Annotated in this window: 108 protein-coding genes, 9 tRNA genes, 1 other RNA gene and 1 pseudogene (2 of these 119 running past the window's edge); 48 read left to right on the top strand and 71 right to left on the bottom strand. The window is 67.8% G+C overall.

The window, feature by feature from the left end:
- The 4 genes from AC3ARF_RS05150 to AC3ARF_RS05135 form a co-directional block, all read left to right on the top strand.
- Positions 1-89, top strand: partial view of a hypothetical protein gene (locus AC3ARF_RS05150; RefSeq protein ID WP_498930886.1) — the 3' portion only. 157 nt of this gene lie to the left of the window's left edge; 89 of the gene's 246 nt are visible here — the last part of the coding sequence; its start codon lies beyond the left edge, outside the window; it ends in the stop codon at positions 87-89.
- 336 nt (positions 90-425) lie between these two features.
- Complete coding sequence (locus AC3ARF_RS05145) at positions 426-842, top strand: DUF1801 domain-containing protein (RefSeq protein ID WP_498930885.1); 417 nt, start codon at positions 426-428, stop codon at positions 840-842.
- A gap of 44 nt (positions 843-886) precedes the next feature.
- The gene (locus AC3ARF_RS05140; RefSeq protein WP_498930883.1) at positions 887-1,207 is read left to right on the top strand and encodes a hypothetical protein; all 321 of its coding nucleotides are present in this window, start codon (positions 887-889) and stop codon (positions 1,205-1,207) included.
- 71 nt (positions 1,208-1,278) lie between these two features.
- Positions 1,279-1,635 (top strand): TfoX/Sxy family protein, encoded by a 357-nt coding sequence (locus AC3ARF_RS05135; RefSeq protein ID WP_498930881.1) that lies wholly within the window; start codon positions 1,279-1,281, stop codon positions 1,633-1,635.
- A gap of 27 nt (positions 1,636-1,662) precedes the next feature.
- Here the strand turns inward: AC3ARF_RS05135 and AC3ARF_RS05130 are convergent, their stop codons facing one another.
- From AC3ARF_RS05130 to AC3ARF_RS05090, 9 genes are all read right to left on the bottom strand, one after another.
- Positions 1,663-3,300 (bottom strand): acyl-CoA dehydrogenase family protein, encoded by a 1,638-nt coding sequence (locus tag AC3ARF_RS05130; RefSeq protein ID WP_498930879.1) that lies wholly within the window; start codon positions 3,298-3,300, stop codon positions 1,663-1,665.
- A 110-nt stretch (positions 3,301-3,410) separates the two neighbouring features.
- Positions 3,411-3,614 carry a cold-shock protein gene (locus AC3ARF_RS05125; protein ID WP_036135412.1) on the bottom strand — a complete coding sequence of 68 codons (204 nt, stop codon included), beginning with the start codon at positions 3,612-3,614 and terminating at the stop codon, positions 3,411-3,413.
- A 142-nt stretch (positions 3,615-3,756) separates the two neighbouring features.
- Positions 3,757-4,509, bottom strand: coding sequence for an S-methyl-5'-thioinosine phosphorylase (locus AC3ARF_RS05120; RefSeq protein WP_498930877.1), 753 nt, complete (start codon positions 4,507-4,509; stop codon positions 3,757-3,759).
- Between the two features lie 60 nt (positions 4,510-4,569).
- Positions 4,570-5,133 carry a hypoxanthine-guanine phosphoribosyltransferase gene (locus tag AC3ARF_RS05115; protein WP_498930876.1) on the bottom strand — a complete coding sequence of 188 codons (564 nt, stop codon included), beginning with the start codon at positions 5,131-5,133 and terminating at the stop codon, positions 4,570-4,572.
- Positions 5,133-6,128, bottom strand: coding sequence for a beta-N-acetylhexosaminidase (nagZ, locus tag AC3ARF_RS05110; protein ID WP_498930875.1), 996 nt, complete (start codon positions 6,126-6,128; stop codon positions 5,133-5,135). The genes AC3ARF_RS05115 and nagZ overlap by 1 nt, the downstream gene beginning before the upstream one ends.
- A gap of 120 nt (positions 6,129-6,248) precedes the next feature.
- A complete protein-coding gene (locus AC3ARF_RS05105; RefSeq protein WP_498930874.1) occupies positions 6,249-6,761 on the bottom strand; it encodes a CYTH domain-containing protein in 513 nt (170 codons plus the stop codon).
- 131 nt (positions 6,762-6,892) lie between these two features.
- The gene (gene rlmD / locus AC3ARF_RS05100) at positions 6,893-8,224 is read right to left on the bottom strand and encodes a 23S rRNA (uracil(1939)-C(5))-methyltransferase RlmD (protein ID WP_498930873.1); all 1,332 of its coding nucleotides are present in this window, start codon (positions 8,222-8,224) and stop codon (positions 6,893-6,895) included.
- A 141-nt stretch (positions 8,225-8,365) separates the two neighbouring features.
- A complete protein-coding gene (locus AC3ARF_RS05095; protein ID WP_498930872.1) occupies positions 8,366-8,995 on the bottom strand; it encodes a DUF1318 domain-containing protein in 630 nt (209 codons plus the stop codon).
- A gap of 35 nt (positions 8,996-9,030) precedes the next feature.
- On the bottom strand, positions 9,031-11,067 hold the full coding sequence (locus tag AC3ARF_RS05090) for a translocation/assembly module TamB domain-containing protein (protein ID WP_498930871.1): 2,037 nt from the start codon (positions 11,065-11,067) through the stop codon (positions 9,031-9,033).
- A 45-nt stretch (positions 11,068-11,112) separates the two neighbouring features.
- Between AC3ARF_RS05090 and AC3ARF_RS05085 the strand changes: the two genes are divergently transcribed.
- Positions 11,113-11,880, top strand: a complete 768-nt coding sequence (locus AC3ARF_RS05085) for a response regulator (protein WP_498930870.1) — start codon at positions 11,113-11,115, stop codon at positions 11,878-11,880.
- 194 nt (positions 11,881-12,074) lie between these two features.
- Here the strand turns inward: AC3ARF_RS05085 and recO are convergent.
- The 9 genes and pseudogenes from recO to rpoE form a co-directional block, all read right to left on the bottom strand.
- Positions 12,075-12,776: pseudogene (recO, locus tag AC3ARF_RS05080) on the bottom strand (DNA repair protein RecO); the annotation flags it as partial.
- Positions 12,777-12,806: 30 nt separating this feature from the next.
- Positions 12,807-13,712, bottom strand: a complete 906-nt coding sequence (gene era / locus AC3ARF_RS05075; RefSeq protein WP_498930869.1) for a GTPase Era — start codon at positions 13,710-13,712, stop codon at positions 12,807-12,809.
- Positions 13,713-13,757: 45 nt separating this feature from the next.
- Positions 13,758-14,423, bottom strand: a complete 666-nt coding sequence (gene rnc, locus AC3ARF_RS05070; protein WP_498930868.1) for a ribonuclease III — start codon at positions 14,421-14,423, stop codon at positions 13,758-13,760.
- Positions 14,416-14,793, bottom strand: a complete 378-nt coding sequence (locus AC3ARF_RS05065; RefSeq protein WP_498930867.1) for a DUF4845 domain-containing protein — start codon at positions 14,791-14,793, stop codon at positions 14,416-14,418. The genes rnc and AC3ARF_RS05065 overlap by 8 nt, the downstream gene beginning before the upstream one ends.
- A 47-nt stretch (positions 14,794-14,840) precedes the next feature.
- Complete coding sequence (lepB, locus tag AC3ARF_RS05060) at positions 14,841-15,626, bottom strand: signal peptidase I (protein WP_498930865.1); 786 nt, start codon at positions 15,624-15,626, stop codon at positions 14,841-14,843.
- A 157-nt stretch (positions 15,627-15,783) separates the two neighbouring features.
- Positions 15,784-17,577: a translation elongation factor 4 gene (gene lepA, locus AC3ARF_RS05055; RefSeq protein WP_498930864.1), complete on the bottom strand. Its 1,794-nt coding sequence runs from the start codon at positions 17,575-17,577 to the stop codon at positions 15,784-15,786.
- Positions 17,578-17,744: 167 nt separating this feature from the next.
- A complete protein-coding gene (locus AC3ARF_RS05050) occupies positions 17,745-19,238 on the bottom strand; it encodes a DegQ family serine endoprotease (protein WP_498930862.1) in 1,494 nt (497 codons plus the stop codon).
- A gap of 60 nt (positions 19,239-19,298) precedes the next feature.
- Positions 19,299-20,165, bottom strand: coding sequence for a sigma-E factor negative regulatory protein (locus AC3ARF_RS05045; protein ID WP_498930860.1), 867 nt, complete (start codon positions 20,163-20,165; stop codon positions 19,299-19,301).
- An 8-nt stretch (positions 20,166-20,173) separates the two neighbouring features.
- Complete coding sequence (rpoE, locus tag AC3ARF_RS05040) at positions 20,174-20,794, bottom strand: RNA polymerase sigma factor RpoE (RefSeq protein WP_498930859.1); 621 nt, start codon at positions 20,792-20,794, stop codon at positions 20,174-20,176.
- 225 nt (positions 20,795-21,019) lie between these two features.
- On the opposite strand from rpoE, the gene AC3ARF_RS05035 reads away from it, so the two are divergent.
- Complete coding sequence (locus tag AC3ARF_RS05035; protein ID WP_498930857.1) at positions 21,020-23,089, top strand: 3-hydroxyacyl-CoA dehydrogenase NAD-binding domain-containing protein; 2,070 nt, start codon at positions 21,020-21,022, stop codon at positions 23,087-23,089.
- Positions 23,090-23,200: 111 nt separating this feature from the next.
- Here AC3ARF_RS05035 and AC3ARF_RS05030 read toward each other — a convergent pair whose 3' ends face one another.
- The 13 genes from AC3ARF_RS05030 to AC3ARF_RS04970 all read right to left on the bottom strand — a co-directional run bounded on the left by AC3ARF_RS05030 (position 23,201) and on the right by AC3ARF_RS04970 (position 34,572).
- Positions 23,201-23,563 carry a PilZ domain-containing protein gene (locus AC3ARF_RS05030; RefSeq protein ID WP_498930855.1) on the bottom strand — a complete coding sequence of 121 codons (363 nt, stop codon included), beginning with the start codon at positions 23,561-23,563 and terminating at the stop codon, positions 23,201-23,203.
- A complete protein-coding gene (locus AC3ARF_RS05025) occupies positions 23,560-24,597 on the bottom strand; it encodes a DNA polymerase III subunit delta' (protein ID WP_498930853.1) in 1,038 nt (345 codons plus the stop codon). Before AC3ARF_RS05025 ends, AC3ARF_RS05030 begins: the two co-directional genes overlap by 4 nt.
- On the bottom strand, positions 24,594-25,247 hold the full coding sequence (gene tmk, locus AC3ARF_RS05020; protein ID WP_498930851.1) for a dTMP kinase: 654 nt from the start codon (positions 25,245-25,247) through the stop codon (positions 24,594-24,596). The genes AC3ARF_RS05025 and tmk overlap by 4 nt, the downstream gene beginning before the upstream one ends.
- Positions 25,244-26,302 (bottom strand): endolytic transglycosylase MltG, encoded by a 1,059-nt coding sequence (gene mltG / locus AC3ARF_RS05015; protein WP_498930849.1) that lies wholly within the window; start codon positions 26,300-26,302, stop codon positions 25,244-25,246. Before mltG ends, tmk begins: the two co-directional genes overlap by 4 nt.
- Complete coding sequence (locus tag AC3ARF_RS05010; RefSeq protein WP_498930847.1) at positions 26,299-27,198, bottom strand: aminotransferase class IV; 900 nt, start codon at positions 27,196-27,198, stop codon at positions 26,299-26,301. The genes mltG and AC3ARF_RS05010 overlap by 4 nt, the downstream gene beginning before the upstream one ends.
- Positions 27,195-28,607 carry a chorismate-binding protein gene (locus AC3ARF_RS05005; RefSeq protein ID WP_498930845.1) on the bottom strand — a complete coding sequence of 471 codons (1,413 nt, stop codon included), beginning with the start codon at positions 28,605-28,607 and terminating at the stop codon, positions 27,195-27,197. The genes AC3ARF_RS05010 and AC3ARF_RS05005 overlap by 4 nt, the downstream gene beginning before the upstream one ends.
- An 82-nt stretch (positions 28,608-28,689) precedes the next feature.
- Positions 28,690-29,943, bottom strand: coding sequence for a beta-ketoacyl-ACP synthase II (fabF, locus tag AC3ARF_RS05000; protein WP_498930843.1), 1,254 nt, complete (start codon positions 29,941-29,943; stop codon positions 28,690-28,692).
- 266 nt (positions 29,944-30,209) lie between these two features.
- The gene (gene acpP / locus AC3ARF_RS04995) at positions 30,210-30,449 is read right to left on the bottom strand and encodes an acyl carrier protein (RefSeq protein WP_036135371.1); all 240 of its coding nucleotides are present in this window, start codon (positions 30,447-30,449) and stop codon (positions 30,210-30,212) included.
- Positions 30,450-30,567: 118 nt separating this feature from the next.
- Positions 30,568-31,314 (bottom strand): 3-oxoacyl-ACP reductase FabG, encoded by a 747-nt coding sequence (gene fabG / locus AC3ARF_RS04990; RefSeq protein ID WP_498930840.1) that lies wholly within the window; start codon positions 31,312-31,314, stop codon positions 30,568-30,570.
- Between the two features lie 82 nt (positions 31,315-31,396).
- On the bottom strand, positions 31,397-32,353 hold the full coding sequence (gene fabD, locus AC3ARF_RS04985) for an ACP S-malonyltransferase (protein ID WP_498930838.1): 957 nt from the start codon (positions 32,351-32,353) through the stop codon (positions 31,397-31,399).
- Between the two features lie 281 nt (positions 32,354-32,634).
- The gene (locus AC3ARF_RS04980; protein WP_498930836.1) at positions 32,635-33,615 is read right to left on the bottom strand and encodes a beta-ketoacyl-ACP synthase III; all 981 of its coding nucleotides are present in this window, start codon (positions 33,613-33,615) and stop codon (positions 32,635-32,637) included.
- A 215-nt stretch (positions 33,616-33,830) separates the two neighbouring features.
- Positions 33,831-34,025 carry a 50S ribosomal protein L32 gene (gene rpmF / locus AC3ARF_RS04975; RefSeq protein ID WP_498930834.1) on the bottom strand — a complete coding sequence of 65 codons (195 nt, stop codon included), beginning with the start codon at positions 34,023-34,025 and terminating at the stop codon, positions 33,831-33,833.
- A gap of 19 nt (positions 34,026-34,044) precedes the next feature.
- On the bottom strand, positions 34,045-34,572 hold the full coding sequence (locus AC3ARF_RS04970) for a YceD family protein (protein ID WP_498930832.1): 528 nt from the start codon (positions 34,570-34,572) through the stop codon (positions 34,045-34,047).
- Between the two features lie 123 nt (positions 34,573-34,695).
- Here AC3ARF_RS04970 and AC3ARF_RS04965 point away from each other — a divergent pair, with 123 nt between their 5' ends.
- Both AC3ARF_RS04965 and AC3ARF_RS04960 read left to right on the top strand, forming a co-directional pair.
- Positions 34,696-35,058 carry a hypothetical protein gene (locus tag AC3ARF_RS04965; protein ID WP_498930830.1) on the top strand — a complete coding sequence of 121 codons (363 nt, stop codon included), beginning with the start codon at positions 34,696-34,698 and terminating at the stop codon, positions 35,056-35,058.
- 7 nt (positions 35,059-35,065) lie between these two features.
- Positions 35,066-35,641: a Maf family protein gene (locus AC3ARF_RS04960; protein WP_498930828.1), complete on the top strand. Its 576-nt coding sequence runs from the start codon at positions 35,066-35,068 to the stop codon at positions 35,639-35,641.
- Positions 35,642-35,678: 37 nt separating this feature from the next.
- Here the strand turns inward: AC3ARF_RS04960 and AC3ARF_RS04955 are convergent, their stop codons facing one another.
- Positions 35,679-37,514, bottom strand: a complete 1,836-nt coding sequence (locus tag AC3ARF_RS04955) for a glycosyltransferase family 39 protein (protein ID WP_498930826.1) — start codon at positions 37,512-37,514, stop codon at positions 35,679-35,681.
- A 44-nt stretch (positions 37,515-37,558) separates the two neighbouring features.
- On the opposite strand from AC3ARF_RS04955, the gene AC3ARF_RS04950 reads away from it, so the two are divergent.
- From AC3ARF_RS04950 to AC3ARF_RS04935, 4 genes are read left to right on the top strand one after another with little or no spacing between them, the layout of a single operon-like run.
- Positions 37,559-38,512 carry an AAA family ATPase gene (locus AC3ARF_RS04950; protein WP_498930824.1) on the top strand — a complete coding sequence of 318 codons (954 nt, stop codon included), beginning with the start codon at positions 37,559-37,561 and terminating at the stop codon, positions 38,510-38,512.
- A gap of 5 nt (positions 38,513-38,517) precedes the next feature.
- Positions 38,518-39,483, top strand: a complete 966-nt coding sequence (locus AC3ARF_RS04945) for a DUF58 domain-containing protein (protein ID WP_498930822.1) — start codon at positions 38,518-38,520, stop codon at positions 39,481-39,483.
- Positions 39,476-41,458 (top strand): transglutaminase TgpA family protein, encoded by a 1,983-nt coding sequence (locus tag AC3ARF_RS04940; RefSeq protein ID WP_498930820.1) that lies wholly within the window; start codon positions 39,476-39,478, stop codon positions 41,456-41,458. Before AC3ARF_RS04945 ends, AC3ARF_RS04940 begins: the two co-directional genes overlap by 8 nt.
- Entirely contained in the window at positions 41,455-41,943 is a 489-nt protein-coding gene (locus tag AC3ARF_RS04935; protein ID WP_498930818.1) for a Slp family lipoprotein, read from the top strand. Before AC3ARF_RS04940 ends, AC3ARF_RS04935 begins: the two co-directional genes overlap by 4 nt.
- A gap of 71 nt (positions 41,944-42,014) precedes the next feature.
- Here the strand turns inward: AC3ARF_RS04935 and AC3ARF_RS04930 are convergent, their stop codons facing one another.
- The 4 genes from AC3ARF_RS04930 to dnaX form a co-directional block, all read right to left on the bottom strand.
- Positions 42,015-42,368: a histidine triad nucleotide-binding protein gene (locus tag AC3ARF_RS04930; RefSeq protein WP_498930816.1), complete on the bottom strand. Its 354-nt coding sequence runs from the start codon at positions 42,366-42,368 to the stop codon at positions 42,015-42,017.
- An 80-nt stretch (positions 42,369-42,448) separates the two neighbouring features.
- Positions 42,449-43,048, bottom strand: a complete 600-nt coding sequence (recR, locus tag AC3ARF_RS04925) for a recombination mediator RecR (RefSeq protein ID WP_498930814.1) — start codon at positions 43,046-43,048, stop codon at positions 42,449-42,451.
- A 63-nt stretch (positions 43,049-43,111) separates the two neighbouring features.
- Positions 43,112-43,432, bottom strand: a complete 321-nt coding sequence (locus tag AC3ARF_RS04920; protein WP_498930812.1) for a YbaB/EbfC family nucleoid-associated protein — start codon at positions 43,430-43,432, stop codon at positions 43,112-43,114.
- A gap of 3 nt (positions 43,433-43,435) precedes the next feature.
- Entirely contained in the window at positions 43,436-45,352 is a 1,917-nt protein-coding gene (dnaX, locus tag AC3ARF_RS04915; RefSeq protein ID WP_498930810.1) for a DNA polymerase III subunit gamma/tau, read from the bottom strand.
- A 185-nt stretch (positions 45,353-45,537) separates the two neighbouring features.
- On the opposite strand from dnaX, the gene AC3ARF_RS04910 reads away from it, so the two are divergent.
- Positions 45,538-45,630 (top strand) — tRNA-Ser (locus tag AC3ARF_RS04910).
- A gap of 84 nt (positions 45,631-45,714) precedes the next feature.
- An RNA gene (gene ffs / locus AC3ARF_RS04905) (signal recognition particle sRNA small type) lies at positions 45,715-45,811 on the top strand.
- 55 nt (positions 45,812-45,866) lie between these two features.
- On the opposite strand, the gene AC3ARF_RS04900 is transcribed toward ffs, so the two are convergent.
- Positions 45,867-46,628, bottom strand: coding sequence for an MBL fold metallo-hydrolase (locus AC3ARF_RS04900; protein WP_498930808.1), 762 nt, complete (start codon positions 46,626-46,628; stop codon positions 45,867-45,869).
- Entirely contained in the window at positions 46,625-47,374 is a 750-nt protein-coding gene (locus AC3ARF_RS04895) for a 3-deoxy-D-manno-octulosonic acid kinase (protein WP_498930806.1), read from the bottom strand. Before AC3ARF_RS04895 ends, AC3ARF_RS04900 begins: the two co-directional genes overlap by 4 nt.
- Positions 47,375-47,419: 45 nt before the next feature.
- On the opposite strand from AC3ARF_RS04895, the gene AC3ARF_RS04890 reads away from it, so the two are divergent.
- Entirely contained in the window at positions 47,420-48,445 is a 1,026-nt protein-coding gene (locus tag AC3ARF_RS04890) for a glycosyltransferase family 9 protein (RefSeq protein ID WP_498931757.1), read from the top strand.
- Between the two features lie 90 nt (positions 48,446-48,535).
- Entirely contained in the window at positions 48,536-49,804 is a 1,269-nt protein-coding gene (locus AC3ARF_RS04885; RefSeq protein WP_498930804.1) for a S41 family peptidase, read from the top strand.
- Positions 49,805-49,840: 36 nt separating this feature from the next.
- On the opposite strand, the gene AC3ARF_RS04880 is transcribed toward AC3ARF_RS04885, so the two are convergent.
- Positions 49,841-50,251 carry a DUF6165 family protein gene (locus AC3ARF_RS04880; RefSeq protein ID WP_498930803.1) on the bottom strand — a complete coding sequence of 137 codons (411 nt, stop codon included), beginning with the start codon at positions 50,249-50,251 and terminating at the stop codon, positions 49,841-49,843.
- A 104-nt stretch (positions 50,252-50,355) separates the two neighbouring features.
- On the opposite strand from AC3ARF_RS04880, the gene AC3ARF_RS04875 reads away from it, so the two are divergent.
- Both AC3ARF_RS04875 and AC3ARF_RS04870 read left to right on the top strand, forming a co-directional pair.
- A tRNA-Ser gene (locus tag AC3ARF_RS04875) sits at positions 50,356-50,446 on the top strand.
- 139 nt (positions 50,447-50,585) lie between these two features.
- Entirely contained in the window at positions 50,586-51,290 is a 705-nt protein-coding gene (locus tag AC3ARF_RS04870) for a PP2C family protein-serine/threonine phosphatase (RefSeq protein WP_498930801.1), read from the top strand.
- 101 nt (positions 51,291-51,391) lie between these two features.
- Here the strand turns inward: AC3ARF_RS04870 and dnaQ are convergent, their stop codons facing one another.
- The 3 genes from dnaQ to AC3ARF_RS04855 all read right to left on the bottom strand — a co-directional run bounded on the left by dnaQ (position 51,392) and on the right by AC3ARF_RS04855 (position 53,364).
- On the bottom strand, positions 51,392-52,123 hold the full coding sequence (gene dnaQ / locus AC3ARF_RS04865; RefSeq protein ID WP_498930799.1) for a DNA polymerase III subunit epsilon: 732 nt from the start codon (positions 52,121-52,123) through the stop codon (positions 51,392-51,394).
- A 63-nt stretch (positions 52,124-52,186) separates the two neighbouring features.
- On the bottom strand, positions 52,187-52,657 hold the full coding sequence (rnhA, locus tag AC3ARF_RS04860; RefSeq protein WP_498930797.1) for a ribonuclease HI: 471 nt from the start codon (positions 52,655-52,657) through the stop codon (positions 52,187-52,189).
- Entirely contained in the window at positions 52,654-53,364 is a 711-nt protein-coding gene (locus tag AC3ARF_RS04855; RefSeq protein WP_498930795.1) for a hypothetical protein, read from the bottom strand. Before AC3ARF_RS04855 ends, rnhA begins: the two co-directional genes overlap by 4 nt.
- Before the next feature lie 93 nt (positions 53,365-53,457).
- Between AC3ARF_RS04855 and gloB the strand changes: the two genes are divergently transcribed.
- The 3 genes from gloB to AC3ARF_RS04840 all read left to right on the top strand — a co-directional run bounded on the left by gloB (position 53,458) and on the right by AC3ARF_RS04840 (position 56,065).
- Positions 53,458-54,222, top strand: a complete 765-nt coding sequence (gene gloB / locus AC3ARF_RS04850) for a hydroxyacylglutathione hydrolase (RefSeq protein ID WP_498930792.1) — start codon at positions 53,458-53,460, stop codon at positions 54,220-54,222.
- Positions 54,219-55,184: a lytic transglycosylase domain-containing protein gene (locus AC3ARF_RS04845; RefSeq protein ID WP_498930790.1), complete on the top strand. Its 966-nt coding sequence runs from the start codon at positions 54,219-54,221 to the stop codon at positions 55,182-55,184. Before gloB ends, AC3ARF_RS04845 begins: the two co-directional genes overlap by 4 nt.
- 83 nt (positions 55,185-55,267) lie before the next feature.
- On the top strand, positions 55,268-56,065 hold the full coding sequence (locus AC3ARF_RS04840) for an enoyl-ACP reductase FabI (protein ID WP_498930788.1): 798 nt from the start codon (positions 55,268-55,270) through the stop codon (positions 56,063-56,065).
- A 184-nt stretch (positions 56,066-56,249) separates the two neighbouring features.
- Here AC3ARF_RS04840 and AC3ARF_RS04835 read toward each other — a convergent pair whose 3' ends face one another.
- From AC3ARF_RS04835 to AC3ARF_RS04775, 13 genes are all read right to left on the bottom strand, one after another.
- Positions 56,250-58,226 carry a SurA N-terminal domain-containing protein gene (locus AC3ARF_RS04835; protein ID WP_498930786.1) on the bottom strand — a complete coding sequence of 659 codons (1,977 nt, stop codon included), beginning with the start codon at positions 58,224-58,226 and terminating at the stop codon, positions 56,250-56,252.
- A gap of 161 nt (positions 58,227-58,387) precedes the next feature.
- Positions 58,388-58,464 (bottom strand) — tRNA-Asp (locus AC3ARF_RS04830).
- A gap of 94 nt (positions 58,465-58,558) precedes the next feature.
- Positions 58,559-58,633 (bottom strand) — tRNA-Val (locus tag AC3ARF_RS04825).
- A gap of 38 nt (positions 58,634-58,671) precedes the next feature.
- Positions 58,672-58,944 carry a non-specific DNA-binding protein Hbs gene (locus AC3ARF_RS04820; protein ID WP_036135335.1) on the bottom strand — a complete coding sequence of 91 codons (273 nt, stop codon included), beginning with the start codon at positions 58,942-58,944 and terminating at the stop codon, positions 58,672-58,674.
- 207 nt (positions 58,945-59,151) lie between these two features.
- Positions 59,152-61,587 (bottom strand): endopeptidase La, encoded by a 2,436-nt coding sequence (lon, locus tag AC3ARF_RS04815; RefSeq protein WP_498930784.1) that lies wholly within the window; start codon positions 61,585-61,587, stop codon positions 59,152-59,154.
- Between the two features lie 389 nt (positions 61,588-61,976).
- Positions 61,977-63,266, bottom strand: a complete 1,290-nt coding sequence (gene clpX / locus AC3ARF_RS04810; protein ID WP_498930781.1) for an ATP-dependent Clp protease ATP-binding subunit ClpX — start codon at positions 63,264-63,266, stop codon at positions 61,977-61,979.
- Positions 63,267-63,462: 196 nt separating this feature from the next.
- Positions 63,463-64,089: an ATP-dependent Clp endopeptidase proteolytic subunit ClpP gene (gene clpP / locus AC3ARF_RS04805; protein WP_036135331.1), complete on the bottom strand. Its 627-nt coding sequence runs from the start codon at positions 64,087-64,089 to the stop codon at positions 63,463-63,465.
- 224 nt (positions 64,090-64,313) lie between these two features.
- Entirely contained in the window at positions 64,314-65,606 is a 1,293-nt protein-coding gene (gene tig / locus AC3ARF_RS04800; RefSeq protein ID WP_498930779.1) for a trigger factor, read from the bottom strand.
- A gap of 324 nt (positions 65,607-65,930) precedes the next feature.
- Positions 65,931-66,015: transfer RNA gene (locus tag AC3ARF_RS04795), tRNA-Leu, on the bottom strand.
- A gap of 95 nt (positions 66,016-66,110) precedes the next feature.
- Positions 66,111-66,186 (bottom strand) — tRNA-Lys (locus tag AC3ARF_RS04790).
- A gap of 52 nt (positions 66,187-66,238) precedes the next feature.
- Positions 66,239-66,315, bottom strand: a tRNA-His gene (locus AC3ARF_RS04785).
- Positions 66,316-66,339: 24 nt separating this feature from the next.
- Positions 66,340-66,416, bottom strand: a tRNA-Arg gene (locus AC3ARF_RS04780).
- A gap of 35 nt (positions 66,417-66,451) precedes the next feature.
- Positions 66,452-66,528: transfer RNA gene (locus tag AC3ARF_RS04775), tRNA-Pro, on the bottom strand.
- Between the two features lie 152 nt (positions 66,529-66,680).
- Between AC3ARF_RS04775 and AC3ARF_RS04770 the strand changes: the two genes are divergently transcribed.
- Positions 66,681-67,436: a Bax inhibitor-1/YccA family protein gene (locus AC3ARF_RS04770; RefSeq protein WP_498930777.1), complete on the top strand. Its 756-nt coding sequence runs from the start codon at positions 66,681-66,683 to the stop codon at positions 67,434-67,436.
- Between the two features lie 133 nt (positions 67,437-67,569).
- On the opposite strand, the gene AC3ARF_RS04765 is transcribed toward AC3ARF_RS04770, so the two are convergent.
- The 4 genes from AC3ARF_RS04765 to grxC all read right to left on the bottom strand — a co-directional run bounded on the left by AC3ARF_RS04765 (position 67,570) and on the right by grxC (position 71,154).
- Positions 67,570-68,919: a Na+/H+ antiporter NhaC family protein gene (locus AC3ARF_RS04765; RefSeq protein ID WP_498930775.1), complete on the bottom strand. Its 1,350-nt coding sequence runs from the start codon at positions 68,917-68,919 to the stop codon at positions 67,570-67,572.
- A gap of 239 nt (positions 68,920-69,158) precedes the next feature.
- Positions 69,159-70,172: an isocitrate dehydrogenase gene (locus tag AC3ARF_RS04760; protein ID WP_498930773.1), complete on the bottom strand. Its 1,014-nt coding sequence runs from the start codon at positions 70,170-70,172 to the stop codon at positions 69,159-69,161.
- A gap of 296 nt (positions 70,173-70,468) precedes the next feature.
- On the bottom strand, positions 70,469-70,804 hold the full coding sequence (locus AC3ARF_RS04755; protein ID WP_498931755.1) for a carboxymuconolactone decarboxylase family protein: 336 nt from the start codon (positions 70,802-70,804) through the stop codon (positions 70,469-70,471).
- Between the two features lie 71 nt (positions 70,805-70,875).
- Positions 70,876-71,154: a glutaredoxin 3 gene (gene grxC / locus AC3ARF_RS04750; protein WP_498930770.1), complete on the bottom strand. Its 279-nt coding sequence runs from the start codon at positions 71,152-71,154 to the stop codon at positions 70,876-70,878.
- Positions 71,155-71,340: 186 nt separating this feature from the next.
- Between grxC and AC3ARF_RS04745 the strand changes: the two genes are divergently transcribed.
- The 7 genes from AC3ARF_RS04745 (at position 71,341) to AC3ARF_RS04715 (ending at position 80,522) form a co-directional block, all read left to right on the top strand.
- Positions 71,341-72,927, top strand: a complete 1,587-nt coding sequence (locus AC3ARF_RS04745; RefSeq protein ID WP_498930768.1) for a M48 family metalloprotease — start codon at positions 71,341-71,343, stop codon at positions 72,925-72,927.
- 172 nt (positions 72,928-73,099) lie between these two features.
- Positions 73,100-73,795, top strand: coding sequence for a phosphate regulon transcriptional regulator PhoB (phoB, locus tag AC3ARF_RS04740; protein ID WP_498930766.1), 696 nt, complete (start codon positions 73,100-73,102; stop codon positions 73,793-73,795).
- Between the two features lie 9 nt (positions 73,796-73,804).
- Entirely contained in the window at positions 73,805-75,124 is a 1,320-nt protein-coding gene (phoR, locus tag AC3ARF_RS04735) for a phosphate regulon sensor histidine kinase PhoR (protein WP_498930764.1), read from the top strand.
- Positions 75,121-77,223, top strand: a complete 2,103-nt coding sequence (gene ppk1, locus AC3ARF_RS04730) for a polyphosphate kinase 1 (RefSeq protein WP_498930762.1) — start codon at positions 75,121-75,123, stop codon at positions 77,221-77,223. The genes phoR and ppk1 overlap by 4 nt, the downstream gene beginning before the upstream one ends.
- Positions 77,220-78,749: an exopolyphosphatase gene (ppx, locus tag AC3ARF_RS04725; protein ID WP_498930760.1), complete on the top strand. Its 1,530-nt coding sequence runs from the start codon at positions 77,220-77,222 to the stop codon at positions 78,747-78,749. The genes ppk1 and ppx overlap by 4 nt, the downstream gene beginning before the upstream one ends.
- A gap of 98 nt (positions 78,750-78,847) precedes the next feature.
- On the top strand, positions 78,848-79,993 hold the full coding sequence (locus AC3ARF_RS04720) for a glycosyltransferase family 4 protein (protein WP_498930758.1): 1,146 nt from the start codon (positions 78,848-78,850) through the stop codon (positions 79,991-79,993).
- A complete protein-coding gene (locus tag AC3ARF_RS04715; protein WP_498930756.1) occupies positions 79,971-80,522 on the top strand; it encodes a phosphatase PAP2 family protein in 552 nt (183 codons plus the stop codon). The genes AC3ARF_RS04720 and AC3ARF_RS04715 overlap by 23 nt, the downstream gene beginning before the upstream one ends.
- 10 nt (positions 80,523-80,532) lie before the next feature.
- Here AC3ARF_RS04715 and AC3ARF_RS04710 read toward each other — a convergent pair whose 3' ends face one another.
- From AC3ARF_RS04710 to creB, 5 genes are all read right to left on the bottom strand, one after another.
- Entirely contained in the window at positions 80,533-81,417 is an 885-nt protein-coding gene (locus AC3ARF_RS04710) for a carbon-nitrogen hydrolase family protein (protein ID WP_498930754.1), read from the bottom strand.
- The gene (locus AC3ARF_RS04705; RefSeq protein WP_498930752.1) at positions 81,414-82,025 is read right to left on the bottom strand and encodes a GNAT family N-acetyltransferase; all 612 of its coding nucleotides are present in this window, start codon (positions 82,023-82,025) and stop codon (positions 81,414-81,416) included. The genes AC3ARF_RS04710 and AC3ARF_RS04705 overlap by 4 nt, the downstream gene beginning before the upstream one ends.
- A 15-nt stretch (positions 82,026-82,040) precedes the next feature.
- Positions 82,041-83,363, bottom strand: coding sequence for a cell envelope integrity protein CreD (gene creD / locus AC3ARF_RS04700; RefSeq protein WP_498930750.1), 1,323 nt, complete (start codon positions 83,361-83,363; stop codon positions 82,041-82,043).
- A gap of 176 nt (positions 83,364-83,539) precedes the next feature.
- Entirely contained in the window at positions 83,540-84,994 is a 1,455-nt protein-coding gene (creC, locus tag AC3ARF_RS04695; RefSeq protein ID WP_498930748.1) for a two-component system sensor histidine kinase CreC, read from the bottom strand.
- A 7-nt stretch (positions 84,995-85,001) separates the two neighbouring features.
- Positions 85,002-85,682 (bottom strand): two-component system response regulator CreB, encoded by a 681-nt coding sequence (gene creB / locus AC3ARF_RS04690; RefSeq protein WP_498930746.1) that lies wholly within the window; start codon positions 85,680-85,682, stop codon positions 85,002-85,004.
- A 68-nt stretch (positions 85,683-85,750) separates the two neighbouring features.
- Between creB and AC3ARF_RS04685 the strand changes: the two genes are divergently transcribed.
- On the top strand, positions 85,751-86,611 hold the full coding sequence (locus AC3ARF_RS04685) for a 23S rRNA (adenine(2030)-N(6))-methyltransferase RlmJ (RefSeq protein WP_498930744.1): 861 nt from the start codon (positions 85,751-85,753) through the stop codon (positions 86,609-86,611).
- A 30-nt stretch (positions 86,612-86,641) separates the two neighbouring features.
- Here AC3ARF_RS04685 and chrA read toward each other — a convergent pair whose 3' ends face one another.
- Positions 86,642-87,940 (bottom strand): chromate efflux transporter, encoded by a 1,299-nt coding sequence (chrA, locus tag AC3ARF_RS04680; RefSeq protein ID WP_498930742.1) that lies wholly within the window; start codon positions 87,938-87,940, stop codon positions 86,642-86,644.
- A gap of 52 nt (positions 87,941-87,992) precedes the next feature.
- Here chrA and AC3ARF_RS04675 point away from each other — a divergent pair, with 52 nt between their 5' ends.
- From AC3ARF_RS04675 to AC3ARF_RS04650, 6 genes are all read left to right on the top strand, one after another.
- Positions 87,993-88,547: a GNAT family N-acetyltransferase gene (locus AC3ARF_RS04675; protein WP_498930740.1), complete on the top strand. Its 555-nt coding sequence runs from the start codon at positions 87,993-87,995 to the stop codon at positions 88,545-88,547.
- Between the two features lie 215 nt (positions 88,548-88,762).
- On the top strand, positions 88,763-92,281 hold the full coding sequence (gene mfd / locus AC3ARF_RS04670) for a transcription-repair coupling factor (RefSeq protein ID WP_498930738.1): 3,519 nt from the start codon (positions 88,763-88,765) through the stop codon (positions 92,279-92,281).
- Positions 92,282-92,380: 99 nt separating this feature from the next.
- Positions 92,381-92,890, top strand: coding sequence for a GNAT family N-acetyltransferase (locus AC3ARF_RS04665; RefSeq protein ID WP_498930736.1), 510 nt, complete (start codon positions 92,381-92,383; stop codon positions 92,888-92,890).
- A gap of 203 nt (positions 92,891-93,093) precedes the next feature.
- Complete coding sequence (locus AC3ARF_RS04660; protein ID WP_498930734.1) at positions 93,094-93,375, top strand: hypothetical protein; 282 nt, start codon at positions 93,094-93,096, stop codon at positions 93,373-93,375.
- A gap of 100 nt (positions 93,376-93,475) precedes the next feature.
- Positions 93,476-94,336, top strand: coding sequence for a pirin family protein (locus AC3ARF_RS04655; protein WP_498930732.1), 861 nt, complete (start codon positions 93,476-93,478; stop codon positions 94,334-94,336).
- A 125-nt stretch (positions 94,337-94,461) separates the two neighbouring features.
- The gene (locus tag AC3ARF_RS04650; protein WP_498930730.1) at positions 94,462-94,902 is read left to right on the top strand and encodes a hypothetical protein; all 441 of its coding nucleotides are present in this window, start codon (positions 94,462-94,464) and stop codon (positions 94,900-94,902) included.
- Between the two features lie 81 nt (positions 94,903-94,983).
- Here the strand turns inward: AC3ARF_RS04650 and AC3ARF_RS04645 are convergent, their stop codons facing one another.
- The 3 genes from AC3ARF_RS04645 to AC3ARF_RS04635 form a co-directional block, all read right to left on the bottom strand.
- Positions 94,984-95,487 (bottom strand): class I SAM-dependent methyltransferase, encoded by a 504-nt coding sequence (locus AC3ARF_RS04645; RefSeq protein WP_498930728.1) that lies wholly within the window; start codon positions 95,485-95,487, stop codon positions 94,984-94,986.
- Between the two features lie 88 nt (positions 95,488-95,575).
- Positions 95,576-97,807 carry a bifunctional 23S rRNA (guanine(2069)-N(7))-methyltransferase RlmK/23S rRNA (guanine(2445)-N(2))-methyltransferase RlmL gene (rlmKL, locus tag AC3ARF_RS04640; RefSeq protein WP_498930726.1) on the bottom strand — a complete coding sequence of 744 codons (2,232 nt, stop codon included), beginning with the start codon at positions 97,805-97,807 and terminating at the stop codon, positions 95,576-95,578.
- Positions 97,807-98,331, bottom strand: coding sequence for a hypothetical protein (locus AC3ARF_RS04635; RefSeq protein WP_498930724.1), 525 nt, complete (start codon positions 98,329-98,331; stop codon positions 97,807-97,809). The genes rlmKL and AC3ARF_RS04635 overlap by 1 nt, the downstream gene beginning before the upstream one ends.
- Positions 98,332-98,442: 111 nt before the next feature.
- Between AC3ARF_RS04635 and AC3ARF_RS04630 the strand changes: the two genes are divergently transcribed.
- From AC3ARF_RS04630 to AC3ARF_RS04610, 5 genes are all read left to right on the top strand, one after another.
- On the top strand, positions 98,443-99,030 hold the full coding sequence (locus AC3ARF_RS04630; RefSeq protein ID WP_498931753.1) for an N-acetylmuramoyl-L-alanine amidase: 588 nt from the start codon (positions 98,443-98,445) through the stop codon (positions 99,028-99,030).
- 83 nt (positions 99,031-99,113) lie between these two features.
- A complete protein-coding gene (tesB, locus tag AC3ARF_RS04625; RefSeq protein ID WP_498930722.1) occupies positions 99,114-100,004 on the top strand; it encodes an acyl-CoA thioesterase II in 891 nt (296 codons plus the stop codon).
- A 3-nt stretch (positions 100,005-100,007) separates the two neighbouring features.
- The gene (locus AC3ARF_RS04620; RefSeq protein WP_498930720.1) at positions 100,008-100,838 is read left to right on the top strand and encodes a hypothetical protein; all 831 of its coding nucleotides are present in this window, start codon (positions 100,008-100,010) and stop codon (positions 100,836-100,838) included.
- Positions 100,839-100,967: 129 nt separating this feature from the next.
- Positions 100,968-101,705: an arginyltransferase gene (locus tag AC3ARF_RS04615; RefSeq protein WP_498930718.1), complete on the top strand. Its 738-nt coding sequence runs from the start codon at positions 100,968-100,970 to the stop codon at positions 101,703-101,705.
- Positions 101,702-102,964, top strand: a complete 1,263-nt coding sequence (locus tag AC3ARF_RS04610) for an endonuclease/exonuclease/phosphatase family protein (protein WP_498930716.1) — start codon at positions 101,702-101,704, stop codon at positions 102,962-102,964. The genes AC3ARF_RS04615 and AC3ARF_RS04610 overlap by 4 nt, the downstream gene beginning before the upstream one ends.
- Positions 102,965-103,037: 73 nt before the next feature.
- On the opposite strand, the gene AC3ARF_RS04605 is transcribed toward AC3ARF_RS04610, so the two are convergent.
- Both AC3ARF_RS04605 and purT read right to left on the bottom strand, forming a co-directional pair.
- Entirely contained in the window at positions 103,038-103,469 is a 432-nt protein-coding gene (locus AC3ARF_RS04605; RefSeq protein WP_498930714.1) for a hypothetical protein, read from the bottom strand.
- 8 nt (positions 103,470-103,477) lie between these two features.
- Positions 103,478-104,677 (bottom strand): formate-dependent phosphoribosylglycinamide formyltransferase, encoded by a 1,200-nt coding sequence (purT, locus tag AC3ARF_RS04600; protein ID WP_498930712.1) that lies wholly within the window; start codon positions 104,675-104,677, stop codon positions 103,478-103,480.
- A gap of 93 nt (positions 104,678-104,770) precedes the next feature.
- Here purT and AC3ARF_RS04595 point away from each other — a divergent pair, with 93 nt between their 5' ends.
- The 7 genes from AC3ARF_RS04595 to AC3ARF_RS04565 all read left to right on the top strand — a co-directional run bounded on the left by AC3ARF_RS04595 (position 104,771) and on the right by AC3ARF_RS04565 (position 110,436).
- A complete protein-coding gene (locus tag AC3ARF_RS04595) occupies positions 104,771-105,772 on the top strand; it encodes a hypothetical protein (RefSeq protein WP_498930711.1) in 1,002 nt (333 codons plus the stop codon).
- Between the two features lie 92 nt (positions 105,773-105,864).
- Entirely contained in the window at positions 105,865-106,728 is an 864-nt protein-coding gene (locus AC3ARF_RS04590; RefSeq protein WP_498930709.1) for an SPFH domain-containing protein, read from the top strand.
- 82 nt (positions 106,729-106,810) lie between these two features.
- Complete coding sequence (locus AC3ARF_RS04585; protein ID WP_498930707.1) at positions 106,811-107,002, top strand: type II toxin-antitoxin system antitoxin; 192 nt, start codon at positions 106,811-106,813, stop codon at positions 107,000-107,002.
- Positions 106,999-107,178, top strand: coding sequence for a DUF4177 domain-containing protein (locus tag AC3ARF_RS04580; protein ID WP_498930705.1), 180 nt, complete (start codon positions 106,999-107,001; stop codon positions 107,176-107,178). The genes AC3ARF_RS04585 and AC3ARF_RS04580 overlap by 4 nt, the downstream gene beginning before the upstream one ends.
- 38 nt (positions 107,179-107,216) lie before the next feature.
- Positions 107,217-108,608 (top strand): alpha/beta hydrolase, encoded by a 1,392-nt coding sequence (locus AC3ARF_RS04575; RefSeq protein WP_498930703.1) that lies wholly within the window; start codon positions 107,217-107,219, stop codon positions 108,606-108,608.
- Positions 108,609-108,798: 190 nt separating this feature from the next.
- Positions 108,799-109,599 (top strand): M15 family metallopeptidase, encoded by an 801-nt coding sequence (locus tag AC3ARF_RS04570; protein ID WP_498930700.1) that lies wholly within the window; start codon positions 108,799-108,801, stop codon positions 109,597-109,599.
- Positions 109,600-109,857: 258 nt separating this feature from the next.
- A complete protein-coding gene (locus tag AC3ARF_RS04565; RefSeq protein WP_498930698.1) occupies positions 109,858-110,436 on the top strand; it encodes a hypothetical protein in 579 nt (192 codons plus the stop codon).
- A gap of 28 nt (positions 110,437-110,464) precedes the next feature.
- Here the strand turns inward: AC3ARF_RS04565 and AC3ARF_RS04560 are convergent, their stop codons facing one another.
- Positions 110,465-111,005, bottom strand: the 3' portion of a protein-coding gene (locus AC3ARF_RS04560) for a DNA-3-methyladenine glycosylase family protein (RefSeq protein ID WP_498930696.1). It continues 134 nt past the right edge of the window; the window shows 541 of its 675 coding nt (coding positions 135-675); the start codon falls outside the window, past its right edge; its stop codon occupies positions 110,465-110,467.

Genomic DNA, 111,005 nt, shown 5'->3' with positions numbered 1-111,005 from the left:
CTGAAAGCCTTCAGCACAATTGCACCGCTTCGTTCACGGCAACTGCCGCCGGCAAGGCCTACCTTGCTGAGCCTCGGCATGTTGGGTGAATTCACACACCAAGTGCGACACCCGTTGGACATCGCACTCCGACCGCTTGGCCAAATTGTCCCGTCACCTCATCGCTTGGCGCTTGGCGCTTGGGCGGACTCTACGTAACTCAAGCGTTAGACCGCCGCGTGGCGTTCGCGCAGTCCGACCTCCAAGGTGCCGCCTCCACTTGCCGATGTCCAAGCTTGAACCTGCTGAGATCCAATCCTCAAGTTCTGAGGTCCAAGGCTGGACGCATTAGGGTCCGAGGCCCTAGCTTTGATACCCAAGTTGCTTCGCGGCTCGGCGTCATTCATGTAGTAGACACGGGGAACCCGTGATCAAGGGGATTCTGGATGGCCGATAACAAGACCCAGCCCACCGACGCCAACGTCGAGGCCTACATCGACTCAAGAGCCAACGCGCAACAGCGCTCCGACTGCCTCGAGTTGATGGTCCTGCTGAACCAGGTCACCGGGTACTCACCCAAAATGTGGGGGCCCAGCATCGTCGGTTATGGCTCCTACCGATACACCTACGAAAGTGGACGGCCCGGGGAAGCCCCGTTGGCAGGCTTTGCCATCCGTGGCCGAGACCTGGTGGTCTACCTGCTGGCGGATGGAGAGCAGCAAGGATCGCTGCTGTCCAAGCTAGGCAGGCACAGGATGGGCAAGGCTTGTCTGTACTTCAGGCAGCTCGCCGATCTTGATAGGTCCGTACTCGAGAAGCTTGTCGTCAACTCGGTCGCGGAAGTTGGGCGACGATATGGGTAGCACCCCGCTTCGCGCATGAGCTGCATCAGGCCTACAATCCCACAATGGATTACCAGCTCGTCATTAAGTTCTGGCGCAAGTCTCTCGAGAATGAAGAGTTCCTCGCGACGATTGAAGGCGAATTGAAAGAGACATTGGGCAACAAGGTCGAGCTGGAGGGCTACGACGTGACCCCCAAGGAGATCAATCTGTTCATGCTCACCTCGGACCCACGCACCTCGTTTCGACAAGCGCGGAATGTGCTGGAAGAGCTGGGTATTGTCCGGGGTGTATCCGCTGCCTACCGCTTGGCGGGCGGCGCAAAGTTCACGTCGATCTGGCCGCTGCGCTCCACGCGCAAGTTCTCCCTTCCTGGCGCCGGGTAGGCTTGGCAATTTCCCACGGGAGAGGAAACCATCAAGTTGAGGCCCTCCCATGCATATCCGGACAGCCTTCCATGGCCAGTGATGTCGACTTCGTCCTGTACGTGATCGAGCAGTCGCAGCTCGGCGCGCGCTTGAGCTACAAACGGCTCTTTGGCGAGTACGCGCTATACCTCAACGAGAAGGTGGTCGCGTTCGTCTGCGACAACAGCCTGTTTCTCAAGAACACCGAGGCCGCGAACCGGTTGGCGCCAGATTGCCCCATGCTGCCCCCCTACCCCATGGCGAGGCCGCACCCGATGGCCGATGCACTGCTGGACGCGCCGGACTTGCTGCGGCAGGTCCTTGAGGCCACGGAAGCCGAGCTTCCCGCGCCCAAACCCCGCGCCAAGGCGAAGGCCGCACGAGGGCGCCCAGGTAATCGGCAATAGGGGCGCCCCCAGCGCGGGCGTATGCGGCTAACCCATCACGCGCGCCAGCACCGCTTCGATATCCCGCTCATCCAGCAGCGTGCCGAAGGCGCTGCCATGCTGCCCCGCCACGCGGCCGCGGTGGAACGCGTCGGCCAGCGGACTCCGCGCCTGCCGCAGCACGGCGGCCTGCATGGCCAAGGCCAGCCGCTCCACCAGCCAGCGGGCGTGCACTTCTGGCACGGCACGGCCTTCGACCAGTACGCCGCGCAGGGTGGCCCAGACCGCCTCGCCGTCGTCACTTACCATGGCACCAGACGCCTCCAGCCACGCCCACAGCGCGCGGCCCAACTCCGGATCGCGGGCCAGCGCCCGCAGCACGTCCAGGCACTGGATGTTGCCGCTGCCTTCCCAGATCGAGTTCAGCGGTGCCTGCCGGTACAGCCGCGGCAGCAGTGACTCCTCCACGTAGCCGGCGCCACCGAGGCACTCCTGCGCCTCGTTGACGAAGGCGGGGGCGCGCTTGCACACCCAGTACTTGCCGGCGGCGGTGCCGATGCGCACCATCGCGGCGGCCAGCGGGTCGCTGCCGGCGCGATCGAGGGCGGCCGCCACGTGCAGCGCGAATGCGATCGCAGCTTCGGCTTCCAGGGCCAGGTCGGCCAGGACATTGCGCATCAGCGGCTGCTCCAGCAGCGCGCGGCCGAAGGCACGCCGATGGCGCACATGGTGCAGTGCCTGGGCCAGGGCCATCCGCATCTGTGCGGCGGATCCCAGCATGCAATCCAGCCGGGTGAGCATGACCATCTCGAGGATGGTGGCCACACCGCGCCCCTCCTCACCGATGCGCCGCGCCCACGCGCCGCAGAACTCCACTTCGCTGGAGGCGTTGGACCAGTCGCCCAGCTTGTCCTTCAACCGCATCAGCCGGTATGCGTTGCGCTGCCCATCGGGCAACAGGCGCGGCAGCAGCAGGCAGGTAAGACCGCCGGCCGCCTGTGCCAGCACCAGGAAGCCGTCGGACATCGGTGCAGACATGAACCACTTGTGCCCGACCACGGCGTATTCGCCCTCACCTGCGAGCGGCTCGGCGCGGGTGGTGTTGGCGCGCACGTCGGAGCCGCCCTGCTTCTCGGTCATGCCCATGCCGAGGGTAACGCCCCGCTTCTCGGCGATCGGCACCTCGCGCGGGTCGTAGTGCGGGGCGGCGGCCTTGGCGGCCCATTCGGCAAGCACGGGCTCGCGGCGCAGCACGGGCACGGCGGCGTGGGTCATGGTCAGCGGGCAGCTGGTACCCGGCTCGACCTGGTGGTGCAGGTAGCTGAGTGCGGCCCGCGCGACGTGCGCCCCATCTTGCGAGGCGGTCCAGGACATCCCGGCGACGCCATGGCCGATGGCAGCCTCCATCAGCTGGTGGTAGGCGGGGTGGAACTCCACGCGATCGATGCGCTGGCCCACGCCGTCGTGCGTGCGCAGGCGTGGACGGTCGCGGTGGGCGTCGAAGGACAGCGCATACAGTGCGTCGCCGGCGAGTGCCCCATAGGCGGCCAGCTGCGTGGCGAATGCGGCTCCGCCCTCGCGGGCCACCGCCTCCCGGAGGGCGACGTCATCGGCCCACAGGTCGCGCGGGGCGAACTCGGGGGGCTGGTTTTCAACGCGGTGCGTTTCGAACGGCGGCAGATCCATGCGCGGCTCCGGCGGCTACCCTGCCGCGATTGTGCGCTCGCCGGCGCGGACCTGTCGTGCAAAAAAAAACCCCGCGCTGGGCGCGGGGTCTAGAGTTGGCGTTGGCCGGATCAGGCGGGCTGTACGCCCGATGCCTGTGCGCCCTTCGGGCCCTGGGTCAGCTCGTAGCTGACGCGCTGGCCTTCCTGCAGGCTACGGAAGCCCTTGGAGTTGATCGCCGAGAAGTGCACGAACACGTCCGCGCTCCCATCCTCCGGCGAAATGAAGCCAAAACCCTTGGCGTCGTTGAACCACTTCACGGTGCCGTACTGCATATCCTTGATGACCTCATGCTGGGTGCGTTGGGCGCACTGCCGCCGTCTGGCGGCAAGCGCGCGCCCCGAGTATGCAAACTGAACGACGGCTTTACAATCGTCCCGCGCTCACATCCCGCCTGTCGGATCCGCCGGGCTGGGCTCAGCCGGCCAGCATCGCCTTGAGCAGGGCGGGCAGCCCCGCGGAAGCGGCGGCCACATTGTCCAGCACGTCCTGCAGGGTGATGACTTCGTCCGGGTCGGGTCCGGCGCCGGCGGCCCAGTTGGCCACGATGGCCAGGCAGGCATAGTCCAGCCCCATCTCGCGGGCCAATCCTGCCTCCGGCATGCCGGTCATGCCCACCAGGTCGCAGCCGTCGCGGCGCATGCGCACGATTTCGGCGCGGGTTTCCAGTCGCGGTCCCTGGGTGGCGCCGTAGCAGCCGCCATCCACCATCGCCACGTGGGCCTTGGTCGCGGCGGCCACTACCGCTTGGCGCAGGCTGCGGGTGTAGGGCTCGCCGAAGTCGACGTGGAGCACCTCGGTTCCCTCCTCCTCGCAGATCGTGGAGACACGGCCCCAGGTGTAGTCGATCAGCTGGTCCGGACAGGCCAGCACGCGCGGTCCGAAGCGCTCGGTGATGCCGCCGACGGTGTTGAGCGCCAGCACGCGTTGCGCGCCGAGGGCCTGCAACGCCGCGAGGTTGGCACGGTAGTTGACCTTGTGCGGCGGCACCGAATGGCCTTCGCCGTGGCGTGCCATGAAGGCAACGCGGTGGCCACCCAACGTGCCCACGCGCACCGGACCCGAGGGCATGCCGTACCGGGTCTCCGGCTCGTGGCTGGTCACGTCCTGCAGGTCGGCGAGCTTGTACAGGCCGGTGCCGCCGATGATGGCCAGGGCAATGTCAGTCATGTCGTCTCCATCGCGGCGGACGTACGCGGCAGGGGCCGCGCCGAAGTGGCCCGGTCGCTGTCAGTCCTTCAGCGCGTAGATGTCCGGCAGGTTGCGGCCCTGCTCGTGGTAGTCCATGCCGTAGCCGAACACGTAACGGTCCGGCACGGTCACGGCCACGTAGTCGGCGGCTATGCCCGGCACGCAGCGGTCGTGTTCCTTTACCGATAGCGCCGCGATGCGCACGTCGGCGGCGCCCTCGGACCGGCACCAGTCACGCACGGCGGCCAGCGTGTGGCCCTCGTCCAGGATGTCATCGGCCAGGATCACGCGACGGCCGGCCAGCGGCGTGGCCGGGCGATGCTTCCACACCAGGTCGCTGCCGGTGGTCTGGCCGCGGTAACGGGTGGCGTGCAGGTAGTCGAACTCCAGGTCCTGGCCCAGCGCGCCCAACTCCATCGCCAGCTGCGCAGCGAACGGCAGGCCGCCGTGCATGATCGTCAGGTACACCGGCACGCCGCCGGCAAAATCGCGGTGGATCTCGGCGGCCATCCGCTTGATGCCGGCGTCTATGGTGGCGCGCTCCACCACCACTTCGGCGTTGGCGAGGGCATCGGCCAGCGCGGGGCGCGTATCGGCGGTCATCAGGCAAGTCCTTCCTGGCGCGTGCGGGCCTCGGTGTAGCGGGCGTCCGCCAACAGGCCATCCCAGCCCATCGGACCGCGGCCGATCAGGCCGGTGAGTGCCATGGTGTTGAGCTTGCGGTCCTTGATGGCATCCAGCGACTCCTCCACCAGTTCCGGATGGCAGACCAGCACCACGTCGCAACCCGCATCCAGGTGCAGGTCCACGCGCTGCTTGATGCCACCGGCCGAGAACGCCGCGGCCATGCCGATGTCATCGGAGAAGACAACGCCGCGAAAGCCCATTTCCTTGCGCAGGATGTCTTCGATCCAGACCTTGGAATAGCCGGCGGGTTCCGGCGCGACGGCGGGATACACCACGTGGGCCATCATCACAGCATCGGCCTTGGCCTCGATACCGGCCACGAACGGCACCAGGTCCAGCGCACGGATCTCCTCCAGCGGTCGCGGGTCGATGGCGTCGTCGAAATGGGTGTCCTCCAGCACCGAGCCGTGGCCCGGGAAGTGCTTGAGCGTGGCCGCCATGCCGGCACTGTGCATGCCGCGCACGTAGGCGCGGGTGAAGTCGGCGACCACCGCCGGGTCCTCGGAGAACGCGCGGTTGCCGATGGCGCGGTTGCCGCGGCCGAGGTCCACGACCGGGGCGAAGCTGAGGTCCACGCCGGTGGCGCGCACTTCGCTGGCCATCAGCCAGGCGTGCTCTTCCGCCATCGCCAGTGCAGCGGACTTGTCCTGCGCGTAAAGCCGGCCGAAGTTCTCCAGCGGCGGCAGCGCGCTGTAGCCCTCGCGGAAACGCTGCACGCGGCCGCCTTCCTGGTCCACGCAGACCAGTTGCGGGCGCGGCGCGGCGGCGCGGATGGCCTGCGACAGCTCCGCCACCTGCGCGCTGGACGCGAAGTTGCGGGAGAACAGGATCACGCCGGCGCACGCATCGTGCTGCAGCCAGTCGCGCTCCTGCGCGGTGAGTTCGGTGCCGGCAACGCCGATGACGAGCATTCGGAAAACTCCTGGTAACGGTGCGCGGCGCCTCGGCGCCGCAGGGTCAGGGGATTGTGGCGCACTTGCCGCGCCGGGCCCAGCACGCGCGGCTGAACGGGCGCAGCGACGTGATGGCGGTCAGCCTTCGCCGGCCTGCTCCGCCGAGGTCCACTGGCTGAAGGGCCGGGTGGCCAGCGCCAGGTTGTAGTAGCGCGGGCTGTCGGTGACTTCCGCGCCTGCCCACTCGGGCTTGGTGAAAGCTTCGTCGGCGGACGTCAGCTCGATCTCCGCCACCACCAGCCCGGCGTTGTCGCCGAGGAACTCGTCCACTTCCCACAGGTGGCCGTCGACGGTGACGTAATGGCGGCGCTTGTCGACCAGCCCGCCGACGCTCAGCGCCAGCAGGCCGCGCGCGTCGTCCACGGGGATGGCGTAGTCGAACTCCTGGCGGGTGTGGCCCAACTCGCGCGACTTGAGGTTGAGGTAAGCCTCGTCGCCCTGGATGCGCACGCGCACCGAGGCCTTCATCGCGCCGGTGTCCATGGCCTTGAGGTCGTTGAGGTAGCCCTGCGCCATCGGCACGACCTTGTGCGCGGCGGCGCGCCAGCCGTCGCCGGTGACGAGGAATTTGCGTTCGATTTCCAGGGGCATGATGGGTCCTGATGCGGGGAGCGGGAAGCGGCCGGCGCTCGTCGGTAGATGCACAGGCATCGGACGCCTAATGCACGGGCGCGCGGCGGCGCGATAACCGCTGTCGTTGCCTGTTACTGGGTCAGCGCGAGTCAGCGGGGCTCGAACATCGCGATGGACTCGACGTGCGCAGTGTGCGGGAACATGTCCATCACGCCGGCGGCCTTGAGCTTCCAGCCGCGCTCGTTGACCAGGTAACCCGCGTCGCGCGCCAGCGAGGCCGGGTGGCAGCTCACGTACACGATGCGCTTGAATTGTTTGAGCGGCAGCTGGGTCAGTACGAAGTCCGCGCCCGAGCGCGGCGGGTCCAGCAGCAGCTTGTCGAAGCCTTCGCGCATCCAGGTGTGGCCGGACAGATCCTTGCCCAGGTCGGCCGCGTGGAACTGGGCATTGGGCAGGTTGTTGTGCGCGGCGTTCTCACGGGCACGCATCACCAGCCCCGCCTCGCCTTCCACGCCCACCACCTCGCGCACGGTGCGCGCCAGTGGCAGGGTGAAATTGCCCAGGCCGCAGAACAGGTCGAGCACGCGCTCGTCCGGTTGCGCATCGAGCAGGTCGAGCGCGCTGCGGATCATCTTGCCGTTGAGGCCGGCGTTGACCTGGATGAAGTCCAGCGGCCGGAAGTTGAACTCCAGGTGCCACTCCGGCAACGAGAACGCCAGCTTGATCTGCTCCGGCCACAGCGGGTGGACGCTGTCCACGCCGCCCGGCTGCAGGAAAATGGCGAAGCCGTGCTGCTGGCCGAACGCCACCAGCGCCGCCTTGTCGGCTTCCGACAGCGGCGAGAGGTGGCGGATGGTCAGCGCGATGCCGCTGAAGTGGGCCTGGCGGTCACCGGCGATGAACTCGATCTGCGGGATGTCCTTGCGCGCCTGCAGGCCATCGACCAGCGTGGCCAGCGCCGCGACCTTGTCCCCGATTTCCGGGATCACCGTGTGGCAGAACGAGACGTCGGCCACGAAGCGAGGATCGACCTCGCGGAAACCGACCAGTGTCTTGTCCTTCTTGTCCACGCGGCGCACCGAGAAGCGCCCCTTGCGACGGTAGCCCCACGCGGCATCGGTCAGTGGCGGCAGGATGGTCTCCGGGGTGACGTGACCGATGCGGCTCAGGTTCTCCAGCAGAACGTTCTGCTTGGCGAGGATCTGCTTGTCCTCGGCGTAGTGCTGCATCGCGCAACCGCTGCACACACCGAAATGCGCGCAACGCGGCTCGACGCGCTCCGGGGCGGCGACCAGCACCTGCACCGTCTTGGCCTCGTCGAAGTTGCGGTTGCGCCCGGTCTGGCTGGCCATGACCCGCTCGCCCGGCAGCGCACCGGCCACGAACACGGCCTTGCCGTTCTCGCGACGGGCCACGCCCCGGCCGTCGTGGGTCAGGCCGGTGATCTCGGCTTCGAAGGGGGTCTGGTCGATTCGCGCCACGGTTACGGCCGGTTTTCAGGGGGTGGTTATTGTCGCAGATACGAGATATCGGGGCCGCGCCCAAAAAAGGGACAAGAAAAGGGGCAGCTGATCCAGCCGCCCCTTACCGTCGCGTCGCTGCTCGTTTGGGCGTGGGGGCCCTTATTTCTGCTTCCAGGCCCCACCCGACTGGTACCACCAGCCCGGCCGCGCGCTCTCGATCCACTGCCGGGCAAACACATCGCGGATCTGCCCTTCCCACTCAGCATGCCCGTTGGCCACCGCGACCTCGCGGTAGACTGCCTTGCGGTCGCGGTTGTCGTCCGCCACAGCCTGGTTGACGGCCACGCGGTCCTTCAGCGCCAGCTTGGACGCGTCGCGGACCACGATGGTGCCGTCGCCGGCAAAGCCCAGCGCACCCGCATCGAAGCCGGCGCGCAACTGCGCATCGAACCGGGCCGCCATGCGCGACTGGATGGCCTGGATCGCCGGGGTCTTGATGGTGATGTCCGGCGCCGACTGCGCGTGCGCCGCACCGATGCCCACCAGCGACAGCCAATCGATGCGCGAGGCCAGCGCGGCGGGCGTCATCGGCGCCGACAGCGACGCACTCTGGCCACCGGGCTTGGCCTCGCTGGGCTTGGCACCCTTTGCCTCGGCCTCGTCGCCAATCACCTTTTCGACAAATTCCTTCGCCGCCTCCTTGGCCTCGGCGGCCGGGAAGTAGACATTGATCGTCACGCACGCCGTCAACATGACGGCGGCAACCGGTATTCCCATCCAACGGCGCATGTGAACTCTCCTAGGTGTATGTTGCGGTGCTGCGTTCATTGCACTACGGGTTTGACGTCGCCCTTGCCGATCGCCGCGAGGCGCTCCAGCAAGGTCGGCCAGTCCACCCGACGGTTGAAACCCACCACGGTCAGCCGGGGCAACCCCGCGCCTTCCACGATAATAAATCCCTGTCCCGCTGAACCGAGCCCGTCCATGGTGCAGACTTCGTCGACCAGACGGCAGGCAATGCCGATGCGCTTGTAGCCAAAGTCGTCGAACAGGGCGATCAGCCGTCCCTGCAGGCTGCCCACGAACGAGGCGTCGCCCACGCTGGAGATGTTCTGCACCGCGCGTTGGCTGATGCGCTGGCGCAGGCCGCGCTTGCGCTGTGTGTGCAGCTCCGCGTCGAAAGCTACCGGCTGCCAGTCCACCAGCCGCAGGCCATTGATGTGCCCATCCAGCGCACCGGTGATGCTGCCAAAGCCGAACACGCCGGTGACGGATTCCAGATCGAGATCGTCGATGGCGATGTCGGACGTCAGCGTAGGTGCCACGCCGAAGGGACGCTCCATCGACAGGGAGGACACCTGCACGCGACCGTTGAACAGGTGCATGTCCAGCCCACCGTCGAAGTCCAGCCGGTCGTTGGCGTATCGCGCGCGCGGGATGCTGCCGCTCAACTGGCCGGTGAACGCCGGCCAGTCGAGGGCCTTCGACAATTGCGCGATGTCGAGCTTGTCCAGCGACAGCCCGAACTGGATCTCCAGCCCATGCGCATCGGTGGGGGGGCGGATGCTGATGTCACCAAAGCGCGCCTGGCCGCCCAGCAGGGGCAGTCCGACCGGCTCGGTGACGCGCAGCTCGCCGCCCTGACTGGCGAACGGCAATCGCGCGGGGCCGAATGCGAGGCCATAGAGCGCGCCGTCGCGCCATTGCAGGGCACTCTGGACCAGCGCGTCGCTGGAGAACGCCACGTCGCCATCAAGTCCGTTGAAATCGAATCGCCCTTGGGGATCGTCGATGGTTACGTCATGCAGGCGCGCCAGCGTTCCGTGCAGTCGCCCGTTGGCCACGTCCACCCAGACATCAGCGGCGCCCGACAGGGCGAGGTCGCCGAGTCCCGCGAGGCCGAGCCAGCCGGACAGGTATCCATCCCGCAACGGCGCGAGCGACGCGCTTTCCAGCCGCAGGTTGGCGTCGCGGACGCTGCCGTCGGGGTTGAGCGCCGCACTGCCGGACGCGACCAGGATGCCCTCGTCCTGCCAGCGCAGTTCCGGGAATTGCCAGCCGCCTTCCCCGCGTTTTGAACCCTGCACGCGCAACGCGACATGCCGGTCCTGCAACGAGACATAGGTACTGCCGAACAACAGTTCGCCACCACGCAGGGATCCACGCACGGAGAGCGTATCCGTATCGGCAAAGCCGGCGTCGATGTCGAGGTCGGCGCCCAGGCCTTCCGCGGCGATGGTGCCGTCCGGCGTATCCAGCGCGGCCTCACGCAACTGCAACGGACCGCTGACGCGCAGCGGGCGCCCCTTGCCGCTGTCGATGTCCAGCCGCCCCGAAAGACGGCCCGCATTGAGGTGGGCCGCCGGCCACGCCTTCGCCAGCAATGCCTGCGTCCAGGCGAGCGGCACGGCCGTGAGGTCGATGCGGGTGAAGTCGGGGGTAGCCGCATTGCGCTGCACGTGCACACTCGACGTACCACGCGACAAACGCGCATCGGTGGTCGCCACCCCGAAGGCCACGGCCAACTGGAACGGCTGCCCGCCTGCCGCGCGCACCACGCCTTCGCACCGCCAACCGTCCTTGCCGTCGCGACGCAGGGGACATTGCCAGTCCAGGTTGCGAAAGCGATAGCCCAGGTCCGGGGCGTCGGCCTGGCGGGCCTGCAACCGCAGCCGGCCGTGATCGGCATCCTTGTCCCATTCCAACCGGACCTCGACACCCTGCAGACTCGCCACGGCGGTATCCACCCGCTGGATCCGCGCAGTCAACGCGCGCGCCTGTAGCGAACCGGCCGCAAGCAGCAGCGCCAGCAGCGCCAGCCACTGCAGGAGCAGCGGCGAGAGCGGTTGCAGGCGTACCATCCGTGTCTCCATGGACGAAGCATAACCAGCCTGCGCGAACTGCTCATGAAATCCGCCGACATTCCCTGCATCCTGCTGGTCGAAGACGATCCCGTGGCCTTGGCCTTCCTCACCGCTGCCGCCGAATCCGCGGACGTGCGGGTGGACGGCGCCAACAGCGTCGCCCAGGCCCTCGCATCGGACGACCGCCACACTCATGCCGCGTGGCTCATCGACGCAAACCTGCCGGACGGCCGCGGCGACTCGCTACTGCGCACGCTGCGACAGCGGCACCCGCACACGCCCGCGATCGCACACACGGCGTCGCACCTGCGCGCAGATCTCGATGCACTGCTGCAGGCAGGGTTTGATGAGGTGCTGGTGAAGCCGCTGCCCGCGCAAGCAGTGGCCGATGCCATCCGACGCGCGCTGGGGCGATTGTCCGGCCGCCGCGTGGACATTCCCCCTGCCGCCCCAACGCAAGGCAAGCTCCCGGTTTGGGATGACGAAGCAGCGGCACGGGCCATGGCCGGCAACCTGGAGCACGTGGCCGCCCTACGCGACCTCTTCCTGGCGGAACTGCCGCAGGCCCGGTCACTCATCGCGGAAGCGGGACGAAGTGCGCAACCCGGGACCGTACTCGACGAGTTGCACAAGTTGCGCGCAAGCTGCGGTTTCGTGGGCGCTGCCCGGCTTGCCTCGGCAGCCGCCACCTTGCGCGCAGCGGCCACCGATCCCGATGCGTTGGCGCACTTCGACCATGCCTTGGAGGACACACTGGCGACACCACCTTCGCATCGGCAAGCTCCAGGCCCCTGTGTGGCCCACCGCTGAGGTCCTTCGCGCCCAATGGTGCGTCAGACGCGCGGCAAGCGTGACTCGCCGATCCCTGCGTCCACGGCACCCTGCTCCGCGTCCCCGTCAGCCCGCTCCGCGTCGACTGCGGCGCGAGCCGAAACGTCGACCCCCGTCGCGTCTCCTGGTGGGCCGGGCGATTGCGCAACAGTCTTCGTAGAACGTGGCAGCGTCGCCAGCATGTCCCACGACTTGAGCCCACGCGGCCCCAGATGATGTGCAAGCACACCGCGCAGCACATGGCGCAGGCCGGCCAGGTCATTCCTTTCCGGCAGTTCGTCAGCCGCGAGCGCCAGCAACGCACGACCGGTTGCCGCGGTGGAACGGTCGCCGTGGCCGCGGTCGCTCAACACCCGGCGCGGACCCTGCTCCGGGTCGATCCGATAGCGGGCCGCCGGATCGATTGCGAAACCCTCCCCATCGCAATGCCAGTCGAACCCGAAGCCCAGCGCCTCGATCAGGTCACGTTCGTAGCGTCGCAGGGTCCACGCCAACGACTCCTCGGCGCGCAATCGCTCGCGCGCGGCCGCGTAGGCCACGAACAGTTCGGGCACAGGGTCCAGCCGCGGCGCCAACCGCAAGGTCAGTTCGTTGAGGTAGAACGCGCCGAGCATGGCGTTGCCGCCCAAGCGCGGTGCAACGTCCACCGCTTCTGCGTTGATGAGGCGTGCCAACTCCCCCCGCAACACCGCTTCCAACCGGATCAGCTGCAGCGGCTGCAGTGCCGCGCGCAGCACATGGCGCTTGGGGCCCTGCACGCCACGCGCCACCAGCCCGAGGCGGCCATGCGTCGCCGTCAGTACTTCCACAAGCAGGCTCGTTTCCCGCCACGGGCGGGCATGCAGGACGAACGCGGGTTCGGCGGTCAGGTGCATGCCGATGCCCGCGAGCGTCGCCGCGTCACGTCAGTCGTGGTAGCCGAAGGCTCGCAGCGCGGCTTCGTCGTCCGACCAGCCTTCGCGCACGCGCACCCAGGTCTGCAGGAATACCTTCGAGCCGAACAGCCGCTCCATCTGGATGCGCGCCTTGGCGCCGATTTCGCGCAGGCGCTCGCCACCCTTGCCGATCACGATGGCCTTCTGCCCATCGCGCTCGACCCAGATCACCGCGCCAATGCGCAACAGCGCGCCATCGACCTCGAACTGCTCGATCTCCACCGTGGTTGCATAGGGCAGCTCTTCGCCCAGCTGGCGCATCAGCTGCTCGCGCACCATCTCGCCTGCGAGGAAGCGCTGGCTCTTGTCGGTGATTTCATCCTCACCGTACAGCGCATCCTGCTCGGGCATGTGCGACAGCACCGACTTGATCAGGGGCTGCAGGCCGGTGCGCTTGAGTGCCGAGATCGGGTGCACCGCGGCGAATTCCCGGCCCTCGCTGATCTTGGCCAGGTACGGCAACAGCGCCGACTTGTCCTTCAGGCGGTCCACCTGGTTCACCACCAGCACCACCGGCAGGCCGGCGCCGCGCAAAGCCTCGTACGCGAAACCGTCCGCCTCGTCCCATTGGCCGGCCCGGACCACCAGCAAGGCCACGTCCACGCCCTCCAGCGCGCCGCGGGCGGCGCGGTTCATCCAGCGGTGCATCGCGGTGGCCGTGGATTTGCCCTGGTCGCGGTGCAGACCCGGCGTGTCCACCAATACCAGCTGCCCCTCGGGGAAGGTGGCAATGCCCAAGAGGCGGTGGCGCGTGGTCTGCGGACGCGGCGAGACGATGCTCACCTTGGCGCCCACCAGCGCGTTGGTCAGGGTGGACTTGCCGACGTTGGGGCGGCCGATGACGGCGACATGGCCGGCGCGATAGGGGGTAGTCATGGGGGAATTGTAGGCAGTTGCGGGGGCTGTGGCGCGAAACCGGAATCAGCGGCGCAGGCTTTCGACCTGCTCCAGCGCCGCCTCGGCCGCCACCTGCTCGGCGGCCCGGCGCGAGCTGCCCTCCCCTTCCGTGCGTACCGCCGGCTGCGCCAGGGTGCAGCTGACAAGGAAAGTCTTGGCGTGCTCTTCGCCCGATTCGGAAATCAGCTCGTATTGCGGTAGTGGCTTCTGACGCCCCTGCAGCCACTCCTGCAGGCGGGTTTTCGCGTCCTTGCCCACCTTGTGCGGGGGCGGCAGGGCGGCGATGGCCGCCTCGAACCAGGGCAAGACCACCGTCCGGCAGGCTTCATAACCGGCATCGAGGTAGATGGCCGCGACGATGGCCTCCACCGCGTCTGCCAGGATCGAGTCGCGACGGTGTCCGCCGGACTTCATCTCGCCGGGCCCCATCACCAGGCGGGGTCCCAACTCGAGCCCGCGCGCAATGGCCGCGAGCGAGGATTCGCGCACCAACTCCGCCCGCGCGCGGGTCAGCGCGCCCTCGTCGGCATTGGGCCAATGGGCGTAAAGCGCTTCGGCGATGAACAGGTTGACCAGCCCATCGCCCAGAAACTCCAACCGTTCGTTATGCGGCGTTCCCGCGCTCCGGTGCCGGAGCGCCTGGGCCAACAGGGCCGCATTGCCGAAGCGGTGGCCGATCTGGTCAGTCAACACTGCCCCGACGCAATTCCTTCTCCGCCTTGAACTTGCCCACCACGTCCAGGTTCGCGATCAGCGGCTTGCGGACTTCATATTCGACCGTCATGAGGTAGCCGGCGTCCTTGCGGACCACCTTCACGTGCTCGGCCTTGATGTTGTCGGCGTAGCTGATGTACAGGCGTCGGAAGAACAGGTCCTTGATCTTGGCAGGATCGTAGGCGGTCACGCCAGGCTCTTGTGCCAGGCCGTTGAGGGCCTGCTTGACCGCATAGAACTCCGAATACATCGGGATGGTCTTCATGCCCATGTATACGAACACGCCGACCACGGCCAAGGTGATGACGAACCCGATCAGGGTCATGCCACGCTGCGTACGCTTCATCCGTTCACTCCCCAGTTGTCACGGTTGCGATGATCCGATGGCTGCCGTCACTGGATGCCCTTGCCGACGCGCGAGAAATCCACCCCGCCATCGAAGTTCATCCAGACCAGGAACGCCTTGCCCCGCAGGTTCTTCTCCGGCAGCAGGCCCCAGTATCGGCTGTCCTCACTATTATCGCGATTGTCACCCATCACGAAATAGTGCCCCGGCGGAACTTCCCATTCTCCATCGCCCGGGTCGGTAAACGGAAGATCCGTACGCTCAAGGACGCTGTGCTCCACGGCACCCAAGGTCTCGCGCAGCTCCTCGGAGCCGGACATTTCCACGCCATTGCCCTTGCCTTGGTACGTGCCGACAAGCTTGTACGGCAACGGCTGGCCGTTGAGGAACACCTGGTTGTCCTGGTACGAGATGCGGTCGCCGGGCAGGCCGACCACGCGCTTGATCCAGTCCTGCTCGGGGTGGTGCGGCGGCCGGAACACCACCACGTCGCCGCGCTGGGGCTCGCCCAAGGCCACCACCTTGTGGTTGTTGATCGGCAGGCGCAGGCCGTACTTGAACTTGTTGACCAGGATGAAGTCGCCCGTCAGCAGGGTGGGCATCATCGAGTTGGAAGGGATGCGAAACGGCTCGGCCACGAAGCTGCGGAGGATCAGCACCACGGCGAGGATCGGGAAGAAGGCCTTCGAATAATCCACCACCACGGGCTCGGCAGCCTCGTCCAGCAGTCCCTCGCGGGCGGCACGGCGCTTGGCCCACACGAACTTGTCCAGCAGCCACACCAGGCCAGTGAAAAGGGTCAGTACGACCAGCGCGGTTTCAAACCAGATCATCGTAGTGCTGTCTCCATGGGCCGCACTTGCTCGGACGCGGCGCCCTCAGGCGTCGCCACACGTTGCCACCTTAATGCACAAAGTCCCGTCGTCCATGGGTCCGTGGTCACGGCACCATGATTTGCCCGGCGCGGAAGGACCCACCCTCCGCCCCGAATTACTTGTTGTCGGCTGAGAGCACCGCCAGGAAGGCCTCCTGCGGGATCTCCACGCGACCGACCTGCTTCATGCGCTTCTTGCCTTCCTTCTGCTTCTCCAACAGCTTCTTCTTGCGGGTGATGTCACCGCCGTAGCACTTGGCCAGCACGTTCTTGCGCAACGCCTTGACCGTGGTGCGGGCAATCACCTGGCTGCCGATGGCGGCCTGGATGGCCACGTCGAACATCTGCCGGGGGATCAGCTCCTTCATCTTCTCGGTCAACTCGCGCCCGCGCCGGTCGGCGTGGCTGCGGTGCACGATGATGCTCAGCGCATCCACCTTGTCGCCGTTGATCAACGTATCCACGCGGACGAAAGGGCCCGCCTCGAAGCGCAGGAAGTGGTAATCCAGCGACGCATACCCGCGGCTGACCGACTTGAGCTTGTCGAAGAAGTCCAGCACCACCTCGGCCATCGGCAGCTCGTAGCTGACCTGCACCTGGCTGGCCATGTAGGTGATGCCGATCTGCACGCCCCGCTTTTCCTCGCACAACTTGATCACCGAGCCGATGTAGTCCGGCGGGGTCAGGATGTTGGCGCGGATGATGGGCTCGCGGATTTCGGCGACCTGGTTGACCGGCGGCAATTTGGCCGGGTTGTCCATCGGCACGATGCTGCCGTCGGTCTTGAGCACCTCGTAGATCACCGTGGGCGCGGTGGAGATCAGGTTGAGGTCGTACTCGCGCTCCAGACGCTCCTGCACGATCTCCATGTGCAGCATGCCCAGGAACCCGCAGCGGAAGCCGAAGCCCATCGCCTCGGAACTTTCCGGCTCGAAGCGCAGCGCGGCGTCGTTGAGGCGCAGCTTGTCCAGCGCCTCGCGCAGGTCCGGGTAGTCCTCGGCGTCGACCGGGAACAGGCCGGCAAACACCCGCGGCTGCATCTCCTGGAAGCCGGGCAGCGGCTTGGGTGCCGGATCCGCAGCCTTGGTCAGGGTGTCGCCGACCGGCGCGCCGTGCACGTCCTTGATCGACGCGGTGACCCAGCCCACTTCGCCCGCGCCAAGCTTGTCCAGCACCTTGCGCTTGGGGGTGAACACGCCGACGTTGTCGACTTCATGCGCGCGGCCGGTGGACATCACCAGCAGCTTGTCGCCCTTCTTGATCTCGCCCTGCATCACGCGGACCAGCGAGACCACGCCCAGGTAGTTGTCGAACCAGGAGTCGATGATCAGGGCCTGCAGCTTGTCCGTGTCGCGCGGCTTGGGCGGCGGGATGCGATGCACGATCGCCTCCAGCACGTCGATCACGTTCAGGCCGGTCTTGGCGCTGATCGCCACGGCGTCGTCGGCGTCGATGCCGATCACTGCCTCGATCTCTTCCTTCGCCCGTTCGATGTCGGCGGTGGGCAGGTCGATCTTGTTCAACACGGGCACCACTTCCAGGCCCTGCTCCACCGCGGTGTAGCAGTTGGCCACGGACTGGGCCTCCACGCCCTGCGCGGCGTCCACCACCAGCAGCGCGCCTTCGCACGCGGCCAGCGAGCGGCTGACCTCGTAGCTGAAGTCGACGTGGCCGGGGGTGTCGATGAAGTTCAGGAAATAGGTCTGCCCGTCCTTGGCCGTGTACGGCAGCGACACGGACTGGGCCTTGATGGTGATGCCGCGCTCGCGCTCGATCGGGTTGGAGTCGAGCACCTGCGCTTCCATCTCGCGGTCCTGCAAGCCGCCACAGATCTGGATGATGCGGTCGGCGAGGGTCGACTTGCCGTGGTCGACGTGGGCGATGATGGAGAAGTTTCGGATCTGCTGCATGCGGGGGCGCGGCGTGGGGACCGCGGGAGCCTGAAAGGTTAACGGTCGATTATCGCACAGCGCGCGGGCGGGTCTGGCCCGCCGACGAGCCGCCGCCCTTCCCGCTAAACCGGGGCCGGTTGGGCCGCCACTGCTGTGTCGGCGGCCCGCCCCCCAGGTCCTCAGGCTCAGGCCTTGTCGGCCGTCACCGCCACGAAGCGGGTGCCCGCACGGCTGCGGACCAGCAGCATCACGGTGTCGCCGGGCTTGACCGAAGCCAGCGCACGGTCGAGCGCCGCCACCGAACCCACCGGCTGGCGGCCGACGCTGATGATGACGTCGCCCGGATTGATCCCGGCCTCCGCCGCGCCATCGCCCGTCACGCGGGCCACGACCACGCCCTCGCCCTTGTTGAGGCCCAGGCGCTGGCGCTGGTTGGCGTCGAGGTCCTGCGTGGCGAAGCCGAGTACGTTGCTTCCGCGCGGGGCGGCACCCGCTGCCGCCGGAGCGTCCGCGTCATCGTTGGCCGCGACCGCGTTCTCCAGCGCACCCAGCACCACGGTCATTTCGCGCTCGCGGCCATCACGCACCACGCCCAGCCGCACCTTCGAGCCGGGGGCCAGCCCGCCAATCAGGGGCGGCAGGTCGCTGCTGGTGTGGACCGGCTTGCCGTTGACCGTGCGGATCACGTCCATGCGTTCGATCCCCGCCTTGGCCGCGGCGCTGCCGGGCACAACCTCGCCCACGAGCGCGCCCGCGGTATTGGGCAAGCCCAGTGCCTTGGCCGCATCCGCGGTCATCTGCTGAACCTGCACGCCCAACTGGCCGCGGCTGACGCGCCCGGTGGCGCGCAACTGCTCGGCCGAGTTCATCGCCACGTCGATCGGAATCGCGAAGCTCACGCCCATGTACCCACCCGAGCGCGAGAAGATCTGCGAGTTGATGCCCACCACCTCACCCGAGGTATTGAGCAGGGGCCCGCCGGAGTTGCCCTGGTTAATGGCCACGTCGGTCTGGATGAAGGGCACGTACTGCTGCTCGGGGCTGGTGGTGCGGCCCACCGCGCTGACGATGCCCGCTGTTACCGAGTGGTCCAGGCCGAACGGCGACCCGATCGCCACCACCCACTGTCCCGGCTTGGTGTGGGCGGCGTTAGCCACGCGAAGGAACGGCAGCTCCTTCGCCTCGACCTTGAGCAGCGCCACGTCGGAGGGCTGGTCGCTGCCGATGACCTTGGCGGTGAATTCGCGGCGGTCGTTGAGGCGCACCTTGACGGTGTCGGCGCCTTCGACGACGTGGTGGTTGGTCAGCAGGTAACCGTCCTGCGAGATGAAGAAGCCGGTGCCCTGCGACACGCCGCGACGCTGTTGCGGGCCACCGGGGAACGGCATGTCCGGCCCGAAGAAGCGGCGGAAGATCTCGGGCACGCCCTCCATGTCCGGGGCGGCAGCCTCTTCGCGGGCGTTGCGGCGCATGCCCACTTCCGCGGTGACGCTGACCACAGCCGGCCCCACCGTCTGCACCAGGCCGGTGAAATCGGGCAGGCCCGTCACCAGCGGCGCAGCAGGGGTGGCCGCGGGAGGCGGCGCGATCGGGGCGTTCGGGGACTGCGCGGAGCAGGCTGCCGGGATCAGTGCAACGAGGGCGGACGCGAGAGCAAGAGTCTGGAATGGTCGGTTCATGGAATCGGCCTCGGGGGGTCAGGGTCCGGTGCGGGCGCGGCGCGCGGTCGCGCCAGGGGGTCAGGGTTGCGGCGCCGGCTCGACGTTCGCCGGCAGATGCGCCGCATCCGGCTCGAAGGGGTAGAACGATGGCGACGCCTGGGACGCGCCATAGCTGGCAGTGAGCGCTCCGGCCACGGTGGAGCCGGGCAATACGGCGCGCGGCCAGGGGCGGGCGACCAGCTCACCGGGCTGCGGCTTGAACGGATCCGTGGCGGTCGGCGCGGCCGGGCGGCTCCCCGGATCGCTCGCGGCCAAGGCCACCGTGACCGGCGCCTCGACCCCCCGACGCGATACCGCCTTGCCAGCTGCTGCCCCGCCTCGAGCGCGCCGCTCGGTCACCCGGCGCGGCACGTCGGCGGCGGCCACGGCAATCGCGGCAACTTCGGCACCACCAGAGGGCGACGAGGGCTGTGCACCCGTGTCGGAGGAAGCGCTGTCGGCCAAGGTGCTGGCGGAGGGTGCGGGAATCGCAGCCATGGGGTTGCCGGTGGTCGAATCGTCGGGACCCACTCCGGAGAAGGGATGCGTCACGAACAGTGCAGCCACCGCGACCGAGGCCGCCAAGGCCGCCCGACCCCACCAGCGCCTGGACTGCACCTGCGCGTTAGCGGGTGCCAAACCGGAACGCGCTTCGCCCGATGCCACGGCAATGGTCGCAACGTCGGCCCTTTCCGTCGCCATCGCCGTGGCCACGCGCTCGGCAAAGCCAGCAGGCGCAAGCCCCACTGCCTGGCCACGCAACACGTCGCCCGCCAGTTGCCAGCGGCTGCAGGCATCGCGCCATCCGGCATCGTGGTCGAGCCGGCGCAGCGCGAAACGCGCAGCATCGTCTTCCAGTTCGCCATCAAAGAGGGCACTGAGGGTTTCGCGGTCGTTGGTGGTCATCGAGGAGCTCATGGGCGGGCGTTCTCCCGGGCGTCGTTATCCAACAGGGGCTTGAGCTGGGCGTCGATCGCGTCGCGGGCGCGGAAGATCCGCGAGCGCACCGTGCCGATCGGGCACCCCATGCGTTGCGCGATCTCGTCATAGCTCAGGCCGTCCACCTCGCGCAGGGTGATGGCGACCTTCAGGTCTTCCGGCAGGCTTTCGACCGCACGCATGACCGTGCTTTCGATCTCCTGCCGCAACAACTCGTGTTCCGGGGTGTCGGTGTCGCGCAGCCGCATACCGACGTCGAACTGCTCCGCGTCCGCCGCATCAATGTCGCCCGTGGGTGGACGGCGGTTCTGCGCTACGAGGTGGTTCTTGGCGGTATTCACTGCGATGCGGTGCAACCAGGTATAGAACTGGGCGTCGCCCCGGAAGTTCGGCAGCGCCCGGTAGGCGCGCATGAACACGTCCTGGGCCACGTCCTGGCACTCGCTCCAATCCGACACGTAGCGCCCGATCAGCCCGACGATCCGGTGCTGGTACTTCCGTACCAAGGCATCGAACGCCGTACTGTCGCCGCGCTGGACGCGCCTGACCAGCTCCTGGTCCAGGTCCAGCTCATGGGACACGATGTTTTCGGCCATGCCTTGCCGGCACTCCTGTCAGCTCGGCCATTGCCGAGCAATGAGACACCCCTGTCGGGGAAAAGTTCACTCCGCGCCACGACGCGGCTTCGAGATATTAAATGGGGCATCGACAGGGCAGTCGCAACTGCCGTGCGTCATGGACGTTCCAAACGCCCATTTGACTGCGGGCAAAGGTCCTCGGGATGATAGGCGGATTCTCCATACGTGAACGGATGGTGCCGGATGAGCGCTGGCCTCCAGGGACAAGACAACTTTGCCGGGCTGCGCCTGCAGCACTGGCGCACCGAGCCGCGCCCCGACGGCGTGCTGGTGCTGGTGTTCGATCGCGCAGGTTCGCCGGTCAACACCTTCGGCCAGGACGTGTTGATCGAGCTGGACGGCCTGCTGGAGCGGATCGCCATCGACCCGCCGAAAGGCCTGGTGGTCCGCTCGGGCAAGGACAAAGGCTTCATCGCCGGCGCCGACATCAAGGAGTTCCAGACCTTCGACGAGAAGGGCGTGGTCGGCGATGCCATCAGCCGCGGCCAGCGCGTGTTCCAGCGCCTGGCCGAACTGCCCTGCCCAACCGTCGCCGCCATCCACGGCTTCTGCATGGGCGGCGGCACCGAGATCGCGCTGGCCTGCGACTACCGGGTGGCCAGCAACGATCCCTCGACCCGCATCGGCCTGCCGGAGGTGAAGCTCGGCATCTATCCCGGCTGGGGCGGCAGCGTGCGCCTGCCACGCCTTATCGGCGCACCGGCCGCATTCGACCTGATGCTGACCGGACGCTCGCTGTCAGCCTCGGCTGCGCGCGGCATGGGACTGGTGGACAAGGTGGTCGACCCCGCGCAGCTGATCGAAGCGGCGGCCACGCTGGCCCTGCGTGGCACGCAGCGCCCGTTCAAGCAGCGCGCCCTGGCGTGGGCCACCAACACCCTTCCTGCCCGCAAGCTGCTGGCGCCCATGCTGGCGAAGCAGGTGGCTCGCAAGGCCCGCAAGGAACACTACCCTGCCCCGTACGCGCTGATCTCCACGTGGGGACGCGCGGGCGGCGGCATCAAGTCGCTGCTGGCCGCCGAGCGCAAGTCGGTGGTCAAGCTGGCCTCCACGCCGACCGCGCGCAACCTTATCCGCGTGTTTTTCCTGCAGGAGCGGCTGAAGGCGCAGGGTGGCAAGGAACACCGCATCCAGCATGTGCACGTGGTAGGCGCCGGCGTGATGGGCGGCGACATCGCGGCGTGGTCCGCCTACAAGGGCTTCGAGGTGACGCTGGCCGATCGCGAGCAGCGTTTCATCGATGGCGCCCTCGCCCGTGCGGGGGAGCTGTTTGCCAAGAAGGTGAAGGACGAGGCCAAGCGTCCCGCCGTGGCCGCGCGCCTGCGCGGTGACCTGGAAGGCGAAGGCGCGGCCAAGGCCGACCTGGTGATCGAAGCGATCATCGAGAAGCCGGAGGCCAAGCGCGAGCTGTACAACGCGGTCGAGCCGCGGATGAAGCCCGATGCGCTGCTGACCACCAATACCTCGTCGATCCCGCTGACCGAGCTGCGGGAGCACATCCAGCGTCCTGCGCAGTTCGCCGGCCTGCATTACTTCAACCCGGTGGCGCTGATGCCGCTGGTGGAGATCATCCGCCACGACGCCATGGCGCCGGAGACCGAGCAGCGCCTGGCCGCGTTCTGCAAGGCCATCGACAAGCTGCCCGTGCCGGTGACCGGCACGCCCGGCTTCCTGGTCAACCGTGTGCTGTTCCCCTACATGTTGGAAGCAGCCACGGCGTTTGCCGAAGGCATCCCGGGCCCGGCCATCGACAAGGCGGCGGTGAAATTCGGCATGCCGATGGGGCCGATCGAACTGATCGACACTGTGGGCCTGGACGTGGCCGCGGGCGTGGGTGCGGAACTGGCACCGTTCCTCGGCCTGCCCATCCCCGCGTCGCTGTCGGCACCGCCGGAGGCCGGCAAGCGGGGCAAGAAGGACGGCCAGGGCCTGTACAAATGGGAGAACGGCAAGGCGGTGAAGCCCGAACTGCCGAAGGACTACCAGGCCCCATCCGACCTGGAAGATCGCCTGCTCCTGCCGCTGCTCAACGAGGCGGTGGCCTGCCTGCACGACGGCGTGGTCAGCGATGCGGACTTGCTGGATGCCGGCATTATCTTCGGCACCGGATTCGCTCCGTTCCGCGGCGGCCCGATCGCGCACGTCCGCGCGGTGGGACCTGACAAGCTGGTGGAGCGCCTGAAGCAGTTGCAGCAGCGCTACGGCGATCGCTTCGCCCCGCGCCCGGGTTGGGACAATCCGGCGCTGCGCTGATCACGCCGCCTGCCTGAAGAAAGTGCAGAAGGCGCACCTCGCGGTGCGCCTTTCTTCATTTGATGATTCGCTTCAAGAAAGTGCGGGACCAAATCCTGCCTCGAAGTGGCGTCACATCGTGTGTGTGGGCTTGTCCGCGTTGAGCAGGCCCGCCAGCAGTGCCTCGATCTTGCCACGCACCGCCTCACCCTCCGCGCTGTCGGCAAACTGCACGCCGATACCGGCCGGGCGATTGCCCTGCGCGCCCACCGGGGTCACCCACACCACCTTGCCCGCCACGGGCAGGCGCTCGTTGGAGTCGGGCAGGGTCACCAGCAGGAATACCTCGTCGCCGAGGAAGTAACGCTTCGGCGTGGCCACGAAGATGCCGCCGTGGCGGATGAACGGCATGTAGGCACTGTACAGCGCAGCCTTGTCCTTGACCGCCAGCGACAGGATGCCCTGCCGCGCGCCGCCCGGTGTTGCTCCACTCATTCCTTACGTCCTCCCTTGCCCGGCGCCGCATTGGCAGCACGCCAGCCCATCAACAATTCGGCCACGGCGAGGTCCGCGCGGATCGTTGTCCGCAACAGGTCGCGCACGCGGTTGGCCTTGTCAAACCATGCTGCCAGACTGCGCGTCCGCGCCGGGTCGGTCAAGCGTGAGGCCTCACTCAGGGCGAGGTCGGCGGCATGGCTCAGTCGCAGCGCGGCGTGGTCGTCGCCGATCCACGACTGGGCGATATCGGTTGCATTGGCATCGCCCCGGGCCAGCCGGCCCAGGTCGTCCCCCACGGCGCGGCGCAAGGCCAGTCCCCCGGCCTGCAGCCATTCATGGGCCAGCCCGGGGTGACCACGCGCGGCGGCGAGCGCCTCCGCGGCGGCAGGTTCGGCGTGCCCCTGTGCCACCAGCCAGGCCAACGCCTCCTCCCTGGGCGGCAACCGGAACTCCAGACGCTGGCAACGGCTGCGGATGGTGGCCGACAACCGGGCCGGCTGCGACGACACCAGCCACAGGTAGCGTCCGGGCACCGGCTCTTCCAGCGTCTTCAGCAGGGCATTGCCCGCGGCATGGTTGATGGCATCGGCCGGGTCGATGATCGCGATCTTTGCCCCGCCAAACTGCGGCGTGAGTGCCATCTCCTCGGATACGCCACGGACCTGTTCGATCACCAGTTCGGTGCGCAGGCGTGGCGGCCGTGCCTTCTCGTTCCACTCGTAGCCAATGAACAGCAGGTCCGGATGACCCGAGCGGCCAAGGGGATGCGCCAGCGAACCATCGGGACGCAACTCCGGCGGGTCGGTCTGGGTGCGGCTGGCAAACAGGCGGCAGCTGCGGCACTTCCCGCACGGCTCGCCGTCACCCAGGCGCTCGGTGCACAGCAGCCGCTGCGCAAGGCGCTCGGCCACGGCACGCTTGCCGAGCTTCTGCGGGCCACAGAGCAACAAGCCATGACCCAGACGGCCAGCCTCCAACGCGGCGGCCGCCTGCTCGTAGACGCGCTGCTGCCATGGGGCGAAGGCGTTCATCCGACTGCCACCATGCGGGCGCGCAGGTGCGCAACCGCCGATTCGGCTACCGCTTCCACCGGTTGGCGGGCATCCACCACGCGAAAGCGCGCTGGGTCTGCCGCCGCGCGGGCCAGGTACCCCTCGCGAACGCGCTCGAAGAAATCTTCCCGCTCGGCTTCGATGCGGTCGATGGCGCCGCGGCCACGGGCGCGCTGCAGGCCGATCGCGACCGGCACGTCCAGCAGCAGGGTCAACGCGGGCTGGATACCCACCACGCGCCTTTCCAGGTGCTGGATGAACGCGATGTCACCCCCACGCGCAGCGCCCTGGTAGGCGTAGCTGGCATCGGTGAAGCGGTCGCTAATCACCCAGTCGCCGCGGCGCAGTGCCGGCAGGATCGTCTCGCGCACATGCTGGGCACGCGCCGCGAACATCAGCAGCAGTTCGGTCTCGGGTGCGGGCGGCTCGTGGTGGGTGTCGAGCAGCAGGCCCCGAATCTGCTCGGCCAAGGGGGTTCCGCCGGGCTCGCGGGTGCAGGTGACCGTCTCGCCCGCAGCCTCCAGCGCATGCCGCAGCGCCGCCAGCACGGTGGACTTTCCGGCACCCTCGCCGCCTTCCAGCGAGATGAAGCGCGCACAGGTCGACAGATCGGGCAACGCGCCGGTCATTGGGTGCTCTTCGCCCGCGCGTTGCGGTAGTTGAGCAGGTACTGGCGCACGTTGGCCTGGTGCTCTGCGTAGGTCTTGGCGAACAGGTGGCGGCCGCTGCCATCCCCCACCGCCACGAAGTAGAGGTGCTCGCCCGGCGCAGGCTTGGCCACCGCGCGCAGCGCGTCGACGCCTGGCATCGCGATCGGCGTGGGCGGCAGACCCGCACGGGTGTAGGTGTTGTAGGGCGTATCGGTCAGCAGGTCCTGCTTGCGGATATTGCCGTCATAGCGCGCGCCGATGCCGTAGATGACGGTCGGATCGGTCTGCAGCTTCATGCCCATCTTCAAGCGTCGCTCGAACAGGCCGGCGATCTGTGGCCGCTCCTCGGCGATGCCGGTCTCCTTCTCCACGATGGAGGCCAGGGTCAGCATTTCATCGGGCGACTTCAGCGGTGTGCCGGCGTGGCGTTCGGCCCAGGCGGCCGCCAGCGCCTTGGCCATGGCTTCGTGCGCGCGCTTGAGCACGTCGAGGTCGCTGTCGCCACGGGTATACACGTAGGTCTCAGGCAGGAAGCGTCCTTCAGGGGGCTGACCGGCCTGGCCCACCGCCTTCATCAGCGCCGCGTCATCCAGCCCGGCCGTCTCCTGTTCCAGAGGACGGGCCTTGGCCAGTGCGGTACGGAGCTCACGGATGTTCCAGCCTTCCACGATGGTGAAACGATGGCTGATCACCTTGCCGTCCCGCATGGCCTGCAGCAGCGCGCGCGGGGTCAGACCCTCGGGCAGCGCGTACTCGCCCACCTGCAGCTTGCCCGCCGCGCCCAGTTGCTTGGCCAGCAGCCGCCATTCGATGGCTTCGCCGGTGTCCACGCCCGCATCGGCCAGCTTCCGCACCACGACCGGCAGCGAATCGCCGGATTGGACCACGATGCTCTTGTCGCCGCCCGTGCCCACCAGAGGCGCGTCCGCGAAACCGGTGTAGCGCTGCCAGCCCCAGAAAGCCACGGCGGCAAGGGCAATGAGCAGGATCAGACTCAGCAGGCCGGACTTGCCGGCCGAACGCTTGCGACTCACGAATACTCCGGTGCAAAGGCGGGGTGTTCGGCGGCCAGGCGCTTCTGCAGCGCGGCCACCTGCGGATGCGGCGCCCACGTGCGCTCGCCCAGACGCGCGACTGGCAGGATACCGCGCACGGCATTGCACAGGAAAACCGCATCAGCCGCCTCGACGTCGGTCACGTCCAGGCGGGTCTCGGTCGCCGCTGTGGCCGCAAGCGCCCAGCGCCTGCAGACGCCGGCAATGCCGCACCGGTCCACCGCGGGTGTCAGCCAGCGGTCGTCCCGCAGGACGAAGAGGTTGGCCGCGGTGGCGCACACCACGTCACCCTCAGTGCTGCGCATCAGGCCCTCGTCTGCCAGTGGCGACTTTGGCGCGGGAGTGACGGACGGCGACTGCCCGTTCTCGCCACCCGTCGCATTCAGGCCGGCGCCGTGGGCCGTCAGCGGAGGCCGGCCCCATTCCGCGCGCGCCAAAACCTGCTCAAGGCGGTTGCAGTGTTTGAGCCCGGCGAGCAGCGGTTGCACCGCCAGTCGCGTGTCACACCACCGCAATACCAAACCGGGCGCATACGCCGTCGGCATTGGATGACGTGACAGCATCCACATCGGGACGACGTGATCAGGCGGGGCGTAGCCGCGCCCGCCACCGCCCCGTGTGACCAACAGCTTGAGGACGCCAGCGCCGCCATCCAACAGCGCTTCCGCTTCGGCGCGAACGAGGGTCTCATCAGGCAACGTCAGGTGCAGGCGCGCTGCGCCCGCCGCCAATCGATCCCAGTGCGCCTGCCACCAGTGCACGGTTCCGCGGTGCACCCGCATGGTCTCGAACAGGCCATCGCCATAGGCCAGGCCCCGGTCGTCGGCCGGCACCGTCGGCACCCGATCGGCACCGACAAAGACCCGCACGCTCACCCGTCCACTCCCAGCGCGCGGAACATGCCGCGCGCCTTGGCGCGGGTTTCCTCCAACTCGCGCTCGGGTACCGAGTCGAAAACGATGCCGGCGCCCGTGCGGAAGCGGGCCGTGTCGCCCTCCACCTCCGCGCTGCGGATCAGGATGTTGAGGTCGAGATCACCGTCGCGATTGAGCCAGCCCATCGCACCGGTATACGCGCCTCGGCCCTCGCCCTCCAGTTCGGCGATGATCTGCATGCATCGCACCTTGGGGCAGCCCGTGATGGTGCCGCCCGGAAAGGTGGCACGGATGACCTCGCCCGGCGTGACGCCGTCACGCAGGCGACCGCGCACATTGCTGACGATGTGGTGCACGTGGGCGTAGCTCTCCACGGTCATCAACTCGTCCACTTCGACGCTGCCCGGGGTACACACGCGCCCCAGGTCGTTGCGCTCCAGGTCGATGAGCATGACGTGCTCGGCGCGCTCCTTGGGATGGCCGACCAGTTCGCGGATGCGCGCATTGTCGTCGTCGCCGGCAAAACGGGGGCGCGTACCGGCAATGGGCCTGGTCTCGACCACGTCGCCGCGCACCGACACCAGCCGCTCGGGTGAGGCGCTGACGACCGCCCACTCGTCCACGCCCGCGGGAGCGCCAGTGCGTCCGTCACCGGTGGCGCTCGCACGGATCGAGCGACCGGCGAAGACACCAGCAAAGGGCGCGGGGTTGTTGTCGCGCAGCCGTTGGAACAGCGCCGCGGGAGGCAAGGCTCCGTCAAAGCGTGCCCGCCAGCCGCGCGACAGGTTCACCTGGAAAACATCCCCCGCCGCCAGGTACTGCAATACCCGCCTCACACCGTTGGTGAAGCACGACGGGTCGTCCTCGTCGAGGTCCACCGGCGGTCGCCAGCCCGGCAAAGGCCCGAGCGCCGCGGCCGCCACTGCGTCGCCGACGATGGCGTCCAACAACGCCTCGTGCCCGAGTTCGGCCACGGCGACGCATTCGCCAGTGGCATGGTCGTGGAGCACCGCCGCGGGGCAGCGCAGGGCGCATGCCACCGGCAGCCCGCCGGCCGCGGGCGGCAGGTCCAACACGGGTTCAACCTGCTGGGCCAGCTCGTAACCCAGGAACAACGCCCAACCGCCTCTGAATGGCCATCGCGGTTCGTCACGGGGAACACGTTCGGCGTTCCACGCGCGGTCCAGCGCCGCGAGGAAGTCACCGTCCACGGCGGTGCCCGACGCATTCCGCGTCACGCCATCGACCCCGAGCACCAGCGACTCGCCACTGGCGACCAGCAGCAGGTCCCATCGGCCCTGGGCCGTGCCATGGGCGGTGGACTCGAACAGCGCCGGATAGCGCGCGGGCGCCAGACGGTGCAGGTCCAGCAGATCGACGGCGGATGGAAGGGAACGCGTTACCAGCATGGACTCGCACTACCGCCGTACGGGCGCCGACTCAGGGCCGCCGCCCGGCATGGATCCGCCGGCGGCCTCGAGCTGGCGTGGATCAGATGCGCTTGAACACCAGCGTGCCGTTGGTGCCGCCGAAGCCGAAGCCGTTGGAGACCACCACGTCCACCTGCTTTTCGCGCGCCACGTTGGGCACGTAGTCCAGGTCGCAGCCCTCGCCCGCCTCGTCCAGGTTGATCGTGGGCGGGATGATGCCGGTGTGCAGCGCCATCACCGAGAAGATCGCTTCGGCGCCGCCGGCCGCACCCAGCAGGTGGCCGGTCATCGACTTGGTCGAGCTGACCATGGTCTTGTAGGCGTAGTCGCCGAGAGCGCGCTTGATCGCCAACGTCTCGGCCAGATCGCCCAGCGGCGTGGAGGTGCCGTGCGCGTTGAGGTAGCCGATGTCCTGCGGATTGACGCCCGCGTCGTTGAAAGCCGCCACCATGCAGCGTGCCGGGCCCTCGCCGTTCTCGCTCGGCGCGGTCATGTGGAATGCATCCGACGTGGCACCGAAGCCAGCCAGCTCGCAATAGATGCGGGCACCGCGCGCCTTGGCGCGCTCGTACTCCTCCAGCACCAGGATGCCCGCGCCGTCGCCCAGCACGAAACCGTCGCGGTCCTTGTCCCACGGGCGCGAGGCGCGCGCCGGGTCGTCGTTGCGGGTCGACATGGCCTTCATCGAGCAGAAGCCGGCCATCGAACTCGGCGAGGAGCCACGCTCGGCGCCACCGGCGATCATCACATCGGCGTCGCCATACTGGATCATGCGCATCGCCATGCCGATCGAATGGTTCGACGTGGCGCACGCGGACACCGCGGAGAAATTCGGCCCCTTGATGCCGGTGATCAGCGACACCTGCCCCGGCAGCATGTTGATGATGGTGCTGGGCACGTAGAACGGCGAGACCTTGCGCGGGCCTCCCTCGTGCAGCTTCACCGCGGTCTCCTCGATCCCGAGGATGCCGCCGATGCCAGAGCCGATCAGCGCGCCGATGCGCTCGGCGTTGGCCTCGGTCACTTCCAGTCCGGCGTCCTGCATCGCCATCAGCGATGCGGCGACGCCGTAGTGGATGAACGGGTCCATCTTCTTGGCGTCCTTCGCGTTCACCCACCTGGTCACGTCGAAGTCGCGGATCTCACCGGAGATCTTGGTCGTGTAACCCTCGGTGTCGAAGTGGGTGACCGGGCCAATGCCCGAACGGCCATTGACGATGCCGTCCCAGCTGCTGGCCAGGTCATTGCCCAGCGGGGAAACGATGCCAAGACCGGTGACGACGACGCGTCGGGACGAAGCGGGACGGGAAGCCATGGAAACTCCGTTGTCAGCCTGCGGATCGCGACACACAAAGCGCGTCGCCACCCGTGTTGCCGGCGCAGTGCCGGCGGGAATATGGGGTCAACCCGATCAACGCATCGGGCGATCCGATTGCAATGGTGCCGCGACGCCTTACGGCGCCACGCGGGCGGCATCACCGCCCAAAGACACAGGGCCGCAGCAAGCGGCCCCGGTCTGGATCGCGGGAAGGCGGCGTCGAAACGCACCGCCTTCCCCGGGCGCAAGCGCCCGCAAGCGGATTACGCCTTGACGTGCGCCTTGACGTAGTCGATTGCCTGCTGCACCGAGGTGATCTTCTCGGCCTCTTCGTCCGGGATCTCGCACTCGAACTCTTCTTCCAGGGCCATCACCAGCTCGACGGTGTCGAGGGAGTCGGCGCCGAGGTCGTCAACGAACGAAGCGTTGTTGGTGACTTCCTCTTCCTTCACGCCCAGCTGTTCAACGACGATCTTCTTGACGCGCTCTTCGATGCTGCTCATTTCTGCTCACTCCTCCCGGGATCGGGATATCAGACGGATAGTTTAGTGGAATCGCGGGCCTTCGCCAGTATCGTGCAAAAGCCTTTTGTTTCAAATCGTTACGACCATCGTACGATGGTCACGGCATGTACATGCCGCCATTGACGTGCAGGGTCTCGCCGGTGATGTATGCCGCCGACGGGCCCGCCAGGAACGCCACCGCGCGGGCGATGTCGGCTGGCTCACCAAGACGACCCAGCGCGATCTGGCCGAGCATCGCGGTCTTCGCGTCCTCGGGCAGGTCACGGGTCATGTCGGTGTCGATGAAACCGGGCGCAACGACATTCACGGTCACGCCACGCGAGCCGATCTCCTTGGCCAGCGATTTGCTGAAGGCGATGATGCCCGCCTTCGCCGCCGCGTAATTGGACTGGCCGGCATTGCCGGTCACGCCGATCACCGAAGCGATGTTGATGATGCGGCCCTTGCGCGCCTTCATCATCGAGCGCATCACCGCCTTGCTGCTGCGGTAGACACTGGTGAGGTTGGTGTCGAGGATGGCCTGCCAGTCCTCGTCCTTCATGCGCATCAGCAGGTTGTCGCGGGTGATGCCCGCGTTGTTGACCAGGATCGAGATCCCGCCGAACTCCTTGGTGATGCCGTCGACCAGTGCCTCGATGGCGCCCGGCTCGGTGACGTTGAGCACGCGGCCGTGGCCGCCATTGGCCGCCATGCGCGCGCCGATCGCGGCTGCGCCCGACTCGCTGGTGGCGGTGCCGATGACGGTGGCGCCTTGCGCCGCCAGTTCGTCGGCGATGGCGGCACCGATGCCGCGGCTGGCACCGGTGACGAGGGCGATCTCGCCCGAGAGAGGACCGTTGGCCATGTGAGTTACCTCGATGTGGGGTGGATGCCGCGGGTGTGGCGGCGCAAGGTGGCGCGCCCTGCCCGACCGCGGAAGAAAATGGTTACTGCCAGTCCGCCAGCGCGGACTCGAAATCAGACGGCATGCCAATGGCACGCGCATCCAGGGATTTGTCGATGCGCTTGACCAGGCTGGCCAGCACCTTGCCCGGACCGCACTCGGCAACGCGGGTCACGCCGCGCGCGGCAAGCGCCTGCACGCAACCGGTCCACTGCACCGGCAGGTAGAGCTGGCGCACGAGCGCGTCGCGGATGGCCTCGGTACCTTCGTGCACTTCGGCATCCACGTTCTGCACGATCGGCAGCGCCGGGGCGTGCCACGCCAGGCTGGCCATGGCCTCGCCCAGGCGGTTGGCAGCCTCGCGCATCAGCGGAGTGTGCGAGGGGACGCTGACCGCCAGCTTCACCGCCTTGCGCACCCCCCGCTCGGCGAGCACCGCCAGCGCCTTGTCCACGGCGGCGGCATGGCCACCGATCACGATCTGGCCGGGGGAGTTGAAATTGGCAGGTACGACGACTTCGTCACCGGATACCGCGTCACACACCTCCTGCACCAGCGCATCCTCGGCGCCGAGCACGGCTGCCATGGCGCCGGTTCCCGCTGGTGCGGCAGCCTGCATCAACTTGCCACGCAGGCGAACGAGCTTCGCGGCATCGTGAAGGGACAACATGCCTGCGGCGACCAGGGCCGAGTACTCACCCAGGCTGTGCCCCGCCAGCACGGACGGGGGCACGCCGCCACGCGCCCGCCACAGGCGCCACGCGGCCACGCCACTGGCGAGCAGCGCCGGCTGGGTGAACTCGGTCTGGTTGAGCTGCTCCTCCGGGCCGTTCTGGCTCAGTGTCCAGAGGTCGACGCCAGCGCCTTCGCTGGCCTCCGCAAACGCGGCCTGCACTACCGGGTCCAGCGCCGCCAACTCGCCGAGCATGCCCAGCGACTGCGAGCCCTGGCCGGGAAACACGAACGCCAACTGCGATTGGGTGGGAAGCGATGCGGTCACGCGACAGCCTTCGGAGCAAACGAACGGGCCATGATACGAGTGAATGCTCTAACGTGTCTGTACTTGTGCGTACAGTCCGGCGTTTGAAACCATTGGCCGAAATTGGGCGTAGTTCACGCTTCGGCACCCCGCCTGCTCCGGCGGGGCCTCCCACACCATTCCGTCAACGCCAGGCATCGGTTCGGACAGGGCGTCGGCGTCGGCCTCGCCCCCAACGCAAACGCCCCGGAGGACCGGGGCGTGTGATTTCGACGCGGTGCCGCTGCGACGGCAGGCAACGATCAGTAACGGATCAGGGCCGAGCCCCAGGTGAAGCCGCCGCCAAACGCCTCGAGCAGCAGCAGCTGGCCGCGTTGCACCCGACCGGACCGCACCGCCTCGTCCAGCGCCAGCGGCACCGAACCGGAAGAGGTGTTGCCGTGCTTGTCCACGGTGACGATCACGCGCTCCATCGGCATGTCCAGGCGCTTGGCCGTGGCTTCGATGATGCGCAGGTTGGCCTGGTGCGGGATCAGCCAGTCCAACTGATGGCGATCCAGACCGTTGGCCTCCAGGGTCTCCTCGACCACCGAGTCCAGTGCCTTGACCGCGTGCTTGAACACGTCATTGCCCGCCATCAGCACGCGCACGCCTGCATTCTTCTCGTCGGGCTTGAAGCCCTTCGACACGCCCACCGGGTTATGCAGCAGCTCGGCCTTGGTGCCGTCGGCGTGCATGTGGGTGCTGAGGATGCCGGTCTCGTCGTCGGCCTTCAGCACTACCGCGCCCGCACCGTCTCCGAACAGCACGCAGGTGCCGCGGTCGCTCCAGTCGAGCATGCGGGTCAAAGTCTCGGCGCCGATCACCAGCGCGGTTTTCGCCGCGCCGGAGCGAATGAACTTGTCGGCCACCGTCAGCGCGTAGACAAAGCCCGAGCAGGCTGCATTCACGTCGAATGCCGGGCAACCCGCGGCACCAAGCCGCGCCTGCACCAGGCACGCGGTGGACGGGAAGATGACATCCGGAGTGGTGGTGCCCAGAACGATGAGGTCGAGGTCTTTGGCATCCACGCCGGCCGCTTCCATCGCGCGCACGGCGGCATGGTAGGCCAGGTCGCTGGTGGTCTCGCCTTCCGCGGCGATGTGCCGCTCGCGGATGCCGGTACGCGCCGCGATCCACTCATCACTGGTTTCGACGAACTTCGCCAGATCGTCGTTGGTGAGGACTTTCTCCGGCAGGTAGCTCCCGGTGCCGGCGATACGCGAAAACACTTGCTTGGTCATGCCAACGGGATACCTCGACGGGGCGGCGCGTCGATCTTGCCGACACGTCGCGGACGGGCCCGCACGCCAAGCCTCAACGCCGACCCAGAAAAAGATTGCGGCCCGAAGGCCGCATCCCTGCTGCGGAATGCCGGCCTTGCACCGGCACTCCCGGGAGACGGTGGCACGAGCCCCCGCCCCACGGTAACGCACGCGGCGCAAGCGCCGCGGTGCGATTACTCGGCGTCGACGACCTTCGACTTGACGTCGATGACCTTCTTGCCACGGTAGTAACCGTCAGCGGTCATGTGATGACGGATGTGGGTTTCGCCCGTGGTCGAGTCGGTGGCCAGCTGCTTGCTGGACAGCGCATCGTGCGCACGGCGCATGCCACGCTTGGACGGGGTAACGCGGGACTTCTGGACAGCCATGGTCTTGCTCCAAGGAAACTCAGTTCGATTTGTTCTTCAATGCCGCCAACGCCGCGAAGGGGTTCGCGCGCTCCTGCTCGGCCTCTTCGGCCGGCCAGTCACGCTCCATCGCCTCCGTGCCGGGCATCGTCGGCACGACCGGGATGGCAAGGATGAGTTCATCCTCGACCAGCTCGGCAGCCCGCAGCAGCCCGTCAGCCGGGACAAGCAGCGGTTCATACCCGGGCGGCAGCGCGGCTTCGTCCGCTTCATCACGGATCAGGCCGAGCCGCTGCACGATGTTCACCGGAAACACGAAACGCTGCAGACTGCGCTGACAGAGCAGCGGCAATCCGGCATCGATGCGCATTTCCACGTATGGCACCTGCAGTTCGTCCGTGTCGAACTCCAGCGAGTAGGTCACCTCGCCATCGGTATCGACCAGACTGTCACGCAACCTGTCCAGCGACGACAACGGCAGGCGGCCTTGAACACCGCGCCGTGCCGCCACCATGCGCCAGGCGTCCAGGGCTTCGGAAACCGACGATCGAGGTGCGTCTGCGGACATAAGCTGCAGAATGTTAGGAGGTGCAGGCCCCTCTGTCAAACCGGAAAACCCTTGCGGGGCGGTGATTTGCCCCAGGAGGGGTGGCCGGTTCAGACTGCGGGGCCGTCCTTTCCTGCTCGCCCCGTGACCACCGTCCTGATCCTGCTCTGCCTTGCCGCCGTGGCCGTGGGCCTGCTGGCTTACCTGCGCCGTGGCACGACGACGCGCCAACGGGCCGTCCGCGAGCTGCTGGACGCAGCCGACGCGCTGGAAGCCCGCCTGCGGACCGCTCGCGCCGAGATCGCGGCAGTCACCGGCGACGAGACCGAGGATCCAGTCCGGATTGCCATGCGCGAGATGCTACGCCAGCGCATGTGGCTCCGCGACCACGGACAGGAGGCGTCTCTGGAGCGGCTGGCCGAGGTCCGGGCGTCCATTGATGCCGCCCGGGCCCGCATCGACCAGCAGCTGTCCCGCATCGACCGGGCCCGCACCCCCACCCCCTGAGGCTTCCATGGCCCCGCTGATCCTCGCTTCCACCTCGATCTACCGGCGCGAGCTGCTGGCCCGCCTTCGCCTGTCGTTCGGCACCGCCCGTCCAGAAACCGATGAGTCCCCCATCCCGGGCGAGCCCCCTGCCAAACTGGCCTTGCGGCTGTCCGAGGCGAAGGCGCGCGCGGTGGCCAGGCAGCACCCGGGCGCGTGCGTGATCGGTTCGGACCAGGTGGCGGAGCTGGATGGCCGCCCTCTGGGCAAGCCCCACCAGCGCGCGGCGGCGATTGCCCAACTGGGCGATATGTCCGGGCGTGAAGTGCAGTTCCGGACTGGGGTATGCGTGGTCACGCCGGACGGGGTCGCGCACACTGAACTGGACACCACGACGGCCCGCTTCCGCGTGCTGACGACCGCCGAAATCGAGCGCTACGTCGACGCCGAACAGCCGTTTGACTGCGCCGGCAGCTTCAAGTCAGAAGGGCTTGGCATCGGACTGTTCGATGCCATCGAATCTTCCGATCCCACAGCCCTCATCGGCCTGCCGATGATCGCCACGGCGCGATTGCTGCGGCGTGCAGGCTACCAGGTTCCCTGACCCGCCCAGCCCACCCGCGCACGGCCTCGTCAGTGGCTCAGCGTACGTATACAGGCTGTTCCGCCCAGTCTTCCACGCTGCCATCCCGGCCATGCAGCCGCAGCCCCAGCCAGTGACGGCCCTGCGCGACATTGCCCAAGTCGATGCGGCCGCCCACGCCCACGTGTGGGTGTGAGGGGTCGGTGGAGATCTTCCAGTAGGCGGCTACCCCTGTGTTGCCCAAGTCATGGTCCACGTCGCCGACCGGACGACCGTCGAGCAGCACTTCCACTCGCGCCAGGCCCACTCCGTCCTTGAAGGCCCAGCCATTGATGTCCACATGCCGTCCGATCGTCGCCCCGGACTCGGGGGTGTCCAGCCAGGCCATCGCGGGCGCGGTACACGGCCCGGAGGTACGGCCCTGCAGTCGGAACAACAGGAAACGCCGGCGCCCGTGGTCCACATTGACCACTCGGGCGGGTGGCAAGGGGCCCACCATTTCACACAACGCATGGTAGCGCGCCAACAACAGCCGATACGGCACGTCCGTGGCACCCACCACCAGCAGTGTGGACCCTTCGCCCGCGGCGTTCTGGGCGTCACGATGCAGACCCCAAAGCCGCAATTGCGGTGCCCGACCGTGGTGGTGGTTGAGCGGATGGTCGAGCACCGGAATGAGGGAATCGTCCCTCACGAACCCGAGTTCAGCGCCGATCTTGAAGTTGTCGGCGAGCAGGCGCGTGCCGGGCGGCAGCGCCGCCAGCTCATCTTCCACCGCGCGAGCCAGCTCATCCCAACCGGCGAAATTCTCCGGATACCACTTGGTATCCGCGCTGCGGGCCCGCAACGAGGGCGCGGAGACGGCAGCGTAATAGCCCAGCACGGCGACCAAGCCGAGGCCAGCCAGGCCCCAGGTGAGTCGGCGCGCCGCCGGCGACCAGGTCGCGAGCGTCGCGGGCACCAAGGGCAGCAAGGCGAGGTATCCCGGCAACGGCCAGTGGAAGCTGACGCGTTCGTTGTCGGCGACAAAGCCGAGCAGGAAGAAGCCCAGCACGAGCAATCCGCCACTCCATGCCAGATAGCGCGCGGCCGGCTGGGACGCCGCCGCCCCGCGCCGCGCCGCCACCAGCATGGCCACCAGCAGGAGCGGCGTGGCGAGCAACGCCTGGATGGCGACAAACCACAGCCCGTCGGCATGAAATGCCCAGGGATGCCGGTCGACCAGTTGAAAGCGCAGGCCGGCGTCCGCGTTGGCCAGATTCCACGCGAGCAGTGGCAACCACGCCGCTGCGCCGCACGCGATCGCCGCCCAGGTCCATGCGCTGCGCAAGGCGCGTCGCCCCTCAGGGAGCAGCATGAGCGCAACGAAGCCGACGCCAATGACGGCGACGAAGCGGTAGTGCGTCAATGCCCCGATGGCAAGACCCAGCGCCAGTTCGCACGCCGCGCCCGCTTCGACACGACGCAGGAGGCGCGTACCCGCGTCTACGCACAGCACCGCCGCCAACGCCAGCGCCACGTCCGGCAGGGCGAGTAACCCGAGCGTACCCGACAGCGGCAGCAGCAGTGCAAGGCTGCCCGCCTGCCACCCGACCACCTCACCGAACTCGCGCCTGGACAGCGTCACGATCATCCACGGAATGGCCGCCGCCATCAGCAGGAATGGCCAGCGCAGGGCAAGCGGTCCGTTCCCACCCACTTCAACGCCCAATCGTGCGAGCCAGGCCGTGAGCCCAGGCAGGTCCGAATACGCGGCGGCGAGGTGCTGGCCTTCCTGCCAGTAGAAGGCCTCGTCAACGAACAGCGGCAAACCTGCCGCGGCCAGCACCTTGGCCAGCGACAGCGCTGCAAACAGCGCGAGAAAACCTTGGCGTGACCGCCGCACATCCACCATCGAAGCAAGACCTCTTACACTCAGCCTGAATACGGGAGAACCACATGGCAGCGTCCCCTCCGAGCGCGAGCATGCTACCTGATGGCCTGCGACAGGCCCTCGATCGCGCCCAGGCGCAGGTGAACCAACTGGTGCTGGGCAAGCCACACGAGGTGCGACTGGCCTTCGTCGCACTGCTGTCCGACGGCCATCTGCTGATCGAAGACCTGCCGGGCCTGGGAAAGACCACGCTGGCCCATGCGCTTGCGGCCACGCTCGGACTGGAGTTCCAGCGCGTGCAGTTCACCTCCGACCTGTTGCCGGCCGATGTGGTGGGCGTTTCGGTGTTCGACCCGCAGGCCAGACGCTTCGAGTTCCACCCCGGTCCCGTGTTCGCCCAGGTGCTGCTGGCCGACGAGATCAACCGCGCGCCACCCCGCACCCAGAGTGCGTTGCTGGAAGCCATGGCCGAGCACCAGGTGACGGTCGATGGTGTCAGCCATGCGCTGCCGGCGCCCTTCTTCGTCATCGCGACACAGAACCCGGTCGACCTGTCGGGCACGTACCCGCTTCCGGATTCACAGCTCGACCGCTTCCTGCTGCGACTCGCGCTCGGCTACCCCAGCGAAGCCGCCGAACGCGATTTGCTTGCGGGCAGCGATCGGCGGGACCTGATTGCCCGCAGCCTGCCGCAACTGGGCGCCGACGACGTGTTGGCCGCCCGCGCGGCGGTTACCGCGGTGCACGCCAGTGATGCACTCATCGGCTACGTCCAGGCGCTGTTGGCCCGCAGCCGCCGCCACCCGGGGGTGCGCGTGGGGCTCTCGCCGCGCGCCGGCATCGCCCTGCTGCGTGCGTCGCGTGCGTACGCGCTGCTGCTTGGCCGCCAGCATGTGCTGCCTGATGACGTGCAGGCCCTGTTCGGTGCGGTCGCGGCACATCGCCTCACCGTGGATGCCGATGCCGGCGATCCCGCCGCGCTCGCCAAGTCGATCCTTCACTCGGTTCCCGTCGACTGATCCCCATGACAGCCGCGTGGCGGGCATCCCTGCGCAACCGGGCCGCGGCGCTTGCACGCCCGCGGCAGCGCGAACCCCTGCCGGTCCGGCTGGACCGCCATCGCGTGTACGTGCTGCCCACGCGCTTCGGGCTCTTCTACGCGGTCCTGCTGCTGGCGATGCTCCTGGGCGCGCTCAACTACAACAACAATCCGGCGCTGTTGCTGGCGCTGCTGCTGGCCGGCGCGGGGCTGGCCAGCCTCGTGGCGGCGCACCTGCAACTGACGGGACTGGAGATCGTGGCCGTCGACGGCGAAGCCGTCGCAGCCGGCCAGCCCATACTCCTGCGCGTCCATGCCAAGGCGCCTGCCGACCGGGTACGCCGGGGCTTGCAGGTGGCGTTTGCCCAGGGACGTGCGCCGGCGGCGGTCCTGAATCTTGACCAGGGGCGCGGCGAAGCCGACCTCGCCCTGCCCACCCAGCACCGCGGCTGGCTGGACATACCCCGTTTGACGATCGCCACGACGCGGCCACTGGGGTTGGCCAGGGCTTGGGCGTACGTCTGGCCGGAGCCACCCATGCTGGTGTATCCCGCCCCCGAAGCCGCCGGCCCACCGCTACCCGAAGGCAGCGGTGACCGCGCCGACAGCCGCCTCCACCCCTCTGGCGAGGACGTGCACCACCTGCGTGCCTATCGCCCGGGCGATCAGCGACGCGCGATTGCCTGGAAACCTTCGGCGCGCCGGGACCAGCTCATCGTGCGCGAGTACGAGCAGCCACAGGGCGCGGAAATCGCGCTGGAGTGGCGTTCGCTGCGTGCGCTGGCGTACGAGCAGCGCATTGCGCGGCTGGCACGCTGGGTCGACGAGGCGGAACGCGGCGGCCGTCGCTACCGTTTGTCGCTGCCGGGCCAATCGATCCTGGGGCCAGACCACGGCCCCCACCATCGCCACGCGTGCCTGCGCGCGCTCGCACTGATGCCGTATGGCTGATTCGCACCGCCCGCCGCCATTGGACCCGACCAGCCGGCACTGGGCCTTCGCCGCAGGTGCCGCGTCCCTGGTTCCGATGCTGCTTCAGTTGCCGGGCACCCTTGCCGCCACGGTTGCGGCGTGTGCCGCCGCGGTAGCCGCGCTGGCATGGCGCCAACCGGCGCACGGCCTGATCCGCCTGCTGCTGGCCGGGTCGCTGGTGGGCACCGTGCTGGTCCTCACCCGGTTCTCGTTCGGTCGGGACACGGGGTGCGCGTTGCTGGCCGCGATGCTGGCGATCAAACCGTCCGAGACCGCCAACCTGCGCGATGCTCGCAGCCTGGTCGGCTTCGCCCTTTTCGCCCCATTTGCAACGTTCCTGCTGGACCAAGGGCCCCTGAGCCTCGCGTTGGGGCTGATCGCCACCTTGATCTCACTAGGCGCACTTCAACGCTTTGCCGATGTCGAGGCGGGGGATGCGCATGACGTTCCGCTGCGGCAGCGCCTCCCCGCGATCGGTCGCTTGCTCGCGATGGGCGTGCCACTGACCTTGGCCGCATTCTGGCTGTTCCCGCGCATGGCCACCCCGTTGTGGGGCGTGCCTGAGCGTGCGCTCGCCCGCCCGGGGCTGTCGGACACCATGACCCCCGGCGAATGGGTCGACTTGATGAACGACGACACGCCGACGCTGCGCGCCCGCTTCTTTGGCGCCACCCCACGGCAGGAGGAGATGTACTGGCGTGGGCCTGTGTTGTGGCACTTCGACGGCCGCAGCTGGACCCAGCCACGTTGGTTCCGCAATCTGCCCGTGGCTGACACTGAGCCGGCAGACGTGCGCTGGGACTACGAGGTGGAGATCGAACCCACCGACCGACGCCAACTGGTGGCTCTGGATCTTCCACTGGCCGCCCCGCAAGGCACCCGCCTCTCCATCGACCATGGCCTCTGGGCGGAGCGTCCGCAGACGTCCTTGGGCCGCTGGCGGATGCAGTCTGCACCGCCGCGGCGCTATGAGCCCCAGCTGCCACTGACCCTGCGACGGGTGGCCCTCGAGTTGCCGACCGGCTACAACCCTCGCACCCTAGCCCTCGCCCGCCAGTGGCGCATCGAGGCGGGAGCCAATGATTCGGCCATCGTGCAACGCGCGCTGGCCTGGATCCGACGTGACTTTGGCTACACGCTTGCAACCCCGCTCCCCGGTCGCCACGCGGTCGATGAGTTCCTGTTTGATTACAAGCAGGGCTTTTGTGAGCACTTCAGTTCGGCGTTCGTGGTGCTGATGCGCGGCGCCGGCATACCTGCGCGCGTCGTCACCGGTTACGCCGGCGGCTACCGCAATCCGTATGGGAACTACTGGCTGGTGCGCCGCTCCGACGCCCATGCCTGGGCCGAAGTCTGGCTGCCGGACCGCGGCTGGGTGCGGGTAGACCCCACGGCCGCGGTGGCGCCCGAGCGCATTTACGACACGCTGGCCGACCGCGCCCCGGGGGCGGGCCTGTTCGGTGCGGGCGGGGGCATGACCCCCTTGCTCAACGCGGGCGACTGGCTGCGGCGGGGATGGAACGACTTCGTTCTCGGATTCAACGCCGCACGCCAGCAGGACCTGCTCAAACCTCTGGGCATGGAGCAGTGGGGCAGCCGGGGTCTGATTGCGCTGTTTGGCATGACCGCCGGGCTCGCCCTGTTGTGGATGCTGTGGCTGAGTACTCGCGGCCGGCGCGAAACCGACCCGGTGCTGCGGGCTTGGCACCGGCTGGACCAGCGCTACCGTCGGGTGGGCCTGGGCCGCGATCCGCATGAGACCGCGGACCACTGGGTGCGCCGGGTGGGGGACGCCCGCCCGGACCTGACGAACGGCCTGCAGGAACTCAGCCGCCGTTTCAGTAATTGGCGCTACGCTGGGCCTCGAACCGGGCGAACGGCCGCGCGCGAACGCCAGGAACTGGTCCGCGCGCTCCAAACCCACCGCCCACGACCGCCAGGAGAACGCACATGAAGCTTCGTTCATTTGTCCTTGCCGTGGGCAGCGCCACCGTGCTGGCGGCGTGTGTCTCGCAACCCAAGCCCCTGCAGGGCGTCTTTGCCGAGATCAGTCCGCAGGATGCCGTCGCCACTGATCGCACCGGTGCTGTGGTGCGCTGGGGCGGGCGCGTGGTCGAAGTCGAGCCGCAGAGCAACCGCACCTGCTTCCAGATGATCTCCACCCGTCTGGGCGGCACCTCCCGGCCGCTGGCATCCAGCGACGATACGGGCGGGCGCTTCCTCGCCTGCCGCACCGGATTTTATGACCCGGCGCTGTTCCAGCCCAACCGCGAGGTGACGTTCGCCGGCCGTATCAGCGGCTATGAGACGCGGAAGATCGGGGAGTACAACTACCGCATCCCGGTGGTGGAGGCGGACGTGGTCTACCTGTGGCCCATCCGCGAGCGCGTGGACGTGGTGCAGTACCCGGCGCCGTGGCCGTGGTGGGGCTGGTGGTGACGTCGCGCCGATAACGGATGGCGTGCGCGCCAAGCCGGGCGTCGCCGCTTCCGGAGTCGGTTTAACCGCCGTCAGTGCGGCGTGCCGAATCGTCCCAGCGGCGCGCCCGCGAGCAGGTGCAGATGGATCTGGAACACGGTCTGCCCGGCGTCGCCATTGCAGTTCATGACGATGCGGTAGCCGTCCTCGGCGAATCCTTCGCGCTTGGCGTAATCCGCCGCCGCGATCGCCAGCCGCCCCAGCACCTCGGCCTGCGAAGGCTGCAGGTCGTTGAGGGTGGGCACGGTTACCTTGGGCACGAACAGCACATGCACCGGCGCCTGCGCCGCGATGTCGCGGAACGCGATCAGGTGATCGTCTTCGTAGACGATGGTGGCCGGGATCTCGCGGCGCATGATCTTGTGGAAGATGGTGTCGTCGCTCATCGATGAATCCTCAAAGGGTCCAGGGTTCTTGGCACCGTGTCGCGAGGACAACCCGCGAGGCATTCCCGCGCGCGCCTCGCTCAATCGGGCATTTCGCTACGGCTGCCGAAGGCATGCGAGAGTGTTCCGCGGTCCACGTATTCCAGCTCGCCGCCCAGCGGCACGCCGTGGGCCAGCCGACTGGGGCGGACCTGATGCTGGCGTGCCAGTTGCGCCAGGTAATGCGCCGTGGCCTCGCCTTCGACCGTCGGGTTGGTGGCGATGATCAACTCCTGCACCTCGCCTTCGGCCAGCCGTGCGGCCAGCGCATCCAGTCCCAACTCGCGCGGTCCGATGCCATCCAGCGGCGACAGCCGGCCCTGCAGCACGAAGTACAGGCCGCGGTAACCGGTGGCCTGCTCGATGGCAAGGCGGTCGGCCGGCGACTCGACGATGCACAGCTGGTGCGCATCGCGCGAGGCACTGGCACAGGTTGCGCAGACTTCGGTCTCGCTGAAATCGCGGCAGCGCTTGCAGTGGCCGATCCGCTCGATGGCCTGGGCCAGGGTGTCGGCCAGGCGCTGGCCACCCTCGCGCTCGCGCTCGAGCACGTGGTAGGCCATGCGCTGCGCCGACTTCTGCCCGACGCCGGGCAGCACGCGGAACGCGTCGATCAGTTGTTCAAGCAGTGATGCGCTCATTGCAGGCGACACGGGCGCGCGCGAGGCGGGCGCATGCCCGCTCCGCGACGCCACCCGGCCCGATCAGAACGGCATCTTCATGCCGGGCGGCAGCGGCATGCCGGCCGTGGCGGCGGACATCTTCGACTGCGACTCGGCGTTGACCTTGTTGACCGCATCGTTGAATGCGGCGGCGATCAGGTCCTCGGCCATTTCGGCGTCGCTGATCACGCTCGGGTCGATGCGCACCTTGCGGCACTCCATGCGACCGGTCAGGGTCACGCTGACCATGCCGCCGCCGGCGTTGCCGGTCACTTCGATCTTGGCCAGTTCTTCCTGCGCGCGCTGCACGTTTTCCTGCATTCGCTGCGCCTGCTGCATCAGTTGGGCGATGTTTCCACGCATGTTTCAGTCTTCCAGTGGGCGGATGGAGTCAGGGACAACGCGCGCGCCGTACTGCGCGATCAGGCGCTGCACATCGGCGTTGTCCATGAAAGTGGTCTCGGCCGCGGCTTGCCGTTCGTCGCGCGCGCGATCATTTCGTTCGCGGATCGATTCGCCGGGAGCGGCCGTGGTGAAGCGAATCTGTGGCGCGCTGCCGAGCCGTGGCACCAGCGCCTCGGCCACCAGCTTGACCAGGTTGGGGACGCCCAGGTGCTGGTCGGCCTCGGGCAAGGCCAAGGTCAGCACGCCCTCGGTATACCCGCCGAAAACGGCGTGTTCGGCCAGCAGGCGTGCGGGGCCCTTGAGGTCGCTGGCGGCGACAAACTCGTGCCACTCGTCTGCACTGGTAATGCTGGCGTCCAGATCGACGTGGGCGATGGCGGCGACAGTCGGCGCAGCGACGGGCGCCGGTGCGGGCGCAGCGGAAACACTCGGAGGGGCGGGCGCGGCAGGGCGAGGCGGCTGGTTGCGCTCGATCACGATAGGCGGCGCAATGTCCGCCACCGCGGTGACTGCCGCAGGCTGCGGCGGCGACGGGCCGACAGGAACGTCCTCAGCCCACGGCGGAAGGTCGTCATCCGCAGGCTTGGCGTGCGGGGTTGGAGGCGCAAGCCCGGCGGGGCGACCGACGCGTTCTTCTGCCCGCTCGTCCGCACGGGCAATGCCTTGGAACGAGGCGACTTCGACGGAAGGCCCTTGAGCGGCCGCACTCGCAGCGACCCCCGCGGGCGCGCCATCCCGCGCCGCACCACCTTCCACCTGCGCCGTGCGCGCACTGCCGCCGCCATCCGCAGGACGGAAGGCCAGCATGCGCAGCAACGTCATCTCGAAGCCGGCGCGCGGGCTCGGCGCCAGCGGCAGGTCCCGGCGCCCGTTGAGCGCCATCTGGTACCACAGCTGGATCACCTCCGCGCGGATGCGCGAGGCCAGCCCGTCAATGTCCACGCCATCGGTTTCGACCGGCGCGCCGGGAACCAGCTGGCGCACCTGGATGCGGTGCATGGCGTCGCTCAGGGCGTCCAGCACGGTGCTCCAATCGGGCGAAAAGTCCGCCAGCGCGGCCACCTCCGCCAGCAGCGCCTCGCCGTCGCCATCGGCCAGCGCCGAAAGCAGCACGCCGACGCGGGTGCGGTCCACCGAGCCCAGCATGGTCGCCACGCCGCTCTCGGCCAGTTGCCCGCCGCCGCTGTTGGCGCCGGTATAGGCAATCGCCTGGTCCAGCAGCGACAAACCGTCGCGCAGGCTGCCATCGGCGGCCTTGCTGAGCAGCCGGATGGCGCCGGGCTCGACCGTGATGCCCTCGGCTTCCAGGATCCTGTTCATCTGCCCGGTGATCTGCGCCTCGTCCAACCGCTTGAGGTTGAACTGCAGGCAGCGCGACAGCACCGTCACCGGCAGTTTCTGCGGGTCGGTGGTGGCCAGCAGGAACTTCACGTGACCTGGCGGCTCCTCCAGCGTCTTCAGCAGCGCGTTGAAGGCCGCCTTGGACAGCATGTGCACTTCGTCGATCAGGTAGACCTTCACCCGGCCGCGGCTGGGCATGTACTGCGCGTTCTCGATGACCTCGCGCACGTCATCCACGCCGGTGTTGGATGCCGCGTCGATCTCGATCAGGTCGAAGAAGCGGCCGGCGTCGATGTCCTGGCAGGTGGCGCAGACGCCGCACGGGTCGGACGACGTGCCCTGCTCGCAGTTCAGCGACTTGGCGAAGATGCGCGCGATGGTGGTCTTGCCCACCCCGCGGGTGCCGGTGAACAGGAACGCGTGGTGGACCCGGCCGGTCTCCAGCGCATTGGTCAGCGCACGGACCACGTGCTCCTGCCCGACCAGTTCGGCGAAGCGCTTGGGGCGCCATTTACGGGCGAGAACGAGGTAGGACATCGGATCCTTTGCAGTGCGGCGGGCCGTGGCGCAGCGGGGAGCGCGGCGTGTCGGACCGGTTGATCGGACTCGTCGACATTGTGCCACGGCGCATCGCATCCACCGCGCCGACTTGTCCGCAAGCCCCGCGAAGGCTAGACTTTGCGACCCCGAGGCCGCAGCCCTGCGCCGTGGCCCCGGGACCCGGAGAGGTGTCCGAGTGGTTGAAGGAGCACGCCTGGAAAGTGTGTAAGCGTCTAAACCGCGCTTCGGGGGTTCGAATCCCCCTCTCTCCGCCAGATTCTTGAATGCGAGTCCCGCCCAGCCTGCTGCGCCCGTGCGCCGTTTGCCCAAGCGAAGCCCCGCAGTCGCCTATGGTGGCCCCGTCGGCCCCTCGCGACGCTAGGTCGAAAATCCCGCCAGGGCCGGAAGGCAGCAACGGTATCGACTGACGCGGGTGCCGAGGTCAGCCGGCGGGGCTACCGCCTTTTCAGGCCCCCCACCCGCACAATCGCCGGACGCGCGACCCGCCGGCTCAGACCGGCTCGGCGCGCATGGCCGTGGGCTCGGCCAACGGCAGACACTCATCCGGATGCGCGACGCGGTACCCGCGCGCGCCCAGCACCTCACCTTCCTCGCGGCTGGCGTAGTGGTACAGCACGCACCGCGCCAGCAAGGCCGGGGGGTACTCGCGCTCCAGGTCCTCGATTCCGCTGTGCGACGGGTTGCCGTGCAGCGCGCAATCGTGCGCGACGAGCTCGCCATCATCGGCGACGCGCGCCAGCACCTCGGGGATCGGCCGGGTATCGCCGGTCCACACCACGCTTCCCTTGAGCCGCAGGCCGAACGCCGTGTCCGGCCAATGGTGGCGCGCCTGGAAAACCTCCAGCCTCACGCCGTCATGCCAGAACGCGGTGCCCACCGGCACCACCCGGAATGCATCCCAGAAATTGGCGCCCCCTTCGGCCAGCGCATTGGGGTAGTCGCCCACCCGCTGGTGCAGCAGCGGCACCAGCGGGGCGGGTACGTACACCCGCACCTGGCCGCGCAGCGACGGGTTGAAGAAGCTCTCCACGAACAGCCGCTCGAAGCCGGCCACGTGGTCCAGATGGGTGTGGGTGATGAACAGCGCACGCGGGGCATGGCCGTAGCGGCCCAAGAAGGCGGTCAGGCCTTCGGCGCCGCAGTCGATGGTCAGCCAGGGCGCTCCGTCGCGCTCGATGGTGGACATGGCCGAGCCGAGCTCGACCGCCGAGGCATTGCCGACCCCATGGAGCCGCAGCGCCCAGCCCTTCACGTACCCCGGCTCCAGGCAAGGTCATAGGCGCTGCGCAGGCGCTGGAAATCGCGCTCCACCTCTTCCTCGGAGCGCTGTCCGCGCAGCTTCATCAGCGAGCGATGCAGGCGTTGAAGGTTGCCTCGACGCCAACCGGTGGCGGGTATACGCAACTGCCCGCGGTCCAGGTCGATCACCCAACCGTTGCCGCCGGGGTCGAACAGCAGGTTGTGGGCGTTGAGGTCCGCATGGTCCAAGCCGGCGCGGTGGCTGCGCGCGATCAGCCGTCCCGCCTCCTCCCATGGCGCGCCATCCCCGGCGACCGCGGCCCGATCGGCCAGCGAGCGCACGTCCTCCAGGCGGTCCAGCAGGATCGCTGCGGTATAAAACAGACCTTCCCGACGGTAATAGGCCGCCACCGGCCGCGGCACTGGCACGCCCCGCGCGGCCACCGCGCGGGTCAGTCGGAATTCCGCGAAGCTGCGCGTAGCCGCGGCGCCGCGCCACCAGTAGCGGTCCCGACTGAAGTTGGCGGCGACACCACCGCGCAGGTAGCGTCGGAGCAGGACCGGGCCGAAAGGCGCATCGATGAACCACGCCCCACCGCGTCCGCCGCTTTCCACCGGGCGTGCGCGCGTGCCCCAGTGTTGCGGCGAGAACCACTCCGGCGCGGCTTGCCGCACCCGTGTGGTGTCGAACAGAATCGCGCCGTACCCGCTGTCCTCGCGGAACGGAATCAATCCTTCTGCGGCGTCGTAGCCCGTCATATCTACTGGAGTCTAACAATTCACGCCGCATCTGCACCTGCCTCGATCTGCATCCTCCGCCTGTCGGCGTTGGGCGACGTCACCCATGTCGTGCCGCTGGTGCGCACGCTGCGCGCCGCCTGGCCCCAGGTCGCCATCACCTGGGTGATCGGCAAGGGCGAGCATCGCCTGCTGGCGGGACTGGAGGGCGTGGAGTTCGTCGAATACGACAAGAAGTCCGGCCTGGCGGGGATGCGCGCACTGCGGCGGCAGCTTGCCGGGCGCCGGTTCGACGTGCTGCTGCAGATGCAGGTTGCCGCACGCGCCAACCTGCTGTCAGCCTTCATCCCGGCCCGTCGGCGGATCGGCTATGACAAGTCACGCTCCAAGGACCTGCACGGCCTTTTCATCAACGAACGCATCCCCGACCGACCGGGTATCCACGTCCTCGACGCACTGGGCAGCTTCTGCGAGCCGCTGGGCCTGCACCAGACCGAGGTCCGCTGGGACCTGCCGGTACCGGCGGACGCGTTCGGATGGGCGAAGACGCAATGGCCGGAGGACGGCCGCCGCACCCTGATGATCTCGCCCTGCTCCAGCCACCTGCTACGCAACTGGCGTGCCGAGCGCTACGCCGCCGTAGCCGACCACGCCATCGCCCGTGGCTGGCGGGTGGTGCTGTGCGGCGGACGCAGTGAACTGGAACGCCAGACGGCGGACGCCATCCTCGCCGCCATGCAGGGGGCCGCACTGGACCTGGTGGGCAAAGACACCCTGAAGCAGCTGCCGGCGCTATTGCAGCGCGCCGACCTGCTGATGACGCCCGACTCCGGCCCAATGCACATCGCCAACGCGATGGGCACGCGGGTGCTGGGCCTGCACGCCGCCAGCAATCCGGAGCGCAGCGGCCCCTACACCACCCGCCGCTACTGCGTGGACCGCTACGACGACGCCGCGCGCAAGTATCGCGGCCAGCCCGCTGCAGAGCTGAAGTGGGGCACCAAGATCGAGCACGAGGGCGTGATGGACCTGGTGACCGTTGGGGATGCCATCGCCGCCTTCGAGCGGTTCGTCGCCGACCACGCGAGCTGACGGGGCTTCGGCCGAAGACGCCGACAACGGCTGCAACGGTTTCGCTCCAGCCGGTATCTCCTTGGTGCATTCCCAACCAAAGGAAGCGTCATGCCGAATCCATTGCGTTCCGCCCTGGCCGCGTGCCTGCTGCTGGCCGCCCTGCCCCTCCACGCCGGCACGCCGCGCGAGCAGGTGAATGGCGTCGCCGCGGTGATCGAGGAGAACTATTTCGATGCGAGCCGCGCCGCACAGATCGCCACCGACCTGCGCTCCGCGGCGGCGCGGGGTGAGTTCGACACGCTGCGCAACCCGCGCGAACTGGCCACCGCGCTCACCGCGCGGTTGGGGCCGCACGACCGGCATTTCAACGTGCAATGGTCGGCCCCCAGCGCAGCGCCAACAACCGAGCCTGCGCCGACACCCGCCGGCTTTCCGCCCGCGCGCGGCAATTACGGCGTGCGCCGGGTGGAAGTGCTGCCCGGCAACATCGGCTACCTCGACCTGAGGGCCTTCGCCGACTTCGCCTTCGGTGAGCCGGACCAGCCGGCCCGCCGTACCATCGACGCCGCGCTGCAACTGCTCGCCGGCACCGACGCCATGATCATCGACCTGCGCGACAACGGCGGTGGCTCGCCGGCGATGGTCGGCTACCTGGGCAGTGCGTTCGCGCCGGCCGGTGCCAACATCTACAACACCTTCCATTCGCGCCAGGGCACGCGCAGCGAAGCGCCGCTCGAGTCCTACCCGACCCCACGCCTGACGACGCCACTGTACGTGCTGACCAGCGGCCGCACTGGCTCGGCGGCCGAGGCGTTTGCCTACACGCTGAAGTACGCCCGGCGCGCGACGATCGTCGGCGAGGCCAGCACCGGCGCGGCCAACCCCGGCGGCGAGATCGACGCCGGCGATGGCTTCCGCGTGTTCGTGTCGTTTGCCTCACCGGTCAGCCCGATCACCGGGCGCAACTGGGAGGGGAGCGGCGTCGCGCCCGACATCGCGGTCGACGCCGGCAGCGCACTGGACGTTGCCCGCGCAGCGGCATTGCAGACCGTGCTCGACCACGGCATGGTCGGCACCGCCGCGACCGATACGCGCTGGGCCCTGGAAGGCCTGCGCGCGGAGGCCGCGCCGCGCCAAGTGGCGCTCGCCGGCTATGCCGGTGCGTTCGGGGCCGTGACGGTCACCGCGCGCGACGGCCGCCTGCTCCTGCAGCGCGAACGCCGCCCAGCCTGGGTACTGGTGCCGCTGGGCGATGATCTGTTCACCGTCGCGGGAGAGCCGAGCCGCCGCGTCGCCTTCGACCGTGACGGCACGGGCGCGCTGGCAGCACTGGAGATCCGGCTGTCAAACGGCCAGGTGACACGCCACCGGCGCTGAGATCACCAGGCGGGGTCCGGTCCTGCCCAACCCGAATCAGGGCGCGGCAGCTCCGGACTTGTAGTCCTCGTATGACTTCTCCTCGACGTAGCTCGACCCCAACGCCAGATTGATCTCCTTCTTGATCCGCGCCCGCTCGTCGTTCTCGAAGTACACACTGCGCGCCAGCCGCACGAACTCCTCATCAAAGGCCTGCGCCTTCTCCTTGACGCGGATGTCGTCCTCGATCACCCACAGGCGCTCGTTCACCGCCTTCAGTTCGGCGCGCAGCTTGGCGATGTCGTGGCCGGCCGCCGGGTGCGCCATCCAGGTCTTCTCCAGTGCCGTCAGCTCGTTGCGGACGTTGGCCAGCTTGGCCTCATCGGACATGCGCTCGCTCTTGATCTGCAGGATCGCGATCTTGTCGAGGAGTTCGCCAAAAGACACGGGGACCAGGATTTCAGACATGACGCCGCCATTCGTTCAGGGGGAAAGGCCGACAGTGTAGCGCTGCCGCGCCCGGGCTTGCCGAAGCGGCCGATGCCCCGTATCATTCCCGGCTCACTGCACCCGGAGAGGTGGCAGAGTGGTTGAATGTACCTGACTCGAAATCAGGCGTACGTTTATAGCGTACCGAGGGTTCGAATCCCTCCCTCTCCGCCAGTTTTACTGAAAAGGACCCCAACGGGGTCCTTTTCTTTTTCCGAGACCCCGGCGGACCGCGCAATATTCACCTTGCTCCGCGGCCGACGGGGCATGATGATCGCGTTATACGCAGCAAAGCCCGACGACGCGAACGGAAATGATCGAATTTGGACATCTGACGCACGTCGGGCTTCGCCGGGAGCTCAACGAGGACACCTACTACGGGGACAGCGAGCTGGGCCTGTGGCTGGTGGCCGACGGCATGGGCGGCCATGACTACGGCGAGGTTGCCAGCGCCCTTGCCCGCGAGACCATCGTCCGGGAGATCCGCGATGGCACCCCCCTCGCCCAGGCCATCCGCATCGCCGACGAGGAGATCATCCGCACCTCGCGGCGGCGCAATGACGCGCTTCCCATGGGCACCACCGTGGTTGCGGCCCGGGTCAACGGCAACCGCTTCGAAGTGGCCTGGGTGGGCGACAGCCGCGTCTATCTCTGGCGCGAGGGCAATCTGGCCCAACTGTCGCAGGACCACAGCTACGTGCAGGAGCTGATCGCCAATGGGGCGATCACCCACGAGCAGGCGCGCAGCCATCCGCACCGCAACGTGGTGACGCAGGCGCTGGGGGTGACCGACCCCACCAGCCTCAATGTGGAGACGATGACCGGCGAGCTGCGCCCGGGGATGCAACTGCTGCTTTGCAGCGACGGCCTGACCGAGGAGGTCGAGGATCGCAACATCGCCCAGGTGCTGTCACGTAATGACTGCAGCGCGCAGGAATGCGTGGACAGCCTGATCGCCGCCGCCCTCGACGGGGGCGGGTCGGACAACGTCACCGTCGTGCTGGTGCGCAATCACTGATTCGCGGCGGGCGGCGGCCCGGGTGATGGCGAAGCCTGCGCCCCCGGAACGCACCGTCCCGTCGCCCGGTCCTCTGGACAGGCGACGCGCCGGGGCGGGCTTCAGGCGACCGCAATCGCAGCTTCTTGCTCCACCATCACGTCCCACACGGCCCTGCCCGCCTTCTTGCGGAGTTTCTCCAGCCGCGCCTCGTGGGCTGCCAGTTCGTCGTCCGCCACCAGCACACGCGGGCGCGCGGACGGGGCTGTCGCCGTGAAGCTGGTCGCGGCCTCCACCTGCGCCGCATGGGCGGCTTCGTCGAACCCGATTTCCCCTTGCCCCGACGTCAGCGCGATGTAGACGTCGGCCAGGATCTGCGCGTCGAGCAGCGCGCCGTGCAACTGGCGGTGGCTGTTGTCCACCCCCAGGCGCTTGCACAACGCGTCCAATGAGTTGCGCTGACCGGGGAAACGTTGCCGCGCCAGCAGCAGCGTGTCCTCCACCGTGGCATGGTCCAGGATGCGGCCGTACTGCGCGCCGGCCAACGCCAGTTCGTTGTCGAGGAAGCCGACGTCGAAGGCCGCGTTATGGATGATCAGTTCGGCGCCCCGAATGAACTCCAGGAACTCGTCCACAACATCTGTGAAAACGGGTTTATCGGCAAGGAATTCCAGCGTCAGGCCAGTGACCTCCTGCGCGCCCTGCTCGAAGTCGCAATCCGGCTTCAGGTAACGGTGGAAGTGGTTGCCGGTCGGGCGTCTCTCCACCAGTTCCACGCAGCCGATTTCCACCACACGGTTGCCGGTTCTCCAGTTCAGGCCGGTGGTTTCGGTGTCGAGGATGATCTGGCGCATGCGGCGGTGGTTACCCGGGTGAAAAAGCTGGAACAGCGGTGCGAGGACAGGTTACCACCGCGCTCACGCGCGCCTGGCCGCCTGGGCCTTGAATCGGATGGCCTGGTCGCGCGCGAGCACATCCACGCGCTCGTTGTCCGGATCGCCGGAGTGCCCCTTCACCCACTTCCACTCGATCTGGTGGCGTTGGGTGGCGGCATGCAGTCGCTCCCAGAGGTCGCGGTTCTTGACCGGGTCGCCGCCTGCGGTCTTCCATCCGCGGCGCACCCAGTTCTTCATCCACTCAGTGATCCCTTGCCGCACGTACTGCGAGTCGGTTTGCAGGGTCACGATGCATGGCTCGGTGAGGGCCTCCAGCGCCATGATCGCGCCCATCAGCTCCATCCGGTTGTTGGTGGTGTCGGGCTCGCCCCCACTGAGCTCGCGCTCCTTGCCCTTGTATCGAAGCAGCGCGGCCCAGCCGCCGGGGCCGGGGTTGCCAAGGCAGGCGCCATCGGTGTGCGCCTCAATGGCCTTCTTTGAAGATTGGGTCATTGGTCCATTATCGCCGGCTCGCGTCGCACCGGCTCGGATGGCCGCAGATGACCGGTCTGCCAACGCAGTTTCCGCAGCGGCGACGGCGGGATGAGTGCCCGCACGCGCTTGTTGACGGTCAGCGCGATGCCGGCGCGCAACCGGTCGCCCGCGCCGATGCCACCGTCGCCGTGCGCGGCCCGCCAGCGCGGCCCCAGCCATTGCAGGCTGACGGAATCGAAGGCGAAGCCCGCACGGCGCAGCGCCGCCTGCCAGGCGCCGGGATGTCGGGCGCGCAGTCCCTCCCCGGCCCAACGCATGCGGTAGGGGCTCCACGGGTTGAGCGCGGTCAGCCACAGCGTCCCGCCCGGCGCCAACACGCGCTCGCATTCACCCAGCGTTTCCTCGACGGCAAGCCCATCGTCCAACGCATGCTGCAGCAACAAGGCGCCCATCGATTCGCTGGCGAGGGGCAACGGCAGGCCGCAGCGAACAGCGCCAGCGAATCCCTCGTTGCTCCGGTGCAGCAACAGGCCGCGCCGACTGTCATTGGGCGGGGGCTCCGCCGCAGCCACTCCGATCCACGCCCAAGGCAGTGCCGGGCAGCCGGCCAGCACCTGGGAGCCGATCGGGTATTCGGCGGCCAACAGCCCCTGTCCGTCCAGCGTGCTGAACCAGTGCAGCCCGGCCCGGTCCGCGGGTTGACGTGAATGCGCGGGCGAAGGCATGGTCGGCGGTGCGTCCACAGGGAGGGGGTGGCCACCCAGTCTAGACCGCGGAGGGGACGCGCGTGCGCAGCCCCCCACACCAGGACCTCGTTGATGCAGCTCCGCGCCTTGCCCGCCTTCGCCGACAACTACATCTGGGCCCTCGCCGACGGGTCCGGCCGCGCCCTGTTCGTGGACCCCGGCGAGGCGGCACCGGTGCTGGGAGCCATCGCCGGTGGGTTGCAGCCGGTTGGCGTGCTGCTTACCCACCACCACCACGACCACATTGGCGGCACCAGCGAGCTTCTGGCGCACTGGCCGGACCTCCCCGTCATCGCCCCCATCGACGATCGCATCCCGCACGCCAGCCGGCGCGTGGGCGATGGCGAGCGCGTGGACGTGGCCGACTGGTCGTTCGAAGTGCTGGAGATTCCCGGCCACACCCGCAGCCACATCGCTTTCCACGGCCATGGGCTGGTGTTCTGCGGCGACACTCTGTTCAGTCTGGGGTGCGGGCGCATGTTCGAAGGCACCCCAACGCAGATGCAGGCTTCCCTGTCGCGTCTGAGCGCCCTGCCCGGCAACACCCGGGTGTGCTGCGGCCATGAATACACACTCGCCAACGCGGCGTTCGCGCTGACCGTGGACCCGGGCAACGCCGACCTCCAACACCGCACCGCCGAGGCCCGGACCCAACGCAACCAGGGCCAGTCCACGCTCCCCACGACGCTGGCCAGCGAACAGGCCTGCAATCCATTCCTGCGCACGGACGCGCCCGCCATCCGGGCAGCGGTCGCGCAACGACTGGGCCGAGAGCCCCACGACGTGGTGGAGACCTTCGCCGAACTGCGGCGCTGGAAGGACGGATTCACCACATGAGGGGTCTGGACCGCATCCGCCGCGCCGTGGCCGGCGCCCTGATGGTCGCACTGTGCGGGGCCATGACGGGGACTCGGGCGGCTCCAGCCGGTTCCGGCGACACCTCCGGGGACGGCCGAGACGGCACGTCCAGGTCGGCACCGCCTGGCAGCACCATCAGTGGAAGTGCCATCTATCGGGATTTCCGCGAGGGTCTCGCCGAAAAAACCTGCGACCCCGGCGCCAGCAAGCGCTGGACGCAGCACTTCGCCAACGCGCCCAAGCGGCTCGCCAATCGCGGCGACGACGCACTGCCCCTGTTCGGCTACGTGGTCGAAGCGCTTCGCGACGCCCATTTGCCCACCGAATACGCACTGATTCCCTTCATCGAAAGCGGGTACAAGCCCGCCGCGCGCAGCCCTGCGGGGCCCGCGGGCTTATGGCAGATGATCGCGCGGACTGCGCGTAGCCACCGAGTGACCATCCGCACCGGCTACGACGGCCGCCTCTCCCCCGTCGATTCCACCCGGGCCGCCGTGCGCTACCTCAAGACCCTGCATGGGATGTTCGGTGGCAACTGGCAGTTGGTGGTGATGGCGTACAACGCCGGTGAGCACCGCATCCTCGGCGCGGTGAAACGGAGCGGTCGCAAGGCATCCTCCGCCGATCCGGATGCGTTGAAAGGCATTCCCGACATCACCCGCGCCTATCCGCGCAAACTGCACGCCCTGTCGTGTCTGCTGGAACAGGCCGACGAGCGCGACCGGTGGCGCGACGCAATGGACCGCCAGGTCCCCCACTTGGCCGAAGTGACCCTGCCCGACGGCGCCACCGACCTGCGTGAGTGGGCGCGCGGCACCGGTCAGGACCCGGACCTGCTGGCCCGGCTCAATCCGGCCCATGCCGCGGGCCCCCTGCAGGCCGCCGAGCGCCGCGTCCTGGCGCCGACCGCCGCCCCGTCGGCGCCAGACGCCAGCGAATAGGTAGCCCCCGACCCGCCGGCAGGGCAAACTAGAGCCTTTGCTCGACCGTGCTGACGGTCATCGCCCCACTAAGAGGTAAGTCCATGGGTTTCCTGCAAGGCAAGCGTGCACTCATCACCGGCGTCGCCAGCCAACGTTCCATCGCCACCGGCATTGCCGAGGCGATGCGCCGCGAGGGCGCCGAACTGGCGTTCACCTACCAGACCGAGAAGCTCAAGTCGCGCGTCGAGGACTGCGCCAAGGAAAACGGCTCGGACATCGTCATCCCGCTCGACGTCGCGTCCGATGAGCAGATCGAACAGTGCTTCAGCGAACTGGGCAAGCACTGGCCCGAAGGCTTCGACATCCTCGTGCACGCCATCGCCTACGCCCCGCGCGAAGCCATCGACGGCGAATTCCTCGACGGCCTGACCCGCGAGAACTTCGCCATCGCGCACGACATCTCGGCCTACTCGCTGGCCGCGCTGGCCAAGGCCGCGCGTCCGATGATGAAGGACCGCCGCGGTTCGATCCTTACCCTGAGCTACCTGGGTGCCGAGCGTGCGCTGCAGAACTACAACGTGATGGGCGTGGCCAAGGCCAGCCTCGAGGCCACCGTGCGCTACTTGGCCCTGAACCTCGGTCCGGAAGGCACCCGCGTCAACGCGATCTCGGCAGGTCCGATCAAGACCCTGGCCGCCGCCGGCATCGCCAACTTCCGCAAGATGCTGGGTCACTTCGAGAAGTACGCACCCCTGCGCCGCACCGTCACCATCGAAGACGTCGGCAACACCGCGGCCTTCCTGTGCTCCGACCTGGCCGGTGGCATCACCGGCGAAGTCACCTACGTGGATTCGGGCTACAACATCCTCGGCATGACCGGCATCGGCGACGAAGATTGAGCAGCGCCGCGACGGGCCTCGCAGCCGTCGCCAGATGCAAAGGCCCGCCTCAAAGGCGGGCCTTTGTTTTTCCGGTCCTGTGTGTGTTTGCGCAGTCGCCGTCGTGATGCAGCAAATGAAATGGCCCGGCATTTCTGCCGGGCCATCCTTCATGCCTCACGCGTGAGCGAGGGACCCCGCCAACTCAGAGGTTGGCCTCGACGACGGTGACCTTCATCTGCTTGCGCAGGTGGCGCGAGAGCACATCGACGTCGCTCATGCCATGCGCCTGCGACAGCTGCTGGCGCAGCATGGCACGCTCCTGCGGCGATGCCTCGGCCGGGTTGCCGGGCTTCACCGCCTGCAGCGCGAACAGCGCAATGCGCCCGTCATCCAGCGCGACCTTGCCAGGCGTCGCCGCACCGGCGGCCGGCGCCTTGGCCGAGAAGATGGCCGCGGCCACCTTCGCGTCCGGGATCGGCATGCCCCGGCGCAGGCCAGGCAGCGCCTGCACCGCCAGCTGCCTCGAAGCCGCCACGGCCTCCAGGGGCTCGCCGCCGGCGATGCGGGCCACCAGGGCCTCGGCTTCCTTCAGCGCCGCCTTCTGGGCGCGGTCCGCGCGAACCGCAGCCACCACTTGCTCACGCACCTGCGTCAGCGGCAGGGCACGTTCCGGGGTGTGGTTGGTCACGCGGATGAGCACGCTCTGGTTGGGACCGATCTCGATCGGATCGCTCACCGTGCCGTCCTGCACCAGCACTTCGGAGAACGCCGCGCGTTTCACGGCCGCATTGGCGAAGATGCCTTCGCGGGAGTCACGCGAGACCGGTCCGAGCGTCTGCAACGGCAGCCCCACTTCGCGTGCGGCCGGCGCCAATGCCGACGGATTCTTGTAAACCAGGTCGACCAGGCGCGTGGACAGCTCGTTGAACGCGCGCTCGCGATCTGCCTGCGCCTGCTCGGCGGCCAGCGCATCGCGAACTGCCTCGAAAGGCTGCTGGGCACTGCCCTTCACCTCGCGCAACTGGATCACGTGCCAGCCGAATGCGGACTTCACCGGTCCGCTGATCTCGCCAGCCTTCATCGCGAACAGTGCCGCTTCGAAGCCCGGATCCATCATGCCCTTCGAAACCCACCCCAGCTCACCGCCGGTGGCCTTGGAGCCGGTGTCGTCGCTGTTGGCGCGCGCGATGGCAGCGAAGTCCGCACCGGCGGCCTTTGCATCGGCAGCCAGCTTGGCGGCCTTGGCTTGGGCGGCCTTCTGCGTGGCGGCGTCGGCGCCTTCCGGCACCTGCACCAGGATGTGCGACGCAAGGCGCTCCTCGGCGGCCGCGAACTTGCCCTTCTCCTGCTCGTAACGCTGGCGAAGCGTGGCCTCGTCGGCCGGCGCCGGGGCTGGCAGCGAGGCACCGTCCAGGGTCACGTATTCCACGCTCACCGTTTCCTTGGCGCGGAAGTTCGCGATGTGGCCGTCGTACCACGCCTTGATCTCGGCATCGGTCACCGGAGCAGCATCAGGCGCCGGCGGCGGCATCATCAGCACACTCGCATCGCGCGTTTCGCCAAGTGCCCGCATCAGGCGGTCGAGTTCGGCATCCGTTACGAAATTGCTCTGCGCGATTCCCGCAGCCACCAGCGACTGGCGCAGGCTTTCGCGCACGGTGTCCTGGAACTGCGCCGGCGTCTGCGGCGGCACGCCAGATGCCAACGCCAGCTGGTAGCGTTCGGCATTGAACTTTCCATCCACCTGAAACGCGGGAACCTCCTGGATCGCCTTGCGCACCTGCGCATCGCTGACTTCCAGGCCCGCGCGCTCGGACGCCATGCTGCGCAGCTTCTCGTCGATCATCGACTCGAGTATCTCGCGCTTGTTGGCCACGCTTTCGAAGGCCTTGGCGTCGAACGCCTCGCCGTCCTGCTGGCGGCGGCGCTGGCGCTCCTGCTCGAAGCGCGTGCGGAATTCCTCGGAAGTGATCGTGTCGTGGTGCCACAGGATCGAGGCTGGCCACCAGGAGGGTGCACTGGCCCACCAGGTCGGAGGAACGTCGACCTTGGCCACGGCGTCATCGGTGCGCTGCACCATGTAGTCCTGCAAGCCGAACAGGGCAAAGGGAACGATCAGCAGGCCGAGGATGACCGTGGCGAACCAGCCGGAAGTCTTGTCGCGGAGTGTTTGCAGCATGTCCGGGAACGATGGATACGGAAGCGGGAGAGTGTAACCCGCCTGAACCACGGAATCTGGCGCGGTGCAAAAGGTGTTGCGGCGCCCTGCTCCAACATGTCGAGGCGCCGGGCCAAACACGCAAAAAACAAAGGCGCCCTTGCGGGCGCCTTTGGCAGAACTGGCGGAGTGGACGGGACTCGAACCCGCGACCTCCGGCGTGACAGGCCAGCATTCTAACCGACTGAACTACCACTCCGCGCTTCAAACCTGAGACCGATATTCTGCAGTACTTTTTCTGTTTTGGGAAGAGCCCGATTCAGAAATTTTTTCGCAGAAACCGCTTCGGATGCTGGTGGGTGCTGAGGGTTTCGAACCCCCGACCCTCTCCGTGTAAAGGAGACGCTCTACCGCTGAGCTAAGCACCCAACTGGCTGACCGCACCGTGGCCCGGTCAGCGAGCCGCTTAGTTTACAGCGTCCTTCAGTGCCTTACCAGCCTTGAACGACGGATTCTTCGAAGCCTTGATCTTGATGGTTTCGCCCGTCTTCGGGTTGCGGCCCTGGCGGGCAGCGCGCTTGCGGACTTCGAAGGTGCCGAAGCCAACCAGCGTGACAGTCTCACCCTTCTTCAGGGTCTTGGTGATCACGCTGATCACTGCGTCGACAGCGCTGGCAGCGTCGGTCTTGGACAGCTCGGCAGCGTCAGCGACAGCAGCAACAAATTCGGCCTTGTTCATTCTTTTGGACTCCGTGTGCGGATATGACCGCATTCTCTTGAGAACCGGGGCTGCCTGCCTCGGCAGTGCAGGCCCGATCGACCTTGCCACGCTACAGGGATGCGCGGTTGCGCCCGTTATACCAGCGGCATATTGCCCCCGCAAGCCGCAAAGCCAATAACGGCGGGCCTTCCAGAGGTTTTTTCTCGCCCGCGACGAGCGGCGGCGTCAATGCTTGACGCTCGCCGGCGTCCCCGACTTGCGCGTGCGCTTGACCCCCGCCGGCTTATCACCAGCCGGTGGCTTCGCGGGCCCCACGGGGCGTTCCAGCGCGATATCGAGCACTTCGTCGATCCACCGGACGGGGATAATTTTCAGGCCCTGGGTCACGGCCTTGGGAAGGTCGGTCAGGTCCTTCTTGTTCTCGTCGGGGATCAGGACCGTACGGATGCCACCGCGAAGCGCGGCAAGCAGCTTCTCCTTGAGACCACCGATGGGCAGCACGCGACCGCGCAGCGTGATTTCGCCCGTCATCGCCACGTCGGCCTTGACCGGGTTCTTGGTCAGCATCGACACCAGCGCCGTGGCCATCGCGATACCCGCGCTCGGGCCATCCTTCGGCGTAGCGCCTTCGGGCACGTGCACGTGCACGTCGTGCTTCTGCAGGAAGTCGAGGTCGATGCCCAGCCGCTCGGTGCGCGCACGCACCACTGACAACGCAGCGGAAGCCGATTCCTTCATCACGTCGCCGAGTTGGCCGGTGAGCAGCAACTGTCCCTTGCCCGGCACCAGCGTCGATTCGATCTGCAACAGATCGCCGCCGACTTCGGTCCAGGCCAGGCCCGTCACCAGGCCAATCTCGTTCTGCTCTTCGGCACGACCGAAATCGAAGCGCTGCACCCCGAGGTACTTCTCGAGGTTCTTCGATGTGACCTTGACCGCAGCTTCCTTGGCCTTCTTCGCCTTCGGACCAGCCAGCGCGATTTCCTTGACCACCTTGCGGCAGATCTTGGCGATTTCGCGCTCCAGGTTGCGCACGCCCGACTCGCGCGTGTAGTAGCGCACGATGTCGCGCACCGCACTCTCGTCGACTTTGAGCTCGGTCGCCTTCAGGCCGTTGGCCTTGATCTGCTTGGGCACCAGGTAGCGCATGGCGATGTTGAGCTTCTCGTCCTCCGTATAGCCCGGGATCCGGATGACTTCCATGCGGTCCAGGAGCGGGCCGGGGATGTTGAGCGAATTGGAGGTGGCGACGAACATCACCTCGCTCAGGTCCAGGTCTACCTCCAGGTAATGGTCGTTGAACGCGTTGTTCTGCTCGGGATCCAACACCTCCAGCAGCGCCGAGGACGGGTCTCCCCGGAAATCCATCGACATCTTGTCGATCTCGTCGAGCACGAACAGCGGGTTCCTGCTGCCCACCTTGTTGAGGTTCTGCACGATGCGACCCGGCATCGAACCGACATAGGTGCGGCGATGGCCACGGATCTCGGCCTCGTCGCGCACGCCGCCCAGCGACATGCGCACGAACTTGCGGTTGGTCGCCTTGGCGATGCTCTGGCCCAGCGAGGTCTTGCCCACGCCCGGCGGGCCGACCAGGCACAGGATCGCGCCCCTCATCTTGCTGACGCGCGACTGCACGGCGAGGTACTCTAGGATGCGTTCCTTGACCTTCTCCAGACCGAAATGGTCGGCGTCGAGCACGTCCTGCGCGGCCTTGAGGTCCTTGCGGATCTTGGTGCGCTTCTTCCACGGCACGCCCAGGAGCCAATCGAGGTAGTTGCGCACGACCGCGGCTTCGGCCGACATCGGCGACATCTGCTTGAGCTTGTTGAGTTCTGCCTTCGCCTTCGCTTCCACCGGCTTGGGCATGCCGGCCTCGGCGATCTTGCGGGTCAGCTCATCGATGTCGTTGGGCGCCTCGTCGCTCTCGCCGAGCTCCTTCTGGATCGCCTTCATCTGCTCGTTGAGGTAGTACTCGCGCTGGCTCTTCTCCATCTGCGACTTCACACGGCCGCGGATGCGCTTCTCCAGCTGCTGCACGTCAATCTCGCCATCGACCAGACCGACCAGTTGCTCCAGCCGCGAGCCGACGGAATGCGTTTCCAGCAGCTTCTGCTTGTCGACCAGGCGTACGCCCAGGTGCGCGGCGATGGTGTCGGCCAGACGGCCGGGTTCCTCGATGCCCTGCAGGGTCTGCATGAGCTCGGGCGGCAGCTTGCGGTTGGTCTTGACGTACATTTCGAACTGGCCCATCAGCGCACGGGCGATAGCGTCAAGCTCGCGCTCGGGACGGTCTATCTCGGGGGCCACTTCGTGCGCGCGACCGGTCAGGGTACCGTTGGTCTCCGTGACGGCATCGACCGCCACGCGCGATACGCCCTCGACAAGCACCTTGATGGTGCCATCGGGAAGCTTCAGCAGTTGGAGCACGTGCGCGAGCGTGCCGACGAGATGTAGGTCGTCCGCACCGGGATCGTCGGTCTCGGCGGCTTTCTGCGCGACCAGCAGGATGCGCTTGTCAGCTTCCATGGCCATGTCGAGGGCCTTGATCGACTTGTCGCGACCCACGAACAGGGGAATGACCATGTGCGGGAACACGACGACGTCGCGCAGCGGCAGCACCGGCAGGTCGAGTGGTTCGTGGGCGGGGGAAGTGGTCATGGCGACTCCATGTAAGACGCCGGGCGTGGACCCGGCGGTGAACGGCAGACCAGTGAGCGGCCTTTGGATCGTTTATGGGGCTGCGACCTGCATGATGCAAGCGCGCTTGTTCACTTTGTGTCATTCTCGAAAAAAACCACGCTGAATCAGCCACTTAATTGATTCGACCGATTGCATCTGGCGTTCAGTCGAGGTTCCTACTTCGGGCAGGAACGAAGCCGCCGGTACGCTCCAATGCAGCGTGTGGCAAGGATGCCGTTGTGGGGTGCGGCACGACTTTGCCTGGGCTGACGCCGGGCAGGTGCCGGAAAAGGAAACGGCCGCGCACTGTGCGCGGCCGTTCGAGGGCGGGAACCAGGCAGCGTGCCACTCCGGCACGCGGACACGGTTTATTCGGCGGAGGCGGCCTTGGGCGGGGCGGCCGGCGTCTGGTAGATCAGATAAGGGTCCGTCTTGTGATCGATCACCGATTCATCGACCACCACCTTGCTGACGTTCTCCAGCGAGGGTAGGTCGTACATGGTGTCCAGCAGTACGCCTTCGACGATCGTGCGCAGGCCACGCGCGCCGGTCTTGCGCTTGAGCGCCTTGCGGGCGATCGCGGTCAGCGCGTCGGGGCGGAACTCCAGCTCCACGCCTTCCATCTCGAACAGCTTCTTGAACTGCTTGGTGATGGCGTTCTTCGGCTCGGTCAGGATCCTGACCAAGGCGGTCTCGTCCAGCTCCTCCAGCGTGGCGACCACCGGCAGTCGGCCAACAAACTCGGGGATCAGGCCGAACTTGATCAGGTCCTCGGGCTCGACCTCGGCCAGGATCTTGCCGGTCTCGACCTTGCGCTCGCTGCTCTTGACCTTGGCGCCGAAGCCGATGCCACCAGCTTCCGTGCTGCGCTGCTGGATCACCTTCTCCAGACCGGCGAATGCGCCACCGACGATGAACAGGATGTTGCGCGTATCGACCTGCAGGAACTCCTGCTGCGGGTGCTTGCGACCACCCTGCGGCGGCACGCTGGCAACCGTGCCTTCGATGAGCTTCAGCAGTGCCTGTTGCACGCCCTCGCCCGACACGTCGCGCGTGATGGAGGGGTTGTCGCTCTTGCGCGAGATCTTGTCGATCTCGTCGATGTAGACGATGCCCTGCTGCGCCTTGTCGACGTCATAGTCGCACTTCTGCAGCAGCTTCTGGATGATGTTTTCCACGTCCTCGCCCACGTAACCGGCCTCGGTCAACGTGGTGGCATCGGCCATGGTGAACGGCACGTTGAGCATGCGCGCAAGCGTTTCGGCAAGCAGTGTCTTGCCCGAGCCGGTCGGGCCGACCAGCAGGATGTTGGACTTGGCGAGCTCGACGTCGTCGTTCTTCTGCCGGCTCTCAATGCGCTTGTAGTGGTTGTAGACCGCCACCGCCAAGGTCTTCTTGGCGCGCGACTGGCCGATCACGTACTGGTCGAGAACCTCGAGGATCTCCTTGGGCTTGGGCAGGTGGCTGCGCGCCGACTGCGCCTTCTCCTCGAGTTCCTCGCGGATGATGTCGTTGCAGAGCTCGACGCATTCATCACAGATGAACACGCTCGGGCCCGCGATCAGCTTGCGGACCTCGTGCTGGCTCTTACCGCAGAACGAGCAGTAAAGGATCTTGTTGCTGTCGCCGGTACCGCGGCTTTGTCGCTCGTCGCTCATGCTTCTGCCTGTTGTTGCTCAAGTCCCCTTCCCTGCCCTTTCGAGGGTCTGGGAGGGTGCTTCGGCCCGAGAATAGCACAGCGTCCCAGCCCGCCAAGGGGCCGGCTCCCGGGCCGGGAAAACGGTGGAAAGTCCCGCGGGATGGGGCGGTCGAGCGCGCGCCCGGTGCCATCCATCCCCCAAACTGGCCGGCGGATCAGCCTGCCTGGATCGACTCGTCCGGACGACGCTCCAGGACCTGGTCCACCAGACCGTAGTCGCGGGCCGCCTCGGCGCTCTTGAAGTTGTCGCGCTCGGTGTCGCGCGCGATGGTCTCCAGCGGCTGGCCGGTGTGCTTGGACAGGGTCTCGTTGAGGCGCTGCTTCAGCGACAGGATCTCACGGGCGTGGATGTCGATGTCCGTGGCCTGGCCCTGGAAGCCACCCAGCGGCTGGTGGATCATCACGCGCGAGTTCGGCAGCGCGTAGCGCTTGCCGGGTGCGCCCGACGCCAGCAGCAGCGCGCCCATCGAGGCCGCCTGGCCGACGCAGATGGTGCTCACGTCCGGCTTGATGTACTGCATGGTGTCGTAGATGGCCATGCCCGCCGTGACGATGCCGCCCGGCGAGTTGATGTACAGGCTGATGTCCTTCTCGGGGTTCTCGGCTTCGAGGAACAGCAGCTGGGCCACGATCACGTTGGCCATGTAGTCGTCGATCGGGCCGACGAGGAAGATCACCCGCTCCTTCAGCAGGCGCGAATAGATGTCATACGCGCGCTCGCCGCGGCTGGTCTGTTCGACCACCATCGGGACGAGGTTCAGGGCTTGGGTTCGGTAATCCATTGAATGGCACCTGTGACTGGCTTGTGGGGCGGTTCCGATCAAGTTGGGGCCGATCGGAAGAAAGCGCAAGTGGTGCCTTGCATGTGAGGCAGCCCAGGGTCAGGCAGCCGGTGGGCAAGGACTTGGGGCGCCTTGCGGGCACCCCACCTGCCCGGTCACCCGGCAGGCGCCGGGTGGTGGAGCGACGACGGACAGGGAGCGGTCGGCACCCTGCCCGTGCGGACTTACTGGCGGATCGCCTCGCTGAACGACAGCGGCTGCTCGGTGTGCTGGGCGCGTTCGGCGATCCAGTCGATCACCTGCTCTTCCATCACGCGATTCTGCAGGCCAGCCATCAGCTGCTGGTCGTTGCGGTACAGCTCGATGACCTGCTGGGGCTCCTCGTAGGTCGAGGCGATCAGCTGCAGGGTCTCGGTGACGCGCTTCGGGTCCAGGCGCAGCTCGTTGCGGCGGGCCACTTCCCCCACCAGCAGCCCCACCAGCACGCGCTTGCGGGCGGCGTCGAGGTAGTTCTGGTACATGTCGGCCGGCACTTCGCCGACGTTGCGGCCTGCGCGCTGGGCCTGCTCGACCACCTGGGCGGCCATGCCGCGGGCTTCGCCCTCGACCAGCTTCGGCGGCATCTCGACGTGTGCATAGGCGGCGATCAGCTGCTCGCCGACCTCACGGCGCAGGCGGGTCATCAGTGCGCCCTTGAGCTCGCGCTCCAGGTTGCTGCGGATGTCCTTGCGGAACTGCTCGATATCACCACTCTTGACGCCGAAGCTCTTGATGAAGGCGGCATCGACTTCCGGCAGCACCGGCTCGGACACTTCCTTCACCTGCAGGGTAACGGCGACCTTTTTGCCGGCGAACTGCGGCACCCGCCAATCGGCCGGGAAGTCGACGTCGACGGTCTTCTCCTCGCCCGCCTTCATGCCCGTCAGGGCGGCCTCGATCGCCGGGAACATCACGCCCGAACCGATGGCGGTGGCGCCACGCTCGGCGCCCTCGGCTGGCAGACGCTCGCCATCGACCACGGAGAAGGTCTCCAGGCCAACCAGATCGCCTTCCTTCGCTTCACGCTCGACCTTGTTCCAGGTGCGGCGCTGCAGGCGCAGGTTGTCGAGCATCGTGTCGATGTCGGCGTCGGTGACCTCGGCGGTGTGGCGCACGATGTTGAGCTTGGCGACGTCGACGTCACCGAAATCCGGCACGACCTCGAAGGTGGCGACGAAGTTCAGCTCGCCCTCGCCCGGCGCAATCTGCGGATTGCCGGCAATCTGCAGCGCATTCTCCCGCACGGCGTTGCCGAAGGTCTCGCGAAGCAGACCGTCCATCACCTCGGCGCGGACCTGCTGGCCGAAACGCTGCTCGATGACGCTGGCCGGCACCTTGCCCTTGCGGAAGCCCTTCAGGTTGGTGCCGCGCTGGATTTCCTTCAGGCGCCCGCCAACGACGGACTCATAACGGTCGGCCGGGAGGGTGAAGGTGAGGCGGCGTTCAAGGTTGCCCAGCGATTCGACCGAAACTTGCATATCCACTCCTGCAACCACGGCAGCCTGCCGCGGCACGATGTTGTTGATCTGGCGTCAGGGATCGGGCACGCCAACGCGCCACGGGGCCCCTGCGAACTTGCTAGTTTCGCCGATTCCGGGGCTGGGTGCCAGTTGGGGAGATTTCTGGCCGGTCGGGGCGCGGCCGAGCGGGATCGGTCCTTGCCGGCGGGCCGGTCATGGGTCGCAAAGCACTCGCGACGGCTCGCTTGGCGGCAGGGTGCGGGCAAAAGCGTGGCGACGGAACGCCTTTCCCTCGCGACGGCTCGCTTGGGCGGTGCGGGCTATTTACTACTGGGGGAGGCGTGGTGCGAAAGGCGGGACTCGAACCCGCACGCCTTGCGGCACTGGAACCTAAATCCAGGGCGTCTACCAATTCCGCCACTTTCGCAAAGTCGACCGGATCATGCCGACCGTCCGGGGCGCCATTCTAGGCGGGCTTCCGAAAAGGAAAAAGGCACCTGTTGCCAGGTGCCTTTCCGGGATTGGTGGGCCGTCAAGGATTCGAACCTTGGACCTATTGATTAAGAGTCAACTGCTCTACCAACTGAGCTAACGGCCCGGAACAACTTAGAAGCGAAACTTTACCAGAAAAATTTCACTTCGCAAATAGGTGGGGTGGCTGAGGGGACTCGAACCCCCGACATCTGGAATCACAATCCAGTACTCTAACCAGCTGAGCTACAGCCACCACATGAAACAATTCCGCCGACTCTGGCGCGCCCGGCAGGAATCGAACCTGCAACCACCGGCTTAGAAGGCCGGTGCTCTATCCAGTTGAGCTACGGGCGCGTGGCGAACATCTTAGCCGAGGCGTGCAACTCAAATGGTCGGGGCAGAGGGATTCGAACCCCCGACCCTCTGGTCCCAAACCAGATGCGCTACCAGACTGCGCTATGCCCCGGGCCAGTCTCCCGAAGCGCGCCAGCGCTACGAAAGGCCGACTATTCTCTGTCGCGCAAAGCGCGCTGTCAATGCATCGCGTCGGGCCCACGGTTGGCAGCCTCGCCTGTATGCTCGCGACTGAACCGCCGGCACGGCAAACAAGGAGCAGACATGCGCAGTGGCAACCCCGCCTTGAAGGACAGCACTTTCCTCGACCTCGGCACCGGCAGCGTCGTCAGCGGCGCGCAGGATGCCATGAGCCTGAATGGCACGGTCAACAAGACCGCGTTCCTGCTGGTGTTGACGCTGGCCGGCGCGCTGTACACCTGGTCACTGTTCTTCGGCAGCAACGGCACCGCCAACCTGATGCCCTACGTGCTGGTGGGTGGGCTGGGCGGTTTCGTCGTGTCGCTGGTAACGATCTTCAAGAAGACCTGGGCGCCCGTCACCGCCCCGCTGTACGCCGCACTGGAAGGCCTCTTCATCGGCGCGATCTCGGCGATGTTTGAAATGAAGTTCCCGGGTATCGTGATGCAGGCGGTGGGACTGACCTTCGGCACGCTGGCGGCGTTGCTGATGGCGTACCGCAGCGGCCTGATCAAGGCCACCGAGAACTTCAAGCTGGGCGTGGTGGCCGCAACCGGCGGCATCGCCCTGCTCTACCTGGTCAATATCGGAATGGGCTTCTTCGGCAAGTCGATGCCGTTCATCCACGACAGCGGGCTGATGGGTATCGCCTTCTCCGGCTTCGTGGTGGTGATCGCTGCGTTGAACCTCGTTCTGGACTTCGACTTCATCGAGAGCGGCGTGGAACAGCGCGCACCGAAGTACATGGAGTGGTACGCCGCGTTCGGCCTGCTGGTGACGCTGGTGTGGCTGTACCTGGAAATCCTGCGGCTGTTGTCGAAGCTGCAATCGCGCGACTGAAACCGAAGCGAAGTACCGGGAGCCACCGACGGCTCCAAACACGACGGGGCGCCTGGTGGCGCCCCGTTTCGTTTGCCGCGGCGGGCCGCCCTGTCCTGTCGCGCGCCGCCACATCCATTCCAACGCGCCAGGCTCACGACTGCTTCGCGGAACCTCGCTCCCCCGCCCTGGCGCCGGCCCCACGCCGGGACGGCAGCAGCATGAAAATCACGGCCGCCGCCGCCAGCAGCCAGCAGTAATAGACCCTGCCCGCGATCGCCAGTGGCGACAGGCCGGCCAGCGACGCGGCGAGCAGGATCTGGGCGCCGTAGGGCAGCAACCCTTGGGTGACGCAGGAAAAGATGTCGAGCAGGCTGGCGCTGCGACGGGGGCTGATGTCATGGCGCTCGGCGATGTCCTTGGCCAGGCTGCCGGTCACGAGGATGGCCACGGTGTTGTTCGCGGTAAGTGCATCGGCGCCCACGGCGAGCGCCGCAATGCTCGCCTCGCCCGAGCGGCGGCCCGTGCGACCCCGGGCAAAACGGGCAATGACCTGGGCCAGCCACGCCAACCCCCCGGTCACCCTGATCAGCTCGGCAAGGCCGCCAATCAGAATCGACAACAAGGTGATCTCCACCATGCTTTCGAATCCGGCGTAGATGTCACCAGCAAAGGCGACGACATCGTAACCGTCGCCCACGAATACGCCGAACAGTCCCGATAGCACGATGCCGAGGCCCAGGACCAGCACGACGTCCAGGCCCGCCAGCGCCAGTCCCAGCACGATGACGTAAGGCAATACCAGCCAGCCGCTGGCCTCGCTGTCCGGCGGAGCGACCGGTGCGGTGTCACCCAGCAGCGCCATCAGGACCACGGTCGCGATCGCCGCGGGCAGGGCGATCTTGAAGTTCTCGCGGAACTTGTCGCGCATGCGGCACCCCTGGCTCCGGGTTGCGGCAATGGTGGTATCGGAGATCACCGACAGGTTGTCGCCGAACATCGCACCGCCCACCACGGCACCCAGCACCAGTCCGGCGTCCAACCCCGCTGCGTCCGAGACGCCCAGCGCAATCGGCACCACGGCGGCGATGGTGCCCATGGAGGTGCCGATCGCCAGCGCCACGAAGCTCGCCACCACGAACATGCCCGGCAGGATCAATGACGGCGGCAGGCTGCCCAAGCCGATGGCCACGACGGCATCGACGGCGCCAATGGACTTCGACACCGTGGCGAACCCGCCCGCCAGCAGGAACACCAGGCACATCAGCATGACGTTGGAGTGGCCCATGCCGGCCAACAGAGTCTCGACCGGACGGACACCGCGGCGCCATGCCAGCCACGCCCCCAACGCGAGCGCGGGCAGGATCGCCACGGGCGCACGCAACTGATAAAAGCCCATGGCTTCGCCCTGAGCGGTGAAGTACAGGCCTGCACCGAAGAACAACGCCAGGAACAGCAGCAGCGGAGTCAGCGCGAGCGCGCTGGGGCGGACGACGTCATTCATCGCTTCATCCGAATGGACGGAATAAAGATTGGCATTCTGGGCTGTGGGCAACGGGGTGTCGAGGCCATGGGCAGAACAGTGCCCGTTGCGGAATGCGTGATTCCGTTGGGTTGATCCCGCCCAACACCAGGGAACGGCGGCCGGGGGAGATCGCGGCTGCCGGTGAAACGACACGGGGCGCCCGAAGGCGCCCCGTCAAGGAGGAGCCGATATCCCGGCCCCTCAGGGTGTGGCGTGGCTCAGGCCGTCGCGCGCTTGGCAATCGCCTCGGCAAAGGACTGGGTGGTACCCGTGCCGCCCAGGTCGGGGGTCAGATTATCCTTGGCTTCGAGCGTGGCGATGATCGCCTCGCGCAGCTTGGTGGCCTTCTCCGGCATGCCCAGGTGGTCGAGCATCTGCGCGGCGCCCAGCAGCAGCGCGCATGGGTTGGCCTTGCCCTGGCCGGCGATGTCCGGGGCGGTGCCGTGCACGGCCTCGAAGATGGCCGCGTCGGTGCCGATGTTGGCGCCGGGGGCCAGGCCCAGGCCGCCGACGAGGCCGGCGCACAGGTCGGAGATGATGTCGCCGAAGAGGTTGGTGGTGACGATGATGTCGAACTGCTCCGGACGCATCACCAGCTGCATGCAGGTGTTGTCCACGATCATCTCGTTGCACTCGATGTCGGGGTACTCGGCGGCCACGGCACGCGCGGTCTTCAGGAACAGGCCCGAGGTCGACTTGAGGATGTTGGCCTTGTGGACCACGGTGACCTTCTTGCGCCCGGTCTTGCGGGCCAGCTCGAAGGCGTAGCGCACGATGCGCTCGGAACCGCGGCGGGTGACCTTCTGCTGCAGAACGGCGGTCTCGCCGTCTTCCGACAGCGACTGGCCTTCGCCAATGTAGGCGCCTTCCGTGTTCTCGCGGACGGTAATCAGGTCCACGCCCGACGGAAAGCGCGACTTGGTGTTGGGGAACGACTTGGCCGGACGCACGTTGGCGTACAGGTCGAAGCGCTTGCGCAGCTCGACATTGATCGAGGAGAAGCCCTCGCCCACCGGCGTGGTCAGCGGCGACTTCAGCGCGATGCGGTTCTTGCGGATCGAGTCCATGGTGGACTGCGGCAGCAGTTCGCCGTGCTTCTCCAGCGCGACCAGACCGGCGTCGGCGAACTCGTACTGCAGGCCGAGGTTCATGGCGTCGAGCACGTGCAGGGTGGCGTCCATGATCTCGGGGCCGATGCCGTCGCCACGGATGACCGTAATCGTCTGCGTCATAGGGGGTCTTCTTCCGACTGATGGGCGCCGTGGGGGAATACGGCGCCGGATGGTTAACCGCCGAATTATGCCCGAAATCGCCCCTTCATTTCAGGCGTAACCATTGGCCAATGGTCGGAGGGAGCGCTGGAAGCCTTATGCCGCAAGGGGTCCCGCCGGATGCCGCCAAAGGCGGTGAAGCGACCGGCCGTGGCAATGCAACGGCCGGCCTGACGAGGCAGCCGCCGCCCGGGCTTGCCAACTGGCATCGTGCTGGCAACATCCCGGCGCCTGGACGACGGTCTGTCAGCTGAAACTCAGCCGTGGTCGTGCCCGGTAGGGGCCTGGGCGTTGCCCTGCTCCAGCCGGTCGAGGAAGTCCACGGCCCGACGCAGGTGAGGGATGACGATCGAACCACCCACGACCAGACCCACCGAGAAGGTCTCGAACATCTCGTCGCGGTTGACGCCGGCTTCCTTGCACTGGGCGACGTGGTAGCTGATGCAGTCGTCGCAGCGCAGCACCAGCGAGGCGACCAGACCCAGTAGTTCCTTGGTCTTCACGTCCAGGGCGCCGGCCTGGTAGGTCTGGGTATCCAGCGCGAAGAAGCGGCGCACGACCTGGTTGGGCTCGGCGAGAATGCGCTCGTTCATCCGCTGGCGGAACGCGGTGAACTCGGCGACGCGGTCGCTTTCGCCGGGGCTACCGTTATCCTGCGGGCCGCTCACGCCGATGCCCCGGCGAGCAGAGGTTCCAGGCCGCCCGCGCGGTGCAGCGCCATCATGTCGTCGTAGCCGCCGACGTGGGTCTCGCCAATGAAGATCTGCGGGACGCTGGTGCGGCGGGTCAGGGCCACCATCTTCTCGCGCTCGGCCGGATCCAGGTCGATGCGGACTTCCTTCCACGACTGCCCCTTGCTCTTGAGGAAGTTCTTGGCCGCCACGCAATACGGGCAGATGGCTGAGGAATAGATGGTGATCTCGGGGGCGATGCTCTGGCTCAAGATGGGCTCCGTGAACTCATTGGGAGGGCTGTGGTCGAATATGGGACTGCCATGGCGGGCTTTCCAGACCGCCAGTAGAACACTGGGGTGCTTAACCGGAGTGCTTAATCGGCTATTCACCCGCCCGACAGCGGAGAGCCGCATGCTGGTCCGGCACCCGTCCCGCCCCACCGAAAGGATGTCCGCTTGCGCCGTATTTTACCGCTCACCGCCGCCCTGACCCTCGCACTGGCCAGCCTTGGGGCGCCTGCGCAGGAGGCCCGGCTGCCGGACATCGGCTCCTCGGCGGGCGAACTGCTCACGCCCGCACAACAGGAGGAGTACGGCGGAATGATGCTGGCGCAGCTGCGCCACTACGACTACATCCTGGACGACCCGCTGGTGGAGACCTGGCTCGACTCGCTGGGGACGCGGCTGGGCGCCAGCAGTGACAACCCGCGGCAGTCCTACACTTTTTTCATGATGAGGCAGCGCGAGATCAATGCCTTCGCGACGCTGGGTGGCTACATCGGCGTGAATGCCGGTCTGGTGCTGGCCGCGGACCGCGAGGACGAAGTGGCGGGCGTGCTGGCGCATGAAATCGCCCACGTGACGCAGGACCACGTGCTGCGCGCCGTTGAACGGGCGCAGAAGGACCAGCTGCCGATCCTGCTGGCGATGCTGGGCGCGATCGTGGTGGCCCAGTCGGCCGGCGGCAACTCCTCCGACGATGCGGCCCAGGCAGCGATGGTGTCCGCGATGGGCCTGATGCAGCAGCGGCAGATCGACTACACCCGCTCGAACGAACATGAGGCTGACCGCCTCGGGATACGGTCGCTGGCGCGTACCGGCTACGACCCGATGGCCATCGCCGACTTCTTCGGCAAGCTGCAGCAGCGCTCGCGCGCCAACGGTGCCAGTTACTACGGCACCGAGGCCCCGGAGTTCCTGATGACCCACCCGGTCACCATCACCCGCATCAGCGAGGCCAAGGACCGCGCGCGGTTGATGGCCGGGAACGCGCCTTCAACCCTCGCCGCGCCCAACACCAACAGCAATCCACTGCTGCCGCAGGGCCTGCAGGTGAGCGGGTCGGCGCTGAAATACGGTGGCACCGGCCGGTTCGAGTTCGCCCGCGAGCGTTTGCGCGCGTTCAGTGCCGACACGCCACGCGAAGCCGTGCAGGAGTACGAGCGACTCGCCAAGACCGGCAAACTGGAGCCTGCGCAACGTTACGGCAAGGCCATCGCCCACCTTCGGGCCAATGAGCCGGCGGCGGCCATTGACCTGCTCCAAGGCCTGCTGGCGCAGCAGCCGCGCGACGAGTGGCTGGAACTGGCCTTGGCGGAAGCCTTGGCGAAAGCCGGCCGCCATGCCGCCGCCGATGCCCGCTTCGAGGCCCTGGTACGGGACAGCCCCAACGACCGCGCCATTGCCCTGACCTATGCCCGCGCGCTAGGCGAGCGCAACACGGTCGCCGCGGGCAAGCGCGCACAGGCCTTGCTGCGTCCACTGCTGCCCCGCTCGGCGCAGGATCCAGTGTTCCAGCAGACGTTTGCCCGTGCCAGCGAGATCGCCGGGGATCCGGTACGCGCGGGTGAAGCGTATGCGGAGGCCGCCTACCTGGGTGGCCGTCCGGAACAGGCACTGGTGCAGCTCAATACGCTGAAGAAACGGCCGGAACTGGATTACTACGCACGGGCGCGAATCGAGTCGCGGATCGCGGCGATCACCCCGGTAGTGCTGGAGCTGCGGCGTCTGGGCGTACGTGACGAGGATCTCGACCGTCGATGACAACGATGCGACGTTGTCACAGGGGCGTCACAAAACGGTAGTGTACTGGGACCACTTCGGGGAGCCCCCAAAGCGGGCTCTCGCGGTACAGGACGTACCGCAGGTGATTGCACGTCTACCAGGCGCGGCGGTCACCGGAAGCCGTCACAGCCCACACTCCCCCGGTGACCGCGTGCAGAAGCGCATCCTGATAGTCGAAGACGAGCCCGCCATCCGTGACATGGTGGCCTTCGCCCTGCGCAAGGGCGAATACGAGCCGGTACATGCCGGCGATGCGCGCGAGGCGCAGGCGGCCATCGCCGACCACGTGCCCGACCTGATCCTGCTGGACTGGATGCTGCCGGGTACCAGTGGGCTTGAGCTGGCACGGCGCTGGCGCAAGGAATCGCTGACCCGCGAGATCCCGATCATCATGCTCACCGCACGCGGCGAGGAGAACGACCGCGTAGGTGGCCTGGAGGCCGGCGTTGACGATTACGTGGTCAAGCCGTTTTCGGCCCGCGAACTGCTGGCACGCATCCGCGCCGTCCTGCGCCGCTCGCGGGAAGACGACGAGGACGGCAGCGTGGGCATGGGGCCGCTGCGCATCGACGGCGCGGCGCACCGTGTGTTCGCGGGGGACCAGCCGGTGCAGATCGGGCCGACCGAGTACCGGCTGCTGCACTTCTTCATGACCCACCCCGAGCGCGTGTATACCCGCACCCAGTTGCTGGACCACGTGTGGGGCGGCAGCGTGTACGTGGAGGAGCGCACGGTGGACGTGCACATCCGCCGCCTGCGCAAGACGCTGGAGCCGCACCAGCTCGACGGCATGGTGCAGACGGTTCGGGGCGCCGGTTATCGGTTTTCCGCGTCGCTGGCCGTCTAAACTCGGGGCATGCCTCCTCGCACGCGCTCCGCTTGGCTGAAGACGCTGGGCCAACTGACCCTGATCCTGCTGGGGGCCGCCGCCGCGGGCCTGGCGATTGGCCATCCCTGGCAGGTGATCACGGTGGCCGCCCTGGGCGTGGTGGCCTGGCACTACTGGCGCTTGCGCAACGTGCTGCTGCGGCTCACCGCGCGGCAGCGACTGACCCCGCCCTTGGGCGAAGGCGTATGGAACGAGCTTGACAGGCTGCTGTATCGCAGCCAGTCGGAGATGCGCACGCGCAAACGTCGCCTGATCGAGATGCTCCGTGCCTACCGCGCCGCGGCCGCCGCGCTGCCGGACGGCATCGTCGTGGTGGACCGGCTGAGCCAGCGGGTGCTGTGGTTCAACGAGGCCTGCAAGCCCCTGCTGGGCATGCACTATCCCAAGGACATGGGCGCGCCGCTGGTGCAGCGGTTGCAGCCCTTGCCGCTGGCGCACTGGCTGGCGGCCGGTCGCCATGCGGAGACGCTGGAGGTACCCTCCCCGGTCAATTCGTCGGTGACCCTGAGCCTGCGGCTGATCCCGTACTCGGAGAACCTGTGGCTGCTGGTCGCGCGCGACGTGAGCCGGCTGCTGCACCTGGAACAGATGCGCCGCGACTTCGTGGCCAACGTCTCGCACGAGTTGCGCACACCGCTGACGGTGGTGCACGGGTACCTCGACATGCTCGACCCGGAAGAGCATCCCGATTGGGCACCGATGCTGGCCGAGATGCAGCGGCAATCGCAGCGCATGACCCAACTCGTGGAAGACTTGCTGACGCTGTCGCGGCTGGAGTCGCAGGGCAGCCTGCCAGAGGAGGAATCGGTGGCGATGAGCGCGATGATCAACACTTTGGCGCGCGAAGCCAACGCGTTGAGCCAGGGCCGCCACCAAGTGACGGTTGAGGACACCGCGGGAGTGGACCTCTGGGGCGGGCACAAGGAACTGCATAGCGCCTTCTCCAACCTGGTCAGCAACGCGATCCGCTATACGCCGGCCGGTGGCAGTGTGCACATCCGCTTCCGCCGCGACGGAACCGGCGCGGTGCTGGAGGTGAGCGACACCGGTTACGGCATCCCGGCGCACCACCTGCCACGCCTGACCGAGCGCTTTTACCGCGTGTCGACCAGCCGCTCGCGCGAGAGCGGAGGCACCGGGCTTGGCCTGGCCATCTGCAAGCACGTGCTCAACCTTCACCAGGCACGCCTGCTGGTCACCAGCGAGGTGGGCCGCGGGAGCACGTTCTCCTGTCATTTCGGTGCTGAACGCGTCCGCCCGCGCGAGGCCCTGGAGGTATTGCCATGAACATCCAGCTGCCGTCCCCGACGCCGGTGGATCCTGGGTCCGAGCGCGATCCGCTGCGGGACCGCTCGCTGTATTTCAATCGCGAAGTGTCGCAGTTGGACTTCAACTTCCGCGTGCTGGCCCAAGCGATGGACCCGCAGGTGCCACTACTGGAGCGGCTGCGCTACCTGTGCATCTCCTGCACCAACCTGGACGAGTTCTTTGAAATCCGCGCCGGCACCCTGCACCACGCCCACGACCTGGGACTGGCCCCGGGCGCCGACGGGCTGGCACCGGCGACGGTACTGACCCGCATCCACGACCGCGCAGCCGAACTGGTGCAGCAACAGTACGCATGCTGGAACGACACGCTGCGCCCGGCGTTGGCCGAGTCGGGCGTGCGCGTGCTGGCACGCGAGGCCTGGAGCGAGCAGCAGACCGAGTGGCTGCGCACGTGTTTCCGCGACGAAATCATGCCGGTGCTGTCGCCGCTGGGCCTGGACCCCGCGCATCCGTTCCCGAAGATTCTCAACAAGTCGTTGAACATCGTGGTGGTGCTGGAAGGCAAGGACGCATTCGGGCGTGCCGGCCACCTCGCCATCGTGCGCGCGCCGCGTTCGCTGCCGCGCATCATCCAGATCCCGCAGGAAGTCTCCGGCGGGGAGCACGACTTCGTGTTCCTGTCAGCCATGCTGTCAGCCTTCGTCGACGAGCTGTTCCCCGGCATGAGGGTCAAGGGCGCTTACCAGTTCCGCGTGACCCGCAACTCCGAACTGCTCGTGGACGAGGAGGAAGTCGACAACATCGCGCTGGCCTTGCGCGATGAGCTGGTCGGCCGCGGCTACCTGCGGGCGGTACGGCTGGAAATTGCCGAGCAGTGCCCGGACGCCATCGTGCGCACGCTGCTGGAGAACTTCGACCTGCCCGAACACGCGGTGTACCGCATCAACGGGCCGGTCAACCTCAACCGCGTGATCCAGGTCTACGACCTGGTGCAGCGGCCGGACCTGAAGTTCACACCGTTCCAGGCGCGGTTGCCGGTGGGCACCGAGGCCATGTTCGAGACGGTTGCACAGGGCGACATGCTGCTGCACCACCCGTTCGATGCCTTCACGCCGGTGCTGGAACTGTTGCGCCAGGCGGCCGAAGACCCGAACGTGCTGGCGATCAAGCAGACGCTGTACCGCGCCGGCAAGGATTCGCCCATCGTCGAGCACCTCGTGCAGGCGGCTCGCAATGGCAAGGACGTGACCGCCGTGGTCGAGCTGCGCGCGCGCTTCGACGAGGAGGCCAACCTGGGGCTGGCGGATCGGCTGCAGGAAGCCGGGGTACAGGTGGTGTACGGCGTGGTGGGCTACAAGACCCACGCCAAGATGCTGCTGATCGTACGCCGCGAAGGGCGCAAGCTGCGCCGCTACGTGCACCTGGGTACCGGCAACTACCATACCGGTACGGCCAGGGTGTACACCGACATCGGCCTCATCACGGCGGATCCGGACATTGGTGCCGACGTGCACATGGTGTTTCAGCAATTGTCGGGGTTGGCGCCTGCGACCAAGCTGAAATGCCTGCTGCAATCGCCGTTCACCCTGCACTCTGGCGTGCTCAAGCGGATCGACCGCGAAACCCGGCACGCCAGGGCGGGTAAGCCGGCGCGAATCATTGCCAAGATGAACGCCCTCAACGAGCCGCAGGTCGTCCGCGCGCTCTACCGGGCGTCGCAGGCGGGCGTCGAGATCGACCTGATCGTGCGCGGCGCATGCACCCTGCGACCCGGGGTCGAGGGGGTGTCGGACCGCATCCGCGTGCGCTCGATCGTGGGCCGCTTCCTCGAGCACCACCGCGTGTACTGGTTTGCCAATGACGGCGAGCCGGATTTGCTCTGCTCCAGCGCCGACTGGCTGGAACGCAACCTGCTGCGGCGGGTGGAGACGTGCTTCCCGGTGCGCGACCCCTCGCAGGCCCAGCGCGTGTACGACGAGGCGCTGGACAACTACCTGCGCGACAACGTTTCGGCCTGGATGCTGCAGCCGGATGGCCGGTACGAACGCCTGCAGCCCGCCGAGGGCGAGCCCCCCCATTCCGCACAGGCCACTTTATTGGCGAAAATCTGCGGATGAATGCCGTCCTCCACGCCGCACGCCTCCCTCTGAAGGACGGCGACCTGCTCGCTGCCGTCGATTTGGGCTCCAACAGCTTCCACATGGTGGTGGCCCAGCAGTTGCTCGGGCAGCTGCGCGTGGTGGACCGCCTGCGCGAAACCGTGCGCATGGCCGAGGGCCTGGACCGCAAGGGTGGGATGAACCCCGAGGTCCGCGACCGCGCGCTGGAGTGCCTGGCCCGCTTCGGCCAGCGGCTGCGCGACGTGCCACCCTCGCACGTGCGGGCCATCGCCACCAACACGGTGCGCCGGCTGGCGGCGCCGCAGGCGTTCCTGATGCCGGCCGAAAGCGCGCTGGGCCATGCCATCGAAGTGGTGGCGGGCCGTGAGGAGGCGCGCCTGATCTACCTTGGCGTGGCGCACGCGCAGCCGCCCAAGGATGGGCAGCTGCGCCTGGTGATCGACATTGGTGGCGGCTCGACGGAGTGCATCATCGGCCGCGGCTTTGATGCGCTGGAGCGCGAGAGCCTGCAGCTTGGCTGCATCGCCACCACCCGCCGCTTCTTCGAGAACGGCAAGCTGACGCGCAAGCGCTGGAAGGATGCGCTGGCCGAGGTGACCGCGGAGTTCCAGCAGTTCGCCAGCACGTATCGCGCGCTGGGCTGGCAGGAAGCGTTGGGCGCATCGGGCACCAACAAGGCCATCGGCGAGATCTGCGCGGCGATGAAGCTGACCAAGGGCGCGGTGACGGCGCAGGCGCTGCCCGTGGTCCGCGATCGCCTGCTGCAGGCCGACCGCATCGAGGCCATTGACCTGCCGGGGCTCTCCGCCGAGCGCCGGCCCATCATCGCCGGTGGCGTGCTGATCCTGGAGGCCGCCTTCAACGCGCTGGGCCTGGAGCGCATGGCCGTCAGCAAGGCCGCCATGCGTGAGGGCGTGTTGTACGACATGGTCGGCCGCGGCGGCGCCCACGACCCCCGCGACGCGGCGGTCGGTGCGCTCATGCAGCGCTACGGCATCGACCGGCCGCAGGCGGCACGGGTGGAGGCCACCCTGATGCACCTGTTCGACCAGGTGGCCGAGGCCTGGCAGCTGGACGAGGACGACCGCGTCCTGCTGCGCCGGGCCGCGATGCTGCATGAGTTGGGCCTGGTCATCGCCCACAGCCAATACCACGTGCACGGCTCGTACGTGCTGGAGCATTCCGATATCGCGGGTTTCTCGCGCCAGCAGCAGCAGTTCCTGGCTGCGCTGGTGCGCACGCACCGCCGCAAGGTGCCCAAGAGCGCATTCGACGCGTTGCCCGACCGCCTGCTGTCCGCCGCGCGTCGCAGTGCGGCGTTGCTACGGCTGGCGGTGCTGATCCACCGGGCCCACGAGGCCACGCCGATTCCCCAGCTGGAAGCGGTAGCCTCCCCGAGCGGCATCACCCTGACGCTATCCAAGCGCTGGCTCGACGCCCGCCCGCTGCTCAAGGCGGACCTGCTGGGTGAACCCGACGACATGGCCGGACTTGGGATCACCTTGCGCATCGAGATGGCCTGAGCGCTTATGGCGGGACGACCGCGGTCACCACGCGGTCATGCGGCTGACATCGGCGGTTAATCGGGCTGCGCGACGCTCTCCCAAACCGGGAGCCGCGCATGCGCTATGCCATCGTCACCGAGACCTATCCACCGGAAGTCAACGGTGTAGCGCTGACCGTGCAAGGGTTGGAGCATGGCTTGCGCGCCCGCGGACACGACGTCGCCCTGGTGCGCCCGCGGCAGGCGACAGAGCGTGGCGACAGCGACGATGAACTGTTGGCGCCAGGCCTGCCGATCCCGCGCTACCCGGGCCTGCGCTTCGGCCTGCCGATCACGGGGCGTCTGGTCCGCCACTGGCGCTCACGCCGCCCCGACGCGATCTACGTGGCCACGGAGGGTCCGCTGGGCTGGTCGGCCGTGAGGGCGGCGCGACGCCTTGGCATACCGGTGGCGACCGGCTTCCACACCCGCTTCGACGAATACATGCGCGACTACGGCTTGGGTTTCCTCGGAGGCGCGGCGCTGGGATGGATGCGCCGCTTCCACAATGCGGCGAATGCGACGCTGGTGCCTACGCGTGAGCTGGCTGGCTTCCTCGGGCGCCAACGCTTCAGCAACGTGGTGCGGCTGTCGCGCGCGGTGGATACCACGCTTTTCCATCCCTCACGCCGCGATGAGGCCCTCCGCAAGGAATGGGACGTGGGCGCGGACGGACTGGCCGTGATCTACGTGGGGCGAATCGCGCCGGAGAAGAACCTTGAGCTTGCGGTGAAGGCGTTCCGCGCCGTGCAGACTTTGCGACCGGAAGCGCGATTCATCTGGGTCGGGGCCGGACCCGCGCAGGCGCGCCTGCAGCAAGCCAATCCCGACCTGGTCTTCGCCGGTGTGCACCGCGGCGAGGCCCTTGCACGGCACTTCGCCAGTGGCGACCTGTTCCTGTTTCCCAGCCACAGCGAGACGTTCGGCAACGTCACGCTGGAGGCGATGGCCAGTGGCGTGGCAACGGTGGCCTTCGATTACGGCGCCGCGCGGGAGCACCTGAAGGATGGCGTGCACGGCGCGGCGGTGGCACGCGGCGACGATGCACGCTTCGTCCGCGAAGCGGTGCGTATCGCCAGCGACGATTCGCTGCGCGATGCGATGGCGCGCACTGCGCGGCGTGCGGTGGAAGGCCTGCGCCCCGAACAGGTGGCGTCCGATTTCGACGACATCCTGCAGAGCCTGCGGGCGGGAGGACGCGATGCATCGACTGCCATGGCGTGAGCGCTTCGTCGCCGGCGAATCCGGCTGGTGCCTGCGGATCAACCGCCTGTGCGCGAAAGGAGTCTCGCGGGCGTACTTCGCCGCGATCAGCAGGCTGGGCGACGGTGTCTTCTGGTACGTGCTGATGGGCGTATTGGTCGTGGCCGAGGGCATCGACGGACTGGCGGCGTCCGCGCATCTGGCCGCCACGGGCGTGATCGCACTCACGCTGTATCGGGCGTTGAAGCGCTGGACTCGACGGCCCCGCCCGTTCGCCTCGGATCGGCGCATCCAGGCGTGGGTCGCGCCGCTGGACGAATTCAGCTTCCCCAGCGGCCATACGCTGCACGCGGTGGCCTTCACCCTGGTGGCGATGGCGCATTACCCGGGACTGGGCTGGCTGCTGGTGCCGTTTAGCGCGAGCGTGGCTACGTCGCGCGTGGCACTGGGTCTGCATTACCCCAGCGACGTGCTGGCGGCAACGGGGATTGGTTCCGCGTTGGCCGCGTTGTCACTGTGGCTGGTCCCCGGCGTGTCGTTGTTCGCCTGAGGTCACTGCCTCAACTGAAAGGCGTCAACCGCGCGCGGGTGACTTCTGGCCGCCACTGGCCGGGCCAGTCTCGGTCGACGGCCACCTGCGCCTGCGCGCGGGTCGCCTGCAGGGCGAGGAAGTCCAGGTCCGCTACCGCCCAGCGCTGCGCGCCTTCGGTCCGTGCCAGCACGCCATCGGCTGGTAATCCCACGTCCATGGGCGCGTAGACCGCGGCTTCACCGGTGTTTTCGTCGAGTGCGGGGCTCCAGGGAGCTTGGCCGGCCGTGACGGACTGCGCAACGAAGCACCGGTTCTCCAAAGCGCGCGCCATGCATCCCACGCGAACCCGCGTGGCCCCGGCCTCGGTGTCGGTGCAACTGGGCACCAGCAGCAGGCGTGCGCCCGCCTCGCACTGCGCCCGCACCGGCAGCGGGAACTCGCTGTCGTAGCAGATGGCCGTGGCCGCACGCGCCTCGCCCACGTCGAAAACCTTGAGCGCGTCACCGGGCTCGATGATGCCCGTCGCCTTCTCGAACCCGGTGAGTTGCAGCTTGTCCTGCCAGACATGCCTGCCATCGGGCGCGAACAGGTAGCTGCGGTTGCGGTAGCGGGCCAGGCCCGTATCGAGCAGGAAGCTGCCCGCCACCACGTGCAGGCCCCACCGCTGGGCCAAGTCGGAAAACAGTGCCATCCAGCGCGGGTGGTATTCCTGCGTGGCTGCCAGTGACGCGAGCAGGTCGGATTGCACCGGAGTGCCAAAGCTGGCCGCCAGTTCCAGCGACAGATACTCAGGCAGCACCGCCAGGGACGCGCCTGCAGAGCTCGCTTCAGCCAGCCACGTTGCCTGCTTGCTGGCGAACGCTTCGAAGTCGGCCGGAGCGTCGATCATGTACTTGGCTACGGCAACCTTCACCAGAACACCTCCAGGGGCCGGAGCCAACAAGTCAGAGTATGGGGCACGTCACCGTCGCCCCCCACCTCGGGCCACGGCAGCGCCACCTGCATGCCGGCCACCGGGGTGTAACCGCGCTTGCGCCAGAACACGTCGTTGTCGCGATGCCCGTGCGGGCGGCGTGGATCGGCCGGATCACGGTCCACCGCGCAGAAGGCCGTCCACGCAAAGCCGCCCAGCGCCCGCGCGTGGGCCTCGCGCTCATCGAAGAACCGATGGCCCAATCCCTGGCCACGATAGGCTGGCAACAGCACCGACTCACCGCAATAGAAAACGGTCTCCGGTCGGAAGCCCCCCGCAGCAAAGGGGCTGATGAAGGCTTGCGATTCCTCCGCCAGCGGCAGGCCGGTCGATGCACCCACGACCTGTGCACCATCGAAGGCAAGTATCACGACGCTGCGCTTGCTGCGCGTGTACACCTGCAGGTATTCGGCTTCGTAGGCGATGTTGCCGGCGTACAGATAGGGCCACTCCCCGAATACCTGGGTGCGCAGGCGGGCCAGATCATCCACGTAGGGGGCGATGGCTTCGCCCACCAACGTGCGGACCGTGATCGATCGTGCATTCATGGCGGGGATTCTAGGTCAGGCGGCGGCGAGGGGGGCCGTGGCGCCCGCCCGGTACCAGTCCACCTTGCGGGTGGCGATCATGATGGCGGCCAGGATCGCGAACAGCAGCAGCGAACCCATCAGCAACGCATTGTCCTCGGAGATCAGCAGGCCAAACAAGGCGGCATACAGCGCGCCGAGCATCAGGGCGAACCCTCCACCGCGCAGGACGCTGCCCAGGACGTGGCACAGGTAATACCCGATCAGGCCCACGCATGCGGCACTCGCCAGCGCATAGGCCAAGGCAAACGCAACATGTTCGCTCAAGCTGACCAGCAGCAGGAAGAAGATCGACAGCGCGAGCCCGACCAGCCCGTACTGGATGGGGTGGATGCGCAACTGCAGCAGCAACTCCAGCATGAAGAAGCCGACGAATGTCAGCAGCACGAACAGGATGCCGTACTTGATGGCGCGATCGGCCTGCGTGTACGCGTTGACCGGATCGACCAGGGAGACGCTGACGGCATCGACCCCACTGGTCAGGCTTCGCCCGCCGAGGTACTGGCGCTGCGCATCCGCCGCCAATGCGGATATCTCCCAATGGGCAGAGAACCCGTCGGCGCCGATGCGCGGCTGGCGCGCGGGGAACTTGCCGGCCAGTCGCGGATGCGGCCAGCTGGAGGCCAGCGCGAAGCGATTCTGCTGGCCCATGGGCGCCAGGGACAACGATTCCGTGCCGCCCAATACCAGGTCCAGGCGCGTCGTCAGCTGCATCCGGGACCCGGGCAACGGCGCGGGCAGCCTTGCATGCAGGCCGGAACCATCGCGGGCACCCTGCCCCTGCAGGACCGCGACCGGCGCGCCGTTCACGCTTAGTCGCGGTGTCCCCACCAGCCCGCGCACATCGGCGATGCCGTAGCTCAACCACGGCCGACCAATGCGGCGGTTGGCCACGGGATCGGTTGCGGCTGGAATGTCGAAGGAAAAGCGCGCGTCGGCCCGCCCCGCCCACTCGTAAACCCGCACCGCATGCAGTCCCAACCGCCGGGTGGACGGCTTGATCGGCCCACCCACCTCCACCGTGTCCGGGAAGAAGATCCACTGTCGCTGCTCGTCGCGGCGCATCTTGCGCGGGCCGCCGTCCGCATGGGCAGCATCGACTTCCACCGATTCGGTGTATGGGATGACCAGGACTGGCCCGCCGAACACCTGCGCCGCAGCAAAGGTTCCTGAGATCTGCTCCACCGCCTCGGCCCGATTGCGCTGCCGGTCGTCGATGACGCCATCGATCAGCGCCAACGGCACCAGGATCGCCAGTGTCATCGCGAAGACAAAAGCCAACTTGATCCAGAACCGCATGTCCCGCTCCTTGCGTGGTTTGGCAGTCAGGATCAGGGCTGTCGGTGCGCGGCCGATGTCGCGACGGTGAAGTGGGAGTGAAGTGCGCGTCACTCGGCTGGGCGACACGCATCGCCCGGCAAGGTGACAATGTGGTGAGGCGCTGGGGCGGGCGCGTGCGTCGCCGCGGCGTCAGCTCATCCCTGCGACGCCAACGGCAGCTCAAGCGTGGCGACTGCCCCGCCCCCTTCGCGGTTGTCCAGTGACGCGTGCCCGCCGTGAAGATCCGCGACCTCCGAGACGAAACACAGGCCCAGGCCGCTACTGCGGCTGCCCCCGTCGGGGCGCGGCAGGGAATAAAAGCGTTCGAACACCCGTTCGCGTGCGTAATCGGGCACGCCAGGGCCGCGATCGAGCACTTCGAAGCGCGCGCGCCCGGCGGCGGGCTGCAGATGCACCTCGACCACGCCGCCGGGCGGCGAGAAATCGAGTGCATTCTCGACGAGGTTGTGCAGGGCCTGGCGCAGCAGGAAGGCATCCCCGAGCACGGTCAACTCGGTCGATGGCAACGACAGGCGAATTCGTCCTTCGCCCTTCGCCCCGCGGGTGCCGCACTCCTCCAGCACGTCCTGCGCGAGGGCCGACAGCGCCACCAGTTCCGGCCGCTCCAGTCGTTGGCGGTGCTCGACAGCCGCAAGCGCGAGCAACTTGTCGATCATCTGCGCCATCCGCTCCCCCTGCCCGCGGATGTTGCCGACGAAGCGGGCGCGGTCGGCCTCCGCCAACGGAGCCTCCAGCAGCTCGGCGCTGCCGCGGATCGCCGCCAGGGGTGCCTTCAACTCGTGCGCCAGGGTGTGCACGTAGTGCTCCACGTACTGCTTGCCGTCCAGGCGGGCGCGCATCGTCTCCAGCGCGCGCCCCAGTTCTCCAAACTCACCGGGCACGGCCGGCAACACGACGCGCTCACCGGCGGTGGCGGCTTGTGCGTAGCGGCGCAAGCGACCAAGTTGGCGGGACAACCACCACGCCGCCAGCAGCCCGATCAGCAGCGACACCCCCATCAGCACCATGCCCCAGCGCAGCACCTTGAGCTGGCTGCGCTCTATGAAGGGCGCGATGGAGCGATTCGGCTTGGCCACGGTCAGTACGCCCGCGATCCTGCCCTGGCCATCGCGAATCGGCGCGGCCACGTGCATCACGCTGGAGTCCGGGTCGTTCGGGTCGGCCAGGGTCGAGCGTGCGCCGTAGCGCCCCTGCAGTGTCAGGTAGACGTCATTCCAGCGCGAGTAGTCCTTGCCCAACGCGCCGGGGTGGCCGTCCCGTGCGTCGGTATCGAACACCACCACGCCGTTGGCATTGGTCACGTAGACCCGGTATTGGCTCGCGCGCTTCTGGAAGCCCCAGATCTGCGCGCCAAAATCCCGGCCGGACAAGCCCCGCAACCGGCTGGCGAAACGACCGTCATTGATCCGGCCCGCGAGCAGGTCATCGGTGGCCAACTCGGCCAGCACGTTGGCCGTGTCCACCAGCGTGTCTTCCATCGCCTGGCGCACGCCGGGCTTGACCTCGGCGACGAACACGCGCCCCAGCAGCAGCGCCGCCATCGCGACGACGAGGAAGTATCCGAGGAAGATCCGTAGACCGATCTTCACGGCGACGTCAGTCCACCACCAGCGAATAGCCCAGCCCGCGATGCGTCCGGATCGGGTCGGGCGCTTCAGAATCCACCATGCGCAGTTTGGCTCGCAAGGTCTTGATGTGGGTGTCGATGGTGCGGTCACTGCTTTCCAGCGAGTCACCCCACACCCGGTCCATCAGCTGTGCACGCGACAGCACCGCACCGGGACGGTGCAGCAATTGCGCCAGCAGGCCGTATTCGTAGCGCGTCAAATCCAGCGCACGCCCGCGGTAACGGATGCGATGCCCTTCGGTGTCATGTTCAAACCCGGCGACGGCATGGCAACCATTCTGCGTGGGTGCCTGCGTGCGCCGGAGCACCACCCGCACCCGCGCCACCAGCTCGCGCAACGAGAACGGTTTGGCCACGTAGTCGTCCGCGCCGATCTCCAGCCCGAGGACACGGTCCGCCTCGGCCGCCTGCGCGGTCAGGAAGATCACCGGCAGGTCCCGCGCACGCCTCAGCTCTCGGCAGAGTGCGAACCCGCCCATGTCGGGCAGGCCCACGTCGAGGATGGCCAGATCGAAGCCTTCCGTGCCCGCCAGGCGCAGCGCATCGCCAGCGGTCAGGCAATGGGAAACGGCCAGGCCATCGGCACGCAGGGCGTACACCACGGTCTCGGCGATCGCCGCCTCATCTTCGACCAGCAGGATCCGCGGCATCGTGGCCCTCGGCGGTGGGTATGCCCGCATTAGAGCAAGCCCGGCGGTCGACGGGCTACCCTATGCGCATGAACTATCGCCACGCGTTCCATGCCGGCAACCACGCCGACGTCCTCAAGCACCTGACCGTGCTGGCCCTTTGCGATGCGCTGACCGCCAAGCCGGCGCCGGTTTTCGCCCTCGACACCCACGCCGGACGCGGCCTGTACGCGCTGGACAGCAACTCCGCCCAGCGCACCGGCGAGGCCCAGGGTGGCATTGGCCGGCTGGCGGCCGAAGCCCCCGCCGACCCGCTGGTGCAGCGCTACCTGCAAGCCGTGCGCGCCTGCCGCAACGAGCACGGCGCGGCCGCCTACCCGGGCTCACCCTGGCTGTTGGCGCACGCCCTGCGCGAACAGGACCGCATCGCCGCCTGCGAGCTGCACCCCGAAGAAGCCGGCCAGCTCAAGGCCAATTTCGCCCGTGAACCCCGCGTGGCCGTGCACGAGCGTGACGGCTACGCAGCCATGAAGGCCATGTTGCCCCCCCGGATCGGTGCGGTGAAGTTCGCGCGCGGCCTGGTGCTGGTGGACCCGCCTTACGAAGCGCAGTTGGATGAGTTCGACGCGATCATCGGCGGACTGCGCGACGCTTTGACCCGCTGGCCGCAGGGCATTTTCGCCGTGTGGTATCCGATCAAGCTGCGGCGCGCGCTGCAGCCGTTCTTCCGTCGCGCCGCGACGCTGCCGGCGAAATCGTCGCTGCTGGCCGAACTGATGGTGCGCGAAGACGATTCGCCGCTGCGCATGAACGGCAGCGGCATGCTGGTGGTCAATCCGCCGTGGCAGCTGGACCAGCAGCTCAAGCCGGCATTGGCGAAGGTGGCCAAGGTGCTGGCGGAAACCGCCGGCGCGAGTGCACGCGTGGAGTGGCTGAAGACCGAGCGCTGAGACTGCCGGGAGTCGGCGCCTGCCCGGCCGCTACAGCGACTGCACCATCCATCCCGTGAGGGCCGCCCCGGCTACCACCAGCGGCACCGGCCAGCGCCAGCGTGCCAGGCCCAGGTATGCCAGCAGCGCGATCGCGCCGGCCAGGACGTTCTCCTGCCAGGACTGCGACATGCCGAGCCGCCAGCCAAACCAGAGCGCCAGGCTGGCGATCACGCCGACGACGGCGGCAGTGATGCCCGCAAGCATCGCCGCCGTCCAACGCCACGTTGCGATGCGCTCGATCCACGGTGCCGCGGTCAGCACGAACAGGAAGCTGGGCAGGAAAGTGGCCCACAGCGTCACCGCCGCCCCCAGCAGTGCCGACGCCAGCGGTGAGGCCAAGTCCGGATGCTGCCATCCGCCGACGAAGCCCACGAATTCGAGTACCAGGATCAGCGGTCCCGGCGTGGTCTCGGCCAGCCCCAGCCCCGCCAACATCTGGGTCGCATTGAGCCAACCGTGCTGATTCACGGCCTGCTCGGCCACGTAAGGCAACACCGCATACGCGCCGCCCACGGTCACCAGCGCCGCCTTGCTGAAGAACACGCCCATGCCGAACGCGGTGCTGTCCCAACCCAGGGTCGTACCCAATAGCGCGATGGGCGCCAGCCACAGCAGTGCGCAGATAAGGCCGGTGCGCAGTGCCGTCACGCCTGACGCCCGCACGCCCATGGTGACCGGGGCCAAGAGGGTCGCATGCCCCATTCCAGCCAACCAGCCGGGCCGCCAGCGCGAGACGACCCAACCGGCCAAGGCCGACGCGAGCAGCAGCAGGGGAAACGGCCACCGCAGCCAGCCAATGGCTACCAGGGCCAGCAGGGCCAATGTCAGTGCGAATGGCGTGCGCAGCACGCGAGTGCCGACCCGCTGCACGGCATGCACGATCAGGCCCAGCACGGCGGCCTGCAGGCCAAAGACCACGCCCGCCACCCCAGGCACGTCGCCAAAGCGCATGTACGCCCACGCCAATCCCGCCAACAGCACGGCTGCCGGCAGCACGAACAGGGTCCCGGCGACCACGCCCCCGCGCATGCCGTGCAGCCGCCAACCGAGCCACGTGGCCAACTGCATCGCCTCGGGCCCCGGCAGCAACATGCAGAAGTTCAGCCCGCGCAGGAAGGTGGCTTCATCCACCCAGCGGCGCTTGTCGACCAGCTCTGTGTGCATGATCGCGATCTGCCCCGCGGGCCCACCGAAACTGATCCACCCCAGGACCAGCCAGAAGCGCAATGCCTGGGCGAAGGTAGGCGATGACACCCCGTCCGGGACCGGCGGTCCAACGCCTTCCATGTGTAAGCACCAGATGAAGATCGGATTAACCCTAGTGTGCCAATATCCGCCCATGGCTGCGCGAGAACGACTCCCCCCCTGGCACGAACGCATCGTGCTCCCCAATCGTCGCGAAGTGCTCATCCGTCCGATCCGTCCGGAGGACGCCGAGCCGATTCGTGCCAGCTTCGGCTTGCTGCAACCCGAAGAGGTCCGGCAGCGGTTCCTGTACTCGCTGACCGAACTCACCTCGGAGATGGCGGATCGCTTCACCCGCCTCAATCCGAAAACCGAGTTCGCCCTCGTCGCGGCCGAGCCGCTGCCGCCGGGCGAAGCCTTGGTAGGCGCGGTCGCGCGCATCGCCATCGATGACAACGGCAAGGACGCCGAGTACGCGATCCTGGTCAGTCACTTCATTTCGCACATGGGCCTGGGGCGCTACCTGATGACCCGGCTGGTGAAATGGGCGCGCGGCAAGAAGGTCGAGCGCATCTACGGCGACGTGTTCGAGCACAACCTGCCCATGCTGCAACTGGCGGAGTCGCTCGGGTTCAAGCGGGAGTTCCAGCAGGATGCTCCCGGTCTCGTGCGCGTGGTGCTGAACCTGAACGACGCGAAGGACGACTGAGGCCACTACACTCCCGGGGCCACGGCCCACCAGACCACGGCACGCCCTGATTCCCGGCAGCCCGCTGGTGTCCGCATGCCCCTTACCCCGGCAGCCCATTGGCGTCCGCGGCCTCCATTGACGGCGGTCCACCAGACCCGCTCGCGTAAACTGGCGACTTTGACGCTGGCGGCCAGTCCGCCGGCGACGCTGATGTTTTCCCGGGATTGCACCTGATGTCCAAACCGCGTTTCCCCACCCCGCCCCTGCCGAAGCCGGGCCAGGCCCGCGCCTGGTGGAAGCAGCCGGCCTCACCGTCGGCGCTGGCCTTCCATCTGGCGACCGCCGCCGCGGCGCATGCGGGGCCGTTGCTGGTGGTCGCCAAGGACAACCACAGCGCGCACCAGCTGGAGTCCGACCTGCACACACTGCTGGCAGGGCAGGCGGACATCGCGGTACTGGCGTTCCCCGACTGGGAGACCCTGCCGTACGACATCTTCAGCCCCCACCCGGACATCGTCTCGCAGCGTCTGGCGGCCTTGCACCGCCTGCCCTCGCTGCAGCGCGGCATCGTGGTGGTCCCCGTGCATTCGCTGCTGCAGCGGTTGGCGCCGGTGCGGCACCTGGTGGGCGGCAGCTTCGACGTGCGCGTGGGCCAGCGCCTGGACCTGGACGCGGAGAAGCGCAGGTTGGAATCGGCTGGCTATCGCAACGTGCCGCAGGTGCTGGACCCGGGTGACTTTGCCGTGCGCGGCGGCCTGCTCGACGTCTACCCGATGGGCGCGGACATGCCGTTCCGGGTGGAGTTGCTGGACGACGAGATCGACACCATCCGCGGCTTCGATCCCGAATCGCAGCGTTCGCTGGACAAGATCGATGCGGTCAAGCTGCTGCCGGGCCGCGAGGTACCGCTGGACGAAGCCGCGCTCAAGCGCGCAATGGACGGCCTGCGCGAGCGCTTCGATCTGGATACCCGGCGCAGCGCGCTGTACCAGGACTTGAAGGCCGGCGCTGCGCCGGCAGGCATCGAGTACTACCTGCCGCTGTTCTTCGAGCAGACCTCCACCCTGTTCGATTACCTGGCCACATCTGCGCTACCGGTGATCGCCGATGGCGCGCTGGATGCCGCCGACCAGTTCTGGCACCAGACCGGCGAGCGCTACGAGCAGCGCCGCCACGACATCGAGCGCCCCATCCTGCCGCCGGATGCGCTGTACCTCTCGCCGCAGCAGCTACGCGAGCGGCTCAACCAGGGCGATCGTGTCGAAGTGTGTGGGGAAGGCCACCCACAGCGCGAACGCGCCCATGCGCTCGGTGACCAGCCGGCGCCGACGCTGCCGATCGCGGCGAAAGACGCCGTGCCCGGGGCTGCGCTGAAGTCCTTCCTGGGCAGCTATCCCGGTCGCGTGCTGGTGGCGGCGGACTCGCCGGGCCGCCGCGAGGCACTGCTTGAGCTCATGGCGGCGGCCGAACTGCAGCCGACCGTGCTGGCCGATTGGGCCACGTTTGCGGCAGCAACGCCTTTCGATGGCGGCACGTCCGCAGTTCGCCCCGAGGGCCAAGCCCCGGGCACCGCCCCGCGCTTCGCCATCGCCGTCGCGCCGTTCGATGACGGCTTCGCCATCGACGCGCCCGCCATCGCGGTACTCACCGAGCGCCAGCTCTTCCCCGACCGCGCCGCGCAGCCACGCCGCCGCAAGCGCGCGGGCCGCGAGCCGGAAGCGATCATCCGCGACCTGGGCGAACTGAGCGAGGGCGCACCCATCGTCCACGAGGACCACGGCGTCGGGCGCTACCGCGGCCTGATCGTGCTCGAGGCCGGTGGCGAGAAGGGCGAATACCTCGAGATCGAATATGCCAAGGGCGACCGCCTGTACGTGCCGGTCGCGCAACTGCACCTGATCAACCGCTACTCCGGCGCCTCGCCGGAGACAGCGCCGCTGCACTCGCTGGGCGGCGAGCAGTGGACCAAGGCCAAGCGCAAGGCGGCCGAGAAGGTGCGCGACGTGGCCGCCGAATTGCTGGAGATCCAGGCCAAGCGCCAAGCGCGCGCGGGGCTGGCCATCGACGTCGACCGGGCGATGTACGAGCCGTTCGCCGCGGCGTTTCCGTTCGAGGAGACGCCCGACCAGCACGCCTCCATCGAAGCGGTGATCCGCGACCTCGGCTCCAGCCAGCCGATGGACCGGGTGGTTTGCGGCGACGTGGGCTTCGGCAAGACCGAAGTAGCGGTGCGTGCGGCATTCGTGGCTGCCGCAGGTGGCAAGCAGGTGGCCGTGCTGGTGCCCACCACCCTCCTGGCGGAGCAGCACTACCGCAACTTCCGCGACCGTTTCGCCGACTGGCCGTTGAAGGTGGAGGTGCTGTCGCGCTTCAAATCCAAGAAGGAAATCGAGGCCGAACTGGCCAAGGTGGCCGAGGGCAAGATCGACGTGATCGTCGGCACCCACCGCCTGCTGCAGCCGGACGTGCGTTTCAAGGACCTCGGCCTGGTGATCGTGGACGAGGAACAACGCTTCGGCGTGCGGCAGAAGGAGGCCCTGAAGGCACTGCGCGCCAACGTGCACCTGCTTACCCTCACCGCCACCCCCATCCCGCGCACGCTCAACATGGCGATGGCCGGCCTGCGTGACCTGAGCATTATTGCTACTCCGCCGGCGCATCGTCTGGCGGTGCAGACCTTCGTGGTGCCGTGGGACGACGCGCAGCTCCGCGAGGCTTTCCAGCGCGAGCTGTCGCGCGGCGGCCAGATGTACTTCCTGCACAACGACGTGGAGAGCATCGGCCGCATGCAGCGCCAGCTGGAGGAGCTGGTGCCGGAGGCGCGCATCGGCGTGGCCCACGGCCAGATGCCGGAGCGCGAGCTGGAGCGGGTGATGCTCGACTTCCACAAGCAGCGCTTCAATGTGTTGCTGGCCTCGACCATCATCGAGTCGGGCATCGACATCCCCAACGCCAACACCATCGTTATCAACCGCGCCGACAAGTTCGGCCTGGCGCAGTTGCACCAGTTGCGCGGGCGCGTCGGCCGCAGCCACCACCGCGCGTACGCCTACCTCGTGGTGCCGGACAAGAAGTCGATCACCTCCGACGCGCGAAAGCGCCTGGAGGCTATCGCCGCCATGGACGAACTGGGCGCCGGCTTCACCCTCGCCACGCACGACCTGGAAATCCGCGGCGCCGGCGAACTGCTGGGCGAGGACCAGAGCGGACAGATGGCCGAAGTAGGCTTCAGCCTGTACACCGAACTGCTGGAACGCGCGGTCAACTCCATCAAGCAGGGCAAGCTGCCGGACGTGGACGGACACGAGGCGCGCGGCGCAGACGTCGAGCTGCATGTGCCCGCGCTGATCCCCGACGAGTACCTGCCCGACGTGCACACACGCCTCACCCTGTACAAGCGCATCAGCGGCGCGCGCAACCCAGAGGAACTGCGCGAACTGCAGGTGGAGATGATCGACCGCTTCGGCCTGCTCCCCGATCCGGCCAAGCACCTGTTCGCGGTCGCGGAACTGAAGCTGCAGGCCACCGCGCTGGGCATCCGCAAACTGGACATCGGCGCCACCGGCGGTCGCATCCAGTTCGTGGAGAAGCCCAACGTGGACCCGATGGCGATCATCCGCATGATCCAGGGCCAACCCAAGCTCTACCAGATGGACGGGCCGGACAAGCTGCGGTTGAAGCTGGAGCTGCCCGACGCGGCGGCGCGGCTCAATGCGGCGCGCGGGCTGTTCACAACGCTTCAGCCCGGCTGATCGCGCTTCGGCGGCGGCACGCCCGACGCGGCCCCCCCGCTGCGCGGGCCCAGCCCCGCGCGCCGTATGCTGTGTCCTCCTCTCTCTGGAGCCCCGGCCTTGACGCCCCTCACCACCGACCGCCTGCGCCTGCGTCGCCTCACTCTGGATGACGCACCTTTCATCCTCGACCTGGTGAACCAGCCTTCGTGGCTGGAGAACATCGGCGACAAGGGCGTGCATGACCTGGACGGCGCGCGCGACTACCTGCGCAACGGCCCGCTGGCGATGTACGAGGACCACGGCTTTGGCCTGTATTGCATCGAGCGCGCCGACGACGGCACGGCGATGGGCATGTGTGGCCTGATCAAGCGCGACACGCTGGACGACGTGGACATCGGCTACGCGCTGCTGCCGCAGTACTGGGGCCAGGGCTACGCGCGCGAGGCCGCGCACGCGACACTGGAGCACGCCGCGCGCGACTTCGGACTGCAGCGGGTGGTCGCCATCACCTCGCCGGGCAACGCCAGCTCCGCGCGGCTACTGGAAAGCCTCGGCTTCCGCTTCGAGCAGATGCTGTCGCTGTCCCGCGACGATGAGGTGAAGCTGTTCGGCTGGACTGCCGCGTAGGATCACCAAGCCACGCGCGCACGGCGTGGTCCACGGTCCACCCCTTCGGATGTCCTCACTGCCTCGCCGGAACCCCGATGCCCAATGCCGCCCGCACGTTGCGCCGTCCCCTCCTCGTCCTCGGCTCCGCCTTGCTTGCAACCACCGCCCTTGCAGGCTGTGCGACCTCTCCGCCACGCATGGTTAGCGGCACGCCGACGGTTATGGCACCGGGCCAGCGGGCCGTGTTGCCGGACCAGTCGGCCCTCACCTACGTGACGGTGGCCGCGGACTCACGCTGCCCGCCGAAGGTCCAGTGCATCCGCGCAGGCGATGCCGACGTGGTGTTCGAGCATCGGCCGGCCGGGGGCGACGCGCGACGCTTCACCCTCAACCTGCCCGAGGCGCCGATGGCGCCGGTCGGCGCGTTCACCCTGCGCATCCTGGCGCTGGAATTCGGCGAGCACCCCAAGGCCACCGTCCAGATCGACCCCGCGCGACCCTGACCACCTCCGCTCCGCGGCTGGGAACGCAGCGTTCCTTTGCAGTGGCGGCAACCGTGCGCGCATGGTGTCATCCTGTCCGTCTCCCCGACGGAGCAGTGCCATGACCACGATCATCGTCCCCCGCGTCCATGACCTCGGCGGTTTCCAGGTGCGCCGCGCGGTGCCCAGCCTGCAGGCGCGCTCGGTCGGGCCGTTCGTCTTCGTGGACCACATGGGACCGGCCGTGTTCGAGCCCGGCCACGGCATCGACGTGCGGCCGCACCCACATATCGGCCTGGCCACGGTCACCTTCCTCTGGTCCGGCACCATCACCCACCGCGACACGCTCGGCAGCCTGCAGGACATCAGTCCCGGGGACGTGAACTGGATGACCGCCGGCCGCGGCATCGCCCATTCCGAACGCACCCCCGCCGCCCTACGGGAGGGCGAGCACCCGCTGCACGGCATGCAGACCTGGGTGGCACTGCCGAAGTCGCAGGAGGAGGTTGCCCCGGCATTCTTCCACCATTCGGCCGAGACCCTGCCCCACCTGCGCCGCGACGGGGCCTGGCTGCGCGTGGTGGCCGGCCGCGCCTACGGCGAGGAATCGCCCGTGCAGGTGTTCAACGACACCCTGTACGTGGCCATCGATCTGGACGTGGACGCGGAGGTCCGCCTGGACGCCGGCCATGCCGAACGCGCGCTCTACGTGCTGGAGGGCGACGCGCAACTGGACGGCACCGACATCCCAGAACGGCATCTGGTGGTGCTGGATCCCGGCGTCACCCACCGGCTGTTCGCCCGGAGCCCGGTAAAGGCCATGCTGCTGGGCGGCGAGCCGCTGGATGGCCCACGCCACCTGTGGTGGAACTTCGTCTCATCGTCCCGTGAGCGGATCGAACAGGCCAAGCTGGACTGGGTCGAAGGCCGTTTCGGGCCGGTCCCCGGCGATGACGAGTTCATCCCCCTGCCCGACCGCTGACCGGTGCGGGGCGACCGCTCGGCGGTTGCATCCGAAACTGATTGTTAGCTATTTGTCAATGACCCCATTTGTGCTTTATGGTCGAAATCACAGCCGCGTCGCGGCTGTGTCCAGGGGGAACGACCATGATCAAGCCAATCCTTTGTCTGACTTTGATGGTTGCGGCGGGGGCCGCCCAGGCGCAGGAGGCTGCCGGCTGTCCGAAACTGCCCGATAACGCGGTCCTGGCGTGGGAACACCGCGCCGGCGCCGGCACCGACTTCTGCCGCGCGCTGCGGGCCGATGGCACGGAGGCATTCGGGGTGTACATCGCGGCGAAGGCGCCGTTCGAGCCCAAGCGTGGCAACCGCGTCGAGCAGGACACCATCGATGGCCACGCCATCTACTGGTACCGCAGCGAAGTTGCCGGCCGGCCCAACGTGGAAACACGCGAGACGCTGGTGCAACTGCCAGACGGCCGCGTGGCCCACATCTGGCTGCAGGCCAGTTCGGCAGATGGGCTCAAGGAAGAAATCGCCACCGCTCGCGGCCTGCGCTTCCAGACCGAGCGGCTCAGCAGCAATTGACGCCCGCACGACCCCAGGCCGCGTCCGTCGACGCGGCCTGGTAATCAGTTGCCGGACAACCCGAGGCTGCCCGGACGACGTTCAGCGCGTGTAGACATACACCGTCGCCGGCGGCACGTTGCGCAGAACGAATGCGCCGCGTCGCACCTGCAAGCCCAGTTCGGCCGCCACGTCCTCGGCCACCGGCGCGGCGGGGCCATAGGTGAACTGGATGAAGCGGCCGTCCGCGCGCATGCACTCGAATGCCGCGGCCATGACCCCGCGCTGGAGTTCGCGTGGCATGGACAGCAGTCCCAGCCCGGACACCACGGCATCCGCAGGGCCGGCTGCCAAGTAGTCGGCCGCGATGTGCGACAGGTCGCTTGCGTCGCCTTCCACGATGCGAACCCGTGGGAAGCGCGCGCTCAAGTGGGCATGCAGCTCTTCGTTGAGCTCCACCACCAGCAGGCCGTCGACGCCGATGCCGGCCTCCAGCAGTGCGGCGGTGACCGCGCCGGTACCGCCACCCAGTTCAATCACGCGGCGGGCGTTGGGGGGTAGCTCTTGCAGCATTGCCTTGGCGAGTTCGGCACTGGACGGTGCCACGGCCGCAGTCCGGCGCGGATTGCGGAGCCACTGGCGGAAGAAGGTCCACCAGGGCGTCCGGTGCGGCCGCGGCCGGCTGCGGGTCATGTCAGCGCGCCCCGGGGTGCCGCAGTCGCCAACAGCGATGGATTCGCGCGTCGCGCTCGAAGTCGAGCGCAATGGTGCGCGGCGTGATCTCCACGCACTCGGCGAACGTGGCCACCGCGGCCTCGTCCAGCCGGAAGCGACGGTAGTTATTGGAGAAATACAGCACGCCGTCGCGCGCGAGCCGCCGCATGGCGGCTCGCAGCAGCGTCACGTGCACGGCCTGCACGTCGAAGTCGTCGGCACGCTTGGAGTTGGAGAAGGTGGGCGGATCGCAGAACACCAGGTCGTACTCGCCGCCGTCCTCGTCCAGCCAGCGCATCGCATCGGCCTGGATCAGGCGATGGCGCGGCCCGCCGATGCCGTTTTCCTGCAGATTGTCGGCGCACCACTGCAGGTAGGTCCCCGACAGGTCCACGGTGGTGGTGCTGCGCGCGCCGCCCACGGCCGCGTGCACGGTGGCAGCGCCGGTGTAGGCGAACAGGTTGAGGAAGCGCGTGTCCGGGGCTTCTTCCGCCAGGCGCAGGCGCATGGGGCGGTGGTCGAGGAACAGTCCGGTATCGAGGTAATCGAACAGGTTCACGCGCAGGCGCACGTCGCCCTCGCGCACGACGATGAACTCGCCGCGGCTGTCGAAGTGACCGTACTTGCTGCCGCCCTTGCCCTTGGCACGTGTCTTCACCGCCACGTGCTCGCGCGGCACGCCGAACACCTCGCGTGCGGCGGCGAGCAGCTCGTTGAGGCGACGACGCTGCACGGGTTCGGGGATGGTCGCGGGCGCGGCGTATTCCTGTACGTGCAGGAAGGTACGCGGCGTCGGTTCATCCGTGGTGTAGACGTCGATGGCTGCCGAATATTCGGGGAGGTCGGCGTCGTAGGCCCGGTAGCAGGTCACCTGCTCACGCTCGCGCCACGCCTTGAGCTTGCGCAGGTTCTTGCGCAGGCGGTTGGCCACCATCTGCGCGCCTTCCGAAAGCGGGCGCACCTCGGCGGTGCCCTCGGCCACGGCGGCTTCGCGGGCGATCTCGCGCGCGGAGCGGATGGGATCGACCACGATCAGCGCGCACTCGATAGCGCCGTTGAACAGTTGGTATGTCTTTGAGGCGCGCAGTCCTGTCGCGCGCGCAAGTTCTGCATCGCCGCACAACAGGCTGGCGCTCCACTCCGGCACGGCCGACTTCAGCGCGTCGCCGAGCGCCCGGTACAGCGCCGGCTCTGCGGCCAGGCGCGCGTCATAGGGCGGATTGCAGACCACCAGGCCGGTGGCAGGCACCAGCGCGGCCGGGTGCCCGCCGGCATCAGGTGTGGAAGCCGATGTGTCAGCCACCCGAACGCGCGACGGCAGCTGCGACACGTCGGCCACGCTCCACTGGATCACGCCAACCAGCCCCGCCATGACTTCGTTGTCCCGCGCGGCACGAATGGCATGCGGGTCGAGGTCGCTGCCGAAGAACACCGGCTTCAGCGCGGCGCGGCCGACGGTTTCGCGCTGGCGGGCCTCGTCCACCAGTACGCTCCAGGCGGCATTGTCGAAGCCGCGCCAGCGCGTGGGCGTACGGCCTTCGTGCCGCAGCAGGCCCGGCGCCACGTCGGCGGCCATCAGGGCGCCTTCGATCAACAGCGTGCCGCTGCCGCACATCGGGTCGAGCAGTGCGCCGCCTTCGGCATGGCGCCTGGGCCACTGGCCGCGCAGCAGTACTGCAGCAGCCAGGTTTTCCTTCAGCGGCGCTTCGCCCTGCTTCAGGCGCCAGCCGCGCCGGTGCAGCGGGCCACCGCCCAGGTCGATCGACAGGATGGCGCGCCCCTTGCGCACCACCAGATTCAGGCGCAGGTCCGGGGTTTCGACATCCACATCCGGGCGCGCACCCGTCTGCGCGCGCATCACGTCCACCACCGCATCCTTCACCCGCTGCGCCGCATAGCGGGCATGGGTGATGGCGGTGCCGGACACGTGCGCATCCACCGCCAGGGTATGACCGGAGGCCAAGTGCTCCGGCCACGGCACGGCGGCGACGCCGGCATACAGCGCGAGTTCGTCGGGGCAGTCGAACTCGGTGATGGGCCACAGCACGCGGCTGGCCAGGCGCGACCACATCACCGCGCGCTGCGCGTCGTGCAGCGTTCCTTCCGCGTTGGCGCCAGCCATGGTGGCGGTGGCGCGGGTGCAGCCCAGTGCCACCAGCTCATCGGCGAGCAGGTATTCCAGGCCCTTGCCGCAGCTTGCGAAGAACTTCATCACAGACGCACCAACAGGGCGGCGAATTCGTCGGCACTCGCGTCCACGTGCTCGGACAGGCGGTGGCCATCGTCGACCAGCAGCAGGCGAGCGGCGCGTGGTGCGGCCCATTCCACTACGTGCGCGGCGGGGATCAGCTCGTCATGCCAGCCGTGGATGATGCCCGTGGGCACCGCGGCGGCCACCAACGGCTGCGCGTTCCCCATGCGGATCGGCGGCGCCATCAGGAACAGCCCGGCGAGCGGCACCTGCAGCGAGACCAGGCCGGAGATGTACGCGCCCAGGCTGGAGCCGGCCAGCACCACCGGGCCGCGGGCGGCGGCCGCACGGGTCAGCGCCAGGAGACGCTGCAGGCGCGCGGGCACGTCGCCCAGATCGGTGACGTCACGCTTGGCGTCCAGGTCGGTGTAGTCGGGGCGTTCGTGCGTCCAGCCGGCGCGCTCGGCCGCATCGGCCAACGCCGTGACCTTGGTGGCGTCGGGACCGCTTTCGAAACCGTGGGAGAGGATGCAGTGTCCGCGCATGAAGGGTCCGGCTGGAAGACGAGGTCGGGCCTGCGGCACGGGCAGCGGGCTGGGGGGCGCCGCGTCGCGGCAGGCTCCGGTGCAGGGGCGAATGGTAGCATCCGGCCCATGCTGCCCGACCTGCCGCCCTTGCCCATCCACGTCGACCTGCTGCCCTACGAAGCGCGCCTGGACGCCCGCCCGCGCCGGCAGGTGGACCTGGTGGTCATCCACTGCACCGAGCTGCCGGACCTGGCGATGGCCCGCCGATATGGCGAGGAGGAGCTGTACCCGGCGACGGGCACCGGCAACAGCGGCCATTACTACGTAGACCGCGATGGCAGCGTGCACCAGTACGTGTCGGTGGAACGTGTAGCCCACCACACCCGCGGCTACAACCCGCGCTCGATCGGCATCGAACTGGTCAACCGCGGCCGCTATCCGGACTGGCTGGCCGCCGGCCACCAGGCCATGGACGAGCCCTATCCGGGGGCGCAGATCGAGGCCCTAATCGCGTTGTTGCAGCGGCTCCGCGCGGAAAACCCCGGGCTTCGGCTCATCGCCGGCCACGAGGACCTGGATACGACCGAGGTCGAGGCCAGCGACGACCCGTCGCGCAAGGTCCGGCGCAAGCGCGACCCCGGCCCCCGGTTCCCGTGGGAGCAGGTACTGCAGGCGGTGCCGCTGGAGCGGTTGCAGCCCCCGATGACGCCCCCCTGACCCGGCCACCCTGCACAACGCCCCGGATTGGCGCCGGACCCGCCCGCTATACTGGCCGACCAGATTCCACGGCATCCGCGTCCATGACATCGCACGTCTCCGAGCTGATCGAACTGCTTTCGCTCGAGCGCCTCGAGGACAACCTGTTCCGGGGGCAGAGTCGCGACATCGGCACAAAGTACGTGTTCGGTGGACAGGTGCTGGGCCAGGCGTTGTCGGCCGCGCAGGCCACCATGCTGGACCCGCGCGCGGCGCATTCGCTGCACTCCTACTTCCTCAAGGCCGGCGACATCGAGGCGCCCATCGTCTACCAGGTGGACCGCACCCGCGACGGCGGCAGCTTCTCGGTGCGCCGCGTCACCGCCATCCAGCATGGCCAGCCGATCTTCTTCCTCGCCGCCTCCTTCCAGAAGGAGGAAGACGGCGGTGAGCACCAGCTGTCGATGCCGGAAGTGCCCAAGCCCGAGGACATCGAGCCCGCTGCGGCCGTCCCTCCGGAAGTGATGGCCACCCTGCCGATCAAGGTGCAGCGCTGGCTGACCCGCCAGGGTCCGTTCGAGTTCCGCCACGTGTACCCGCGCGACGAGCTCAACCCGCCCAAGCGCCCGCCCTACCAGCAGGTCTGGTTCCGCCTGACCGAAAAGGTGGGGGATGCGGCTGAACTGCATCGCGCGCTGCTGGCGTATGCCTCGGACTTCCACCTGCTGGGCACCGCGACCTTCCCGCACGGCATCAGCTACTACCAGCCCAACGTGCAGATGGCCTCGCTCGACCATGCGCTGTGGTTCCACCGCCCGTTCCGTGCCGACGGCTGGCTGCTCTATTCCATCGACAGCCCCAGCGCGCAGGGTGGACGGGGCCTGGCGCGCGGGCAGATCTTCGACCGCGATGGCCACCTGGTGGCCAGCACCGCACAGGAAGGCCTGATCCGTGTGGTGCAGAAGCCGACCGCGCCGGCGCCTGGCAAGGATTGACGAATGCGGCAGGTCTTCAGCAGTGCCCGCATCGAGAACGTTGAGGCGGTTGCCAAACTTCTCAGCGACGAAGGCATCGAGGTGCGCATCAGTGACGGCCGCTCCTACAAGGGCAACCGTCGCGGCACCTTCAGTTACCGCGAGGACAATGCGGCGCGGCCCGCGGTGTGGGTAGTGCAGTCGGAAGACCAGGTGCGGGCGCGCGAGTTGCTGCGCCAGGCCGGCCTGCTCGATTCCACCCGACCCGGCGAGTCCAGCTTCCTCACTCCCACGTTCCGGAGCGAGGAAGAGCGCTACGCCAAGTCCCCGACCGAGAAGCGCGCGTGGCGGATCAAGGTCGGGCTGATGCTCGGCATCGCCGTGATCCTTGGTCTGGCCATGGTGCATTCGCTCAAGCAGGCGGCAACCCCCACCCCTGAACTGGCATCGCCGCCGTTCGACGGTACCGTCGCCCCCACGCTGGATGGGATCGCCATTGCCGTGCTCAACGCCGAGATTCCCAAGACGGTGATGCCGGTGGTGTGCCTGTCGGTCGACGGCCGCAACCCGTTGCCGGACGTGATGCGCGGCGTGGGCAGCCAGGACCACCTGATCGTGCCCGCCACCCACTGCGCACGCGTGCCCGACATTGAGAAGGGGAGCTACCACGGCACCTCGGGCAAGGACGCGGAGATCCTCGAGGTCACTGCCTTCCGCCCCACCGCGCCCGATGCCGGCACCGTGGAGTTCAGCGCGTACCACCACCGCATGTGGGCGCGTTACAAGACCTTCGAAGTTCGTCGTATCGACGGCCAGTGGAAGGTGGTGAAGACACTGCGGCACGTGTCGACCTGATACTGGGGCACCCAAGTGGCGGCATCGGACCGCCCAGACCGGTGTGGCAATTCTGGACTGAACGCGTGCCATCCTGGCTGACGCCATCGGCACGCCACATCACCCCGCGCGCGGCGCTATGCTCATGCCATGCGCGACAACCCCGTGCCGCCGCCGGATGACCTCCGCCTGTTCCACACCGGCGAGCACCCGTGCGGTTACTGGCCCGACCGCGTGGCCCGCGACCTGGTGTTCGACCCGCGCGACCCGCGCATGGCCGCGCACTACCCGCTCGCATTGGGCTGGGGCTTCCGCCGCTCCGGTGACATCGTCTATCGCCCCCACTGCCCCGGCTGCCGGGCCTGCGTGGCGGTGCGCATCCCCGTCGCCCGCTTCGCCCCGGATCGCAGCCAGCGCCGGTGCCTGGCACGCAATGCGCGGGTGGAAATGCGCGTGTGCCCCGCCGAGCGCACCGAAGAGCAGCTTGCGCTGTACCGCCGCTACCTGACCGCACGCCACCGCGATGGCGGCATGGACACGCACGGGGCGGTGGAGTTCGACCAGTTCCTGGTGGGCAGCTGGAACGAAGGCCGCTTCATCGAACTGCGCGAGGACGGACACCTGCTGGCCGTGGCGGTCACCGATGTCATCGAAACCGCACTGTCCGCGGTGTATACGTTCTATGACCCGGACCTGCGCGATCGCGGACTGGGCACGCTGGCCATCCTCAAGCAACTGGAATGGGCAAGGCGCGAGCATCGCACCCACCTGTACCTGGGTTACTGGATCGCCGGGCACCCCAAGATGGACTACAAGCGCCGGTTCCGCCCGCTCGAAGGCTTCGACGGTCGCAGGTGGCGCGACCTGGATTTCGGAGACTGGGCATGACCCGAGCAACATCCCGCGGCCCACGCCGGCACCTGCAGTGGCTGCTGGCGCTGGCCACCCTGGCGCTGGCCGCTGGCTGCGTGCGGGTCAACATCCAAGGCAACCCGGAGGCATGGGCCAACAGCATGGCGGAACAGATGGGCGCGGTGGTCCCCGTACGCGTGGCGACCTACAACACCTCGCTGTATGACGACGAGGAAGGCGGGCTGATCCGCCGACTGGAATCGGGTGACGCCAACGCGCGCAACATCGCCGCGGTGATGCAGCGCGTTCGTCCCGACATCGTCCTGCTCAACGAGTTCGACTACGACACCGCGCATCGCGCCGCGAACCTGTTCCAGCGCCAGTACCTGGAAGTCGCGCAGGCGGGGGGCGAGCCGCTGCGCTATCCGTACCGCTACCTCGCGCCGGTCAACACCGGCGTGCCCAGCGGGCTGGACCTGGACAACAACGGCACCGCCGGCGGCAATGGCCGTGCCCGCGGCAACGACGCCTGGGGCTACGGCCTGCACCCGGGCCAGTACGGCATGCTGGTGCTGTCGCGTTACCCGATCGAAAGCGAGGCAATCCGCACCTTCCAGCACCTGCGCTGGAGCACGATGCCCGGGGCCCTGCAACCGCGCGATCCGCGCACGGGGCAAACGTGGTACCCGCCCGCCACATGGGCGAAGCTGCGCCTGTCGTCGAAGTCCCACTGGGACGTGCCGGTCCGCACACCCGGGGGCACCGTGCACCTGCTGGCCGCGCATCCCACCCCACCGGTGTTCGACGGGCCGGAGAACCGCAACGGCGCGCGCAACTTCGACGAAATCCGCCTGTGGAAGGAATACGTGTCGGGCGACGCCCAGCCTTGGCTGTGCGACGACGCCGGGCGCTGCGGCGGCCTTCCGGCGCACGCTCAGTTCGTGATCGTGGGCGACTACAACGCCGATCCGGATGACGGCGACGGCATGCCCGGTGCCATCCGCCAGTTGCTGGAGCACCCGCGCGTTGGGGCCGAGCGGACGCCACGCAGCGCCGGTGCGGTGGAGCGCGCCGCCGATCGCGGCCTGCCACGCAAGGGCGACACTGCCGCCCACACGGGTGATTTCGGGCCCAGGGTGGGCACGCTGCGGCTGGACTATGTGCTGCCGTCGCGGGGTTTGCGCGTGCTCGATGCCGGTGTGTTCTGGCCCGCCAATGGCAATCCCGACGCGGCCCTCGCCGACACCAATGACCATCGCCTGGTGTGGGTGGACTTCAACCACGACCCCGGCTGATCGTCCCGCGGCGGCGCGGCTGGCCGGTCAGCGCAGGCGCCCGGTGGCGCGCCCCGTCAGTGGACAGGCCAGGTCACTCCGGCTTGGGCCCATCACCCAACGTGTCGGGCGGCCCGGACGGCGGTTCCTGCGACGGAACCTCAGGCGTTGCCGGTGAGGGCACGGCCTGCGGTGGCGCCGTCGCGGGCTCCCCGGTGGGTCCCACTGGCGGCAATGTCGGCAAGGGGGCGCCGATACGCGGGCCGAATCCGAAGGCCGCCTCGCCGCGCGTGGAAACGATCATCCGCACCATGCTCACGGGCACCATCAGTTGCAGTTCGACCGTCTTGCCGTCCAGGTCGCGCGCCTCTATGGTCATCTCGATCAGCGCGCCGCCGGTGTCGATTTCGCTGCACAGGATGTGCGGCCCAGCCGGGCCCTCCTCCAGGTATGGCTTGATCGCTTCGCCCAACGCTTCCAGCGCCTGGGGAAAGAAGAACACCGCAAATCCGGTTACGTCACCCATGAGACTCCTCAGCGCAGGTCAATGTGCAGTGCCGCCGCCGCATCGCGTGCGATGGCTCGCGCCTGGTCGACGTCGTCGCCCAGTGCCAGCGTCACCGCCACGCGGCGCGAACCTTCCACCCGCGGCTTGCCGAACAGTCGCAGCTGCGTGTCGGCGTGCACCAGGGCCTTGTCCACGCCACTGAACACTGGCACGCCATAACCTTCGGCCAGCACCGCGCACGAGGCCGCGGCGCCCTTTTGCCGGATCACGGGAATCGGCAAGCCGAGGATGGCGCGGGCATGCAGCGCAAATTCGCTCAGGTCCTGTGACACCAGCGTGACCAGGCCCGTGTCGTGCGGTCGCGGCGAGACCTCGCTGAACCACACATCGTCCCCCTTCACGAACAGTTCCACTCCAAATACGCCCCACCCGCCCAGGTCGTCGGTGACCTTGCGCGAGATTTCCTGCGCGCGCTCCAGCGCAAGCGGCGACATCGGTTGCGGTTGCCAGCTCTCGCGATAATCGCCGTCGCGCTGCAGGTGGCCGATCGGATCGCAGAAGGTGGTGCCGCCGGCATGGCGCACGGTCAGCAGCGTGATCTCGTAATCGAAATCAATGAATCCTTCCACGATGGCGCGACCGGCACCGGCGCGCCCGCCTGTCTGGGCGTAATCCCATGCCGCATCGACGTCTGTCGCATTGCGCACCAGACTCTGGCCCTTGCCTGAAGAGGACATCACCGGCTTGACCACGCACGGCAGGCCCACGGCCTCGATTGCGGCCAGGTATTCGTCCTTGGTGTCGACGAAGCGGTATGGCGAAGTCGGCACCCCCAGGGTTTCCGCCGCCAGCCGGCGGATGCCTTCGCGGTCCATGGTCAGGCGCGCGGCGCGGGCGGTCGGGATGACCCGGCAATGGCTGCCGCGGCCGGTGAACTCCTGCTCCAGCTGTACCAGGGTCTCGGTATGGATCGCTTCGATTTCCGGGACGATCAGGTGCGGGCGCTCCTTGGTCACCAACTCCCGGATGGCGGCGCCGTCCAGCATGTCCAGTACGTGGCTGCGGTGCGCCACCTGCATGGCGGGCGCGTCGGCATAGCGGTCGGCCGCGATCACCTCCACTCCGAAGCGCTGCAGCTCGATGGCCACTTCCTTGCCCAACTCCCCGGAGCCCAGCAGCAGCACGCGGAAGGCGGACGAGGACAGCGGCGTACCGATCGTGATCATGGCATCAGGGCATGGGGACAGAAGCGGCATTGTACCGCCCCCTTCTGAAGCGACGGTTGCGGTGGCCCCATGGACCCATGCGATCCTGTGCCCATGCGAAATTCCCGCGTCCCGACTGCAGGGTTGCGCGCCCTGGCGGGCGCGATGCGCGCCGCGCCGGTGCTGGTGCTGGTGCCGATGCGCCTGCGCGTCGCCGCGACGCGCGCGGCGGTGGCACTGGCGATGGCCTCCATGTTTCTCGCTGCGTGTACCCGAACCGATGAAGCGCCGGCACGGACGGCGATCTCCGGCTTCCTGCTGGAACCACAACTGGACGAAATCAGCGGACTGGCCGCCTCGCGCCGCCATCCTGGGACGCTGTGGCTGCACGACGACGGCGGCAATCCGGCGCGGCTGTTCGCCGTGGGCGCGCGGGGTATTCGCCAAGCCACGTTCCGCGTGGAGGGCGTCAACAAGACCGACTGGGAGGACATCGCCGCCTTCCAACTCGCCGGCCGCAACTACCTGCTGCTCGCGGACACCGGGGACAACGGCGGCCTGCGCCGCACCCTGCAGTTGCACGTGATCGAGGAACCCAAGGCCCTGGAGAACGGCCGCCTGACTCCAGCGTGGTCCATCGCTTTCCGCTGGCCGGACGGGCCTCGCGACTGCGAAGCAGTGGCCGTCGATCCCCGGCGCGGGCAGGTGTTGCTGGTGTCGAAGAAGCGCGAGCCGCCCGAACTGTTCGCGCTGCAACTGCGGCCCAACGACAAGGGCGTGCAGACGGCTCGCCCCTTGGGCCGGCTGGCCGGCGTGCCCCAACCCACGGCCGACGACCTGCGCCAGCGCCCCCAGCGCGCCCGTTACGACGGCCACGTCACCGCCGCGGACGTGTCGCCGGACGGGCGCACGCTCGCGGTCATGACCTACCGCTACCTGTTGTTCTACCCGGCGGTACGCGGCCAGGGCTGGGGCCGCGCCGTGGCCCGCGCGCCCGAGGTGCGCACCCTGCCGTGGCTTCCCCAGGCCGAGGCAATGGGTTGGGCGGTGGATGGCCGGGGCGTCTATACCACTGGGGAGTTCGTGCCGGCGCCGTTGTATCGCATCCGGTACTAGCCGCCGGCCGCACCCAGACGCCGGGGCTGGGGCGACAGTTGACTTGATATCAAATTGATATCACTCTACTGAAAACCTCAAGGAGCACGGCCATGAAAGAGAACCCTATCCGCTCCCTGTCCGGCATCCCCATGCTGCTGGCGCTGCTGGTCGGACTGCTGGCAGGCATCTGGGTGGCCATCAACGGCGCCCAGGCCGGCAGCGCCCTCCACATCGTAGGCGGCACGCTTCTGGCCGCGATCACCGGATTCGGCCTCGCCGGCCTGTACATGGTCGAGCCTAACCAGGCAGCCGTGCTGAGTCTGTTCGGCAAGTACGTGGGCACGGTCAAGGACAACGGCCTGCGCTGGAACAACCCCTTCTTCTCCAAGCGCAAGGTCAGCCTGCGCGTGCGCAACTTCGAGAGCGGCAAGCTCAAGGTCAACGAGTTGGACGGCAGCCCCATCGAAATCGCCGCGGTCATCGTCTGGCAGGTGGTGGACAGCGCCGAGGCCGTCTACAACGTGGACGACTACGAGAGCTTCGTGCACATCCAGTCCGAGTCGGCGCTGCGTGCCATGGCCACCAGCTATCCCTATGACCAGCATGAGGATGGCCAGTTCGCCCTGCGCAGCCACGCCACCGAGATCAGCGCCCACTTGCAGAACGAGCTGGCCGAGCGCCTGGCCGATGCCGGCGTGCAGGTGATCGACGCACGCATCAGCCACCTCGCCTATGCCCCGGAAATTGCCCAGGCAATGCTGCAGCGCCAGCAGGCCAACGCCATCATCGCGGCACGCACGCGGATCGTCGCGGGGGCCGTGGGCATGGTTGAAATGGCACTGGCCGAGCTGCAGAAGAACGGCACGGTGCAGCTGGACGAGGAGCGCAAGGCGGCGATGGTGAGCAACCTGCTGGTGGTGCTGTGCGGCGAGCGCGCCACGCAGCCCGTGGTCAATGCCGGCACCTTGTACTGAGACCGGAGCATGATCACCACGCTGATCGTCGTAGTGACCATCGCCATCGGCATGAGCATGGCGCTCCGCCGTCGGGACTGACATGGCCGAGAAAAAAGCCTATCCGCTGCGCATCAACGCCGAGATCCTCACGGCGGCGCAGCGCTGGGCCGATGATGAACTCCGCAGCCTCAACGCGCAGATCGAGTACGTGCTGCGCGACGCATTGCGCAAGGCCGGGCGCTTGCCCGGCGCCGCACGCCCCACAACCGACCAGGAGGAGGAAGCCCCATGACCCAACGCTGGCAATACCACGTGGTGGACCTTCCGCCGCGCATGTTTGAAACGATGCCCGAACGACTGCAGGCGGAGTTGGATCGCCTGGGTGGTGAGGGTTGGGAACTGGTCAGCGTGGTGCAGGTGCCAACCCTGACGGATTACGCGCGGCTGTTCTTCAAGAAGCCGGCGTAAAACCGGGCGCCAACGCCTGCCCACGACAAGGAGACGTTGTGACCCGCACCCACGTACTGTTCCCCGCTGCGCTTGTCGCACTGCTGATGGCGTATCCGATACAGCCCACCTTCGCAGGACCGCCGCCATCGCCGCCCTCACCAGCGGCAGCCCCCCCTGCACACAACCAAGGTGCCATCGCACTGGCCACCGCCCTGCTCGACCATCTGGATGGCGGCAGGTTTGCCCAGGCCGAAACCCTGTTCTCGCCCGAAGTTAGAGCTGCCCTGTCCGCGGACAAGCTGCAACAGGTGTGGACGTCCTTGCCCCAGAGCGTAGGTCCGGCCGGCCCGCGAGGAACAGCCACCTCCTCTGAGCAAGGCAAGATCACTGTTGTGTCGGTGCCATTGCCCTATGCCAAGGCCAGCCTCGTCGCACGAATTGCCATCAAAGATAATCGCCAGATAGCCGGATTCCTGATTCAGCCCGCCCCGCCCTCGGCGACCGGACCCTTGCGGTCGGCCACCGCACCGGATCCCTCCGCGGCCTACATCGACCTGGACACGAGCATCGGCGAAGGGGAACGTGGCTTGCCGGCTACGCTTACCATGCCCAAGGAAGCTTCGCCGAAAACACTCGTGCCTGCGATCGTCCTGGTGCATGGCTCCGGTCCGCACGACCGCGACGAGACGGTTGGCCCCAACAAGCCATTCCGGGATATCGCCCATGGGCTCGCCGCGCAGGGTATTGCCGTGCTCCGATACGACAAGCGCACCAAGGCACGACCGCAGGACGCGGGCGACGACTTCACCGTGGACGCTGAGACCACAGACGACGCCGTTCTGGCCGTCCAGGCACTGCGCCAGACCGAGGGGGTCGACCCGGCCCGCATCTTCGTGCTGGGCCACAGCCAAGGGGGGTTGATGGCGCCGCGCATCGCCGCGCGTTCGCGACAGGTCGCTGGACTGGTGCTGTTGGCCGCACCCTCCCGCCCGTTGCTTGACATTGTCATCGAGCAGAACGAGCGCTTGGCGGCCCTGGACGACGGCCAGGTGACCGATGCAGAGCGCAAGGCCGTCGACGCCGTCATCGCGCAGGTCCATCGGATTCGTGACCCGGCGACAGCGCCCGCGACCAAGCTGTTGCTGGGCATGACGACCACCTATTGGCGGAGCATCGACCGCGTGGACCCAATCGCCGAAGCGCGTGCGTTGTCGGTACCCATGCTGCTGCAGCAGGGCGGCCGCGACATCCAGGTGGTGCAGGCCGACTGGCAACGCTGGCAGGAGGCATTCGGCAATAACCCGCGCGTTACCTTCAAGCGGTACGAGCGGCTTAACCATCTGGGCATCGAGGGCACAGGCCCGGGCACCGTGGCGGAGTACGCCGTGGCAGGCCACGTGGACGCTCGGCTCATCGACGACATCGCTTGCTGGATCCGGAAACACTGATCGTCTACACCCAATTCGGATCCCGCCGCCCGCCGCAATCACACACTGCGTGGCTGCTTGCCGAGCTACTGATCACCGCTGTGCTGACCGAGGCAGTGACCTTGAGCCGGGCACCCGGCATGGCCACTCTCGCCACCATAATTTGACGACCCAAGGTGACTTCCCCGTTTACCAGTAATACCCTGCCAGCATGCGCGGCCTCCCCAAACGCCTGATCAACACGCCGGATATCGAGATCTGGCCCGCCGGCCTGCTCAAAGCCAACGGCAACCACGACGCCCGCGCGATCGCGCGGGCGCGGCATGTGTTGCGGCGCAAGCGCGACGGTCGCTACCTTGCGGCAGACCTTCCTGAGGGCGTGTTGCCCCTGGTCTGGCAGCTGCGGCTTGAGCCTGGGCTGGACGCCGCCCTGACGGCCATGGAATCGGAGGTCATGCATCGCCGTCCCGGTCTGGAGCATGTACGCGAACTGCCCCTGGATCGGCTGCATGAGCGCCTCGAGCAGTTGAACCTCGCCGAAGAAAGTTACGCCGAACGCACTGGTCTGGCATTGGTGGGGGAGCCCGATTGGCTCGCCCTTGCCGGCTTCGATCGCTACCGGCGCCCCCTGTGGTTGCACAACGACGCCGCCCGGGCGTGGTCACACATGCGCGAGGGCGCCCTGCGCGACGGCGTGGTGCTGGAGGCGATTTCCGGCTATCGCAGCCACGATTATCAACTCGGCATCTTCGAGCGGAAGCGGGCCCGCGGCTTGTCCGTGGACGAGATCCTCAACGTCAACGCCGCGCCGGGCTTCAGCGAGCACCATTCTGGCTTGGCGCTGGACATCGGCACCCCGGGCGAGCCCCCGGCCGAAGAGTCGTTCGAACACACCAGCGCGTTTGCCTGGCTACGCGCCAACGCTGGCGACTACGGCTTCCACATGAGTTACCCGCGCGACAACCCCCACGGCATTGTGTACGAGCCGTGGCATTGGCGCTTCCTGACCTGATTCGCGTGGATCGGAGACGTCGCCGCCTCCTTCAGGGATTGGTGTGTGCCCCCGCCCTCCCGACGCTGGCAGCGTGCAGCCGTCACGACGCCCAGGCGTTGGCCGACGACATCAGCCACCTCAACGCGACCTGGCGCCCGCTGGCACTGTGATCGCGGTCAACCGGCGCCGTACTGCCGGTTCCCAGAACGGAACATCGCATCACCGCTCCTGACCCGTCCCCGCCACAATCGGCCGAGGACATGCTCAGGACCCCCGATGCCCGACGCCAGCGTTAACCGCGATTGCCATGCCGTGGTTCAACCGCGCGGGGCGGCCGCTGCAATGGCGATCACGGCCAGCATCTTGCTCGCACTGACCGGCCTGTCGGTCGCGAACGCGCACCTTCTCACCAGCCACGTGCTGCCAAGGTTCCTGCAGTGGGCGGCGGCCGGTTGCGCCGCGCTGGCACTCTTCAGCCTGTGGGCCCTGTTCTTCCGGCGCTCGGTCGCGCTCGACGCGGGCGTGCTGGTGATCAAGGCAGGGCTCAACACCCGCCGCGTGCCGGCCATGGCGATCGAACTGGAACGGGCTCGCATCATTGATTTGGAGGAACGCATCGAGCTGCTCCCCGGACGAATGACCCTCGGCGCGTCTTTACCGGGCTACCAGACCGGCTGGTTTCGCACCCGCCAGTGGGGCAAGGGCTTCTATCTGCTGACAGAACGTCGTCGCGTGTTGTGGCTGCCGGAGCGCGACGGCCCGCATCTACTGCTATCGCTACAGCGGCCGCAGGCCCTACTGGCGGCACTCAACGCCTTGGTGCCGCGACGTCCGCCGGACTGGCCGCCCCGCTGAACACCGGTCCACGGCCAACCGCCACAGCTCAATCCTGGGACCGTTTCATCGGCGCGGGGGCGTTCGTGCCCGCATCGGCGATGCGCCACAGGTACAGGCTGGCATATGTGCGATAAGGCCCCCACTTCTCGCCGCGCTCGGCCAGCTCCTTCGGCTTGAGCATCTCGTCCTGCCGATCCACGACCTGGGCACCCTTGCGGATGCCGAGGTCGTCCACGGGCAGCACATCCGGCCGCCCGAGCCGGAACATCAACATCATCTCCACCGTCCAGCGGCCGATGCCGCGCACTGGCACGAGCGCGGCGATGATGGCGTCGTTGTCCATGCTGGCCATGCGCCGCAGGTCGGGGATCTCGCCCCGGGACTCGCGCAGGGCCAAGTCGCGCAAGGCCAGCAGCTTGTTGCCCGATACCCCGCAAGCGCGGATGGTCGCATCGTCGCAGCGCGCCAGCGTGTCGCAGTGGAAGCGGTCGCTGTCGATGGCGGTTTCGACGCGCGAGACGATGGTCGCGGCGGCCTTGCCACTCAGTTGCTGGTAAAGAATGGCCCGGGCCAGCGCATCCACTGGG

This window comes from Lysobacter sp. KACC 24251, assembly GCF_057747755.1.
This window is presented reverse-complemented; position numbering and strand designations above follow the sequence as displayed.

What these genes read in the sequence shown, in the direction of transcription:
- rpmF (WP_498930834.1), bottom strand. Translation starts at nt 34,025, where the DNA reads ATGGCTGTCCAGAAGTCCCGCGTTACCCCGTCCAAGCGTGGCATGCGC.
- clpP (WP_036135331.1), bottom strand. Translation starts at nt 64,089, where the DNA reads ATGGATTACCGAACCCAAGCCCTGAACCTCGTCCCGATGGTGGTCGAA.
- AC3ARF_RS04870 (WP_498930801.1), top strand. Translation starts at nt 50,586, where the DNA reads ATGATCGAATTTGGACATCTGACGCACGTCGGGCTTCGCCGGGAGCTC.
- AC3ARF_RS04580 (WP_498930705.1), top strand. Translation starts at nt 106,999, where the DNA reads ATGACCCAACGCTGGCAATACCACGTGGTGGACCTTCCGCCGCGCATG.
- AC3ARF_RS04940 (WP_498930820.1), top strand. Translation starts at nt 39,476, where the DNA reads ATGGCTGATTCGCACCGCCCGCCGCCATTGGACCCGACCAGCCGGCAC.
- recR (WP_498930814.1), bottom strand. Translation starts at nt 43,048, where the DNA reads ATGAGCGCATCACTGCTTGAACAACTGATCGACGCGTTCCGCGTGCTG.
- AC3ARF_RS04650 (WP_498930730.1), top strand. Translation starts at nt 94,462, where the DNA reads ATGATCAAGCCAATCCTTTGTCTGACTTTGATGGTTGCGGCGGGGGCC.
- AC3ARF_RS05120 (WP_498930877.1), bottom strand. Translation starts at nt 4,509, where the DNA reads ATGACTGACATTGCCCTGGCCATCATCGGCGGCACCGGCCTGTACAAG.
- fabG (WP_498930840.1), bottom strand. Translation starts at nt 31,314, where the DNA reads ATGGCCAACGGTCCTCTCTCGGGCGAGATCGCCCTCGTCACCGGTGCC.
- chrA (WP_498930742.1), bottom strand. Translation starts at nt 87,940, where the DNA reads ATGGAAGGCGTTGGACCGCCGGTCCCGGACGGGGTGTCATCGCCTACC.
- AC3ARF_RS05140 (WP_498930883.1), top strand. Translation starts at nt 887, where the DNA reads ATGGATTACCAGCTCGTCATTAAGTTCTGGCGCAAGTCTCTCGAGAAT.
- AC3ARF_RS04945 (WP_498930822.1), top strand. Translation starts at nt 38,518, where the DNA reads ATGACAGCCGCGTGGCGGGCATCCCTGCGCAACCGGGCCGCGGCGCTT.
- lepB (WP_498930865.1), bottom strand. Translation starts at nt 15,626, where the DNA reads ATGATCTGGTTTGAAACCGCGCTGGTCGTACTGACCCTTTTCACTGGC.
- AC3ARF_RS05090 (WP_498930871.1), bottom strand. Translation starts at nt 11,067, where the DNA reads ATGGTACGCCTGCAACCGCTCTCGCCGCTGCTCCTGCAGTGGCTGGCG.
- AC3ARF_RS04715 (WP_498930756.1), top strand. Translation starts at nt 79,971, where the DNA reads ATGCATCGACTGCCATGGCGTGAGCGCTTCGTCGCCGGCGAATCCGGC.
- AC3ARF_RS04685 (WP_498930744.1), top strand. Translation starts at nt 85,751, where the DNA reads ATGAACTATCGCCACGCGTTCCATGCCGGCAACCACGCCGACGTCCTC.
- AC3ARF_RS05085 (WP_498930870.1), top strand. Translation starts at nt 11,113, where the DNA reads ATGAAATCCGCCGACATTCCCTGCATCCTGCTGGTCGAAGACGATCCC.
- AC3ARF_RS04705 (WP_498930752.1), bottom strand. Translation starts at nt 82,025, where the DNA reads ATGAATGCACGATCGATCACGGTCCGCACGTTGGTGGGCGAAGCCATC.
- rlmKL (WP_498930726.1), bottom strand. Translation starts at nt 97,807, where the DNA reads ATGAAGTTCTTCGCAAGCTGCGGCAAGGGCCTGGAATACCTGCTCGCC.
- AC3ARF_RS04565 (WP_498930698.1), top strand. Translation starts at nt 109,858, where the DNA reads ATGCCCGACGCCAGCGTTAACCGCGATTGCCATGCCGTGGTTCAACCG.
- AC3ARF_RS05025 (WP_498930853.1), bottom strand. Translation starts at nt 24,597, where the DNA reads ATGAACGCCTTCGCCCCATGGCAGCAGCGCGTCTACGAGCAGGCGGCC.
- purT (WP_498930712.1), bottom strand. Translation starts at nt 104,677, where the DNA reads ATGATCACGATCGGTACGCCGCTGTCCTCGTCCGCCTTCCGCGTGCTG.
- AC3ARF_RS05065 (WP_498930867.1), bottom strand. Translation starts at nt 14,793, where the DNA reads ATGAAGCGTACGCAGCGTGGCATGACCCTGATCGGGTTCGTCATCACC.
- AC3ARF_RS04980 (WP_498930836.1), bottom strand. Translation starts at nt 33,615, where the DNA reads ATGACCAAGCAAGTGTTTTCGCGTATCGCCGGCACCGGGAGCTACCTG.
- AC3ARF_RS05050 (WP_498930862.1), bottom strand. Translation starts at nt 19,238, where the DNA reads ATGAACCGACCATTCCAGACTCTTGCTCTCGCGTCCGCCCTCGTTGCA.
- AC3ARF_RS04585 (WP_498930707.1), top strand. Translation starts at nt 106,811, where the DNA reads ATGGCCGAGAAAAAAGCCTATCCGCTGCGCATCAACGCCGAGATCCTC.
- AC3ARF_RS05105 (WP_498930874.1), bottom strand. Translation starts at nt 6,761, where the DNA reads ATGCCCCTGGAAATCGAACGCAAATTCCTCGTCACCGGCGACGGCTGG.
- phoR (WP_498930764.1), top strand. Translation starts at nt 73,805, where the DNA reads ATGCCTCCTCGCACGCGCTCCGCTTGGCTGAAGACGCTGGGCCAACTG.
- tmk (WP_498930851.1), bottom strand. Translation starts at nt 25,247, where the DNA reads ATGACCGGCGCGTTGCCCGATCTGTCGACCTGTGCGCGCTTCATCTCG.
- AC3ARF_RS04885 (WP_498930804.1), top strand. Translation starts at nt 48,536, where the DNA reads ATGCCGAATCCATTGCGTTCCGCCCTGGCCGCGTGCCTGCTGCTGGCC.
- AC3ARF_RS04755 (WP_498931755.1), bottom strand. Translation starts at nt 70,804, where the DNA reads ATGAACGAGCGCATTCTCGCCGAGCCCAACCAGGTCGTGCGCCGCTTC.
- AC3ARF_RS04955 (WP_498930826.1), bottom strand. Translation starts at nt 37,514, where the DNA reads ATGGTGGATGTGCGGCGGTCACGCCAAGGTTTTCTCGCGCTGTTTGCA.
- lepA (WP_498930864.1), bottom strand. Translation starts at nt 17,577, where the DNA reads ATGCAGCAGATCCGAAACTTCTCCATCATCGCCCACGTCGACCACGGC.
- AC3ARF_RS04845 (WP_498930790.1), top strand. Translation starts at nt 54,219, where the DNA reads ATGAGGGGTCTGGACCGCATCCGCCGCGCCGTGGCCGGCGCCCTGATG.
- AC3ARF_RS05035 (WP_498930857.1), top strand. Translation starts at nt 21,020, where the DNA reads ATGAGCGCTGGCCTCCAGGGACAAGACAACTTTGCCGGGCTGCGCCTG.
- AC3ARF_RS04950 (WP_498930824.1), top strand. Translation starts at nt 37,559, where the DNA reads ATGGCAGCGTCCCCTCCGAGCGCGAGCATGCTACCTGATGGCCTGCGA.
- creB (WP_498930746.1), bottom strand. Translation starts at nt 85,682, where the DNA reads ATGCCGCGGATCCTGCTGGTCGAAGATGAGGCGGCGATCGCCGAGACC.
- AC3ARF_RS05115 (WP_498930876.1), bottom strand. Translation starts at nt 5,133, where the DNA reads ATGACCGCCGATACGCGCCCCGCGCTGGCCGATGCCCTCGCCAACGCC.
- AC3ARF_RS04720 (WP_498930758.1), top strand. Translation starts at nt 78,848, where the DNA reads ATGCGCTATGCCATCGTCACCGAGACCTATCCACCGGAAGTCAACGGT.
- AC3ARF_RS04880 (WP_498930803.1), bottom strand. Translation starts at nt 50,251, where the DNA reads ATGTCTGAAATCCTGGTCCCCGTGTCTTTTGGCGAACTCCTCGACAAG.
- AC3ARF_RS04635 (WP_498930724.1), bottom strand. Translation starts at nt 98,331, where the DNA reads ATGCGCGGACACTGCATCCTCTCCCACGGTTTCGAAAGCGGTCCCGAC.
- AC3ARF_RS05095 (WP_498930872.1), bottom strand. Translation starts at nt 8,995, where the DNA reads ATGCGCCGTTGGATGGGAATACCGGTTGCCGCCGTCATGTTGACGGCG.
- lon (WP_498930784.1), bottom strand. Translation starts at nt 61,587, where the DNA reads ATGACCACTTCCCCCGCCCACGAACCACTCGACCTGCCGGTGCTGCCG.
- AC3ARF_RS05125 (WP_036135412.1), bottom strand. Translation starts at nt 3,614, where the DNA reads ATGCAGTACGGCACCGTGAAGTGGTTCAACGACGCCAAGGGTTTTGGC.
- clpX (WP_498930781.1), bottom strand. Translation starts at nt 63,266, where the DNA reads ATGAGCGACGAGCGACAAAGCCGCGGTACCGGCGACAGCAACAAGATC.
- AC3ARF_RS04930 (WP_498930816.1), bottom strand. Translation starts at nt 42,368, where the DNA reads ATGAGCGACGACACCATCTTCCACAAGATCATGCGCCGCGAGATCCCG.
- AC3ARF_RS04820 (WP_036135335.1), bottom strand. Translation starts at nt 58,944, where the DNA reads ATGAACAAGGCCGAATTTGTTGCTGCTGTCGCTGACGCTGCCGAGCTG.
- AC3ARF_RS05005 (WP_498930845.1), bottom strand. Translation starts at nt 28,607, where the DNA reads ATGCTGGTAACGCGTTCCCTTCCATCCGCCGTCGATCTGCTGGACCTG.
- rnhA (WP_498930797.1), bottom strand. Translation starts at nt 52,657, where the DNA reads ATGACCCAATCTTCAAAGAAGGCCATTGAGGCGCACACCGATGGCGCC.
- AC3ARF_RS04675 (WP_498930740.1), top strand. Translation starts at nt 87,993, where the DNA reads ATGGCTGCGCGAGAACGACTCCCCCCCTGGCACGAACGCATCGTGCTC.
- AC3ARF_RS05030 (WP_498930855.1), bottom strand. Translation starts at nt 23,563, where the DNA reads ATGAGTGGAGCAACACCGGGCGGCGCGCGGCAGGGCATCCTGTCGCTG.
- AC3ARF_RS04605 (WP_498930714.1), bottom strand. Translation starts at nt 103,469, where the DNA reads ATGGGTGACGTAACCGGATTTGCGGTGTTCTTCTTTCCCCAGGCGCTG.
- AC3ARF_RS04570 (WP_498930700.1), top strand. Translation starts at nt 108,799, where the DNA reads ATGCGCGGCCTCCCCAAACGCCTGATCAACACGCCGGATATCGAGATC.
- ppk1 (WP_498930762.1), top strand. Translation starts at nt 75,121, where the DNA reads ATGAACATCCAGCTGCCGTCCCCGACGCCGGTGGATCCTGGGTCCGAG.
- AC3ARF_RS04760 (WP_498930773.1), bottom strand. Translation starts at nt 70,172, where the DNA reads ATGACGCAGACGATTACGGTCATCCGTGGCGACGGCATCGGCCCCGAG.
- AC3ARF_RS04920 (WP_498930812.1), bottom strand. Translation starts at nt 43,432, where the DNA reads ATGCGTGGAAACATCGCCCAACTGATGCAGCAGGCGCAGCGAATGCAG.
- acpP (WP_036135371.1), bottom strand. Translation starts at nt 30,449, where the DNA reads ATGAGCAGCATCGAAGAGCGCGTCAAGAAGATCGTCGTTGAACAGCTG.
- AC3ARF_RS04935 (WP_498930818.1), top strand. Translation starts at nt 41,455, where the DNA reads ATGAAGCTTCGTTCATTTGTCCTTGCCGTGGGCAGCGCCACCGTGCTG.
- tig (WP_498930779.1), bottom strand. Translation starts at nt 65,606, where the DNA reads ATGCAAGTTTCGGTCGAATCGCTGGGCAACCTTGAACGCCGCCTCACC.
- AC3ARF_RS04960 (WP_498930828.1), top strand. Translation starts at nt 35,066, where the DNA reads ATGGCCCCGCTGATCCTCGCTTCCACCTCGATCTACCGGCGCGAGCTG.
- AC3ARF_RS05130 (WP_498930879.1), bottom strand. Translation starts at nt 3,300, where the DNA reads ATGGATCTGCCGCCGTTCGAAACGCACCGCGTTGAAAACCAGCCCCCC.
- nagZ (WP_498930875.1), bottom strand. Translation starts at nt 6,128, where the DNA reads ATGCTCGTCATCGGCGTTGCCGGCACCGAACTCACCGCGCAGGAGCGC.
- creD (WP_498930750.1), bottom strand. Translation starts at nt 83,363, where the DNA reads ATGCGGTTCTGGATCAAGTTGGCTTTTGTCTTCGCGATGACACTGGCG.
- AC3ARF_RS04765 (WP_498930775.1), bottom strand. Translation starts at nt 68,919, where the DNA reads ATGAATGACGTCGTCCGCCCCAGCGCGCTCGCGCTGACTCCGCTGCTG.
- AC3ARF_RS04655 (WP_498930732.1), top strand. Translation starts at nt 93,476, where the DNA reads ATGACCACGATCATCGTCCCCCGCGTCCATGACCTCGGCGGTTTCCAG.
- AC3ARF_RS04895 (WP_498930806.1), bottom strand. Translation starts at nt 47,374, where the DNA reads ATGACGGGCTACGACGCCGCAGAAGGATTGATTCCGTTCCGCGAGGAC.
- AC3ARF_RS04770 (WP_498930777.1), top strand. Translation starts at nt 66,681, where the DNA reads ATGCGCAGTGGCAACCCCGCCTTGAAGGACAGCACTTTCCTCGACCTC.
- AC3ARF_RS04615 (WP_498930718.1), top strand. Translation starts at nt 100,968, where the DNA reads ATGCGCGACAACCCCGTGCCGCCGCCGGATGACCTCCGCCTGTTCCAC.
- AC3ARF_RS04590 (WP_498930709.1), top strand. Translation starts at nt 105,865, where the DNA reads ATGAAAGAGAACCCTATCCGCTCCCTGTCCGGCATCCCCATGCTGCTG.
- rpoE (WP_498930859.1), bottom strand. Translation starts at nt 20,794, where the DNA reads ATGGCCGAAAACATCGTGTCCCATGAGCTGGACCTGGACCAGGAGCTG.
- AC3ARF_RS04595 (WP_498930711.1), top strand. Translation starts at nt 104,771, where the DNA reads ATGCGAAATTCCCGCGTCCCGACTGCAGGGTTGCGCGCCCTGGCGGGC.
- dnaQ (WP_498930799.1), bottom strand. Translation starts at nt 52,123, where the DNA reads ATGCGCCAGATCATCCTCGACACCGAAACCACCGGCCTGAACTGGAGA.
- mfd (WP_498930738.1), top strand. Translation starts at nt 88,763, where the DNA reads ATGTCCAAACCGCGTTTCCCCACCCCGCCCCTGCCGAAGCCGGGCCAG.
- dnaX (WP_498930810.1), bottom strand. Translation starts at nt 45,352, where the DNA reads ATGTCCTACCTCGTTCTCGCCCGTAAATGGCGCCCCAAGCGCTTCGCC.
- AC3ARF_RS05135 (WP_498930881.1), top strand. Translation starts at nt 1,279, where the DNA reads ATGGCCAGTGATGTCGACTTCGTCCTGTACGTGATCGAGCAGTCGCAG.
- AC3ARF_RS04620 (WP_498930720.1), top strand. Translation starts at nt 100,008, where the DNA reads ATGCGGCAGGTCTTCAGCAGTGCCCGCATCGAGAACGTTGAGGCGGTT.
- AC3ARF_RS04835 (WP_498930786.1), bottom strand. Translation starts at nt 58,226, where the DNA reads ATGCTGCAAACACTCCGCGACAAGACTTCCGGCTGGTTCGCCACGGTC.
- gloB (WP_498930792.1), top strand. Translation starts at nt 53,458, where the DNA reads ATGCAGCTCCGCGCCTTGCCCGCCTTCGCCGACAACTACATCTGGGCC.
- AC3ARF_RS05045 (WP_498930860.1), bottom strand. Translation starts at nt 20,165, where the DNA reads ATGACCACCAACGACCGCGAAACCCTCAGTGCCCTCTTTGATGGCGAA.
- AC3ARF_RS04970 (WP_498930832.1), bottom strand. Translation starts at nt 34,572, where the DNA reads ATGTCCGCAGACGCACCTCGATCGTCGGTTTCCGAAGCCCTGGACGCC.
- AC3ARF_RS04840 (WP_498930788.1), top strand. Translation starts at nt 55,268, where the DNA reads ATGGGTTTCCTGCAAGGCAAGCGTGCACTCATCACCGGCGTCGCCAGC.
- AC3ARF_RS04855 (WP_498930795.1), bottom strand. Translation starts at nt 53,364, where the DNA reads ATGCCTTCGCCCGCGCATTCACGTCAACCCGCGGACCGGGCCGGGCTG.
- AC3ARF_RS04660 (WP_498930734.1), top strand. Translation starts at nt 93,094, where the DNA reads ATGGCACCGGGCCAGCGGGCCGTGTTGCCGGACCAGTCGGCCCTCACC.
- fabF (WP_498930843.1), bottom strand. Translation starts at nt 29,943, where the DNA reads ATGGCTTCCCGTCCCGCTTCGTCCCGACGCGTCGTCGTCACCGGTCTT.
- tesB (WP_498930722.1), top strand. Translation starts at nt 99,114, where the DNA reads ATGACATCGCACGTCTCCGAGCTGATCGAACTGCTTTCGCTCGAGCGC.
- AC3ARF_RS04610 (WP_498930716.1), top strand. Translation starts at nt 101,702, where the DNA reads ATGACCCGAGCAACATCCCGCGGCCCACGCCGGCACCTGCAGTGGCTG.
- era (WP_498930869.1), bottom strand. Translation starts at nt 13,712, where the DNA reads ATGACTACCCCCTATCGCGCCGGCCATGTCGCCGTCATCGGCCGCCCC.
- AC3ARF_RS05145 (WP_498930885.1), top strand. Translation starts at nt 426, where the DNA reads ATGGCCGATAACAAGACCCAGCCCACCGACGCCAACGTCGAGGCCTAC.
- ppx (WP_498930760.1), top strand. Translation starts at nt 77,220, where the DNA reads ATGAATGCCGTCCTCCACGCCGCACGCCTCCCTCTGAAGGACGGCGAC.